The sequence below is a fragment of the Lelliottia sp. RD5 genome (genome assembly GCF_056032945.1).
The window spans coordinates 1-115,343 of the sequence record NZ_JBVYHQ010000005.1; the positions used below are offsets into that span (position 1 = coordinate 1).

Genomic DNA, 115,343 nt, shown 5'->3' on the forward strand with positions numbered 1-115,343 from the left:
GTGAGCTGCGCAGAAAACAAGCCAGTCTGATATGTCAGCCAGATGTTTACTGCTTCTGTAGCCACGCCTCAATAAAATCGGCAATCTCATCCATTCCCCCCGCCGTGAAACTTTCTCACCTTTCTCATACAGACTCGACATTCACATGAATCTTCGTTATTGTCAGCTATCTGGATGTCTAAACGTTTATACGTATGCTGTGAGGATTTAAGGCTATGCCGATTCGGGTGCAGGACGAGCTACCAGCCGTCAATTTTTTGCGAGAAGAAAACGTCTTTGTAATGAAGGCCTCGCGTGCGACAGGTCAGGAAATTCGTCCGCTGAAGGTCCTTATCCTCAATCTGATGCCCAAAAAAATCGAAACGGAAAACCAGTTCCTTCGCCTTCTTTCGAACTCACCGCTGCAGGTCGATGTTCAGCTTTTACGTATCGATGCACGCGAGTCACGCAACACCCCTTCTGAGCACCTCAACAACTTTTACTGTGATTTTGAAGATATCCGTAATGATAATTTCGATGGATTAATTGTGACCGGGGCACCGCTTGGCCTGGTCGAATTTAACGATGTCGCCTATTGGCCGCAGATCAAACAGGTGCTGGAGTGGGCGAAAGATCATGTGACTTCAACGCTATTTGTTTGTTGGGCCGTCCAGGCTGCACTGAATATTCTTTATGGCATCCCTAAACAGACGCGTTCAGACAAGCTGTCTGGCGTCTACGAACACCATATTCTGCATCCCCACGCGTTGTTGACGCGCGGTTTTGATGACTTTTTCCTGGCACCTCACTCGCGCTATGCTGATTTCCCGGCCGCGCTCATTCGCGATTACACCGATCTGGAAATCCTGGCCGAGACGGAAGATGGCGATGCTTATCTCTTTGCCAGCAGGGACAAGCGTATTGCCTTTGTCACGGGTCATCCTGAATACGATGCCCATACGCTGGCAAGCGAGTTTTTCCGCGATGTTGAAGCAGGCCTGAGCCCGGAAGTGCCGTACAATTATTTCCCTAAAAACGATCCGCAAAACACGCCCAGAGCATCCTGGCGCAGCCACGGTAATTTGCTGTTTACCAACTGGCTCAATTATTACGTCTACCAGATCACGCCATACGATCTGCGACATATGAATCCAACGCTAGAATAATTGACTGACTCAAACGATCCTAAAGCGTTTCAGCTCTCCAGATAAGGCACCTTCGGGTGCCTTTTTTATTTCCGAAATACAAACCGACAACCAGAAAATATTTAACACATTGTTAATCAGTGATTTAAGTTAATTTAATTATTAAAATGGAAATTGTTTTTGATTTTAGAAAAATAATAGATAGTCTTAACTCTGCTGAGCGAAAACTGTCCAACGATCTTTCGCTCGCACTGGATGAGTGTATTGGGATCTTTGATGAGGAGCAGCGTAATGACTCAACAGGCAACGACAGCAGACGAACTGGCCTTTAATCAGCCACACGGGGAGCAGGAAAAGCAGATTTTGACGCCAGAGGCTGTCGAATTTCTCGCTGAGCTGGTCACGCGCTTCGCGCCAAAGCGCCAAACGCTGCTGGCGGCGCGCATTCAGCAACAGCAGGATATTGATAACGGCAAACTGCCTGACTTTATTTCGGAAACTGCTTCCATTCGTGATTCAGCCTGGAAGATTCGCGGTATTCCTCAGGATTTGCAGGATCGTCGCGTTGAAATCACCGGCCCGGTTGAGCGCAAAATGGTCATTAACGCCATGAATGCCAACGTTAAAGTGTTTATGGCGGATTTCGAAGATTCGCTCGCACCGGACTGGCGCAAAGTGATTGAAGGGCAAATCAACTTGCGCGATGCGGTAAATGGGACGATCAGCTATACCAACGAAACCGGGAAAATCTACCAGCTCAAACCGGATCCTGCGGTCTTAATCTGCCGTGTACGTGGTCTACATCTGCCAGAAAAACACGTCACCTGGCGTGGCGAACCGATTCCCGGCAGCCTGTTTGATTTTGCGTTGTACTTCTTCCACAACTATCAAAATCTGCTGGCAAAAGGCAGCGGTCCCTATTTCTATCTGCCAAAAACCCAGTCCTGGAAAGAAGCGGCCTGGTGGAGTGAAGTGTTTAGCTATGCGGAAGATCGCTTTAATTTACCGCGCGGCACCATCAAAGCCACGCTGTTGATTGAAACGTTGCCGGCGGTATTCCAGATGGATGAGATCCTGCACGCGTTGCGTGACCACATCACAGGACTGAACTGTGGGCGCTGGGACTACATTTTCAGCTACATCAAAACCCTAAAAAATCATCCTGATCGCGTTTTACCCGACCGTCAGGCGGTCACGATGGATAAACCTTTCCTGAACGCTTACTCGCGTTTACTGATAAAAACCTGTCACAAGCGCGGCGCATTCGCGATGGGCGGAATGGCTGCGTTTATTCCGAGCAAAGATGCCGAGCGCAACAATCAGGTGTTGAGCAAAGTAAAAGCGGATAAAGAGCTGGAGGCCCACAACGGTCACGACGGCACGTGGATTGCGCATCCAGGCCTTGCTGACACGGCAATGGACGTTTTTAACCGAACATTAGGCGATAACAAGAACCAGCTTTTCGTTAGTCGGGAAGACGATGCGCCTGTCACTGCAGAGGAACTTCTCGCGCCCTGCGAAGGCGAACGGACTGAAGCCGGTATGCGCGCCAATATTCGCGTCGCCGTGCAGTACATCGAAGCGTGGATTTCGGGTAACGGCTGCGTACCGATTTACGGTCTGATGGAAGATGCCGCGACGGCTGAGATTTCGCGTACCTCCATCTGGCAGTGGATCCATCACCAGAAGACCCTCAGCAACGGCAAACCGGTGACAAAATCGCTGTTCCGCCAGATGCTGGCCGAAGAGTTGATGACCATCCAGGACGAGCTGGGCGAGCACCGCTTTAGCAGCGGTCGTTTCGACGACGCCGCGCGTCTGATGGAACAAATCACGACGTCGGATGAATTAATCGACTTCCTCACCCTGCCAGGTTACCGCCTGCTTGCATAAATCCACCCCATAATAATACGGAGCATCTGCACATGAAAACGCGTACCCAACAAATCGAAGATTTACAAAAAGAGTGGACACAGCCGCGCTGGGAAGGCATTCAACGCCCGTATAGCGCAGAGGACGTGGTGAAATTACGCGGCTCGGTCAATCCTGAATGTACTCTGGCGCAGCTTGGTGCGGCCAAAATGTGGCGTCTGCTGCACGGTGAATCGAAAAAAGGGTACATCAATAGTCTCGGTGCGCTGACGGGCGGCCAGGCGTTACAGCAGGCGAAAGCGGGAATCGAAGCGGTCTATCTTTCCGGCTGGCAGGTGGCGGCCGATGCTAACCTGGCGTCCAGCATGTACCCGGATCAATCGCTCTATCCGGCTAACTCTGTGCCGTCGGTTGTCGATCGTATCAACAACACATTTCGTCGTGCCGATCAGATCCAATGGTCTTCGGGGATTGAGCCAAACGATCCGCGTTATGTCGATTATTTCCTGCCGATCGTTGCCGATGCAGAAGCTGGTTTTGGCGGCGTACTGAACGCGTTTGAGCTGATGAAATCCATGATTGAAGCCGGTGCAGCGGCCGTTCATTTTGAAGATCAGCTGGCGTCCGTGAAGAAGTGCGGGCATATGGGTGGCAAAGTATTGGTCCCAACTCAGGAAGCTATTCAGAAACTGGTCGCCGCGCGTCTGGCAGCAGATGTATTGGGTGTTCCAACGCTGGTTATCGCCCGTACCGATGCCGACGCCGCTGACCTGATCACCTCCGACTGTGATGCTTACGACAGCGAATTTATTACCGGTGAGCGTACCAGCGAAGGCTTCTATCGTACTCATGCGGGTATCGAACAGGCGATCAGCCGTGGTCTGGCTTATGCCCCGTATGCGGACCTGGTGTGGTGTGAAACCTCCACGCCGGATCTGGCGCTGGCGAAACGCTTTGCCGATGCCATACACGCAAAATACCCCGGCAAACTGCTGGCCTATAACTGCTCGCCCTCGTTTAACTGGCAGAAGAATCTGGATGACAGCACCATCGCCAGCTTCCAGCAGCAGCTCTCCGAGATGGGCTACAAATTTCAATTTATTACGCTCGCGGGCATTCACAGTATGTGGTTCAACATGTTCGACCTGGCGCATGCTTACGCGCAGGGTGAAGGGATGCGCCACTATGTCGAAAAAGTGCAGCAGCCGGAATTTGCGTCGAGTCAAAAAGGTTATACCTTCGCCTCCCATCAGCAGGAAGTGGGCACGGGCTACTTCGACAAAGTCACCACTATTATTCAGGGCGGCGCCTCATCCGTCACCGCCTTGACCGGCTCGACCGAAGAATCACAGTTCTAACCGCATTTTTCCCTCTCCCTCCGGGAGGGGGCGAGGGAAAACTATGTCGCGAGGTCTGGAGTTACTGATTGCACAAACCATTCTGCAGGGCTTTGATGCGCAGTATGGTCGTTTTCTGGAGGTCACGTCAGGCGCACAGCAGCGCTTTGAGCACGCCGACTGGCACGCCGTTCAGCAGGCCATGAAGCAGCGTATCCACCTTTACGATCACCATGTTGGTCTCGTCGTGGAGCAGTTACGTTGCATCACCGAGGGCAAAAGCACCGATGCGGATTTTCTGCTGCGTGTGAAAGAGCATTACACCCATTTATTACCGGATTACCCACGCTTCGAGATTGCGGAGAGCTTTTTCAACTCCGTCTATTGTCGGTTATTTGACCACCGCTCGTTATCTCCTGAGCGGTTATTTATTTTCAGTTCTCAGCCGGAGCGCCGCTTTCGGGCGATTCCCCGTCCACTGGCGAAAGATTTTTTTCCCGAACAGGGTTGGGAAAATGCCCTCAACAACGTGCTGTCAGATTTACCCCTGCGACTGCCCTGGCAGAATAAAGCACGTGATGTCGGCTACATCGCTGCACATCTGGTCGAAACCCTGGGTGAAGAGACGTTGCGCCACAGCCACTTACAGGTCGCAAACGAACTGTTTTTCCGTAACAAAGCGGCATGGCTGGTTGGCAAACTCATCACACCGGAGGCCACGATCCCTTTTTTACTGCCCATCCATCGCTCTGATGACGGCGAACTGTTTGTCGATACCTGCCTGACGACCAGCGCGGAGGCCAGTATTGTCTTCGGTTTCGCCCGCTCGTATTTCATGGTCTATGCCCCGCTTCCCGCCGCGCTGGTCGAATGGCTACGCGAGATATTACCTGTCAAAACCACCGCCGAACTCTACATGGCGATTGGTTGCCAGAAGCACGCCAAAACCGAAAGCTATCGCGAATATTTGCACTACATCACCAGCACCGATGAGCAGTTTATTGAAGCGCCGGGTATCCGCGGCATGGTGATGCTGGTGTTCACGCTGCCCGGTTTTGACCGCGTGTTTAAAGTCATTAAAGATCAGTTTGCACCACAAAAAGAGATGACGGCGGCGCACGTTCGCGCCTGCTATCAGCTGGTGAAAGAGCACGATCGCGTCGGGCGCATGGCGGACACGCAAGAGTTTGAAAACTTTGTGCTGGATAAGCGCCAGATCGATCCCACGCTGATGGCGTTACTCCTTCAGGAAGCGCCGGGTAAAATCACCGATTTGGGCGATAAAATTGCTATCAGCCATCTTTATATTGAACGTCGCATGGTGCCGCTAAATATCTGGCTGGAGCAGGTCGAGGGGGCGCAATTGCGCGATGCAATTGAAGAATACGGCAACGCGATCCGCCAGCTTGCCGCCGCCAATATTTTCCCCGGCGACATGCTGTTTAAAAACTTTGGCGTGACCCGTCACGGACGCGTGGTGTTCTACGATTACGACGAAATTTGCTACATGACTGAAGTGAATTTCCGCACCATTCCAGCAGCGAGATATCCTGAGGATGAACTCGCCAGTGAACCGTGGTACAGCGTCTCGCCGGGCGATGTCTTCCCGGAGGAGTTTCGCCACTGGCTCTGCGCCGACCCGCGCATCGGGCCGCTCTTTGAAGAGATGCACGACGATCTGTTCCGCGCCGATTACTGGCGTGGTCTGCAAACGCGAATCAAAGAGGGGCATGTCGAAGATGTGTACGCGTACCGCAAACGGCAGCGCTTTTGCCAGCGAGAATAAAGCAGAACGGCAACCTCGTTGCCGATTTAGTGTCTTCCCCTCTCCCGTGGGAGAGGGCTGGGGTGAGGGCATCAGACCGCAAAAACCTTAACGAATCCCGCCATAGGCCAGCGTCACTTCTTTGGCCGCTTTGATCACCAGCGCCCCCAACTCCGTTACGCTATCGTCAGTCACGCGTGAAATCGGTCCGGAAATGGAGATCGCGGCAAACGGCTCGCGATGCTCATCAAAAATACATGCCGCGATGCAGCGCAGGCCAAGCGCGTGCTCTTCATCGTCAAACGAGTAGCCGCGTTTGCGGGTCTGGGCTAAATCTTCTTTCAGATGTACCGGTGAAACCAGAGTGGCATGCGTATAGGCATGTAGCCCTTTTCGATGCAGCAGGCCAGTGACTTGCTCCTCACTTAGCTGCGACAGGAACGCTTTCCCCGCCCCAGAAGCGTGCATGGGCAGCTTGCCGCCAATCGGCGCAGACATACGCATCAACTGCGTACATTGTACCTGGTCGATAATAATCGCCTGATGATCGCTCTGGTCCAGGACAGCCAGATTGACCGTTTCGCCGGAGTCTTCCATCAGCTTGCGCAGAATCGGATGCACAATCGCCAGCAAATTACGGCTCTGCAGGAAGCTGCTGCCGACGATAAACGCATGCGCGCCTACCGACCAGTGCCCAAGCTCGCCAACCTGACGGACAAAACCCAGCTGCTGCATGGTGGTCAGCAGACGATGCGTTGTGGAGTTCGGTAAGCCCGCCTGCTGCGCCAGCTCTGTTAACGCTACGCTGCTGTGCGATTCGGCTATCCATTCCAGCAGCTTTAATCCACGCGTCAACGACTGGACCTGACCCGCAGGCTGAGCGGCGGTAGTGGCAGCAGGTTTTCTGCCGCGTTTAGCGGGAACGGTGGCAACCATAGCGAACTCCTTTTTCTGTATCGTGGAAATCATTTTCGTTTTATTTGGTGATTTTGCAACCGTTATCCTGACTGATCGGAGGAGTGATAGTGAACATGTCTCATGTTAACGCTGTGTGGCTTCTCCGCTCAGTCAGATTATGCCAGTATGGATAACTGGCCTGGTGGCCTGGGTGAGCGTTGTCGGGAGCAAGTGTGAGCAGCAAAATAGATCAACTGCGTGCGCAGTTAAACGAACGAATTCTGGTGCTGGACGGCGGCATGGGCACCATGATCCAAAGCTACCGTCTGAGCGAAGACGATTTCCGCGGCGAACGTTTCGCCGACTGGCCCTGCGACCTGAAAGGCAACAATGACCTGCTGGTGCTCAGTAAACCCGATGTCATTGCGGCGATTCATCACGCTTATTTTGAGGCGGGTGCGGACATTGTCGAAACCAACACGTTCAACTCGACAACGATCGCCATGGCCGATTACCAGATGGAATCCCTGTCGGCGGAAATCAACTTCACCGCAGCGAAGCTGGCTCGCGCCTGCGCTGATGAATGGACCGCGCGCACGCCGGAAAAGCCACGCTATGTGGCCGGTGTTCTGGGGCCGACCAACCGCACCGCATCAATTTCACCAGATGTTAACGATCCCGCTTTCCGTAACGTCACCTTCGATCAACTGGTGGCCGCGTATCGTGAATCCACCAAAGCGCTGGTGGAAGGCGGTTCCGATCTGATCATGATCGAAACGGTCTTCGATACGCTCAATGCCAAAGCCGCCATCTTCGCCGTAAAAGAAGAGATGGAAGCGCTGGGCGTTGACTTACCGATCATGGTGTCTGGCACCATTACCGATGCCTCCGGACGTACCCTCTCCGGGCAGACCACTGAAGCGTTTTATAACTCTCTGCGCCACGCGGATGCGCTGACCTTTGGTCTGAACTGTGCGCTGGGGCCTGACGAACTGCGTCAGTACGTCCAGGAACTTTCACGTATCGCCGATTGCTATGTCACCGCGCACCCGAATGCGGGCCTGCCAAACGCTTTTGGGGAATACGATCTCGATGCGGTGACCATGGCAGCGCAAATTCGCGAGTGGGCGGAGTCTGGCTTCCTGAATATTGTGGGTGGCTGCTGCGGCACAACGCCGGAACATATCGCCGCAATGAGTCACGCCGTGGCGGGCTTGCCGCCGCGCACGCTGCCGGACCTGCCGGTGGCCTGTCGTCTGGCGGGTCTTGAACCACTGACCATCAGCAAAGAGAGCCTGTTTGTGAACGTCGGTGAACGTACTAACGTCACCGGCTCTGCCAAATTCAAACGGTTAATCAAAGAAGAGAAATACAACGAAGCGCTGGATGTTGCGCGTCAGCAGGTCGAAAGCGGCGCGCAGATCATCGACATCAATATGGATGAAGGGATGCTCGACGCTGAAGCGGCGATGGTGCGTTTCCTGAATTTGATTGCCGGTGAGCCAGACATCGCGCGCGTGCCGATCATGATCGACTCCTCGAAATGGGACGTCATTGAAAAAGGGTTGAAGTGCATTCAGGGTAAAGGCATCGTGAACTCCATCTCGATGAAAGAGGGGATTGAGCCGTTTATCCACCACGCCAAACTTGTGCGCCGTTATGGCGCGGCCGTCGTGGTGATGGCCTTTGACGAGGTCGGTCAGGCGGATACCCGCGAGCGCAAAATTGAGATTTGCCGACGCGCCTACAAGATTTTGACCGAAGAGGTCGGCTTCCCGCCGGAAGACATTATTTTCGATCCGAATATTTTCGCCGTCGCGACCGGCATTGAAGAGCACAACAATTATGCGCAGGATTTTATTGGCGCGTGTGAAGACATCAAACGCGAGTTGCCGCATGCGCTGATCTCCGGCGGCGTTTCCAACGTGTCGTTCTCATTCCGTGGTAATGACCCGGTGCGTGAAGCGATCCACGCCGTGTTCCTCTACTACGCGATTCGCAATGGGATGGACATGGGTATCGTCAACGCCGGACAGCTGGCGATTTACGATGACTTGCCTGCCGAGCTGCGCGAGGGGGTTGAAGATGTGATTTTAAACCGTCGCGATGATGCCACTGAACGCATGCTGGATCTGGCAGAGAAATATCGTGGCAGCAAAGCGGATGAAAGCGCGAATATTCAGCAGGCGGAATGGCGCGCGTGGGATGTGAAAAAGCGTCTGGAATATTCGCTGGTGAAAGGGATCACTGAGTTTATCGAGCTGGATACCGAAGAAGCGCGCCAGCTGGCTGCACGTCCTATTGAAGTGATTGAAGGGCCGCTGATGGATGGCATGAACGTGGTGGGCGATCTGTTCAGCGAGGGGAAAATGTTCCTGCCGCAGGTGGTGAAATCCGCGCGTGTCATGAAGCAAGCCGTGGCCTATCTCGAGCCTTATATTGAGGCCAGCAAAGAAAAAAGTTCCAGTAACGGCAAGATGGTGATCGCCACCGTGAAGGGCGATGTGCATGACATCGGCAAAAATATCGTCGGCGTGGTCCTGCAGTGTAATAACTACGAAATCATCGATTTAGGCGTGATGGTTCCGGCGGATAAAATTCTCAAAACCGCGCGTGAAGTGAATGCCGATCTGATTGGCCTGTCCGGGTTAATCACCCCGTCGCTCGACGAGATGGTTAACGTGGCAAAAGAGATGGAACGGCAGGGCTTTACCATTCCGCTGCTGATTGGCGGGGCGACCACCTCAAAAGCGCACACGGCGGTCAAAATCGAGCAGAATTACAGTGGGCCAACGGTGTACGTGCAGAACGCCTCGCGCACCGTTGGCGTGGTTTCCGCGCTGCTGTCCGACACGCAACGCGATGATTTTGTAGCGCGAACGCGCAAAGAGTACGACACCGTGCGTATCCAGCATTCCCGTAAAAAGCCGCGCACGCCGCCGGTGACGCTGGCCGCCGCGCGCGAAAACGATCTGGCTTTTGACTGGTCAAGCTATACGCCGCCCGTGGCGCACCGTCTGGGCGTGCAGGACGTTACTGCCAGCATCGAAACGCTGCGTAACTACATCGACTGGACGCCGTTCTTCATGACCTGGTCGCTGGCGGGGAAATACCCGCGCATCCTCGAGGACGACGTGGTGGGTGAAGAAGCCAAGCGTTTGTTCAACGATGCCAACGATATGCTTGACCAGCTAAGTGCTGAAAAAACGCTAAATCCGCGCGGTGTGGTTGGCTTGTTCCCGGCTAACCGCGTGGGCGATGACATCGAAATTTATCGCGATGAAACCCGCACCAGCGTGCTGGCGGTCAGCCGTCATCTACGCCAGCAAACCGAAAAAGTCGGTTTTGCGAACTACTGCCTGGCCGATTTTGTCGCGCCTAAACTCAGCGGCAAAGCGGACTACATTGGCGCATTCGCTGTCACCGGGGGCCTTGAAGAAGACGCTCTCGCGGAGGCGTTTGAAGCGCAGCACGACGATTACAACAAAATCATGGTTAAAGCGATTTCGGACCGTCTGGCCGAGGCCTTCGCGGAATATCTGCATGAGCGCGTGCGTAAAGTGCACTGGGGGTATGCTCCGAATGAAAACCTCAGCAATGAGGAGCTTATCCGCGAGAATTACCAGGGTATTCGCCCGGCGCCAGGCTATCCGGCGTGCCCTGAGCACACCGAAAAAGGAACGATCTGGCAACTTCTGGATGTCGAAACCCATACCGGCATGAAGCTAACGGAATCCTTCGCCATGTGGCCAGGCGCGTCTGTTTCGGGCTGGTATTTCAGCCATCCTGACAGCAAATACTACGCGGTCGCGCAAATTCAACGCGACCAGGTGGAAGACTACGCCATGCGTAAAGGGATGAGCGTGTCGGAAGTGGAGCGCTGGTTGGCGCCTAACCTGGGTTACGATGCGGATTGACCTGGCTCACTTGCCAGCTTACACCAGGGCTGTTCTCGCTCGAGTCACGTACTCTGTGTACGCTCCCCTCGCTGCGAGCAGTCCGTGTGCAATCTGGCTGCACCGCCGACGGTCAATATTGGCCTGGATTACTTGCCAGCTCGCACCAGGGCTGTTCTTGCTCTAGCCACGTACTCTGTGTACGCTCCCCTCGCTGCGAGCAGTTGGTGTGCAATCTGGCTGCGCCGCCGACGGTCAATATTGACCTGGATTACTTGCCAGCCCGTACCAGGGCTGTTCTCGCTCTAGCCACGTACTCTGTGTACGCTCCCCTCGCTGCGAGCAGTTCGTGTGCAATCTGGCTGCGCCGCCGACGGTCAGTATTAACCTTGATTACTTGCCAGCTCGCACCAGACGCTAGATAAATCGAGATATTTCACTTTTCCTTACAACATACGGGGCGCTCATGCGGCGCCCTGTCTCTTTATTACGTTTAAAGCCTTATACTGGAAGAAGGTCTTCCTCACGTGAAAAGCGGGGAGGGAACCAAAGGAACACATAACGATAAGGAGAACCCACTTCCGTGCTGACACTGTTACACCTGCTTTCTGCCGTCGCTCTCCTGGTATGGGGCACCCATATTGTCCGTACCGGTGTGATGCGTGTGTTTGGCGCACGCTTACGTACTGTCCTCAGCCGCAGCGTTGAGAAGAAACCGCTCGCCTTTTGCGCGGGTATTGGCGTCACCGCGCTTGTGCAAAGCAGCAATGCGACCACGATGCTTGTCACCTCGTTTGTGGCACAAGACCTGGTTGCGCTGACGCCCGCGCTGGTCATCGTATTGGGCGCGGATGTGGGCACCGCGCTGATGGCACGCGTGTTGACCTTCGATCTCTCCTGGCTCTCGCCGCTGCTGATTTTCATCGGCGTGATCTTCTTTTTGGGGCGCAAACAGACGCGCGAAGGCCAGCTTGGGCGCGTGGGCATTGGCCTCGGCCTGATCCTGCTGGCACTGGAACTGATTGTTCAGGCCGTCACGCCGATTACCCAGGCTAACGGTGTGCAGGTTATTTTTGCTTCGCTGACCGGCGACATCATGCTCGATGCGCTAATCGGTGCGGTCTTCGCCATCGTCAGTTATTCCAGCCTGGCCGCGGTCTTGCTGACCGCGACTCTGACGGCAGCGGGCGCGATTTCATTCCCGGTGGCACTGTGTCTGGTGATCGGTGCCAACCTTGGCTCGGGACTGCTGGCAATGCTGAACAACAGCGGCGCCAACGCCGCCGCCCGTCGTGTGGCGCTCGGCAGTTTGCTGTTTAAGCTGGTGGGCAGCCTGATTATTCTGCCGTTTGTGCATCCGCTGGCGAACGCGATGGATAATTTGCCCTTGCCGAAAGCTGAGCTGGTTATCTACTTCCACGTTTTCTACAACCTGGTACGTTGCCTGGCGATGGTGCCGTTTGCCGGGCCAATGGCAAGTTTCTGCAAGCGTATGATCCGCGATGAGCCAGAGCTCGACGCACGCCTGAAGCCGAAACACCTCGACACCTCCGCGCTGGATACGCCTGCGCTGGCGCTGGCCAATGCGGCGCGCGAGACGCTGCGCATTGGCGATGCGATGGAAACGATGCTGGATGGCCTGAAAAAGGTCATGCACGGTGAGCCGCGCGAAGAAAAAGAGCTGCGTAAGCTGGCTGACGATATCAACGTGCTTTATACCGCCATCAAACTTTATCTGGCGCGCATGCCGCAGGATGAGCTGGCCGAAGAGGAATCCCGCCGCTGGGCGGAGATTATCGAGATGTCGCTAAACCTTGAGCAGGCATCCGATATTGTCGAGCGTATGGGCAGCGAGATTGCCGATAAATCGCTGGTGGCGCGTCGGGCATTTTCCCTGGAGGGCGTGGCCGAGCTGGACGCGTTGCTGGAACTGTTGCTCAATAACCTGAAGCTGGCGATGTCGGTCTTCTTCTCCAGCGACGTGCCCAGCGCGCGCCGTTTGCGCCGTAATAAGCACCGCTTCCGTATTCTGAATCGCCGCTACTCGCATGCGCACGTTGACCGACTGCATCAACAAAACGTGCAAAGTATCGAAACCAGCTCTCTTCACCTGGGGCTGCTCGGCGATATGAAACGTCTCAACTCGCTGTTTTGCGCCGTGGCCTATAGCGTGATGGAACAGCCGGACGAAGATGACGAAAGGGATGATTATTAATCTTCAGCACTTTTAATCGTCAATCCAAGACCCAGCGCTTTCATAACGGCAAGCGTGGTTTTAAGCGTTGGGTTACCTTTTTCACTAAAAGAGCGATACAGCTGTTCGCGAGACAAACCCGTTTGTGTCGCAATGGTAGACATTCCTTTTGCGCGGGCAACGATCCCTAATGCTTTAGCAATGTAGGCAGAATCGCCAGTTTCTAGCGCATCAGCCATGAATACGCTAATTTCATCATCATTGATAAGCGCCCTGGCAGGATCGTAATGAGTGAGTTCAGTCATGGTGTATAAACTCCCGATTTTCGAGTGACCTTGCGAGTGTCTTTGCCAGAATGATGTCTTTATCCTGACTGTTTTTATTGCCGCCACTGAGCAAAATGATCAGCATGTTTCCCTGCGATTTAAAATAGATCCTGTAACCCGGGCCGTAATGAATCCGTAGCTCGCTGATACCTTCTCCAACAGGTTTTACATCCCCCGGCAGACCATTAGCCAGTCGGAATAAACGCGCTGCAATAAGCGTTTTTGCACGTGGATCGTTTACGTTTTGCTCCCAGCAACGGAAGGATTCTGTTTGAACAATCTCCTTCATACTACTCCATGTTGTTTTTAAACTACAGTGTCAGTTTGACGAATGGAAGGAAATTAGAAGGTGCTTGTAGGGGAGTAAATGACTAACGTGGAGATCCTGAAAGCACGCCACAAACTCGACTGAGATATTGGCGGCTAATCTTTTTACTCGCCGCAACCTAAGGTATATTTCGCCTATAAAGGAGAAATTATGCTGCCCAACCAATCAACCCGATTAAACAAATACATTAGCGAGAGCGGGATTTGCTCACGCCGCGAAGCTGACCGTTACATCGAGCAAGGTAACGTGTTCATCAATGGTAAACGCGCGGCTATCGGCGATCAGGTCGCCCCTGGCGATGTGGTCAAAGTGAATGGTCAGTTAATCGAGCCAAGAGACGAAGAAAATCTGGTGTTTATCGCGTTAAACAAACCGGTTGGCATTGTCAGCACCACGGAAGACGGCGAGCGCGATAATATCGTGGATTTCGTTAACCACAGCAGCCGTATCTTCCCGATTGGTCGTCTCGATAAAGATTCACAAGGGCTGATTTTCCTTACCAACCACGGCGATCTGGTCAATAAAATCCTGCGTGCGGGTAACGACCACGAAAAAGAGTATGTGGTCACGGTCAATAAACCGATCACCGACGATTTTATTCGTGGAATGGGCGCTGGCGTCCCAATTCTGGGCACCGTCACCAAGAAGTGTAAAGTCAAAAAAGAGGCGCCGTTTGCGTTTCGCATTACCCTGGTTCAGGGTTTAAACCGACAGATTCGTCGTATGTGCGAGCACTTTGGTTTTGAAGTCACAAAGCTGGAACGCACACGTATTATGAACGTTAGCCTTGCGGGTATCCCGCTCGGGGAATGGCGTGATTTGAACGGTGATGAACTGATTGAGCTGTTTAAGCTCATCGAAAACTCGTCGTCTGACGCGAAGCCAAAGACGAAGGCCAAACCAAAAACGCAGGGCATCAAACGGCCTGTTGTGAACGTTCCGGCCTCTGCCGAAAAAGAACGCAACAAGCCAGCCGGAAAGCGTTTTGTTCAGCCCGGCCGCAAAAAGAAAGGGCGCTAATTAGCGCCTTCCACGTGGTGCCGTATTGCCTGACCAGGAAAATGTTGATTCGGTGTCGGGCTTAAAAGCCTGCGCTTTTTTGACTTTGCGGGCTTTTTTGGCCTCAACTTCTCGCTGAGCCATCAGTTTGTCGATGTACTCTTTTTTGACCTGATTGGTCTCGGCGTTGGTCAGCGTGCGTCCATGGGCGATGCGCGCGCGATCGAGCAGGGTTTTCAGCTCGCGCTGTTCGCTCTCCGTCATGTCTTTCTGGGTCAATCTCGGTGTAGCCATCGCTGAAGCCTCCTGTAGAAGAGGCTTCAGTGTAAAGCAAGCCAGACCTGGCGCGAAGCGAATTAACCCGCTTTCACCCTATCTTTCTTGTGCGGTTCTTCAATCGGTTTCCCTGACCAGTAGCCCGCCAGCAACGATCCAGACAAATTATGCCAGACCGAGAACAATGCGCCCGGGAGTGCCGCGAGCGGAGAGAAGTACATTTTACCCAGCGCTGCAGCCAAACCTGAGTTCTGCATACCGACTTCAATCGCCAGCGTACGGCAGGTGGATTCGTCAAAGCCAAAGAGTTTTCCGCCCCAGTAACCGCCCAGCAGGCCAATGGTGTTATGCAGGATCACCGCAATGATGACCACAAGACCGACAGAGGCTATGTGCGAGGCTGAACCCGCGACCACCGCACTGATAATCGCCAGAATACATGCCATCGAAAAGGCGGGCAGATACGGTTCAACGGCCTTCACCACGCGCGGAAACAGATGATGAATTACCAGACCTAGCGCAATCGGAATCACCACGATTTGCAAAATCGAGAGCAGCATTCCCATCACATCGACCTGAATATGCGCATCCACGTACAGGCGCGTCAGCAACGGTGTGGCGACCACGCCCACCAGTGTCGAAACGGATGAAATCGTGACCGACAGCGCCACATCGCCTTTCGCCAGATAGATCATCACGTTTGACGCCGTACCGCTGGCGACGCTCCCGACCAAAACCATTCCTGCGGATAAATCCGGCGGCATCTTAAAGGCGATCGCCAGCAGCCAGGCGGCCAGCGGCATCACCAGATAGTGCAGGAAAATACCCGCCGCGACGGGCGCAGGGCGTGACAGCACGCGTTTAAAATCGTCGATTTTCAGGTGCACGCCCATGCCAAGCATAATCAGCATCAGCAGCGTGGTGACCCACGGGCCGATCGGGGTGAAGGTGGTTGGCGTGTAATAAGCGAGCACAGAGAGCAGCAGCGCCCATAACGGGAACAGCCGGGTGATGGCGGATAACATAGTCTTTCCTTGCGATTTTAGTGTGTTGTTTTGTTATAAAAAAGCCGGGTCTGTGCCCGGCTGATAGGTATTGTTTATCCTGCTAAGGAATTTTATTCAAACAAATTATGATGAAGTTTCTGCACGACCTGCTCGGCTTCGTGGCCCGGCACCAGGAAGCACAGGTTGTAGCTGGATGCGCCGTAGCAAATCATGCGGATGTTGAACGGGTCGAGCACGCCAAACACCTCTTTGCCCACGCCGCAGGCGCGTGACAGCTTATTGCCGATGATCGCGACCAGCGCCAGGTCTTCTTCCACTTCCACGCGGCACAGGGCCGAAAGCTCCATCAGCAGCGACTGAGTCAGCAGCGTATCGCCGGTTGACGTTGAGCCGGTCGTATCCAGCGTTAACGCGATACTCACTTCCGACGTGGTAATCAAATCAACCGAGATATTATGGCGTGCCAGGATACCGAACACTTCGGCGAGGAATCCGCGCGAATGCAGCATATTCAGGCTGTGCAGCGTGACCAGAGTCTGCTTACGGCGCAGCGCCAGCGCGCGGAACAGCGGTGGGTTCACGGTGTTTTTACATACCAGAGTGCCGCCCGCTTTCGGATCTTTGCTGGAGCCGACGAACACAGGGATATCGCTGCGCACGGCGGGCAATAATGTGGCCGGGTGCAGCACTTTTGCGCCGAATGTCGCCATCTCAGCCGCTTCTTCGAATGCAATCACGTCAATACGTTTAGCGGCAGGCACCACGCGTGGATCGGTGGTGTAGATGCCAGGGACGTCGGTCCAGATATCAACGCGCGTCGCATACAACGCTTCACCCAGCAGGGCTGCCGTGTAGTCGCTTCCGCCACGGCCAAGCGTCGTGGTGCGGCCTTTGGCTTCGCTCCCGATAAAGCCCTGGGTAATCACGATGCCTTCTGCAAGGCGCGGAGCCAGCTGCTGTTTTGACAGCTCAGAAAGCGTAGCAACGTCCGGCTCGGCGCGACCAAAACGGTCACTGGTGCGCATCACTTTGCGCACGTCAAACCACTGCGCCATCACGTCGCGTTCACGCAGGATCTCAACGAAAAGCAGGGTGGACATCAACTCACCGTGGCTCACCAGTTCATCGGTTAGCGCCGTGGACGTCGCCAGCGAGGCCGCTTCGGCCAGGGTGGTGATATTTTCCATCAGGCGTTCAACTTCTTCACGAATGACGTGAGGATTTTGCATACGTTCGAGGATATCGAACTGAATTTTGCGCAGCGCGTCGAGCTTCACAAAGCGTTCGGTCGCTTCCAGTCCCTCAGACAACGCAACCAGCAGATTAGTCACTCCTGCTGATGCAGAAAGAACAACCAGGCGGGTATTGGGATCGGCCAGCACCACATCGGCGCTGCGGTTCATGGCAGCGTAATCGGCCACGCTGGTCCCGCCAAACTTGGCGACAACAAAACTCGTCATAACATCCTCGTGTAGGAAAAGAATAAAGCGACCCTGGCACAAGAATGAAATGAAAACAGGTGCAGGCGCAAATACCGCCCTATAAATAAAATGCGGGAGGAGTCCTGTCAACGCTGGGATTATGCGGATTTTTCATGGGGGGTACCCCCTGAGTAACAGGACTTATAAAAGGACGCTATTTTATCCTTCACTTTACCGCTGAACGGGCTACTTTTGACCGGCCGCAGGCTCAGGATTCAGCAGCTATACTTTTTGGGTCTTTTCACTCGCGTTTGATGCAGGCCAGGCCAATGGCATAAAAACCATCACAATTTCTCCGCGCAGGCGCTACAATCGACCGCAGTCACAATTCTCAAATCACAAGAGTATTGCTAATGAAAAACATCAATCCAACGCAGACTTCTGCCTGGCAGGCACTACAAAAACACTTCGACGAAATGAAAGACGTCTCCATCGCGGATCTGTTCGCGAAAGACGGCGACCGTTTTGGCAAATTCTCCGCAACCTTCGACGACCAGATGCTGGTGGATTTCTCCAAAAACCGCATCACGGAAGAGACGCTGGCGAAACTGCAGGATCTGGCGAAAGAGACCGATCTGGCAGGGGCTATCAAGTCCATGTTCTCCGGTGAGAAGATCAACCGTACCGAAGACCGTGCCGTGCTGCACGTTGCGCTGCGTAACCGTAGCAATACGCCAATTATGGTTGATGGCAAAGATGTGATGCCTGAAGTCAATGCGGTGCTGGAGAAGATGAAAACCTTCTCAGAAGAAATCATTTCCGGGAGCTGGAAAGGCTATACCGGCAAAGCGATTACCGACGTGGTGAACATCGGTATCGGTGGCTCTGACCTCGGCCCGTTCATGGTGACCGAAGCGCTGCGTCCGTACAAAAATCATCTGAACATGCACTTTGTGTCTAACGTCGATGGCACCCACATCGCCGAAGTGTTGAAAAAAGTGAATCCAGAAACCACGCTGTTCCTGGTGGCGTCGAAAACCTTCACCACGCAAGAGACCATGACCAACGCCCACAGCGCGCGCGACTGGTTCCTGGCAACGGCGGGTGACAACAAACACGTGGCGAAACACTTCGCGGCGTTGTCCACGAACGGTAAAGCGGTGGGTGAATTCGGTATCGACACCGCCAATATGTTCGAATTCTGGGACTGGGTTGGCGGTCGTTATTCTCTGTGGTCGGCAATCGGCCTGTCGATTATTCTGTCCGTGGGTTACGACAACTTCGTTGAACTGCTCTCCGGCGCGCACGCGATGGACAAACACTTCGCCAACACGGCACCAGAGAAAAACCTGCCGGTTCTGCTGGCCCTGATCGGCATCTGGTACAACAACTTCTTTGGTGCTGAGACCGAAGCGATCCTGCCGTACGACCAGTACATGCACCGCTTTGCGGCGTACTTCCAGCAGGGCAACATGGAATCCAACGGCAAATACGTTGACCGTAACGGCAACGCGGTGGATTACCAGACGGGCCCAATCATCTGGGGTGAGCCGGGTACCAACGGCCAGCATGCGTTCTATCAGCTGATTCACCAGGGCACCAAAATGGTTCCGTGTGATTTCATCGCACCAGCGACAACCCACAATGCCCTGTCTGATCATCACCAGAAGCTGCTGTCTAACTTCTTTGCGCAGACCGAAGCACTGGCGTTTGGTAAATCGCGCGATGTGGTTGAGCAGGAATACCGCGATTTGGGTAAAGATCCGGCGACGCTGGAAAACGTGGTGCCATTCAAAGTCTTCGAAGGCAACCGCCCAACCAACTCCATTCTGCTGCGTGAAATTACGCCGTTCAGCCTGGGCGCGTTGATTGCGTTGTATGAGCATAAAATCTTTACTCAGGGCGCTATCCTGAACATCTTCACCTTTGACCAGTGGGGCGTTGAGCTGGGCAAACAGCTGGCGAACCGTATTCTGCCGGAGCTGGGTGATGATAAAGATATTAACAGCCATGACAGTTCAACAAATGGTCTGATTAATCGCTATAAATCCTGGCGCGCATAATCTTTATTCCCTAATGAATGCCGGCGACCTGCCGGCATTTTTTTATCGGATAATTCCGGTTGTCCGTTACCTGACGCAAATTTCTATTATGAGTTTAATCCGAAAAGCCTGATTACCCCGTTAATAACTGCGGGTTATTTTAGGAAAATACGGAGTATTAATATTGAGAGTTATATTTTAAGTTATTGAATATAAATAATTTTATTAATTTATATTTGCGTTTTATATTTCCTTTCATCCATTTATCCTAAAACCGCCTGGCTATTTCCCCGTACGTCAATCCGCCTGCTTTAGTTGTGTATACTCGAATCCGCCCGAATTTCTTTTTGGGCAAATCTCCATTCATTCATTGAAGGGAAATTGTTATGAAGAAAGTACTGTATGGCATTTTTGCCATAACTGCGCTTGCGGCAACGTCTGTCTATGCGGCTCCGGTTCAGGTCGGGGAAGCAGCAGGCTCAGCAGCAACGTCTGCCTCAGCGGGGAGTTCTACCGCGACGGCGACAAGCACCGTAGGCTCGGCCGTGGGTGTCGCTCTGGCGGCAACCGGTGGCGGTGATGGCTCCAATACCGGAACCACGACCACCACGACAACCAGCACTCAGTAATCACGGGTGTTTTAATCATAACCACACTTCGGTGTGGTTATTTCGCCCCTTCGGAGAAGAGTCGTGAAGCGACCTGCAATCATTCTGATTTGCCTGCTTTTACAGGCATGCTCAGCCACCACAAAAGGGTTGGGCAACTCACTGTGGGACAGCGTGTTTGGCACGCCTGGCGTACATCTTACGGACGATGACATCCAAAACATGCCGTATGCCAGCCAGTACATGCAGTTAAACGATGGCCCGCAGCTTTTTGTGGTGCTCGCTTTCGATGAAAACGGGCAGCAGAAATGGGTGACGCAAGACCAGGCCACCATCGTGACGCAGCATGGGCGTATCGTGAAAACGCTGCTGGGCGGTGACAACCTGCTTGAGGTGAATAACCTCGCGGCAGACCCGCTCATCAAACCGAATCAAATCGTTGATGGTGCAAGCTGGACGCGCATCATGGGCTGGACCGAGCACAAGCAGGTCCGCTACGCCACCGCGCGTTCTCTTTTCCGCTGGGACGGGACAGATACCGTGACGCTGGGCAGCGACGAAACTCAGGTCCGCGTGCTGGATGAAGAAGTCAAAACCGATCGGGCGACGTGGCATAACCGCTTCTGGGTGGATGAGGAAGGGCAGATTCGTCAGTCGTTACAATACCTTGGCGCAGATTTCTTCCCGGTGAAAGCCACCCTGATCAAGGCGGCGAAATCATGAAAATCATCACAAGCGTTGCGCTGATCGTCACGCTCGCCGCGCCGCTGGCGTGGTCTGCGGGAACAATTAAGGTCTATACCCCGGACAACAAAGAGCCAAAAACATTATCCAATGCCGAACATCTGATCGATCTCGTTGGGCAGCCCCGGCTGGCAAACAGCTGGTGGCCAGGCGCCATTATCAGCGAACGTCAGGCAACGACGATAGCAGAACAAAAACACCAGGCCTTACTGGCTCGCCTGACCGGGCTGGCAGGGCAGGAAGAGGGCGACACGGCGGCGGCAATCAATGCGGTACGCCAGCAGTTGCAGGCGATCACCGTGACCGGACGCCAACGGGTGAATCTGGATCCCGACGAAGTACGCGTAACGGAAAACGGCAACCCGACGCTGGAAGGGGACTACACGCTGTGGATCGTGGCGAAACCTTCAACCGTCACCGTGCTGGGATTGGTCAGCAGCCCAGGCCAAAAACCCTTTTCGCCAGGACGCGACGTGGCGAGTTATCTGGATGAACAACAGTTGCTGAGTGGTGCGGAAAACAGCTACGCATGGGTGATTTATCCCGATGGCCGCAGGCAAAACGTCCCCGTGGCGTACTGGAACAAGCGTCACATCGAACCCATGCCGGGCAGCGTGATTTTTGTCGGCTTTGCCGATCACTTCTGGACGAAAGCGTATGACGGGCTGAACACCGACATTCTTCGCTCTCTGACGCAGCGGATACCGGAATAATGAAAAGAACTTATCTCTATAGCATGTTGGCGCTCTGCGTAAGCGCTGCCTGTCATGCCGAAACGTATCCGGCACCCATTGGCCCGTCACAGTCAGATTTTGGCGGCGTCGGGCTCATGCAAACCCCCACCGCACGCATGGCGCGTGAGGGCGAAATCAGCCTCAACTATCGCGATAACGACCAGTACCGCTACTACTCGGCCTCCGTACAACTTTTCCCGTGGCTGGAAACGACGCTGCGTTACACGGATGTTCGAACCAAACAGTACAGCAGTGTGGATGCGTTTTCCGGTAACCAGACTTACAAAGACAAAGCGTTCGACCTCAAACTGCGTCTGTGGGAAGAGAGTTACTGGATGCCGCAGGTGTCCGTGGGCGCACGTGATATCGGCGGTACAGGGCTTTTTGATGCGGAATATCTGGTCGCCAGCAAAGCCTGGGGACCGTTCGATTTTTCACTTGGTTTGGGCTGGGGGTATCTTGGCACCAGTGGCAACGTGAAAAACCCATTCTGCTCCTACAGCGACAAATATTGCTCTCGCGACAACAGCTATAAAAAAGCCGGTTCGGTGAGCGGCGACCAGATGTTCCACGGCCCGGCATCGCTGTTTGGTGGCGTGGAATATCAAACGCCCTGGCAGCCGCTGCGTCTGAAGCTGGAATACGAAGGCAACAACTACACTGAGGACTTTGCGGGCAAGATCGAGCAGAAGAGCAAGTTTAACGTAGGTGCTATTTACCGGGTCACCGATTGGGCCGACGTTAACCTCAGCTACGAGCGTGGCAACACCGTGATGTTTGGTTTCACGCTGCGGACTAACTTTAACGATATGCGGCCGTCCTATAACGACAATGCGCGACCAAAATATCAGCCGCAGCCGCAGGACGCGATCATTCAGCACTCGGTGGTGGCGAATCAGCTCACGCTGCTGAAATACAATGCGGGCCTGGCCGATCCTAAAATCCAGGCAAAAGGTGACACGCTGTACGTCACGGGCGAGCAGGTAAAATATCGCGATTCCCGTGAAGGCATAGAGCGCGCGAATCGGATCATCATGAACGATCTGCCGGAGGGAATCCGTACGATCCGCGTGACGGAAAATCGCCTCAACATGCCGCAGGTGACGACCGAAACGGACGTGGCCAGCCTGAAGCGTCATCTTGAAGGCGAACCGCTGGGGCATGAAACCGAGCTGGTGCAAAAACGTGTAGAACCGGTGGTACCAGAAACTACCGAACAGGGCTGGTATATCGATAAATCCCGCTTTGATTTCCATGTCGATCCGGTATTAAACCAGTCCGTTGGTGGGCCAGAAAACTTCTATATGTACCAGCTGGGCGTGATGGCCACGGCGGATCTGTGGGTCACGGATCACCTCCTGACCACCGGTAGCCTGTTTGGTAATATCGCCAACAACTACGACAAATTTAACTACACCAACCCGCCAAGCGACTCAAAACTGCCGCGTGTGCGAACCCGCGTGCGCGAATATGTGCAGAACGATGTGTATGTGAACAACATGCAGGCCAACTATTTCCAGTATCTTGGCAACAGTTTCTATGGCCAGGTGTATGGCGGTTATCTGGAAACCATGTACGGCGGCGCGGGTGCAGAACTCTTGTACCGCCCGGTCGACAGCAACTGGGCGTTTGGCCTTGATGCCAACTACGTGAAACAGCGTGACTGGCGTAGCGCGCAGGACATGATGAAGTTCACCGATTACAGCGTCAAAACCGGTCATCTGACTGCCTACTGGACGCCGTCGTTTGCCCAGGATGTGCTGGTGAAAGCCAGCGTTGGACAATATCTGGCGGGGGATAAAGGCGGTACGCTGGAGGTTGCCAAACGCTTCGACAGCGGCGTGGTCGTCGGCGGTTACGCCACGATTACCAACGTTTCGCCAGACGAATACGGCGAAGGGGACTTCACCAAAGGCGTGTATGTATCGATTCCGCTGGATCTGTTCTCATCCGGCCCAACCCGCAGCCGTGCGGCCATTGGCTGGACGCCATTGACGCGCGACGGGGGTCAGCAGCTTGGGCGTAAGTTCCAGCTGTACGACATGACCAGCGATCGGAGCGTGAACTTCCGCTGATGCTTTATTCCCTCTCCCTGTCAGGGAGAGGGAATAATTCCGCTTTGCACAAAACATAAACAAAAAATATAGATCTCCGTCACAATTTTGCGTTATACAGGTACTTCGCCCCTGAGATTGAGGTGCTGTATGACATCACTGACGCGTCCGCGCGTTGAGTTTATCTCAACGATTCTCCAGACCGTGTTGAATATGGGTCTGTTGAGCCTTGGCCTGATACTGGTCGTCTTTCTGGGCAAAGAAACTGTGCATCTGGCTGATGTGCTGTTCGCCCCCGAGCAAACCAGCAAATATGAGCTGGTGGAAGGACTGGTAGTCTATTTTCTCTACTTCGAATTTATCGCCCTGATTGTGAAATACTTTCAATCCGGCTTTCACTTCCCGCTGCGTTATTTTGTCTATATCGGGATCACCGCGATTGTGCGGCTGATCATCGTCGATCATAAATCACCGCTCGACGTGCTGATCTACTCGGCGGCGATCCTGCTGCTGGTGATCACCCTGTGGCTGTGCAACTCGAAACGGCTAAAGCGCGAATAAAAAAATGGCGGCCCGAGGGCCGCCTAACAACAGTCACAAGTTTACTTTTCATATTTTACGCTGCTGATGGGTTGGCTGCGTTCACTCACCCCAGTCACTTACTATCGCAAGCTCCTGGGATTTACTCGCTTACCGCCTTCCAGCACCGCAAAATATTTTGAGTATTGGGTCAAAAATTGCGTCAAAGTTGAGGGTTGCAGTGGCATTACATGATGAAACTTAACCTTTCACACCGCCTGCCGTCAGGCCGTTAACCAGCCAGCGCTGAGCCAGCAGGAACACGACGGTAATCGGGATGGCGGAGAGTACAGCGGCTGCGGCAAAGTCGCCCCACAGGTAGTTTTGCGGGTTGAGATATTGCTGCATACCGACTGCCAGCGTGTAGCTATTCACATCACGCAGTAGCAGAGACGCGACCGGCACTTCGGTAATGGCCGCAATAAACGACAGAATAAAGACCACGGCCAGAATTGGCACCGACAGCGGCAACAGCACCAGCCGGAAGGCCTGCCACGGCGTTGCGCCATCCAGCGCAGCCGCTTCTTCCAGCGATCCGTCGATGGTTTCGAAATAGCCTTTAATCGTCCATACGTGCAGCGCGATGCCCCCCAGATAGGCGAAGATCACGCCGCCGTGTGTGTTCAGGCCGATAAACGGCACGTATTGACCGAGACGGTCAAATAACGCGTACAACGCAACCAGCGACAGCACCGCCGGGAACATCTGGAAAATCAACATCCCTTTCAGCAGCGTCGCTTTGCCCGGGAAGCGCATACGGGCAAAGGCGTAAGCACAGGTGGTTGAGAGCGCCACAATCCCCACGGCGGTAATCCCGGCCACTTTGATGGAGTTCCACAGCCACAGCAGAACCGGGAACGGCGGCGGCGTCACGCGGCCATCGGCATGCTCGACGCTAAACCCTAACGCCAGTCGCCAGTGTTCCCAGGAGATTTTCTCAGGGATCAGGCTGCCGGTAGCAAAGTTGCCCTCGCGCAGTGAGATGGCGATAACCATCAGCAGCGGGAACATAATGGCTGCGATAAAAATCAGCAGACCTAAGTGCGTTGCGAAGAGACGCAGCTTTTGAGATTTGGGTTGGACCATAGCCATTTTCGTTATCTCCCTTAATCGAATTTCATACGCGTGGCTTTCAGATTCACAATCGCCAGCGCGCCAACCAACAGGAAGATCAGGGTGGCAATCGCGGCCGCCAGACCGAAGTCCTGCCCGCCGCCGCCTTCAAAGGCGATGCGGTAGGTGTAGCTCACTAACAGATCGGTATAGCCCGCTGGCGTGGTGGTGCCGAGGCGGTCTGGGCTGCCGTTGGTCAGAAGCTGAATCAGTACAAAGTTATTAAAGTTAAAGGCAAAACTGGCAATCATCAGCGGCGTTAGCGGCTTGATCAGCAGTGGGAGCGTAATTTTGAAGAAATTCTGGAACGCGCCCGCGCCGTCCATCGCGGAGGCTTCGTACAGGTCGTCCGGAATCGCTTTCAGCAGGCCCATGCACAGAATCATCATGTATGGATAGCCGAGCCAGGTGTTGACGATGATAATCATCGAGCGAGCCGTCGTTGGGTCACTAAACCACGCCGGTTTAATGCCAAACAGCGCGCCCAGCATCATGTTGATTTCACCGAAGCTCTGGTTGAACAGACCTTTAAAAATCAGAATCGAAATAAACGACGGGACGGCGTAGGGCAGAATCAGCAGTACGCGGTAAATGGCTTTGCCTTTCAGGGACTCCCACTGCACGACACACGCCAGCACCATGCCGACCGCCACGGTCAGGATCACCGTCAGGACTGAGAAGACCACTGTCCAGACGAAAATGGCCATGAACGGTTTCTGGATGCCCTCGTCGGTAAAGACGCGGGTAAAGTTCTCCCAGCCGATGGTGACGGTATAGCCTGGGCTGAGTTTATCGTCACCCCATTTGCCATCGGCGTTCACGGACTGATAGAAGCCGATATCGTTGTTTGGACGATATTTCACGCCGGTCTGGTTGTTGGTCAGCGAGCCGTCATCCGCCCGCGTGTAGAGCGGCTGCGTGCCAGAGAACTGGCGCAGCGAGCTCATGATGACTTTGCTTTCGTCAGGCAGCACGGCGGTGAGCTGCGTTAGCGCCTGGCGATTCTGAGTGATAATGCGCAGATTGGCGCGTTCGCCTTCTGGCAGGGCATTCGCTTCTTTGAGCGTCAGCTTTTGTTCGCCGCCAAACTTAAAGGCGTCGGAGACATAATATTTCCCGCTTTCCTCGTCAGACAGCGCCAGCTTCCACTCGTCTCCCGCCGGATATAAACCAAAGTTAAAGGTTTTTCCTGCCTGGTAGGAACGGTCCATCAGCACCTGCTGGGCGCGCTCCTGAGCGAGCTGGTTAGTGCTGCTGTAGTTGGTAAAGGCGATAGCGATAGTACAAATCAGCGGGAACAGGACAAACAGCCCCATCCCGGCGACACCCGGATAAACGTAGCGCCAGGCGTACGCTTTGCGATTGGCAAAAATATACAGGCCAACTGAGCTTAAAATCAGCGTCATGATGGCGAACAGGTACTCCCCCTGTACATACATTAAAACAACAAGGTAGCCCACCAGTAAGCCGAGCAGACCTATCACTGACCATTTCAGCGTGTCGCTTTGCCACCAGTGCTTCTTTTTAATGACATCCATGGGGATCTTCCTCTTTACACTTTATCCTTCACGCTGCCTCTTTGTTGGCTGCGGACGCGCACCCCGGTCACTTACTGTTGTAAGCTCCCGGGGATTTGCATCCTTGCCGCCTCGATGCAACGCAAATGATGTTGCGTAACCAACGTATTCAATAAACCTTATTCCCTGAGAAATAAGGGGTAAAAGCATTACTTCGTAATACGACCCTGAGCGTCTTTCAGCGCAGCATCCACTGTCTGACGACCGCTTGCTGCGTTGATCACAGCAGTACGTGTGGCATACCAGAACGCCGCCATTTGCGGGATGTTTGGCATGATTTCGCCTTTCTGGGCGTTATCCATGGTAGCGGCAATGCGAGGATCTTTCGCCAGCGTATCCTGGAAGGATTTCAGTGCAACGGCGCCCAGCGGTTTATCCTTGTTCACCACATCCAGACCCTGATCGGTCAGCAGGTAGTTTTCGAGGAACTCTTTTGCCAGCTCTTTGTTCGGGCTGGCGGCGTTGATACCCGCGCTCAGCACGCCAACGAACGGTTTAGACGGCTTGCCTTTAAAGGTAGGCAGCAGCGTGACGCCGTAGTTGATTTTGCTCTTATCGATGTTAGACCAGGCCCAAGGACCGTTGATGGTCATCGCGGTTTCGCCTTTGTTGAACGCTGCTTCTGCGATGGAATAATCAGTATCCGCGTTCATGTGTTTGTTTTTGATAAGGTCTACCAGGAAGGTCAGACCGGCTTTCGCGCCAGCGCTGTCCACGCCCACGTCTTTCACGTCGTATTTGCCGTTTTCAAACTTGAACGCATATCCGCCGTCAGCAGCAATCAGCGGCCAGGTGAAGTACGGTTCTTGCAGGTTGAACATCAGCGCGCTCTTACCTTTCGCCTTCAGCTCTTTATCCAGAGCCGGGATCTCTTCCCAGGTTTTTGGCGGGTTCGGTACGAGGTCTTTGTTATAAATCAGAGAGAGTGCTTCCACGGCGACCGGATACGCGATCAGCTTGCCGTTATAACGCACTGCGTCCCAGGTGAAGGGGAACAGTTTGTCCTGGAACGCTTTATCTGGGGAGACTTCAGCCAGCAGGCCAGATTGCGCGTAGCCGCCAAAACGATCATGCGCCCAGAAGATAATGTCTGGACCGTCGCCGGTCGCGGCAACCTGCGGGAATTTCTCTTCCAGTTTATCCGGGTGTTCAACGGTCACTTTAATGCCGGTGTCTTTTTCGAATTTTTTACCCACTTCGGCCAGGCCGTTGTAGCCTTTGTCGCCGTTAATCCAGATAACCAGTTTACCTTCTTCAATTTTGGCGAGCGCCGGTGCGGAAATCATCATTGCTGCCAGGGCGGACAAGGCGAAAACGCGTGCGCCAGTATTGATCTTCATATCTGCCATCCTTTTGGGTGATGTGCTCGTGGATACACTGAGGTCGTTCAACGTGACTCAGTCTCCTTATTTGACATCCTCTTTCCATCCTCCTTAGCCCTACGCCCCACCCCCTCTTTGTGTGATCTGTGTTGCATAGATTTAAGTTATGAGTCATGGCGCACATAAAAACACGCTGATTTTTGTCGCGTGCATCACGAAATTAGCCATAGCCCGCCTGATGCGGGGGCAGAACCGTCCGTCTCATCCTCCCGCCTCCTCCCCCACAAAAAAACGAGGGGGTGGAGGATTCACAACAGTAATGGATGCCCCATATTCAGCCCATCTTGAATGTTTCTGTCGGTGACAGGTTGTAACGAAGGGAGAAGGGCATGGCGAGCGTACAGCTGCGGAATGTAACGAAAGCCTGGGGCGACGTAGTGGTGTCGAAAGACATCGATTTGGACATCCACGAAGGTGAGTTCGTGGTGTTTGTCGGTCCATCGGGCTGCGGTAAATCAACTCTGCTGCGTATGATTGCCGGGCTTGAAACTATCACCAGTGGCGATCTGTTTATTGGTGAGACTCGCATGAATGACATTCCGCCCGCAGAACGCGGCGTGGGCATGGTGTTCCAGTCCTATGCGCTTTATCCCCATCTCTCCGTTGCCGAGAACATGTCCTTCGGTCTGAAGCTGGCCGGAGCCAAAAAAGACGTTATCAATCAGCGTGTGAATCAGGTGGCCGAAGTGCTGCAGCTGGCGCATTTGCTGGAGCGCAAACCGAAAGCCCTGTCCGGTGGGCAGCGTCAGCGCGTGGCGATTGGTCGTACGCTGGTGGCAGAACCGCGCGTGTTTTTGCTTGATGAACCGCTTTCTAACCTGGACGCTGCCCTGCGCGTTCAGATGCGTATTGAAATCTCCCGTCTGCACAAACGTCTTGGCCGCACGATGATTTACGTCACCCACGATCAGGTTGAAGCGATGACGCTCGCCGACAAAATTGTGGTGCTGGACGCAGGCCGCGTCGCACAGGTGGGCAAACCTTTAGAGCTGTATCACTACCCGGCCGACCGTTTTGTTGCGGGCTTTATTGGCTCGCCAAAGATGAATTTCCTGCCGGTAAAAGTGACCGCGACAGCTATTGAACAGGTACAGGTGGAACTGCCTAACCGTCAGCAGATTTGGCTGCCAGTGGACAGCGCCAACGTACAGGTCGGGGCGAATATGTCCCTGGGTATCCGTCCTGAACATTTACTGCCGAGTCAGATAGCCGATGTGACGCTGGAAGGTGAAGTTCAGGTCGTCGAACAGCTTGGTCATGAAACACAGATTCATATCCAGATCCCCGCCATCCGTCAGAACCTGGTGTACCGCCAGAATGACGTGGTGTTGGTAGAAGAGGGTGCCACATTCGCTATCGGCTTGCCGCCAGAGCGTTGCCATCTGTTCCGTGAGGATGGCACCGCATGTCGTCGGTTGCACAAAGAGCCTGGCGTTTAAGCAATCCCAATAAAAGGCACGAAACCGTCAGGTGAAGTGTTCAAAGAAAAGCAATGATCTCAGGAGATAGAATAATGATTACTCTGCGCAAAGTTCCTCTGGCACTCGCCATTGCGGCAGGCATCTTGTCTGCCCAGGCCGGTGCTGTCGACTTTAAAGGTTATGCTCGTTCTGGCATTGGCTGGACCGGGAGTGGTGGTGAGCAGCAATGTTTCCAGGCAACGGGTGCGGATTCCAAATACCGTCTTGGTAACGAATGTGAAACCTACGCTGAAATCAAGTTAGGCCAGGAAGTCTGGAAAGAAGCGGACAAAAGCTTCTATTTCGACTCTAACATCGCTTACAAAACGTCTCAGTTGAATGACTGGGAAGACAGCAACACCCCAGCAGTGCGTGAATTTAACGTCGTAGGTAAAAACCTGATCGACGCACTGCCAGGCGCTAACATGTGGGCCGGTAAACGTTTCTACCAGCGTCATGACGTTCACATGATCGACTTCTACTACTGGGACATTTCTGGTCCTGGTGCGGGTCTGGAAAATATCGATGTCGGCATCGGTAAACTCTCTCTGGCCGCAACCCGATCTTCTGAGTCTGGCGGTTCTTCAGCCTTCGGCGATCGCGATCCAAACACGGGTTTGCGCACCTACAACAACAAAGTACCAAACGACGTGTTTGACGTGCGTTTAGCCGGTATGGAAGTCAACCCAGGCGGTACGCTGGAACTGGGCGTTGACTACGGTCACACCAATATTCCTGACGATTACTACCTGCAACCTGGTGCAACGAAAGATGGCTGGATGTTCACCGGTGAACATACTCAGAGCATGCTGAAAGGCTTTAACAAATTTGTTGTGCAGTACGCTACCAACTCGATGATTTCTCAGGGTAAAGGTCAGGCTCGTGGCGGTTCTGTTGATAACGATGGTCATCTGATCCGTATTCTCGACCACGGTGCGATCACTCTGGCCGACAACTGGGATTTGATGTACGTCGGTATGTATCAGGATATCGATCGTGATAATCAGCAAGGCACTACCTGGTACACCGTGGGTATTCGCCCAATGTACAAATGGACGCCAATCATGAGTACCTTGCTGGAAGTAGGTTACGACAACGTCAAATCTCAACAAACGAGCGATCGTAACGACCAGTACAAAATCACCCTCGCGCAACAATGGCAGGCAGGCGACAGCATCTGGTCTCGTCCGGCTATTCGTGTCTTCGCAACTTATGCGAAGTGGGATGAAAAATGGGGCTACGTGAAAACGGATACTCAGGGTAACTTCTCTTCTGCTGCGGCAGGCAACGGCGCTGTAACACCATTCGGTACAACCAGTCGTGGTGACAGCGACGAGTGGACCTTTGGTGCTCAGATGGAAATCTGGTGGTAATTCTGGATTTACCCGTAGTGAAAAGAGGGGCGTAGGCCCCTCTTACCTGATAACTAACACACTTCTCGGAAAGTATGCGCTATTGCCTGGCTACCATGCTTTCGCTATCTGAGGTCATAACAATGAAAAAAAGTCTTGTTGCACTCTGCCTGACGACAGGATTGTTTGCCGCTTCCCCCGTGGTGAGCTTCGCTGATGTCAACATCGTTCCACAAAACACAACGTCTGCCCCAGCTATCCCCTCCGCGACCCTGCAAAGCCTGAACTGGACGCCAGTGAATGCTGCACAAACGCAGACTATCCAGCTTGATATGACCGGACAAACGATCAACGTACCCGGTATCTCTGGGCCCGTTGCTGCATGGAGCGTCCCGGCAAATCTGGGTGAATTAACCATAACGCTGACCAGTGAAGCGGATAAAACGCCAGCTATTTTCGCACCAAATGTGCTGGTACTCGATCAGAACATGGCTCCTGCAGCTTATTTCCCGAGCAGCTATTTTTCCTATCAGAAACCGGGCGTGATGTCCGCTGACCGCCTTGAGGGCGTCATTAAACTGACCCCTGCATTAGGGCAGCAAAAGATTTACCTGCTGGCGTTTACGACGCCTGAAGATCTGCAACGCACCACCAAAATGATCGACCCGGCTAAGTCTTATGCTCAGGGGGCGGGTAATGCCATCCCTGATATTCCAGACCCGATTGCCCGCCACGTTACGAAAGGCACTTTGAAGCTTAAAGTCCAGACGAATTCCACATCCAGCATTCTTGTTGGCCCGCTGTTTGGTTCATCTGGCCCTGCCTCAGTAACCGTAGGTAACACAGCGGCACCTGCTCCAGCATACGCAGCGCCTGCACCAGCTTATGCGGCTCCTGCTCCAGCCGTCGCTGCTCCGGCACCCGCGCCGGTGAAAAAATCCGCACCGGTACTGAACGATACCGAAACGTACTTCAACAAAGCCATCAAACAGGCCGTTGACAGCGGCGATGTCGACAAAGCGCTGAAGCTGCTTGATGAAGCTGAGCGTTTAGGTTCAACCACTGCCCGTTCCACCTTTATCAGCAGTGTAAAAGGCAAGGGGTGACCGTCTCCCCACAGTGCTGATTTTGTCAGTAGTTTAGTGCGCCTGAGTGGGCGCACTTTTTTTGGCGCTGTTTATGCTGTTGCATCACTGTTGCGATAATGATCGCTAATCCACGTTTGAACGCCCCCAACCTGCATTTCTGCGATACAATAGCCATACGTTATGTATCGGAGAGTCTGGCATGTCACACCCTGCGCTAACGCAACTGCGTGCGCTGCGCTATTTTGACCAAATACCCGCGCTGAGCCCTGAGCAACTCGACTGGTTGCTGCTGGAAGATTCCATGACGAAACGTTTTGAGCAGCAGGGGAAAAACGTCACCGTGACGCTGATTCAGGAAGGATTTGTGTCCGCTGATAAGGTCTCCAGTGAGCTCCCGTTGTTGCCAAAAGAAGAACGCTACTGGCTGCGTGAAATTCTGCTGTGCGCGGACGGCGAACCCTGGCTTGCCGGGCGCACTGTCGTTCCGGAATCCACGCTTTCTGGCCCGGAACTGGCGCTGCAACAATTGGGTAAAACCCCGCTGGGACGTTACCTTTTTACGTCGTCCGAGCTCACCCGTGATTTTATTGAAATAGGGCGCGATGCCGATCTGTGGGGACGTCGTTCCCGCCTTCGCTTAAGCGGCAAACCGTTAATGCTGACGGAGCTGTTTTTGCCCGCATCGCCGTTGTACTAAGAGGATATTAAAATGGAGTGGAGTCTGACGCAGGACAAGCTGCTGGCTTTTCACCGTCTGATGCGAACGGATAAACCGATCGGGGCCTTGCTGCTGCTATGGCCAACGCTGTGGGCACTGTGGGTCGCGGCTCCCGGTTTGCCACCGCTATGGATCCTGGCGGTATTTGTGGCGGGCGTCTGGCTGATGCGCGCTGCGGGCTGTGTAGTGAATGATTATGCCGATCGCAAGTTTGACGGACACGTTAAACGCACGGCCAATCGCCCACTGCCCAGCGGTCAGGTTTCAGAAAAAGAGGCACGGACGCTATTTGTGGTGCTGGTTGCACTCTCATTCCTGCTGGTGCTCACGCTTAATACCATGACGATTTTGCTCTCGGTGGCGGCGCTGGCGCTGGCATGGGTGTATCCGTTCATGAAACGCTATACCCATTTGCCGCAGGTGGTGCTTGGGGCAGCGTTTGGCTGGTCGATTCCAATGGCGTTTGCTGCCGTCAGTGAGTCCGTGCCGCTGAGCTGCTGGCTGATGTTTCTCGCCAATATCCTGTGGGCAGTGGCCTACGACACTCAGTACGCGATGGTTGACCGTGATGATGACCTGAAAATCGGCATCAAATCGACGGCGATTTTATTCGGCCGTCACGACAAGCTGATTATTGGAATATTGCAGGTCGCCGTGCTGGCGCTAATGGTCGTCATTGGTCGTCTGAACGGGCTGAACTGGGAGTTTTACTGGTCGGTTCTGGTGGCGGGATTGTTGTTTGCGTATCAGCAAAAGCTGATCGCAAAGCGCGATCGTGAAGCCTGCTTTAAAGCCTTCCTGAATAATAACTACGTTGGCCTGGTGCTGTTTTTAGGTCTGGCGATGAGTTACTGGTCTTAGAAGCAAAACGGCAACCATCAGGTTGCCGTTTTCGTCTCCGTACTAATGCGGATCGCACAAGCCGTTTTACTCGTCCTGCGTTGCGCTCTCAATCGTCAAACGCACATCGGACGTAATCAGTTCCGCCAGCATCTGGTAAACCTTCATGGTTTCGCCAGGCTCGGCATCTCCGGTATCGCTGATATAGCCTTCGTCACGCAGCGTCAGCACCAGTGAGCTAAACACCGCTTTATCGAAGAATTCAGGTGCGTTGATGCCATGCAGCACAGACAAACGCTGAGCCAGCGTGCGGCTCTCTTTTTCCAGCGTTCCACGGTTAATGGACGGGTTAGCGCTCAGCAGCCAGAAGGTGATGGCGTAGCGTTGCAGCGTCTCACGCGCGCCTGCGGCCAGCAGTTGAAGCGTGCGAGAACGTGACGGATTGATATGCAGCTCATCGCCTTTCACCGCGATCAGCCCCTGACGGAGCATCTCCTCGGTCAGTTTATCCAGCTCTGTTGCAAGCTCGTCTTTACTCCAGCGCAGGAACAACTCCGCTTTCAACATCGGGTAAAGCACTTCAACATGACGCAGTATCTCCTGACGGGAAATACGACGGTGCTGAGTGATGATGGCAGCCATCAACGACGGCAGCATCAGCATATGCGCGATATTGTTGCGATAGTACGTCATCAACACCGCCTGCTCGCGCGGCAGAATGATGATGTCACCAATCGTGTCCTTCTCGACCTCGAACTTGTTCATTTGCAGCGCATGGTCGATCAATTGCCCCGCCGTCACAGACGGTACAGTTGAGTCCGTTGAGTACGGAACATGGCGCATCATGTCGAGATAACAATCGAGCTGTTCGGTCAGCTGTTCGCGTGTCAGTGAGCGCTGACGAGAGGCCAGAAGCGCGGTACAGCACAGGTTCATGGCGTTAGCCGCGCCCGCGTTGTTAATACGCACCATCAAATCGGCAGCGATATTGTTCACTGTAGGCGTCAACCACGCCGGGCGAATGGCTTCGATCGGATCGATAGATTCTCGCCATTCCGGCACATGCTGGTTCAGATACGTCATCAGCGGCATCGGTTCGCCAAAGTTTACGTAGCCCTGACCGAGATTACGCAGCTTGCTCAGACCACGCAGCATCTGCGGTAAGCTCTCTTTTTCTTTTGTCGCGCCGCGTAGCTCTTTAGCGTACGTGCCCACTTCCATTACGTGTTCGTAACCAATGTAAATCGGTACCAGCGTAATCGGACGTGTGCCGCCGCGAAGCATGGCCTGAATGGTCATCGAGAGCGTCCCGGTTTTCGGGTCGAGCAGACGGCCGGTGCGGGAGCGACCCCCTTCAACAAAGTATTCGACGGAATAACCACGGCTGAACAGTTCGCCCAGATATTCGCGGAACACCGTTGAATAGAGCTTGTTGCCTTTAAAGGTACGACGAATAAAGAATGCGCCCAAACGACGGAAAATCGGACCTGCTGGCCAGAAATTCAGGTTGATCCCGGCAGCAATATGCGGCGGAACCAGCCCCTGATGATAGAGCACGTAGGAGAGCAGCAGATAATCCATGTGGCTGCGGTGGCAGGGCACGTAGACAATCTCATGACCGTCGTGGGCCAACTGGCGCACACGCTCGGCGTTATGAACGTTAATCCCCTGGTACAGACGGTTCCAGGTGAAGCTCAGAATACGGTCAGACAGTCGGATCATCTCGTAGGAGAAGTTCGCTGCAATCTCTTCCATCAGTGCGATAGCGTTTTGCTGCGCTTTCTCATGAGAGATTTTCTTGCTTCGCGCTTCGTCTTCAACCGCGCGGGCAATCGCTTTGGACGCCAGCAGTTTGTTGAACAGATCCTGACGCGCGGGCAATCGTGGCCCCACAGCCGCTAAACGCTGACGGGCGAAGTGCATACGCGCAACGCGTGCCAGTTTTTGGGCAATAATTTTATCGGTACCGTGCTCATCAGCCATGCGTCGTAACGACACAGACGGCGAGAAACGAACAAAACTATCGCGACCCAACCATGACACGGCAAAGAATTTTTGCACGCCGTTAAGCATGCGCAATGGCGGATTCTCGTCGCCTTTTTGACGCCCTGGACGACGACCAAACATGATCGACACTGGCACCATCTGGACGTCCAGATCGGGGTTACTGCGGTGCAGATCAAGATAGTCGTGGAACAGTTTGATCGACTCTTCTTTCGGCGTGTAATAGGTAAACACGCGCGGCCCGCCGTGGATAAACACATAGCGAGGAAGGAGAGTGCCGTCGATCTCCAGGGGTTCCAAAGGATCCGGTAAATCGTGCGCCAGACATTGGGCGCGCAGCGTCAGTAAGTCTGCCTTCGAGTTATAAGGCAAAACGTACATAATAGGGCGCGAGGTATCGAGCCCTAATTCCAGCGCAGGTTCCGCCGGGATAGACTTACTTTTTACCAGTACGCTTAATGGTAAATTAAGTAATTTGTAGTAAATTCGTGGCCAGCCGGACATAAACGATGTAAAGCCTCTGGTTAATAATGCAATTGCGGCGCAAGGATAACAGAAAGCGCGCAAGATTTCTGTTGTTACCCGTCATACTTCAGGCTGCTGCGAAACCCGCTGCAGCCCTTGTTACTGACGTCAAATCTAATAAAAGGTTCTTTTAATGGCCAATAATACCACTGGGTTTACCCGAATCATCAAAGCAGCCGGATATTCATGGAAAGGTTTCCGCGCAGCATGGATAAATGAAGCCGCCTTCCGGCAAGAAGGCGTTGCCGCCATTATTGCCGTGATTATTGCGTGCTTCCTTGATGTCGATGCTATCACCCGCGTACTTCTCATCAGCTCCGTGCTTTTGGTGATGATAGTGGAGATTCTCAACAGCGCTATCGAAGCCGTTGTTGACCGTATTGGTTCTGATTTCCACGAGCTTTCTGGTCGTGCGAAAGACATGGGCTCTGCCGCTGTACTGCTGGCGATTATCATCGCTGTCATTACCTGGGTCACTCTCCTTTGGTCACATTTTCGATAAGCTTTCAGGAATCGAATAAGTCTCTGGTTTTTTGTGCAGTTTTTGATTCCAAATTCGCCTTTGACTGTATATACTCACAGCATAACTGTATATACACCCAGGGGGCGGAATGAAAGCGTTAACGGCCAGACAGCAAGAGGTGTTTGATCTCATCAGGGATCACATCAGCCAGACGGGAATGCCACCCACGCGTGCGGAAATCGCTCAGCGCCTGGGCTTCCGTTCACCAAACGCCGCTGAAGAGCATCTTAAAGCGCTGGCACGTAAAGGTGTGCTTGAGATTGTTTCAGGCGCGTCACGCGGTATCCGCTTACTGGTGGAAGAAGAAACGGGCATCCCTCTTATCGGTCGCGTTGCGGCGGGTGAGCCGTTGCTGGCACAGCAGCACATTGAAGGCCACTATCAGGTCGATCCGGGTATGTTCAAGCCGAGCGCAGATTTCTTACTGCGTGTTAGCGGTATGTCCATGAAGGATATTGGTATTCTGGACGGCGATCTGTTGGCTGTTCATAAAACTCAGGATGTGCGTAACGGACAGGTCGTGGTTGCGCGTATTGACGACGAAGTGACGGTTAAGCGCCTGAAAAAACAGGGCAACACTGTGCAACTTCTGCCTGAAAACAGCGAGTTTTCTCCAATTGTGGTGGATCTGCGCGAGCAAACCTTCTCTATTGAAGGACTGGCGGTTGGCGTTATCCGCAACGGTGAATGGCTGTAATTTCTCTCTGACAGGCTGCGCCATCCGCGCAGCCTGGCTGTCTTATCTCGCTTCCGGTAATTTCCTATGTCTCTGCTGACAACTTCAGACAAGGCATTATGGCGTCTTGCGCTGCCAATGATTTTTTCCAATATCACCGTTCCTTTGCTTGGACTGGTGGATACGGCCGTCATTGGACATCTGGATTCTCCTGTTTATTTAGGTGGCATCGCGATTGGCGCGATGGCGACCAGCTTCCTCTTTATGCTGCTCCTGTTTTTGCGCATGAGCACAACCGGACTGACAGCCCAGGCTTTTGGCGCGAAAGATCCCGTTCGCCTTGGGCGGGCGCTGGTTCAGCCGCTGATCCTGGCATTAGGTGCCGGGCTGCTGATTGTCGTATTGCGTGCGCCTCTCATCGATCTGGCGCTGCATATCGTCGGCGGCAGCGAGGCGGTGCTGGCACAGGCGCGCCGTTTTCTGGAAATTCGCTGGCTCAGCGCCCCTGCATCGCTCGCTAACCTCGTGCTGCTTGGCTGGTTGCTCGGCGTGCAATATGTCCGTGCCCCGTTCATTTTGCTGGTGGTGGGGAATATCCTGAATATCGTTCTCGATCTGTGGCTGGTGATGGGTTTGCATATGAATGTGCAGGGTGCCGCACTGGCAACCGTCATCGCGGAATATGCCACGTTCCTTATCGGCTTATGGATGGTGAAACGCGTGCTGGTGATGCGTGGCGTCACACTCGCGCTGCTGAAAAATGCATGGCGGGGCAATATGCGCAAGCTGCTGGCGCTGAACCGCGACATCATGTTGCGCTCTTTATTGCTCCAGCTATGCTTCGGTGCGATGACCGTATTGGGCGCGCGTCTTGGGCCTGAGATCGTTGCGGTCAACGCGGTGCTAATGACGCTGCTGACATTTACCGCCTACGCGCTGGATGGTTTTGCCTATGCCGTTGAAGCGCACTCCGGTCAGGCTTTCGGTGCGCGACAGGCCGGGAAATTACAGGAGGTCTGGCGAGCCGCCTGCCGTCAGTCCGGGCTGGTCGCGCTGGTGTTTGCGCTAATTTACGCTCTTTTTGGCGGGCATATCGTCGCGCTACTGACGTCATTACCTGAACTACGTGAGCTGGCACGGCACTACATTTTCTGGCAAGTGGTGCTACCGGTGGCGGGTGTCTGGTGCTATTTGCTGGATGGCATGTTTATTGGCGCAACACGGGGTGCAGAAATGCGCAATAGCATGGCGGTAGCCGCGGCGGGTTTCGGTTTGACGTTGCTCACCGTTCCCTATTTGGGAAACCAGGGTTTGTGGCTGGCACTCGCTGTCTTTCTTGCTCTGCGAGGCCTCTCGCTGTGGGTTATCTGGCGACGTCACTGGCGCGAAAACAGCTGGTTCTCGTAGCGGCTTCTTTTGTCCAGATGGTTAAAGATTCTGAATATCGAAACGACTGCCGAATCCTTGTCTACAATTATTATCACGTCCAGCAGGAAATGAACGTAACGGACGATACAAATTTACGTGATAACCGAACGATGAGGACATGATTATGAATAAAGACGAAATCGGCGGTAACTGGAAGCAGTTTAAAGGTAAAGCGAAAGAGCAGTGGGGTAAGCTGACTGACGATGATATGACCATCATTGAAGGTAAGCGTGACCAGCTGGTCGGTAAAATTCAGGAACGTTACGGTTACCAGAAAGATCAGGCCGAGAAAGAGGTCGGTGATTGGGAAAAACGTCACGATTATCGCTGGTAGGCAATTCCGTAGCGAAAGGTTCTACCCGAAAGTACAAGGACGTACTATCCCTGAGGGCGGCTTAATGGCCGCCCGCTTTGCATTTTAGCGCGGCTTCTTTTTCACATGAATAGAGTGATCGTGCTGACACGCGTCCTGATGGCTACACGCTTCTACTTCCACACAGGCTGAACACAGGCCATGTGCTTCAATCACATTATGACGTAGCGCAAAGCCCATTTTTGCCGCCAGCGTATGCATAATGTCTTCAACCCCTTCCGCCGCTTTTTCCTTCACTGCACTACATCGATCGCAGATGAACATCGCAGAGGTGTGCGTCGGCTGATCGAACAAATGGCAAAGCACATAGCTATTTGTTGATTCCACTTTATGCACAAAGCCCTGTTCCAACAGGAAATCAAGCGCCCGGTAAACCGTAGGCGGTTTAGCCTGCGGCTCGTTAACACGCAGCAGATCAAGCAAATCGTAGGCGCTGATCGCGTTTTGTTGCAGGCTCATCAAACGCAAAACTTCAAGGCGCTGCGGGGTCAGGCGCACATTGCGTTGCGCACAGAGCTTTTCAGCTTGCACGAGCAGCTCCTGCGTTGTGGTCTTATCCATTTGCACCTCGAATAGTAGTCGGCCGGAAAACCCTCACTTTATCATGTTCTGTCAAAAACGCCGAGATCCCACGCGGTGTGCTATACCTGACGCAACGCAACATGGGGAGATAAACAATGAAAAGACCTGACTGCATTCAACACTGGCGTGACGTCGAGGGGGCTGACGATTCAACGTACCCGGACAGTGACGAACGCTTTGCGATTGGTGCGCCGTTGGCGCGCAAACTGGGGCTGGGGCGTCTTGGGATCCATCATGAGCGTTTACCGCCGGGGCGTCGCACGTCCTATCCGCATGCAGAAAGTGACGAGGAAGAGTTTATCCATGTTATTGAGGGCCATCCGGAAGCGTGGATCAACGGTTATCTGTGGAAGCTGGAGCCAGGGGATAGCGTCGGTTTCCCTGCCGGGACGGGCGTGTGTCACACCTTTATCAACAACACCGACGAGGATGTACGGCTGCTGGTGGTAGGGGAAGCGAACAAAAAACACAATCGTATCTATTACCCGTTAAATCCTATGTATGCCGCCACACGCGAAGACCGCTGGGTCGACCATCCCCCGCAGTTTTTTGGGCCCCACGACGGAAAACCTGGGCGAAAATAATATCCTCTTCTATAAATATTGAGGGCCGTCACAAATACAATAGGCCAGTTGGGTGATTTAACTTAAGGAAATAGCAGGTCTTTTGGTTCCTATTCACAGCAATAGTTCGCTCCCGTATGGGCGTAAATAGCGGGGGTTGTTTAATAACACTATAAGACGGGCATACTGTGAAAAAAACTTTTAAATTTTCAGTGGTTAGCATCGCTGTGTCTCTGCTGATGGCAAATCAGGCGGGAGCAGCCAATACCTGGACGGAAGCGCGTAGCGACGCAATGGGTGGTACGGGCGTGGCGGCGGGCAATTATGGCAGCGGGGTATTAATCAACCCAGCGCTGTTGGCTAAAGCCAAACCGGATGATGACATTACCGTCATTTTACCGTCCGTTGGCGCCAGAATTACGGATAAAGATAATCTTCAGGATCAAATCGACGACATCAGTGACAAAGTCGACCACTACAGCGATGTCGTGGACAGCCTGACGGCAGCAGAGATCATCGCTAACCCATTAGGGTCTGTTAATCAGTTCCAGGGTGCGGCAAAAGATCTCGCTGATGAACTCAGTAGTCTGAAAGGCAAAACGGCGCGTGCAAATGCGGGCGCGGGTATTGCGGTCAGTATTCCTAATAACGTGCTCTCGGTGGCCTTCGTGGCGAAAGGCAACGCGCACGCTCGCGTAAGCTCTTCTATCGATCAGCAAGATATTGATTATCTGCGCAGCATCCAGAACAGCAAAATTGTCGCGGGTGGCGTTGCGCTTGACGCCGCATTAAACGGCACCGATCAAATTACCAAAAACCTCAACTCCACGGCATCAGGCCGAGCAGCCATTGTCTCTGACTACGGTGTTGCGGTTGCCCGCCAGTTTGATATTGCGGATATCCCGGTGTCCGTGGGTATCACACCAAAACTGCAGAAAACCTGGCTCTACAACTACACCACCTCCATTTACGACTACGACAGTAACGACTGGAACAGCAGCCGTTACCGTACGGATGATACCGGCTTTAACGTGGACGCCGGCGTGACCGCTGATTTTGGTGAAAACTGGACGGTAGGCTTGAGCGGGCAGAACCTGATGTCTCGTGATATTGATACCAAAGACATCCGTATCCGTAATGGTCGTACGGGCGATGTGGTGAACTATAGAGATACTTACCAGATTCGTCCGTTGGTGACCGCAGGCGTGGCGTGGCACACCGATCTGCTGACCTTAACGGCTGACGGCGACCTCACCGAAACCAAAGGCTTCAAAAGTGAAGAAAACTCACAGTATGTCGGCGTAGGTGCGGAAGTCACCCCGCTGAGCTGGCTGGCAGTGCGTGCCGGTTATCGTGCGGATGTGAAGGGGAACGATAGCAACGTGTTCACCGGCGGTGTCGGCTTTGCACCGTTCAACACCGTCCATGTGGATCTGATGGGCCTGTATGGCGAAGACGAAACCAGGGGCGCGGGTGCGCAGTTAAGCGTGACGTTCTAAGGCGATCCGGAGGCCATGCGCCTCCGGTTTTCTTTGTGCTATAGTAGCGCCCCTTTTCCAGCAGATGCCTAAAACTTCGCCATGTCGTCAGAATTAAAGTCCACTTTCCCTGCACACCGTTTCTCCATCGCGCCGATGCTCGACTGGACGGACAGACATTGTCGCTACTTCCTGCGCCAGCTGTCTCGCCACACGCTGCTGTACACCGAAATGGTCACTACCGGAGCGATCATTCACGGTAAGGGCGACTATCTGGCCTATAGCGAAGAAGAGCATCCGGTGGCGCTGCAGCTTGGCGGCAGCGATCCGGCCGCACTGGCAGAATGCGCAAAGCTTGCTGAAGCGCGTGGCTACGACGAAATTAACCTCAATGTGGGGTGTCCGTCCGATCGCGTGCAGAACGGCATGTTTGGCGCCTGTCTGATGGGCAACGCACAGCTGGTGGCTGACGGCATTAAAGCGATGCGCGACGTGGTGTCGATTCCTGTTACCGTCAAAACGCGTATTGGCATCGACGATCAGGACAGCTACGAATTCCTGTGTGATTTTATTGATACCGTCGCCGGGAAAGGCGAGTGTGAGACGTTTATCATCCACGCCCGCAAAGCCTGGCTGTCGGGCCTTAGCCCGAAAGAGAACCGCGAGATCCCACCGCTGGATTACCCGCGCGTGTATCAACTCAAGCGTGATTTTCCGCATCTGACGATGTCGATCAACGGCGGCATCAAATCTCTCGAAGAGGCCAAAACGCATTTGCAGCATATGGATGGCGTGATGGTCGGGCGCGAGGCGTACCAAAATCCGGGCATTCTGGCGACGGTCGACCGCGAAATCTTCGGCGTTGACGGTGCGGATAGCGATCCGGTTGCCGTAGTCCGCGCGATGTATCCGTACATCGAACGAGAGCTGAGCAATGGCACCTATCTGGGACACGTAACCCGCCATATGCTTGGGCTTTTCCAGGGTATTCCGGGCGCGCGCCAGTGGCGTCGTTACCTGAGTGAAAATGCGCATAAAGCGGGCGCAGATATTGAAGTGCTGGAACACGCTCTGCGCCTGGTCGCCGACAAACGATAATTTTCACTAAAAGATCGTCAAATTCACCACGCCCTGCACAGTGTTGCGGAGCGTTTTTGTTTCTAAATCAGTAATTTAAATTTGGCACGATTCTTGTAATAGCTTTGGCATCGTTGTGGGATATTCGGGAGAGCGCCATGCTGGAACTACTTTTTGTGATCGGATTTTTTGTCATGCTGATGGTAACGGGCATTTCATTGCTCGGGATTATTGCCGCGCTGGTTGTCGCAACGGCGCTGATGTTCGTCGGCGGGTTGTTTGCGCTGATGATCAAACTGTTGCCGTGGTTACTGCTGGCGATTGCGGTTGTGTGGGTCATAAGGGCAGTGAAAACGCCAAAAGTCCCAAATTATCAGCGCAATAACCGCTTTCGTTACTAAGGTATTGAGGCGTTCGTCACATACCTGTAACTTTTCCGGCAGCATGGCTTAGAACAGAATAGGATTTACTTATCAAATCTGTCACTATTGTTGCCGTTAAAGAATTCATCGAGCTGTACCCTACATACAGCCGAACTAAAAAAAGAAAGGGCTTCCTACGGGAAGCCCAATTTCTTTTTCCCCCGTCATAATTCAAGCTGCAGATGCGTTGGCTGCTTTCATTCACCCAAGTCACTTACTTGCGTAAGCTCCCGGGGATTCATTCATTTGCCGCGTTTCTGCAACACGAATTATTTAGGGGAAACGAGCACATTAGGGGATCAGCAAACTCGAACCCTCTGTCGCGCGACTCTCCAACACCTCATGCGCGCGCTGCGCCTCGCTTAGCGGATATTTCTGCGCATCAGACACATCCACTTTAATGACGCCGCTGGCGATCAACGAGAACAATTCGTTGCTGGCTTCGGTCAACTCATCACGCGTAGTGATATATCCCTGAAGGGAAGGGCGAGTCACATACAGCGAGCCTTTCTGGTTCAATATGCCCAGATTGACGCCCGTCACCGCGCCGGAGGAGTTACCAAAACTGACCATCAGTCCTCGGCGTTGCAAGCAATCCAGCGAGGCTTCCCAGGTGTCTTTCCCCACGGAGTCATACACCACGCGCAGTTTTTTACCACCGGTTATCTCTTTCACTCGCTCTGCAATGCTCTCTTCGCGATAGTTGATCACCTGCCATGCGCCAGCCTGTTTTGCACGGTGCGCCTTTTGCGCACTGCCGACGGTGCCGATCAGTTTTGCGCCCAGCGCCTTCGCCCACTGACAGGCGATTAACCCTACGCCGCCTGCGGCAGCATGAAACAGGAACTGCTCATCCGGTTTAATTTCATAGGTTTTACGCAGCAGGTAAAAGACCGTTAGCCCTTTCAGAAATGATGCCGCGGCTTGCTCAAATGAGATGGCATTGGGCAGCACTGCGGCTTTATCCGCGAGGACGTTGTGAATGGAGCTGTAAGCACCCAGCGCCGACTGCGCATACACCACGCGGTCGCCTTCTTTAATATGCTTAACGGCGCTTCCGACTTTGACCACCACGCCCGCCGCTTCGGTTCCCAAACCGCTCGGCATGGACGGAGGTGGATACAGGCCGCCGCGAATATAGGTGTCGATGTAGTTGATGCCAATCGCTTTATTTTCTACCTGGACTTCGTTCTCACCCGGCGCGGCCGGAGTGAACTCCACCGCTTTGAGTACTTCGGGGCCACCATGCTTGTGAAATTCAATGCGCGTTGCCATGATTCCTCCAGAAAATGTGGTAATCTTTCGACCCATTCTTTATCTCGGTAACTCCATTCACTATGGCAGGAAATAAACCCTTCAACAAACAGACTGAACCCCGTGACCGCGACCTCCAGGTTGCCGGGCTAAAGGTCCCGCCGCACTCGATTGAAGCGGAACAGTCGGTGTTGGGCGGTTTAATGCTGGACAACGAACGCTGGGACGATGTCGCCGAGCGCGTCGTGTCTGACGATTTCTATACCCGTCCGCACCGCCATATTTTCACCGAAATGGCGCGTCTGCAGGAGTCGGGCAGCCCGATTGACCTGATCACGCTCGCGGAATCGCTTGAGCGTCAGGGACAACTGGATAGCGTCGGTGGATTTGCCTACCTCGCAGAATTATCGAAAAACACGCCAAGCGCAGCGAATATCAGCGCCTATGCTGACATCGTGCGCGAACGCGCGGTTGTGCGTGAAATGATCGCCGTAGCAAACGAAATCGCCGAAGCCGGTTTTGACCCGCAGGGCCGCACCAGTGAAGATCTGCTGGATCTCGCGGAATCTCGCGTTTTCAAAATTGCCGAAAGCCGAGCGAATAAAGATGAAGGCCCGCGAAATATCGCCGACGTGCTTGATTCTACGGTTGCCCGTATCGAAGCGTTATTCCAGCAGCCGCACGATGGCGTCACGGGCGTGAATACCGGTTATGACGACCTGAATAAAAAAACCGCCGGTTTGCAGCCGTCGGATCTGATTATCGTCGCGGCGCGTCCGTCGATGGGTAAAACGACATTTGCAATGAACATCGTCGAAAATGCGGCGATGTTGCAGGATAAACCAGTGCTTATCTTCAGTCTGGAGATGCCTTCAGATCAGATCATGATGCGTACCCTGGCGTCGCTGTCGCGCGTCGATCAGACCCGTATTCGTACCGGCCAGCTTGATGATGAGGACTGGGCGCGCATTTCTGGCACCATGGGCATCCTGCTGGAAAAACGGAATATCTATATCGATGACTCTTCCGGCCTGACCCCGTCCGAAGTGCGTTCGCGTGCGCGTCGTATTGCCCGTGAGCACGGCGGCATTGGTCTAATCATGATCGACTACCTGCAGCTGATGCGCGTTCCGTCGCTGTCGGATAACCGTACGCTGGAAATTGCCGAAATATCGCGCTCGCTCAAGGCGTTAGCGAAAGAACTCCAGGTTCCCGTTGTTGCACTTTCTCAGCTTAACCGCTCTCTGGAACAACGCGCTGATAAGCGCCCGGTTAACTCAGACCTGCGTGAATCGGGCTCCATCGAGCAGGATGCCGACTTGATCATGTTCATCTATCGTGACGAGGTTTATCACGAAAACAGCGACATGAAGGGCATCGCAGAAATCATTATTGGTAAGCAGCGTAACGGCCCGATCGGTACGGTACGTCTGACCTTTAACGGACAATGGTCGCGCTTCGATAATTATGCGGGACCACAATACGACGACGAATAATTCCTCATCATCCTTCGCGCCACAGCGGCGTTGGCTTCACCCCGGTCGCTTAATTATCTAAGCTCCCGGGATTTACGGCCTTGCCGCCTTGCTGTGACGCAAATGATTTAGAGGAATACTTTTTCTTTACGGCAAGGAATTCAAATGCAAGCGGCAACTGTAGTCATTAACCGCCGCGCTCTGCGACACAACCTGCAACGTCTGCGTGAACTGGCGCCCGCCAGTAAACTCGTTGCAGTCGTGAAAGCGAACGCTTACGGACACGGTCTTCTTGAGACCGCGCGAACGCTCCCTGATGCCGATGCCTTTGGCGTCGCCCGTCTCGAAGAAGCCTTACGCTTACGCGCAGGCGGTATTACGCAACCTATTCTGTTGTTGGAGGGTTTCTTTGAAGCCACCGATCTGACGACGATTGCCGATCAGCATCTGCACACCGCGATTCATAATGAAGAACAGCTGCTGGCGTTAGAAACGGCTGAACTGAGCGAACCGGTTACTGTGTGGATGAAGCTCGATACAGGCATGCATCGCCTGGGCGTGCGTCCGGAACAAGCCGAGGCGTTTTACCAGCGGTTAAGTCAGTGCAAAAATGTGCACCAGCCGGTGAATATCGTCAGCCATTTTGCCCGCGCCGACGAGCCGGAATGTGGTGCAACGGAGCAGCAGCTCGATATTTTTAATACCTTTTGCGAAGGCAAGCCGGGCATGCGTTCCATCGCGGCCTCTGGCGGCATCTTGCTGTGGCCGCAATCGCACTTTGACTGGGCACGACCAGGCATCATTCTTTACGGCGTTTCACCGCTGGAAAACAGACCCTGGGGCCCCGATTTTGGTCTGCAGCCGGTGATGTCTTTGGTGTCGAACCTGATCGCCGTGCGCGAGCACAAAGCGGGTGAACCGGTTGGTTACGGTGGCACGTGGGTGAGCGAGAATGATACGCGCCTGGGCGTTGTGGCGATGGGTTATGGCGACGGTTATCCGCGCGCGGCACCTTCGGGAACGCCCGTGCTGGTGAATGGCCGTGAAGTGAAAATTGTCGGCCGTGTCGCCATGGACATGATTTGCGTCGATCTGGGGCCTGACGCTGATGATAAAGCGGGTGATGCAGTCGTGTTGTGGGGCGAAGGTCTCCCCGTTGAGCGCATTGCTGAAATTACGAAAGTGAGTGCTTACGAACTTATTACGCGTTTGACCTCACGCGTGGCAATGAAATACGTCGACTAACGCCTTCTTTGTCTTTTGATGAGGCATTTGGGGTGCAGGCAAACAGGCCGCACCCCAACTTCATTAACATCCTCTCGACCTTCTTTCACTTCCGGTTTATTGTTGAAATCCCTGCCTCTTAGATATCCGGAGAACCATCGCGTGTTCCAGAAAGTTGACGCCTACGCCGGCGACCCCATCCTCTCCTTAATGGAGCGTTTTAAAGAAGATCCGCGCAGCGACAAAGTAAACCTGAGCATCGGTCTGTATTACAACGAAGACGGCATTATTCCTCAGTTGAAAGCCGTCTCCGAAGCCGAAGCGCGTATGAATTCAGTGCCGCACGGTGCGTCGCTCTATTTGCCGATGGAAGGGCTGAACACCTATCGCAATACCATCGCGCCGCTGCTTTTTGGAGCCGATCATGTCGTGTTGCAGAAAAAGCGTGTGGCGACTATTCAAACGCTGGGCGGTTCTGGTGCGCTGAAGGTGGGTGCAGACTTTTTGAAAAAATACTTCCCGGATTCGGGTGTATGGGTGAGCGACCCAACGTGGGAAAACCACGTCGCCATCTTTGAAGGCGCGGGTTTTGTGGTGAATACCTATCCGTGGTTCGACAATGAAACCAACGGCGTGCGCGTTAATGCGCTTCTGGAAAAGCTCAATACGCTGCCGGAACGCAGCATTGTCCTGCTGCATCCGTGCTGCCATAACCCGACCGGCGCTGACCTGACCAACGATCAGTGGGATGCGGTGATTGAGGTTCTGAAAACACGCAACCTGATCCCTTTCCTCGATATCGCCTATCAGGGCTTTGGCGCAGGCATGGAAGAGGATGCCTACGCGATTCGCGCCATTGCCAGCGCCGGGTTACCTGCACTGGTCAGCAACTCCTTCTCAAAAATCTTTTCACTGTATGGCGAGCGCGTCGGCGGATTGTCCATTATCTGTGAAGATGAAGAGGCCGCGGGGCGTGTGCTGGGGCAACTTAAAGCCACCGTTCGTCGTATCTATTCAAGCCCGCCGGCCTTTGGCGCACAGGTGGTGGCGACCGTTCTCGGTGACGACGAGCTGAAATCGCTGTGGCTTGCGGAAGTTGAAGCTATGCGTAAGCGAATCCTGGCGATGCGTCAGGAACTGGTGAACGTACTGAAAGAGACCGTGCCGGGGCATAATTTTGATTATCTGCTCAAACAACGCGGTATGTTCAGTTATACCGGTCTGAGTGCGGCACAAGTCGACCGCCTGCGTGAAGAGTTCGGCGTCTACCTGATTGCCAGTGGTCGCATGTGTGTCGCGGGTCTGAACGCCCACAACGTCAAGCGTGTGGCACAGGCGTTTGCTGCTGTAATGTAAGTGCTTACCAATAAACCCTCTCTCGCGAGAGAGGGTTCCTGCCTGATGGCTTGCTCTGTGATATCCCTCATTCTACCAGGGTTAATATTAAGAATTGTCTTCCCATCATCTGCCTCAGGGGTTATGGTCTGATAGTTTTTTGACCATTCGATCAATTTAAAAGCATAAAAAATAGAATATTCAGGGGAATACATGCGCAAGATCACACTGGCGCTCAGCGCCGCCTGCTTATTGTTCTCACTCAATAGTGCCGTCGTCGCCCGCGCTTCTGCACCAACACCGCTTTATACCGGTACTACCGCCGCCATTTTGGCTGAACAAGCCCCCATTCACTGGGTCTCTGTGGCACAAATTGAAAACAGCCTGATGGGCCGCGCGCCGATGGCTGTCGGTTTCGACATCGACGACACCGTCCTTTTCTCCAGCCCAGGCTTCTGGCGCGGTAAAAAAACCTTCTCGCCAGCCAACGAGGAATACCTCAAAAATCCTGAGTTCTGGGAAAAAATGAATAACGGCTGGGATGAGTTCAGCATTCCGAAAGAAGTCGGCCGCGCGCTGATCGCCATGCACGTGAAACGCGGCGACAGTATTTATTTCGTGACCGGTCGCAGCCAGACGAAAACCGAAACCGTCTCTAAAACGCTGCAGGGCGATTTTGCGATTCCGACCGCAAACATGAACCCGGTGATTTTTGCGGGCGATAAAGCGGGGCAAAACACCAAAACACAGTGGCTGGAACAGAAAAACATCAAAGTTTTCTATGGTGATTCGGATAACGACATCACGGCTGCCCGCGACGTCGGTGCCAGAGGCATTCGCGTGTTGCGGGCTTCAAACTCGACTTATCGGCCGTTGCCGATGGCGGGTGCGTTCGGGGAAGAGGTAATTGTGAATTCCGAATACTGAGTTGTGATTGTTTTTTGAACAAATCAGGCTTGCCTGGGTTTACCTTTCGCCGTCTTGCTGCACACTTAAAGGGGCAGTTTCTCAGGTCGCATTCAACCCACTGAAAGGGGAACACAGATGACAATTTCGGAGATATTGCAATACTGCATGAACAAAACCGGCGCTGAACAAAGCGTTCACAGCGACTGGAAAGCCACGCAAATCAAAGTGGCCGATGTGTTGTTTGCGATGGTAAAAGATGTGGAAGGGCGCCCGGCAGCCTCGTTAAAAACCAGTCCGGAGCTCGCGGATTTGCTGCGTCAGCAGCACAGCGATGTGCGTCCCAGCAAGCATCTGAATAAAGCGCACTGGAGCACGATTTATCTCGACGGATCGCTTCCGGATTCGCAGATTTACTATCTGGTGGATGCGTCTTATCAGCAGGCCATTGAGTTGCTGCCGGATACGACCCGGCAGCAACTTTCAGTCTAAGACTACAGCAGAGGTTTCAGGAAGCGCGCGGTGTGCGAGGCTTCGCACTCTGCGACCGTCTCTGGCGTACCGGAGACAAGGATTTCACCGCCGCCGCTGCCGCCTTCCGGACCCAGATCCACAATCCAGTCCGCGGTTTTGATAACGTCCAGGTTGTGCTCAATCACCACAATCGTGTTGCCCTGATCGCGTAACTGATGCAGCACTTCAAGCAACTGCTGGATATCGGCAAAGTGCAAACCGGTGGTCGGTTCATCCAGGATGTACAGCGTCTGACCCGTCCCGCGTTTGGACAGCTCACGCGCAAGCTTCACGCGCTGCGCCTCACCGCCGGACAGCGTTGTCGCCGACTGCCCCAGACGAATATAGGTCAACCCCACGTCCATCAGCGTTTGCAGCTTACGCGCCAGCGCAGGCACTGCATCAAAGAACTCACGGGCTTCTTCGATGGTCATATCCAGCACTTCGTGGATTGTCTTGCCCTTGTACTTAATCTCCAGCGTTTCGCGGTTATAGCGTTTGCCTCTGCACTGATCGCACGGCACATAAATATCCGGCAGGAAGTGCATTTCGACTTTGATCACGCCGTCACCCTGACAGGCTTCACAGCGTCCGCCGCGCACGTTAAAGCTGAAACGTCCCGGCGTATATCCGCGCGAACGTGATTCAGGAACACCCGCAAACAGTTCACGCACAGGCGTAAACACGCCGGTATAGGTCGCCGGGTTAGAACGCGGAGTACGACCAATCGGACTTTGGTCGATATCGATAACTTTATCGAAATGTTCCAGGCCATGGATCTCGCGATACGGCGCCGGTTCCGCGAGCGTTGCGCCGTTTAACTGGGTCTGCGCAATCGGGAACAGCGTGTCGTTAATCAGCGTGGATTTACCGGAACCCGAAACGCCCGTTACGCAGGTGAACAGCCCAACTGGCAGCGTCAGGGTCACATCTTTCAGGTTGTTGCCGCGCGCGCCGGTCAGCTTCAACACTTTTTCCGGATTGGCCGCGACGCGCTGCTTCGGAACTTCAATTTTACGCTTGCCGCTCATGAACTGGCCGGTCAACGATTCCGGCACCGCCATAATGTCTTTCAGCGTGCCTTCGGCCACGACCTGACCACCGTGCACACCTGCACCAGGACCGATGTCGATCACGTGGTCAGCGGCGCGGATCGCATCTTCATCGTGCTCAACCACAATCACCGTATTGCCAAGGTTACGCAGATGAATCAGCGTGCCGAGCAGGCGCTCGTTATCGCGCTGATGCAGGCCGATAGACGGTTCATCCAGCACGTACATCACGCCGACCAGGCCCGCGCCAATCTGGCTTGCCAGACGAATACGCTGCGCTTCACCGCCGGAGAGGGTTTCCGCCGAGCGAGAAAGTGACAGATAGTTCAGGCCGACGTTAACCAGGAACTTCAGACGATCGCCGATCTCTTTCAGGATTTTCTCTGCAATTTGCGCGCGTTGGCCCGCAAGCTTCAGGTTTGTGAAGAAATCCATCGCATGGCCGATGCTCATATCCGAGATGGTCGGCAGCGCGGTATTCTCGACAAAGACGTGGCGAGCCTCGCGCTTCAGACGCGTCCCCTCGCAGGACGTACAGGAACGGTTGCTGATAAATTTCGACAGTTCTTCGCGCACGGCGCTCGATTCTGTCTCTTTATAACGGCGTTCCATGTTGTGCAGCACGCCTTCAAACGGATGACGACGCACGGACGTATCGCCGCGATCGTTCATGTATTTGAATTCAATATTCTCTTTTCCAGAACCGTACAGCACCACTTTATGAACAGCTGCACCCAGGCTGCCCCACGGTGCATCAACGTCGAATTTGTAGTGTTCCGCCAGGGATTTCAGCATCTGGAAATAGTAGAAATTACGGCGATCCCAGCCGCGAATTGCACCACCCGCCAGCGAAAGCTCTGGGTTCTGGATCACGCGATCCGGATCGAAATATTGCTGCACGCCCAGACCGTCGCAGGTTGGACACGCACCCGCCGGGTTGTTGAACGAAAACAGACGCGGTTCGAGTTCACGCATGCTGTAGCCGCAAATCGGACAGGCAAAATTCGCCGAGAAGAGCAGCTCTTCTGCTTTTGGATCGTCCATGTCAGCCACAACTGCCGATCCACCGGAGAGATCCAGCGCGGTTTCAAACGATTCGGCTAAGCGCTGCGTGAGGTCTTCGCGCACCTTAAAGCGGTCAACGACCACTTCAATGGTGTGTTTCTTTTGCAGTTCAAGTTTTGGTGGATCCGACAAATCGCACACTTCACCGTCGATACGGGCGCGGATGTAACCCTGGCTTGCCAGGTTCTCCAGCGTTTTCGCGTGCTCACCTTTTCGGTCTTTAATGATAGGAGCCAGCAGCATCAGGCGTTTGCCCTCTGGCTGTGCCAGCACGTTATCCACCATTTGGCTGACGGTTTGCGCCGCCAGCGGCACGTCATGGTCCGGGCAGCGCGGTTCACCTACGCGGGCAAACAGCAGGCGCAGGTAGTCGTGAATTTCAGTAATAGTGCCGACCGTTGAGCGCGGGTTGTGCGATGTTGATTTTTGCTCAATCGAAATCGCAGGCGATAACCCTTCAATGTGGTCAACGTCCGGCTTTTCCATCAGCGACAAAAACTGACGCGCATAGGCAGAAAGCGATTCAACGTAACGGCGCTGTCCTTCGGCGTATAGGGTGTCGAAAGCCAGTGATGATTTGCCAGACCCCGAAAGCCCGGTCACGACAATAAGCTTGTCGCGAGGGATTATCAGGTTGATATTCTTGAGATTATGGGTGCGGGCGCCCCGTACTTCGATCTTATCCATTCACCTTTCCCGGTAGAGACTCGGATGCCTGGTTTGTTTGAAGGACAAACGGCAGAAACGGCTAATTATGACACAATCCGACCTGTTTGAATATACAGTATTGGAATGCATTTTCTGATTCGTTGTGCAACAATGTCGAGTTCGCAAGAGAACTCTGGAACATGCTACGCAACTATCAAAATGCTACATGGAAATGATACACTCGCGCGTTACACTATTAAGAAACGAATTCAGGAGACACGATCATGGCCAGCAGAGGCGTAAACAAGGTGATTCTCGTCGGTAATCTGGGCCAGGACCCGGAAGTACGCTACATGCCGAGTGGTGGTGCAGTTGCCAACATTACGCTGGCTACTTCCGAATCCTGGCGTGATAAAGCGACCGGTGAGATGAAAGAGCAGACTGAATGGCACCGCGTTGTGCTGTTTGGCAAACTGGCCGAAGTGGCTGGTGAATATCTGCGTAAAGGTTCTCAGGTGTATATCGAAGGCCAGCTTCGTACCCGTAAATGGACCGATCAGTCCGGTGCAGAGAAGTTCACGACGGAAGTTGTGGTTAACGTTGGCGGCACCATGCAAATGCTGGGTGGCCGTCAGGGTGGTGGTGCTCCGGCAGGCGGCGGTCAGCAGCAGCAGGGCAGCTGGGGTCAACCTCAACAGCCACAGGGCGGCGGCAACCAGTTCAGCGGCGGCGCGCAGTCTCGCCCGCAGCAGCAGTCTGCACCAGCACCGTCTAACGAACCCCCAATGGATTTCGACGACGACATCCCGTTCTGATTGTTATAGACGAAATGCTTTGTACTGCCCGAAGCCCTGCATTTGCAGGGCTTTTTGTTTGAGAAAGTCGGTGTTCAATACGAATATTTCGCGATTGATCAAGTGATGACCACCGGCCAGTCTGGCGGGGTATGGCTCATGGCTTCCATCATGACGACTTTCACATTGCTCCAGATAGTTGCTACGTCCGCCATCGTAATGCCCAGTAAGCCCGTCGCAAACCAACATGCTGCGCCCAACCCCAATAAGGTGCTGATCACGGCGAGCCCAGCGTAATCTGATTTACGGAATTGAATATTTAGCGTGCTGGCTAAAAACATCATCACTGCACTCAATAACGGCCAGCGCAAAAGAACCATGCTGGTAGTAATGGTTGCCATAAAACCTATCCTCGAGATAACAAAACAGTAACAATGAAACGTCGTTTCACGTTGCAAAATATGTGTGAACTATATCACATTTGTTCTTTTATTCGCCAGTGTTGTTGCCGGTAAAATGTGCGTTACCATCCGCTTCTGCATAAGGATTTGTCGTAGTGAAAATATATCTTCGCAGGCTAAGAAACAGTTTAACAGGGTGTTTATAAGGAATTCATCAGGATAGCGAAAAGAGGTGCGACTGAGGTGAGAATAGAGAATATTTACAGTATTAATACTATGACTTATGCTTGAACGGACAATTAATTATACGCACAGCTAATAACTCAACCATTTGAATTAATAGATTATTTATTGTTTTGTCATTTAATTTTTACACATGCAATTTTTGTATTTACATAAGTATGCGCTGTCTTTTAATAATCATTAAGTCATGTTTTGTGCGAATGTTGAGATATTCGTTATGCCCGACTTTTATTATTCAATCACCTGCGAATAAAAACGATGAAAGACACCTGTCGTGAAATGATTAACGACAGCATGCTGGCTTTGCATGCTTTAGCAAAACTGATGCCGCTGCTTACGCCTCAGCGTTCGCTGACTGAAATGCTGGAAACGATCAATCGTACGCTTGGCTCAACGCTTGCCTGGGTCAGTATCGGTGATGAAAGCGATAAGCCGCGGGTGGTGTGCGCGGGAGAGGTTGTTTGTCACACGGGTGAAGTGACGAATTTTCTGGCCAGCACGTTGCTGCAACAGCATCATCATTCATGGCGGTCTATTTACTGGAAAGAAAGCGTTGGCAAGGTGATGTTTTCACCTCAGCATCCAGGGCATGCGCAATTACAAAGCGGTGTGTTATACAAATTCTCCTCCCGTGATGGCGGTTGCAGCGGGTATTTCTTTCTCGCGTTTTCCAAGCGTATTGATACATTACCCATCCTGAAAAATATCGTGGTTGTGCTCGCTGAAAAGCTCAAAGATTATTTTGTCGAAATGATTTCTCGAGAGCGCATGGCAATAGAAATGCAGCGTGTGGTGACACAATATAAAACCCTGTTTGAACGTGCCCCAGTGTTAATGACCTCTTTTGATCGACATAACCGCTGCGTGTTGTGGAACGGTGAATGCGAAAAAGTATTTGGCTGGAGCATGGAGGAAATCAATGCTCACCCCGAACCATTGGCGCTTTTTTATCCCGACCCCGCAGAACGACGACGGGTACGCGATTCAATCCATCTTTCATCCCTGAAAGATATGTACGAGTGGCACCCGCTGCGAAAAGACGGATCGCAGCTCACGATTTTGTGGTCGAATATTCTCCTGCCCGACAGCTCTATTTTGAACATTGGCCTGGATATCACCGAACGCAAAAATGCGGAGCGCCAGCTTGCGGTGAGGGCCACCACTGACGACCTCACCGGATGTTTTAATCGCTCCGCTATTTTGCAGAAGCTTCAGGCGGCGACGGAATGCAATCAGCTGTCAGAAACGGAAGGTCCTTTCTGCGTGTTGATGTTCGATCTGGACTACTTCAAGCAGATCAACGATGAGTGGGGTCATCAGGTTGGGGACGCGGCCCTGGTCTATTTTTGCGATCGGCTGCGAGAATTGAGCCCGAGACTGTCTGCACTGGGTCGGGTTGGTGGCGAGGAGTTTTTGCTCCTGCTCACGCAAGCCGATAGCCAGGCCGCGATGGCGCTCTCGACAACGCTGCGTACCTCGCTCTTTGACAGACCCCTGCTGGTCGAAGACAAAGCGTTGGTTCTTTCCTTTAGTGCTGGCGTGGTAGAGGTCTGCCATGGTCAACATGACACCTCTTCACTTCTTACGCGTGCCGATAAAGCGCTATATGCTGCAAAACGTAGCGGCAGAGGAAAAACGGTGATCTCCGTTGATTATTTATAAATCATCATTCGGAATGTTTATCTGCAAATAATCTGAAATTTCATGATTAAGTTGTATTTTTTTCATGCTGTTGCGAGTTTGGCTTAATCAATGATCCCCTGTCGTGTTATCTTAAAACTCACCGGTAATGCTGGATAATAACTTTCCTTAATAAAAACGAAACGCATTCTTTTAGTTTGAGTTACGGACACATATTATCGTCATAACTAAGTTTGAGAATTTTAATACTAAAAGTCAGTTGCTAACTTCGCATGATTCATGCAACGTAATCACCTGTTTATCAAAGCATCCGGCCTTCATTACTACAGGCACACATATTGCAGGGATATAGGGCGGAAATGAATCGTAGCGCACGGCGCAAGGTGCTGAGGGTAGTAGGGGTCATCATGGTAGTTTTGCTACCTGTGATGCTTGCGCTATGGTTTGCCCAGCTAAGAGCCGTTACCGAAACAAGCAGTCAGCTACGAACCTTTGCCCAACTCGCTTTAGATAAAACTGAACTCGTTATTGAACAGGTTGATTTAGCCCGCAACGCTGCCAAAAAATACCAGGGTGAAGTGTGTTCGCCTGCGCATCGGCAATATATGTTAAATGTCGTTCGTGGACGGCTCTACGTTGCCGATTTAATATATGCGGATGGCCAGCGTTTTTTATGTTCTACGGTCTCCACGCCAGATCAACCCTACATTATCCCTGGCGCAAATTACACACGTAAACCCGACGTCTCAATCTATTATTTCCGCGATACGCCTTTCTTCGCCGGTTATAAAATGACATATATGCAGCGCGGAAATTATGTGGTGGTGGTCAACCCATTGTCATACGGTGAAGTCATGTCAGCCGACCATGCATTGACATGGGGTGTATATGACACGGTAACCAACAATTTCTTTTCCGTGAGCCCACACGCCGAGATTTCTTTATTACATTCGCTATTAGGTAATTCTGAGCAAGCATTTCAAAGTGATGGACGTTTTTACACCACCGCAAATTCTACGAAACGTCCTATCGCCGCGATTGTTTCCACTTCGAATACACGATTTTATGAAGTGCTCTATCATCAGGCGACATTGACGCTGCCGCTAGGGATGATTTGCAGCATTATTATATTGCTGGTGTGGTCTCGTACACATCGAGAATTTAATTCCCCTGGACGTTTATTGCACCGCGCATTAAATAAACGCCAGCTGTGTGTACATTATCAGCCCATTATTGATATAAAAAATAAGCAATGTGTGGGTGCTGAAGCACTACTTCGCTGGCCGGGCTTTAACGGTCAAGTGATGAGTCCTGCAGAATTTATTCCGCTGGCAGAAAAAGAGGGAATGATCGAGCGGATCACCGATTATGTTGTCGAAGAGGTCTTTAACGATCTTGGGCATTTTCTGGGGAACAACCCGCATCTTTATATCTCCATTAACCTGTCGGCATCCGATTTCCACTCTTCTCGCCTGATCGCCCTGATCTCTGATAAAGCTCAGCACTATTCCGTGCGCGCTCAACAAATTAAAATTGAAGTGACAGAGCGTGGGTTTATTGATGTACCGAAAACCACGCCTGTAATTCAGGCTTTCCGTCAGGCCGGTTATGAAGTCGCGATCGACGACTTTGGTACAGGTTATTCCAACCTGCATAACCTGTACTCACTGAACGTGGACATTCTGAAAATCGATAAATCATTTATCGATACCCTGACGACCAACAGCACCAGCCATCTGATTGCAGAGCACATCATTGAGATGGCCCAGAGCTTGCGGCTGAAAACCATCGCTGAAGGGGTGGAGACGGCGGAGCAGGTGACATGGCTACTGAAGCGCGGTGTGCAATATTGCCAGGGCTGGCACTTCGCGAAGGCGATGCCGCCGCAAGAATTTATGGACTGGCAGCAGCACCCTGTTCACGTTCTGGTCCCGCGTACCAGCTAGTTGAGCTGGTGGCGATAATCGCTCGGGGTGCGATCAAATTCGCGTCGAAACACCCGGGAAAATGTCTGTTGTGACACGTATCCTAAATCCATCGCGATATCAAAAATCGGGCGGCGCGTGCTGCGCAGCGCCTGCGCTGCCAAAAGCAATCTGCGCTGACGAATGTAATCTCCCAGCGTCTGATGCATGACCGTGCGGAACATTCTCTGCAAATACCATTTCGAATAGCCCGACTTCTTCGCCACGGCGTCAATGCTTAATGGTTGGTCGATATGTTCATCAATCCATTCAATCAATGTCTGAATAATTTGCTGATGTGACATAAGGTTGCCCCTCTTTAAATACAACACTTTCAGTTGATTGGTCGTTTTCTCTGCGGGGGAGTATAATTCCTCAAGTTAACTTGAGGTAAAGAGGTTTTATGGAAAAGAGATTACCGAGAATTAAAGCGTTGCTCACACCGGGTGAAGTCGCAAAACGCAGCGGGGTGGCGGTCTCGGCGCTACATTTCTATGAAACAAAAGGGCTGATTAAAAGTATCCGCAACGGTGGCAACCAGCGCCGTTATACCCGTGATGTGCTGCGTTACGTGGCGATTATCAAAATTGCGCAACGCATCGGGATCCCGTTGGCGACCATCAGCGACGCCTTTGGCGTGCTGCCGGAGGGCCATTCGCTGAGTGCAAAAGAGTGGAAAGATCTCTCCTCACAGTGGCGCGAGGAGCTGGACCGGCGTATCCATACGCTGGTTGCGCTGCGCGATGACCTGGATGGATGCATCGGGTGTGGGTGTCTCTCGCGGAGCGATTGCCCGTTGCGTAACCCTGGCGACAAACTGGGTGAGCAGGGCACGGGCGCACGACTGCTGGGCGAAGAATAAAAAACTAAAGCGCCAGACTAAGGCGCTTTAGTTTATTCCCGGTCTTTGTCTTTCACTCTATCCCGCTGGTTCACGGGAGGGTTTCCCCCGACATCAGCACCCCTCATGTCGAGCAGTTGGGGAGGTTCCGGTTTGTGCTGACACTTTAATTGTATGCAAAATCGTCATCTTCGCCAGCGCGAACGTTCAGATTTTAGCCAAAATTTTTTCGCGGAGTTGTGCAATTTTCTATAGTTAGTTTGTATGAATCAGAGGAGAAAACCATGCTCACGCTCCACCACTTGAATCAATCCCGTTCACAGCGCGTGATCTGGGCGCTCGAAGAACTTGGCGTGCCGTATCAAATTGTCCGCTATCAGCGCGAAAAAACCATGCTGGCGCCGCCGTCACTCAAGAAAATCCACCCGCTGGGTAAATCGCCCGTGGTAGAAGATAACGGACTGATCCTCGCAGAATCGGGTGCAATTCTTGAATACTTGCAAGAAACCTATGATCCCCAATCGCATCTCAAGCCTCAGGATGCGGCGCAGAAAACCCGGTATCGCTTCTGGCTGCATTACGCCGAAGGGTCGCTGATGCCCTTGCTGATGATGAAACTGGTCTTTAACAGTCTGGGTAAACCGCCGGTGCCTTTCGGCATGCGAACGTTGGGTAACCTGCTGGGGCAGGGCGTGCAGAAAGGCTATCTCAACCGTCAGATTGAAACGCATGCGCGTTTTGTGGAATCGCATCTGGCCGAGAACAGCTGGTTCGCAGGCGATCATATCAGCATGGCGGATATTCAGATGAGCTTCCCGGTCTTCGCGTTACTTGCGCGCGGTGGAATCGACAACCTCCCGCATCTACACGCGTGGAAGAAAAAGGTTGAAATGCGTCCGGCGTGGCAACGTGCGATTCAACAGGGTGGACCGTTTGAAATCCCCGGATAAACATTAATTGTTATTAAATTGCGCATTCACGATAACGTTTGCGCATCCTCTGGTTATTTCTTCAGCGTCATAAGCTAATTTTAGCGAAAAACGACAAAGTTAAGTTGAAAACGCCCTGTATTAGGCTAGATAATCGTTTGCCTTCAATTAACCACCCGTTTTGTAAGCGCGGAGCTAAACGTTTGCTTTTTTTGTGACGGCCCCTATTCGTCACAAACGCAGCACAAGGATTTGACGTTTCGCTGGCAGTGGAGTTGTCCACCACGCTTATAAACGAATGATAAAAATTCTCAGGGGATGTTTTCTATGTCTACGCCTTCAGCGCGTACTGGCGGTTCACTCGACGCCATGTTTAAAATTTCTGCTCGCGGCAGCACCGTGCGTCAGGAAGTTGTCGCCGGTCTGACGACCTTCCTGGCGATGGTTTACTCCGTGATCGTTGTGCCGGGCATGTTGGGTAAAGCGGGTTTCCCGCCTGCTGCGGTGTTCGTTGCCACCTGTCTGGTTGCGGGTCTGGGTTCTATCGTGATGGGCCTGTGGGCTAACCTGCCGTTGGCGATTGGTTGCGCAATTTCACTGACCGCATTTACCGCATTCAGCCTGGTGCTGGGCCAGCACATCAGCGTGCCCGTTGCGCTGGGTGCGGTGTTCCTGATGGGTGTGCTGTTTACCGTGATTTCTGCGACCGGCATCCGTAGCTGGATCTTGCGGAACCTGCCGCAAGGCGTCGCGCACGGTACAGGCATCGGTATCGGCCTGTTCCTGCTGCTGATTGCCGCCAACGGCGTGGGCCTGGTCGTTAAAAATCCGCTGGATGGCTTGCCGGTTGCGATGGGCCATTTCGCCAGCTTCCCGGTGATCATGTCGCTCATTGGCCTGGCGTTCATTATCGGTCTGGAAAAACTGAAAGTGCCTGGCGGTATCTTGCTGACGATTATCGGGATTTCCGTGGTCGGCCTGCTTTTCGATCCGACCGTTCACTTCTCCGGTATCTTTGCCATGCCGTCGCTGAGTGATGAGCATGGCAACTCGCTGATTGGTAGCCTCGATATTGTCGGTGCGCTGAACCCGATTGTGCTGCCAAGCGTGTTGGCGCTGGTCATGACCGCGGTCTTTGACGCTACGGGGACCATCCGTGCGGTCGCGGGTCAGGCTAATTTGCTGGATAAAGACGGCCAGATTATCGATGGCGGCAAAGCGCTGACCACCGACTCCCTAAGCAGCGTGTTCTCCGGTCTTGTAGGCGCGGCTCCGGCAGCGGTCTACATCGAGTCAGCCGCGGGTACAGCGGCAGGCGGCAAAACCGGTCTGACGGCTATCACCGTCGGTGTGCTGTTCTTGCTCATTCTGTTCCTCTCGCCGCTCTCTTATCTGGTGCCGGTTTATGCGACCGCACCGGCGCTGATGTACGTCGGCCTGCTGATGCTGAGCAACGTGGCGAAAATCGATTTTGCCGATTTCGTTGACGCGATGTCCGGCCTGATTACCGCCGTCTTTATCGTGCTGACCTGCAATATCGTCACCGGCATCATGATCGGCTTTGCCTCACTGGTGATTGGTCGTCTGGTATCGGGCGAATGGCGCAAGCTGAACGTTGGCACCGTGGTTATCGCGATCGCGCTGGTTGGGTTCTATGCGGGCGGCTGGGCCATCTGATTTAGCAGAACCTGCGAAAACGGGTGGCTTAGGCCGCCCGTTTTCATTTTCAGACCACATCTCGTTGTCATTTGCGTTACTCTGAAGAGGGTAAAATAGAAGCACGACGCTTCATGTTTTAGACAATAAGAAACACGCAAACAGGGAACGCATGGAAATTTTCTTCACCATTCTCATCATGACCCTCGTGGTCTCACTTTCCGGGGTCGTCACCCGCGTACTACCCTTCCAGTTACCCCTCCCGCTGATGCAAATTGCCATCGGCGCGCTATTGGCATGGCCGACGTTTGGCTTGCATGTGGAGTTCGATCCCGAACTGTTCCTCGTGCTGTTCATCCCGCCGCTGCTGTTTGCCGACGGCTGGAAAACGCCCACGCGCGAGTTCCTTGAGCACGGGCGAGAGATATTCGGCCTCGCGCTGGCCCTGGTGGTCGTCACGGTGGTCGGGATAGGCTTCCTGATCTACTGGATTGTGCCGGGCATCCCGCTGATTCCCGCCTTTGCGCTGGCCGCCGTGCTGTCGCCTACCGATGCCGTGGCGCTGTCCGGTATTGTCGGCGAAGGGCGCATTCCGAAGAAAATCATGGGGATTTTGCAGGGTGAGGCGCTAATGAATGACGCCTCTGGCCTGGTGGCGCTCAAGTTTGCTGTCGCCGTCGCGATGGGCACCATGATTTTCACTATCGGCGGTGCGACCGTTGAGTTCTTCAAAGTGGCGATTGGCGGTATCCTGGCCGGTTTCGTCGTCAGCTGGCTGTATGGCCGTTCGCTGGGCTTCCTCAGTCGCTGGGGCGGCGATGAGCCTGCGACGCAAATCGTTCTGCTGTTCCTGCTGCCGTTCGCGTCCTATCTGATTGCAGAACATATCGGCGTGTCGGGCATCCTGGCGGCCGTGGCGGCGGGGATGACCATCACCCGTGCAGGTGTGATGCGCCGCGCGCCGCTGGCGATGCGTCTGCGCGCCAACAGTACGTGGGCAATGCTTGAGTTTGTGTTTAACGGCATGGTTTTCCTGCTATTGGGCCTGCAGCTTCCGGGCATTCTGGAATCCTCGCTGGTGGCGGCCGAAGCCGATCCGAACGTTGAAACCTGGATGCTGTTTACCGATATCGTGCTGATTTACGTTGCGCTGATGCTGGTGCGCTTTGGCTGGCTGTGGACGATGAAAAATTTCAGCATGCGCTTCCTGAAGAATAAGCCAATGGAGTTTGGCTCGTGGACCACGCGCGAACTGCTGATTGCGTCGTTTGCGGGCGTGCGTGGGGCCATCACCCTTGCCGGTGTCCTCTCTATTCCGCTGCTTCTGCCCGACGGAAACGTCTTCCCGGCGCGTTACGAACTGGTGTTTTTAGCGGCGGGCGTGATTCTGTTCTCACTGTTTATTGGCGTGGTGATGCTGCCGATTCTGCTGCAACATCTGGAAGTGGCCGATCATGCCCAGCAGCAGAAAGAGGAGCGCATCGCGCGCGCTGCAACGGCAGAAGTGGCGATTGTGGCGATCCAGAAAATGGAAGAGCGCCTTGCCGCAGACATCGAGGAGAACATTGATAACCAGCTGCTGACCGAGGTCAGTTCGCGCGTGATCGGTAACCTGCGCCGTCGTGCCGATGGGAGCAACGATGTTGAAAGCTCCATGCTGGCCGAGAAACTTGAGCGCCGTTTCCGCCTGGCTGCGCTGCGCTCCGAGCGCGCCGAGCTGTACCACCTTCGCGCGACGCGCCAGATCAGCAATGAGACACTGCAAAAATTGCTGCACGATCTCGATTTGCTTGAAGCGCTGTTGATCGAGAGTCAGTAGGGCATTTCTCCTCCCGCCAGGGCAGAGAGAATGCTTCAAATTGATGATTGGCACAATTCACGCCCTCTCTATTCAGGGAGGGGGCGGGGTGAGGAGAACATGGTGCTCAAGAGGTTATTCCGTTCACTTCCAGAAACGTGCTTCTCTATGATGACGGAACACGTGAACGAGCCATGGCGGCTCAATCGCCGCCGCCCTGGCGACCCGGGCTCCCGGCAAGAAAATCGCCGCTTCGCGGTGCCCTCGTCTCCTTCCCTACGTCTTCGGGTCGGGCGCGATCCTGCATCCCTGCAGGTCACGCCCTCTCCGCGCATCAATGCGCGTCGCCCCGGCCTTTGGTCAACGACTCAGCGATTTATCGCCGGACCAGGGCATCGCTTTTAGTCCTGAATTCCCCTAATTTCATTTCTGGCTGATGATAAAGTGAGAACCCCGCATCCCGTCAGGGTGAAGGGACCCAAAACCCCTCGCAGCACGTCAGCCACGCCTGCGCGCTGTTCGACAGATAAACCCCTTCGCGCCAAATCATACCTAGCTGCCAGTGCAGATCGCTTTCGAGCGGGATCCAGCGCAGCGTGTTTTTATCCAGTCGTTCGCAAATGGGTTGCGGCAAAATCGCGATGCCCACACCCGCCTGTACCATTGCCGCGAGGAAATCCCACTGGCCGCTGCGTACGGCAATGCGCGGCTTTACATCGTGCTGAGTAAAAAGCTGCATCAGTTGGCGGCTGAGGGCGAAATCTTCGTTGTAAATCAGCAGGGGATGTTCTGCCAGCAGCTCGGGTTTAACGGTTTCAACACTGAGCCAATCGCCTGATCGTGGAACCAAAACGCACAGCGGATGGCTGAACAGCGGCAGCGTCGCCAGGCCGCTGTCTTCTTCGACGGGCAGGGCGGTCATCGCCAGATCCAGCTCCCCGTTCATCACCGCCTGCTGCACGGTTAATCCGCCAAACTCAGAGATTTTTAGCTCGACGCCCGGATAGCGCTGGCGATACAGGCTGATCGGGCCGGCCATCATCATTCCCACCATCGGCGGAATGCCGAGGCGCAGCAGCCCTTTGTTCAGGTGGTTAATATCGCCAAGCTCCGCTTCCAGCTGGCGGAACTCCGCCAGAATCGCCAGTCCACGTTCAAACACCACGCGCCCGGTATCGGTGAGCAACAGCTTGCGCCCGTCGCGAATCAGCAGGGTACAGTTCAGTTCGTCTTCGAGGTTTTTCAACATTTTGCTGATGGTGGGCTGGGTGACAAACAGCTTTTCCGCTGCGCGAGTAAAACTCTGCTGGCGAACCACTTCGACGAAATAGCGCAGCGTTCTGATGTCCATGATTATTCCCCGAGACTATGCATTCGATGATTTTAATTCATTTCAGTCCGTTACGTGCGGTCTCTATACTGGCGCTTCATCTCATTTCAAGGAAATCCCCATGGCCGTGGCGTTAAGTCGTGTTACGCCTGCCGTTGTGCAACGACTCCAGATTCCGGTGCAGGTCGGGCTGTATGCTGGCGTGTTTGTTTTCGCAGAGTACCTCGTCAACTGGCTGCATTTGCCGTTGCCCGCCAATCTGGTGGGCATGATGTTAATGCTGACGCTGATTGTGTGTCGCGTTATTCCGCTGAACTGGGTGCGCGCAGGCGCAAGCTGGCTACTGGCGGAAATGCTGCTGTTTTTCGTGCCAGCGGTGGTGGCGGTGGTCAATTACGCCCAACTGCTGATGGTCGATGGCTGGCGCATTTTTGCCGTCATTGCGCTGAGTACGTTAATGGTGCTGGGCGCGACGGCGTGGGTAGTGGATAAAGTGTATCGCTTTGAAATCAGCAGGCTGAAGCATGACTAATTTTCAGGTCAGCCTGCTGTGCCTTATCGCCACGCTGGTTATCTATTTTGCCAATAAGCGCCTGTATCGTCGCTTTCATAAATTGCCGCTGATGCCGCTGGTGTTCACGCCCATTTTGCTGGTGCTGATGCTTATTTTTGGCCACATCTCCTGGCAGAATTACATCGGCGAATCGCACTGGCTGCTGTGGCTTTTAGGCCCGGCGACCATCGCGTTTGCCGTTCCCGTGTACGACAATCTCGCCATTATCAAACGTCACTGGATGTCGCTGACCGCAGGCGTGGTCACCGCGACGGTGGTCGCCGTCACCAGCTCCGTCTGGCTGGCGCGCTGGTTTACGTTATCGGATGAAATTCAGCGCAGCCTGGCGGTGCGATCGGTGACGACGCCGTTTGCGCTGGCGGCGGCAAAACCGCTGGGCGGCCAGCCGGATCTGGTGGCGCTGTTTGTCGTTGTCACCGGCGTGTTTGGCATGGCGGTCGGCGATATTCTGTTTTTGCGTTTGTCGATTCGGGAAGGCATGGCGAAAGGTGCCGGGTTTGGTGCGGCGTCGCACGGCGCAGGCACGGCGCGATCCTATGAGCTAGGTCAGCAAGAAGGCGTGGTCGCAAGTCTGGTGATGATGCTGTCAGGCGTGGTGATGGTGCTGGCAGCGCCGCTGGTGGCGTGGATGATGTTCTAAAATTCCCCGGCCAGCGCGGCCGGGGAGAGAAGTCGATCAGTGCGCGCGGCCCTGATCGATGCCTAAGCCGGTTTGAGAACGGATAAACTGGGCGCGGAATTTCTCACGCTCCAGCTTACCTTCGGCTGAATTATCGGTGGCCGAGAAGAACCAAATCCCAATAAACGCCACGGCAATCGAGAACAGCGCCGGGTATTCGTACGGGAAGATGGCTTTTTCGTGACCGAGGATCTGCACCCAAATCGTTGGGCCGAGGATCATCAGAATTACCGCCGTCAGCAGGCCCAGCCAGCCGCCAATCATCGCCCCACGGGTAGTCAGTTTTGACCAGTACATCGAGAGCAGGATGATCGGGAAGTTACAGCTTGCCGCAATCGAGAAGGCCAGTCCCACCATAAAGGCGATGTTCTGATTCTCGAACAGAATACCCAGCAGAATCGCCACCACGCCCAGAATCAGAACCGTGATTTTGGAGACTTTTAGCTCCTGACGTTCCGTCGCGCCTTTACGCCACACGTTGGCATACAGATCGTGTGAAACAGCGGATGCACCCGCTAGCGTCAGGCCCGCCACAACCGCCAGAATGGTGGCGAAGGCGACAGCGGAGATAAAGCCGAGGAACAGGTTACCGCCCACGGCATCGGCCAGATGCACCGCCGCCATGTTGTTACCGCCAATCAGCGCGCCAGCGGCATCTTTGAACGCCGGATTCGCACCCACCAGCATGATCGCGCCAAAGCCGATAATAAAGGTCAGGATGTAGAAATAACCCATAAAGCCGGTGGCGTAGAACACGCTTTTACGTGCTTCGCGGGCGTCTGACACCGTAAAGAAACGCATCAGAATGTGCGGCAAGCCTGCGGTACCAAACATCAAACCGAGACCAAGCGACAGGGCGGATATCGGATCTTTGACCAGCCCGCCCGGGCTCATAATCGCTTCCCCTTTCGGGTGAACCGCCATCGCCTGGGTAAACAGATTATTGAAGCTGAAGCCCACGTGTTTCATGACCATGAAGGCCATAAAGCTTGCGCCGAACAGCAGCAATACCGCTTTGATGATTTGCACCCACGTGGTGGCGAGCATGCCGCCGAACAGGACGTACATCACCATCAGCACACCCACCAGCACCACGGCGATGTGATAGTTCAGGCCGAACAGCAGCTGAATCAGTTTGCCTGCCCCGACCATTTGCGCGATCAGGTACAGCGCGACGACCACCAGCGAACCGCAGGCGGACAGGGTGCGGATCGGTCCCTGTTTCAGGCGATAAGATGCCACGTCGGCGAAGGTGTAGCGCCCAAGATTACGCAGGCGTTCGGCGATCAGGAACAGAATAATCGGCCAGCCCACGAGGAAGCCGAGCGAGTAAATCAGTCCGTCGTAGCCGGAGGTATACACCAGCGCAGAAATCCCCAGGAACGACGCGGCGGACATAAAGTCACCCGCAATCGCCAGCCCGTTCTGGAAGCCGGTAATATTGCCGCCCGCCGTGTAGTAATCATTACGTGAGCGCACGCGTTTCGACGCCCAGTAGGTGATATACAGCGTCAGCAGCACGAAAATCAGGAACATGATAATCGCCTGCCAGTTGGTTGGCTGGCGTTCCACCGCGCCGGTGAGTGCATCGGCGGCGTTGGCCGCGAAGGGCAGTGTGGCGGCTAGCGCCGTCAGGACTCGCTTCATGGTGCTTTTACCTCACGCAACACTTCTTTGTTAAGGCGATCAAATTCACCGTTCGCGCGTACGACGTACACGCCAGTCAGCACAAATGAAATCACAATCACGCCGATACCGATGGGAATGCCGCGCGTCACGCTGGTTCCGGCATGCAAAGGCGTACCGAGCCAGTGCGGTGCAAAGGCGATCAGCAGAATAAAACCGACGTAGATAATCAGCATGATGATAGAAAGCGTGAAGGCAAACCGTTGCCGTTTTTCGACGAGCTCCTTGAAATGCGCACTGTTTTCTATCCGTTGATAAATGTTGTCATTCATCACAGAACTCTCCAGAGTTCCCCTGCGTCTTTCACGCTGCAGGTGCGTTGGCCGCACTCACCCATTCCAGTCACATAGTTCGCTATGCTCCTGGGATGTGTTCGCTTGCCGCCTTCCTGCAACGCGAAATCCTTTGGGGAGGGTTTATTATTATTCCCTCTCCCGTGAGGGAGAGGGGCAGGGTGAGGAGTTACGATGGCATCGCGATGGCCTGCTTCTCTTCAAGCAGTTTTTCCACTACGCCTGGATCGGCGAGCGTTGAGGTATCACCCAGATTGCTGGTGTCACCCGCCGCGATTTTGCGCAGAATTCGGCGCATGATTTTGCCGGAACGGGTTTTCGGCAGGGAGTCGGTCCAGTGCAGCACGTCTGGTGTGGCAAGCGGGCCAATCTCTTTACGCACCCAGTTGCGCACTTCGGTGTACAGTTCAGGCGTGGGCTCTTCGCCGTGATTCAGCGTGACGTAAGCATAAATCGCCTGGCCTTTGATGTTGTGCGGGATCCCCACCACTGCCGCTTCGGCAATCTTCGGATGCGACACCAGCGCCGACTCAATTTCCGCTGTCCCCAGACGGTGCCCGGAGACGTTCAGCACGTCATCCACGCGCCCGGTGATCCAGAAATAGCCGTCTTCGTCACGGCGCGCGCCATCACCGCTGAAATACATGTTTTTGAAGGTCGAGAAATAGGTCTGCTCAAAGCGCTCGTGATCGCCAAACAGCGTACGCGCCTGACCCGGCCAGGAGTCGGTGATCACCAGATTGCCCTCGGTTGCCCCTTCCAGCGGATTCCCTTCGTTATCCACCAGCGCAGGCTGCACGCCGAAGAAAGGATGGGTTGCCGAACCGGCTTTCAGCTGGGTCGCGCCAGGCATTGGGGTGATCATGAAGCCGCCCGTTTCGGTCTGCCACCAGGTGTCGATCACCGGGCATTTTTCGTTACCGATTTTCTTCCAGTACCATTCCCACGCTTCCGGGTTGATAGGTTCGCCCACGGAGCCGAGAATGCGCAGGGAAGAGCGATCGGTGCCGTCGATAGCTTTGTCGCCCTCCGCCATCAGGGCGCGGATCGCCGTCGGTGCGGTATACAGAATATTCACTTTATGTTTATCAACCACCTGACACATACGCGCAGGCGTCGGCCAGTTGGGCACGCCTTCAAACATCAGCGTGGTTGCACCGCAGGCCAGCGGGCCGTACAGCAGATAGCTGTGACCGGTGACCCAGCCGACGTCAGCGGTACACCAGTAAATATCCCCCTGATGATAATCAAAGACATATTTAAAGGTGGAGGCCGCATACACCAGATAGCCGCCGGTGGTGTGTAGCACGCCTTTCGGCTTGCCGGTAGAGCCGGATGTGTACAGGATAAACAGCGGATCTTCGGCGTTCATCTCTTCGGGCTGATGCTGGTCGCTGGCTTGTTCAATCAGGTCGCTCCACCACAGGTCGCGACCCTCTTTCCACTCGACATTGCCGCCGGTACGCTTGAAGACCACGACGTTGCTGATGCTCTTCACGTTCGGGTTTTTCAGCGCTTCATCAACGTTTTTCTTCAACGGAATGCTGCGTCCCGCGCGCACGCCTTCATCGGCGGTGATCACCAGTTTTGAATTGGAATCAACAATGCGTCCGGCAACGGCTTCCGGCGAAAATCCACCGAAAATCACCGAATGGATCGCCCCGATGCGCGCGCAGGCGAGCATGGCGACGGCCGCTTCGGGCACCATCGGCATATAAATAGCGACCACATCGCCTTTTTTGATGCCTTGCGCCAGCAGGACGTTGGCGAAACGGCACACGTCGCGGTGCAGCTCTTTATAGGTGATGTGCTTGCTTTGGGAGGCGTCGTCGCCTTCCCAGATAATGGCGGTCTGGTTGCCGCGCTCGGCGAGATGTCTGTCCAGGCAGTTGGCCGCGAGATTCAGCGTGCCGTCTTCATACCATTTAATGGAGACATTACCCGGCGCAAAAGAGGTGTTTTTCACCTTCTGATACGGCTTGATCCAGTCAAGGATTTTGCCCTGCTCGCCCCAGAAGGCGTCAGGATCAGAAATCGAGTGCTGATACTTCTCTTTATACTGCTCCGGATTAATCAGGCAATGGTCCGCAATATTTGCGGGAATGTCGTGTTTATGGATTTGGCTCATGGCTTTTATTCTCCTTGTAGGATGTTAATAATATGTCGCAAAAACGTTAATTGTAGGGGCTTTGCCAGCTTTGTTTGTTATTTGGGCGACAGATCACGCAATGTTTGAATAGTTCGAAAAAGCAGCGAATGACACTTAGAAGGGAAATAATTCAGGTGAATGATTATTCACAAATAATGAAAAAAAACCGTTTTTATAACAAAAGGTTATTAATGGGAATTATTACAAATTAGCGTCATATGACCTTTTGTCAGTGAAAAGCTTCGTTCTATAAGGCTTGCACAGCAGGCCATGCAGATGATAATGATACGCCGCGTTAAAAAACCCTATAAACCAACGCAACACAATTCATACCCTTTCAGTATGTGTCCCTATTCATTACTGGATCAGGACGCTTCATTGAGGAAGTCTGTTTTTATGAAAATTTTGAAAATCAGCCTGGCCTGGCAAATTCTGCTCGCCCTTGTGCTGGGTATCTTGCTGGGTAGTTATCTGCATTATCATAGCGACAGCCGCGAGTGGCTGGTGGTGAACATGCTGTCTCCTGCCGGAGATATCTTTATTCACCTGATCAAAATGATTGTTGTCCCGATTGTGATTTCGACGCTGGTGGTCGGTATTGCAGGCGTCGGCGATGCGAAGCAGTTAGGCCGCATCGGTGCAAAAACCATCCTTTATTTCGAAGTGATCACTACGGTTGCCATCATTCTGGGTATCACGCTGGCGAATGTGTTCCAGCCTGGGTCCGGAATTGATATGTCGCAGCTGGCGACGGTGGATATTTCGAAATACCAAAGCACAACGGCAGAAGTGCAAAGCCACGCTCATGGCCTGATGGGAACAATTCTTTCGCTGGTGCCGACCAATATTGTGGCGTCGATGGCGAAGGGCGAAATGCTGCCGATTATTTTCTTCTCGGTGCTGTTTGGCCTGGGGCTTTCGTCCTTGCCGGCCACGCATCGCGAACCTTTGGTCACGGTGTTCCGGTCGATTTCCGAAACCATGTTTAAAGTGACGCATATGGTGATGCGTTATGCTCCGGTGGGCGTGTTTGCGCTGATTGCTGTCACCGTTGCGAACTTCGGTTTTGCCTCGCTGTGGCCGCTGGCGAAGCTGGTGATTTTGGTACACTTCGCGATTCTGTTCTTTGCGCTGGTGGTGCTGGGTCTGGTGGCGCGCATCTGCGGATTGCGCATCTGGATCCTGATTCGCATCCTGAAAGAGGAGCTGATTCTGGCGTACTCCACGGCCAGCTCTGAGAGCGTGCTGCCGCGTATTATCGAGAAGATGGAAGCCTACGGTGCACCGGCGTCTATCACCAGTTTTGTGGTGCCGACGGGGTACTCGTTTAACCTGGATGGCTCGACGCTGTATCAGAGTATTGCGGCGATCTTTATCGCGCAGCTGTACGGAATCGATCTGTCACTGTGGCAGGAAATCGTGCTGGTACTGACGCTGATGGTGACGTCGAAAGGCATCGCAGGTGTGCCGGGCGTGTCGTTTGTGGTCCTGCTGGCAACGCTGGGCAGCGTCGGTATTCCGCTGGAAGGTCTGGCCTTTATCGCGGGTGTTGACCGTATCCTCGACATGGCGCGTACCGCGTTAAACGTGGTGGGCAATGCGCTGGCGGTGCTGGTGATCGCCAAGTGGGAACATCAGTTCGACCGCAAAAAAGCGATGGCGTACGAGCGGGAAGTGCTAGGTTGTTTCGATAAGACAGCCGATCGGTAATGCTTTCTCTCCCTCTCTCAGCAGAGAGAGGGAACCCTTTTATTCTCCGCTCAACGCCTCAAACTCTTCGCAGCCCGTATCAAATCCTTCGCTACAGCTCAGATTGAACCAGTACAGCGCTTTCTGTTTGTTTGGCGTGATGAATCCCTTTTCACCCTGCTGGAATACCATTCCGGCCCAGTATTCCGCATATCCCGTGCGTGAAAGGGCTGAGCTGCGTTTAAGCCACAGTTCGGCCTGGGCATCATCCTGCGCCATCTCTACGCCGTTGGCGTAAATCAGGCCTAACAGCATTTGCGCATCTACCGCCGAATCGTTATCGATATCGTCCGTCGCGGTTTGCAGCAATGTGATCGCCTGCGGATAGTCAGTGGGTCCCGCCTGGGTGTTCACCAGCAGTCGCGCCAGCATGATGGCACCACGTTTGCTGCCCGCAAGCGTAGCCTGCTGCGCCAGCGATTTTGCCTGAGCATATTCGCCATGCTTAAAATGAATTTGCGCGAGCAGCGCCATGGCGTCGATATCACCGCCCCTGGCGGCCTTTTCGGCCCACAGCCCGGCCTGCTTGTCATCACCCGAGCTGAACCAGGTGTCTGCCAGGTAGTATTGCGCGCGTGCATCACCGGCTTCGGCTTTATCTTTAAATTGGCTGCCAATTTCGTCAGCGTTGGCAAACGCGGTAAACAGTGACAACAGTATAAAAATGAGTTTCATGGATTCTTATCGTTGGGGTACCTATCGCGCAGTATAAAGGGTAAGACGGCCAATGGAACGAAAACTCACGTTAAGCTTTTATGCAAAATATATAACGTTACGGCGAGAGTAATATTTACAGGGGTAATGAATTTTAGAATGTGAATGTTCACTCTGACGGAGAAAACCGAAATAAAAATGGGATGAATAAATCATCCCATTTCATTATTGAACGCCGCGTGAGAATCAACCCATGGCGCTTTCGCGCAAACGGGCTTTCAGCTTCGCATATTCATCAATGACATATTGCTCGGCAGAATGCTGATCGGCGATAGGCTCCACGCGCACGGCGCAATACTTATATTCCGGCGTTTTGGTTATCGGGCTTAAGTTTTCCGTCACCAGCTCGTTACAGGCCCCAATCCACCATTGATAGGTCATGTACACCGCGCCTTTATTGGGGCGATCGCTGACCTGTGCACGGGTGATAATGCGGCCCTTACGTGAACTTACCCACACCAGCGCTTCATCTTCGATACCCAGTCGCGCGGCATCGGCGGTGTTGATCTGCGCGTAGCCCGGTTCGTCAGCCAGCGCTGCCAGCGCCGCGCAGTTACCGGTCATCGAGCGGCATGAATAGTGGCCCACTTCACGCACCGTGGAGAGCACCATCGGATACTCGTCGGTGAGCTTATCGACAGGCGCGACCCAGTCGCAGGTGAAGAACTGCGCCAGTCCGTTCGGGGTATCGAATTTCTCTTTAAAGAGATACGACGTTCCCTGATCGGCATCCGATTCGTCGCGGCACGGCCACTGGATATACCCCAGCTCACCCATTTTATCGTAGGTGGCGCCGGTGAAATCCGGACACAGATGGCGCAACTCGTCCCAAATTTCCTGGGTGTTGTTGTACTGCATCGGATAGCCCATACGGGTCGCGATTTCGCTGATAATCTGCCAGTCGGTTTTCAGATCCCACTTCGGCTCCACCGCTTTAAAGAAGCGCTGGAAGCCGCGGTCCGCCGCCGTGTAAACCCCTTCATGCTCGCCCCATGACGTTGACGGTAAAATCACATCCGCCGCCGCTGCGGTTTTGGTCATAAAGATGTCCTGCACAATCACCAGTTCGAGATCTTCAAACCCTTTACGCACCGCAGAAAGCTCGGCATCGGTTTGCAGCGGATCTTCGCCCATGATGTACGCCGCGCGCACTTCGCCATGCGCCGCACGATGCGGCAGCTCGCTGATACGATACCCGGTATGTTCAGGCAGGCTTTCAACGCCCCAGGCTTTGGCGAATTTCGCGCGGTTTTCCGGGAACTTAACGTACTGATAGCCTGGATAGGTATCCGGCAGCGCGCCCATATCACATGCACCCTGAACGTTGTTTTGACCGCGCACCGGGTTGACGCCCACGTGCGGCTTGCCAAGATTCCCGGTCAGCATCGCGAGGCTTGTCAGCGAGCGCACGGTTTCCACGCCCTGATAGAACTGGGTGACGCCCATGCCCCACAGAATCGACGCGGTTTTTGCTGCGGCATACATTCGCGCGGCCTGGCGAATCTCTTGCGCGCTCACGCCCGTGATCGTTTCGACCGACTCCGGCGTATAGCCTTCGACAATCTTGCGATACTCTTCAAACCCTTCGGTACGGCTGGCCACAAACGCCTGGTCGTACAGGTTTTCTTCAATGATGACATGCCCCATCGCGTTGAGCAGGGCGATGTTTGAGCCATTTCTTAACGCGATATGCATATCCGCAATACGCGCCGTCTCGATTTTACGCGGATCGCAGACGATGATTTTCGCTCCGTTGCGCTTCGCATTAATGACGTGATTCGCCACGATCGGATGTGAATCCGCCGGGTTATAGCCGAAAATAAACACCAGATCGGTGTTATCTATTTCGTTGATAGCATTACTCATTGCGCCGTTACCGACCGACTGGTGCAGACCTGCAACCGATGGGCCGTGTCAGACGCGAGCGCAGCAATCGACGTTATTGGTACCAATAACGGCGCGCGCGAATTTTTGCATTACATAGTTGGTTTCGTTCCCCGTCCCGCGTGATGAGCCGGTGGTTTGGATCGCATCCGGGCCATACTTCGCTTTGATGTCGCTCAGGCGGCTGGCGACGTAATCCAGCGCTTCGTCCCAGGAGACAGACTCCAGTTTGCCACCGCGCGTACGGCGGATCATCGGGGTTTTCAGACGGGGGGTCAGGATCTGGGTATCGTTAATAAAATCCCAGCCGTAGTAGCCTTTCAGGCACAGCGTGCCCTGATTGGTCTTACCCTGCGCAGCCTCCGCCCGAACGATTTTGCCGTTATCGACCACCAGGTTTATCTTGCAACCCGAGGCACAATAGGGGCAAACCGTGACGACTTTTTTCATCGGTCTCGCTCCAGTTAATCAGTTCTTCGCACCCATTATGCAGCTTCTATGCCATGTTTTTATTGTGGGTATGCCCTGACTTTACGGGCGATGTGCACCAAAAACCCTGACGACGAGCAGGCAATCGTCAAAATTGACGTGTCGAAGGGGAATGGATGTGACATGGGTTAAAATTCCGTTACGCCGTCATGGATTTGGCTGGAGCCGTTTGCAGAATAGGTCAGACTTAACATAATCCCCTGACGGAAGCATGCGATGAAACCGGCGATTCTGGTTGTTGATGACGATACCGCGGTCTGTGAACTGCTGCAGGATGTGCTCAACGAGCACGTTTTTGCCGTGCATGTCTGTCATAACGGGCTGGATGCGCTGGCGATGGCGCAGCGTGAGCCCGCGATTGCGCTGGTGTTGCTGGATATGATGCTGCCGGATATCAACGGCCTGATGGTGTTGCAGCAATTGCAAAAATTGCGGCCCGAGCTGCCTGTGGTGATGCTTACGGGCATGGGCGGCGAATCCGATGTGGTGGTGGGGCTGGAGATGGGCGCAGATGATTACATCGGCAAACCGTTCAATCCGCGAGTCGTCGTCGCGCGGGTCAAAGCGGTGCTGCGACGCACCGGCGTGCTGGCGGCGGAACCCACTGCGCCGCGCGTTTCAGGGATCGGTTTTAACGGCTGGACGCTCGACACCACGCGCTGTGAGCTGAGCGATCCCCAGCGCATGACGGTGCCCTTAACGCAGGGTGAATACGGTCTGTTGCTGGCGCTGGCGCAAAATGCCCGGCGGGTGTTAAGCCGCGAACAGCTGCTGGAGCTGACCCACAGCGAAAGCGCCGAAGTGTTTGACCGCACCATCGACGTGTTGATCATGCGTCTGCGACGGAAAATCGAGATCAATCCGCATCAGCCGCTGCTGATTAAAACCATCCGTGGGCTTGGCTATGTCTTTGCCGCAGACGTTTCCCACCACGATAAAGCGGCCTAAGCGTTGTCGTGAATTAGCGTCTTAAGCTCTTCCAGCGTTTTTGCCCCGTCAATCGCATTCGCGGCCAACAGGTTGGCTCGCGCGCAGGCATGCGCCAGCTGAATACTGTCCGTCAACGGCCAGGCTTCGTGGCAGCCATACAAAAAACCCGCGCAAAACGCGTCACCCGCGCCGACGCTGCCGATAATCTCTTCCTGTTCGAGCTGTTTTGACGCAATCCACTGGCCCGGCTCACCCGGCGCTTCGCCCCAGGCCCCTTCGGGACAATGAATCACCACGCGCTGTTTGACGCCTGCGGCTAAGAGCTGCGACGCCGCCAGCGCGATGTGGTCAATATCCGGGGCGTCATTACCGTTACGCATATCCAGCCCGCTAAATTCCCCGGCTTCCAGCTCGTTAATCACCAGATAATCCACATAACGCAGGGCAGGGAGCACCAGCGGCTGATAGCGTGGATCGCCTTTGCGCGACACCAGGTCGAGCGACGTTTCATACCCTTGCTCACGCATTTGCGCCAGCAGGCGCGCGCTGCGGGTGCCGAATTCGTCGTCCGGCAAATCCAGGCTGTCGAGCAGCAGCAGATACCCCAGATGGAAAATCTTCATCGACGCGTCGAGTCGGTCAAAAGCGGGGAGATCGAGCAGGCGATTGGCGGCAGGCGAATGGAAAAAGGTGCGCTGCCCAGTGGGATCGGTCATCACCTGCGACATCGACGTGGGGGCAAACGTGGTGCGCTGTACCCGCTGGCGATTGACGTGGTACTGGTCGAGCATCGCCATAATGTAATCGCCATCGCTGTCTTCGCCGATTAGACCGACCGCCTGCAACGGCAAGCCGACGTGCATTTTCGCCAGCGTCAGCAGGACGTTAAGCGGCGCACCGCCGGTCGCCCGTTCGCTGTGAATAATCTCCGCCAGCCAGCCGCGCTCCGGCCACTGGACGATCTGATGCACATGATCGACCAGCATATTGCCCGCGGCGATAATCCCTTTGCGTTCCATTACGCGTGCCCCGCGCTACCGAAAATACGCATTTGTTCAGAAACGGTGTCGGTAATCGCCTCTTCAATGCCGAGCAGCAGTTCGGCGAACTCATCGTAAAGCGGCTGGCGATGCGTGATGCGATGCTCAACCGCAGCCAGCGCAGCCTGCGACATACCGGTGTAGAAATTGATTTTGTGAATGCCGAGTTCAATGGCGCGACGGAAATCGGCATCGCTAATCCCGGAGCCACCGTGCAGCACCAGCGGCAGGCCGGTTTGCTGACGAATCGCGTCCAGACGCGCGAAGTCGAGCTTCGGCTCACCTTTGTATTTGCCGTGCGCATTGCCGATAGCCACGGCCAGCGCGTCGATACCCGTCTGATCGACAAACTCACGCGCCAACTGCGGATCGGTGAAAAAGGCCTCGTCGGCATGACCATACAGCGCGCCGCCTTCGTCACCGCCCACAGCGCCCAGCTCGGCCTCCACCGACACTCCGACCGCATGGCACATTTTCACCACTTCGCGGGTCTGACGGATATTTTCTTCATAGCTCAGCGTCGAGCCATCAAACATCACGGAGCTGAACCCCAGGCGCAGCGCCCGCACCACCGCCTCAAAATGCAGGCCGTGATCGAGATTCAACACCACGGGAATATCATGGCGCGCGGCTTCAAACCTCACCGCTTCGACTAACGAATCGAGGGATAAATACTTAAAATGCACTTCGGCGATGTTGATGATAAACGGCGAGCGCTCCTGTTTTGCCGCGGCGAACAGCGCGCGCAGAAAGTGGGAGTCGAGTACGTTAAACGCCCCCAGCGCATAACGGTTTTCACGGGCGTGTTCCAACCCCGCGGCGAGAGAAATCAATGGCATCATTCACTCCTTATAGACGAAACAGACTGTACTCGTTGCACAGCACCAGCACGGCCGGTTCGTCTTCTTCGATAGTGTTGTAACGCGAGACAGGCTGCAAAAAGTGGTTGTCGTGATCATCGTCATTGACCGATGAAACTTCGCCAACCAGCACATCGCCAAAACCCCGCTCCCCCCAAAAACTGTGATAAAGCCCCGGTGTCAGACAGATGCTTTCCCCTGGTGAAAGGCGCAACTGACTGCCCGCTGCATGCGTCTGAAAGCAACCATCAACGCTAACCGTGACGTCGGTTTCTTCCGTTTCTTCATGCGTGCCGGCATTCCAAAGTTCTATAATCAGGTTCCCGCCACCGCGATTAATGATGTCCTCGCGCTTTCGCCAGTGAAAATGCATCGGCGTCACCTGGCCGTCGCGAACGTGCATGATTTTTTCGGCGTAGCATTTTTCATAGGGTGTGCCGTTGGGTGAACCGTTTCGCAGCGCAAAAAGCGTTAGCCCAAGCTCTGCGAACCGATTTTCGCCAAATGCCGTCACGTCCCAGCCAAGTTTTAGGTCAAACACTTCGCGCCAGGCATGATGGTCAAGCTGCTGCCATTGGGTCGGCGGGAAGCTGGCAAACGGCGGCAAATGCACATCATGCTTCGAGAAAAACTGCCGCGTATGACCGAGGATTTCATTAATCTCGGAGCGTTTCATGAGAACTCCTTGAGTGAATGTGCGCGCTGAGCCCCTCACCCCGGCCCTCTCCCCAGGGGAGAGGGAGAAAAGAGAATCCCGCACCCCGTGGGTAAGAAAAGACTGCACCATCCCGTTCTTCTCTCCCTGCGGGAGAGGATGAGGGCATCAGACTGCACCATCCCGTTCTTCTCTCCCTATGAGAGAGGGTTAGGGTGAAGGCATCAGACCGCATCAATCAGTTCCCTCTCCCTGTGGGAGAGGGGTAGGGTGAGGGCATCAGACCGCACCAACCTTATTTAACCGTCCAGCCTTTATAGTTAGCGACGCTCTTCTTATCGATCATCGTGACCGGAATCAGCACGGGTTCTTTTGGCGCAGGTTTGCCCTGTAAAATGTCGTAGCCAATCTCAACCGCTTTGGCCGCCATCACCTGCGGATCCTGCGCTGGCGTCGCAACAAACAGCGAATTCTCACGCTTCAGCGCCTCTTCACCATCCGGTGAACCATCCACGCCGACGATAAAGAATTCGTTGCGCTGAGCCTGTTTTGCCGCCAGATCGGCACCGATCGCCGTCGGATCGTTAATCGCAAACACGCCGTCGATCTTCGGATTCGCTGCCAGCAATGCGGTCATCACTTCCAGGCCGCCTTCACGACTGCCTTTGGCGTTCTGGTTATACGACAGCACCTTGATCCCCGGATGGCGCTTAAACTCGGTCTGGCACCCTTCGACACGGTTTTGCACCGCAGACACCGGCGGTCCGTTGATGATCACCACATCGCCTTTGCCTTTCAGGCGATCGGTAATGTATTTACAGGCCATTTCACCCGCCTGGGTGTTATCGGAAGTGATTGTTGCGTCGGCCCCTTCAGCCGCCACGTCAACCGCCACCACCACGATCCCGGCGTCTTTCGCGCGTTTCACCGCCGGGCCGATCCCTTTGGAATCCGCAGCGTTCAGGATGATCATGTCCACTTTTGCAGCGATAAAGTTGTCAATCTGCGCCACCTGCTGGCCCAGATCGTAGCCGCTGGACACCAGCGTCACTTTGACGTTATCACCGGCCAGTTTGCGCGCTTCCAGCTCTGCACCTTTGGTGATCTGCACAAAGAACGGGTTGGCCAAATCGCCCACCGTCACGCCGATAGATTTCAGATCTTTTGCCTGCGCAAACGGAGCGGAGGCCAGCAGTGCGCCAGCACAGAGCGCGGTAACTAATGGCTTCAAACGCATAGGGTAGTCCTCAAGGTAAGATGTTGTTGTTATGCACTTTGATGATGTCGGGTACGGTATTTGTCGATCAGAACCGCAATGATGATCACCGCCCCTTTGATCACCAGTTGCCAGAAGTACGAAACGCCCATCAGCGTCATGCCGTTGTTCAGCGTGGCGATAATCAGCGCGCCCACCAGCGTGCCGGTGATCGTGCCGATCCCGCCCACAAAGCTGGTGCCGCCGAGGATCACCGCCGCGATAGCGTCCAGCTCGTATCCCATGCCTAAATTGCCGTTAGCGCTGTAGAGGCGCGAGGCGCTCATCACGCCGCCCAGACCGGACAGCAGGCCGCTCATGCCGTACACAAACAGCAGCACCAGCCACACTTTGATACCGGTCAGGCGCGCCGCCTGCATATTGCCGCCAACCGCATAGATATGAACGCCAAGCGTGGTGCGGCGCAGAATAAACCAGCACACCGCGATCACTGCCAGGGCGATGACCACGAGCCACGGAACCGGGCCAAGATAGTTATTGCCGATCCATTCAAAGCTGATATTGGAGTTAATCACCGTGGTGCCATCGGCCAGCAGATAGGCCGCGCCGCGCAGCGCCGTATAGGTGCCGAGCGTGACGATAAACGGCGGCAATCCGGCAAACGCCACCAGCGCGCCGTTGAACAGCCCCAGAACCATGCCGAGCATTAACGCTGCCGGAATCGAGAGCATCGCGAACTCAGGGATTAGCGACACCACCATCGCCGCCACTGCCGTAGTGCCCAGAATGGACCCCACCGAGAGGTCGATCCCGCCGGTCAAAATGATGAACGTCATGCCCGCCGCCAGCACGATGTTGATCGACGCCTGACGGGTGATATTCAGCAGGTTGCTTTCGGTGAAGAAGTTAGGGGCGATAAAACCAAATACCGCCACGATCAAAATCAAAATCGGTAAAATCCCGACCGTTTGCATCAGATCGCTCATCAGCATTTTTTTGGCGGAGGCGGATTTCGCCACCTGTTGCGGAGTAGGAGTTTGTGTCATGGTTGCACCGCCTGATGATGAGAGTCGTTCACGCCGGTTGCCAGCGTCATGATATTTTCCTGAGTAATGCTTTCGCCGTGCAGTTCGCCGGCAATGCTGCCTTCGCGCATCACGTATACGCGGTCGCTCATTCCGACCACTTCCGGCAGCTCGCTGGAGATCATCAAAATCGCCACCCCTTTGCGCGCCATCTGATTCATGATGCGATAAATCTCGCTTTTCGCGCCGACGTCCACGCCGCGCGTCGGCTCATCCAGAATCAGAATGCGTGGGCCAATCGCTACCCAGCGGGAGATCAACAATTTTTGCTGATTGCCCCCCGATAATCCGCCCGCGCGTACCTGCGAATGCGGCACGCGGATGTTGAGCAGGGCGATGGCGTCATCGGAAATGGACTGCGCTTTTTTGCGGTTCAGCATGCCGAAGGAGGCGTCGCGCTCAAGCGTCGCCATGGTGATGTTTTCCTGCGCCGCCAGTTCCAGGAACAGACCCTGCTCTTTGCGGTTCTCGGTCAGATAACCAATACCCTGATCGATGGCGGCGCGCGGGGAGTGAATCACCACCGGTTCGCCGTCGACCTCAATCATGCCGCCCGTGGCTTTACGTACGCCAAAAATCAGATGGGCCAACTCAGAACGCCCGGCGCCGACCAGCCCGGCCAGCCCGACGATCTCGCCGGAACGTACCTGCAGGCTGCACGGCTGGACTTTTTTGCCATCCGTCAGGTGATGCACGTTGAGACGCGGACCACCCAGCGGGATATCGCGCTCTTTGTTGAACAGATCGCTGAGCGGACGGCCCACCATCATGCGCACCAGCTCGGAGGCATTCAGTTTGTCGCGCGTCAGGCTGCCGACGTACTGCCCGTCACGCAGGACGCTCACGCGGTCAGAAAGCTCATACACTTCCGCCATGCGATGGCTGATGTAGATGATTGCCATCCCCTCATCGCGCAGGCGCAAAATCAGTTCAAACAGGCGATGGGTTTCACGCGATGAGAGGGCGGCGGTCGGTTCATCCATCACCAGCACGCGGCTTTTACGGTGCAGCGCGCGGGCGATTTCCACCTGCTGCTGCTCGGCAATGGTGAGCTTCATGACCAAATCGGTGGATTTAAAATGCGCGCCAAGCCGGTCGATGACCGTCTGCGCCTGCGCGGCCATCTCTTTACGCTGCACCAGTCCGCCGCGTGACAGCTCGCTGCCGAGGAAAATATTCTCCGCAACGGTGAGATTTGGCGCGAGCTGCATCTCCTGGTAAATCAGCGTGATTCCCGCTGCCAGCGCGTCTTTTGGGCCTTTGATGGTGTAGGGCTGGCCGTCGATCAGGATCTCGCCGCTGGTGGCGATATATGCCCCCGCGAGGATCTTCATCAGCGTGCTTTTGCCCGCGCCGTTTTCGCCCATTAACGCGTGGATCTCACCGGGCCAGACCGTCAGATCCACACCCTTGAGCGCGTGGAAGTTGCCAAAGGTTTTGGCAATATTGCGCATCTCTAATACCGGGGTCCTGCTCATGGCGGATCTCCTGTGAAGGTCGATATCAGCAGTCCATCACATCCCGGTAAATGCAAAATGTCAGAAGCCGTTCATATTTGTCATAGTTATGAATAGTTAATGTGGATCACAGTTTAGGGCTGTGATGACCTTTTACCCTCACCTCAGCCCTCTCCCTAAGGGAGAGGGAGAAAAACAAGCCCTCGATCCTTTGGGGAGCATTCTGGGGAAAAGACGCACATAACGCCCTGCCTCATGGGCGGAAGATTTGCTCTTCCCCCTCTCCCTGAGAGAGAGGGAGAAAACCATACCCTCGATCCTTTGGGGAGTGTTCTGGGGAAAAGACGTACATAACGCCCTGCCTCATGGGCGGAAGATTTGCTCTTCCCCCTCTCCCTGTGGGAGAGGGAGAAAGCCATACCCTCGGTCCTTTGGGGAGCATTCTGGGGAAAAGACGCACATTACGCCCTGCCTCATGAGCGGAAGATTTGCTCTTCCCCCCTCTCCCTGTGGGAGAGGGCCGGGGTGAGGGCATCAAACCACACTGGAGCCAACAAACATGCCATCTCGCCGCCCGCCTTTTTTTGCCAGCGCCCGTGGCCGCCTGCTGATTTTTAATCTGCTGGTGGTCGCGGTGACGCTGATGGTCAGCGGCGTGGCGGTGCTCGGTTTTCGTCATGCCAGCCAGATTCAGGAGCAGGTCCAGCAGCAAACGCTTAACGACATGACCGGCAGCATGAATCTGGCACGCGACACCGCGAATGTGGCGACGGCGGCGGTGCGCTTGTCTCAGGTGGTGGGGGCGCTGGAGTACAAAAGCGAAGCCGACCGGCTCAAGCAAACGCAAATGGCGCTGCGCCGCTCGCTGGAACAACTCGCCGATGCGCCGCTGGCGAAGCAGGAACCGGCGCTGGTGGCGCGAATCATTCGCCGCAGCAATGAATTACAGCAAAGCGTGACCGGGATGCTGGAGCGCGGACAGCGCCGTCACCTGGAACGCAACGAGCTGCTGAGTTCGCTTTATCAGAGCCAAAGCTTTTTGCGCCATTTGCAGGACATTAACCGTCGCTTTGGCGGCGATGTGCCCGATGCACAGCTGCTTGGCGAGATGGACCGGCTGCTGATGGCTGCCATTGAAACCCCGTCGCCGCGCGCCACTATCCAGCAGCTGAATGCTGTGATGGCCTCTCTGCCGCAGTCGGCTACGCTGCCGGTTATTGATTTTGTGCTGCCGGATTTTAACGCCGAGCTGCGCAAGCTCGCACCGCTATCAAAGCAGCTTGAAGAGAGCGATCTGGCGATCAGCTGGTATATGTTTCACATCAAAGCGCTGGTGGCGATTTTAAACAGCGATATCAATCAGTACGTGGCGCAGGTGGCGCAGGCGTCGGAATTACGCACCGCACAGAGCCATAAAGAGCTGCGCTCGATCAGCGTGTTCATCAGCGTTTTTGCGCTGCTGGCGCTGATCATCACCGGTTTTGCATGCTGGTATATCTATCGCAATTTAGGCTCTAACCTGACGGCGATTTCACGCGCGATGTCGCGGCTGGCGCACGGCGAGCCGGATGTGTCGGTGCCTGCGCTACAGCGGCGTGATGAGCTGGGCGAACTGGCGCGCGCGTTCAACGTATTTGCCCGCAACACCGCCTCGCTTGAGCACACTACACGGCTGCTGAAACAAAAAACCACGCAGATGGAAATCGACAGGCTGGAGCGCCAGGGGCTGGAAGAAGCCCTGCTGCACAGCCAAAAAATGAAAGCCGTCGGCCAGCTCACGGGCGGGCTGGCGCATGATTTTAACAATCTGCTGGCGGTGATTATCGGCAGCCTTGAGCTGGCAAATCCCGACTCGCCGGACGCGCCGCGCATCACCCGTGCGCTCAAAGCCGCCGAGCGCGGGGCGTTGCTCACGCAGCGCCTGCTGGCCTTTTCGCGCAAACAGTCCCTACATCCGCATGCGGTCGAGATGAAACCGCTGCTGGAAAATCTCGGCGAATTGATGTGCCACTCTTTGCCTGCCACCATCACGCTGGATATTGAGGCGCAGCACCCCGCATGGCCCGCGTGGATTGACGTCAGCCAGCTGGAAAACGCCATTATCAATCTGGTGATGAACGCCCGCGATGCGATGGAAGGCGAGGGCGGCATTATTCGGATCCGCACATGGAATCAGCGTGTTACCCGCAGCGATGGACGCCGACAGGATATGGTGGCGCTGGAGGTCATCGATCACGGCAGCGGCATGTCGCAGGAGGTGAAATCGCGGGTATTTGAACCGTTCTTCACCACCAAACAGACCGGCAGCGGCAGCGGACTGGGCCTGTCGATGGTCTACGGGTTCGTGCGCCAGTCCGGCGGGCGCGTGGAAATCGAAAGCGCGCCGGGGCAGGGCACGACCGTGCGGCTCCAGCTTCCGCGCTCTTTACAGCAGGTGATGATTGAGGACGAAACGCTGGCGGCCAACGAGGCACCGCAAAGCGATCGGCTGGTGTTGGTCCTGGAGGATGAAGCGGACGTGCGCCAGACGCTGTGCGAGCAGCTGCATCAGCTTGGCTATTTAACGCTGGAAGCTGAAAACGGCGAACAGGCGCTGAGAATGCTGGGATCTTCGCCCGATATCGAAATGTTTATCAGCGACTTAATGTTGCCGGGCGGCATGAGCGGGGCTGAGGTGATTCATCACGTGCGCACGCATTTCCCGCTTCTTCCGGTACTTATGGTGAGCGGCCAGGATTTGCGTCCCACGCACAATCCGCAGTTGCCGGACGTTGAGTTATTGCGCAAACCGTTCACGCGCGCGCAGCTGGCGCAGGCGCTGCGCAAAGCGATGAAAATTTGAGATTCCTCCGCTATTTTCAGATTTAAGCTCCTGTTTCAGCCATTTACAGAATATCTTCTCCATGTAACCATCCTGATTTAACCCTAAGTAAAATCAGGTCTTTGTTATGGACAACTGGCTGGCACTTTTCGACGGACAGACCCGCTATACCCTGGAAATCAACGACTCCCCCGTCACGCCCGACGTGCTGCGCTTTCAGGGCCGCGAGGCGCTCAGCGAACCGTTCAGATGGGAAATCGACTTTACCACCCCGCAGGTTAACATCTCTCCGGAACAGGTTCTGATGAAGCTCGCCACCCTGCGCATGCGCAGCGGCAAGGCGGTGCACGGTATCATCACACGCCTGAAGTGGATTTCCACCGCCGCCGACCAGTCGCATTATCAGGTGGTGCTCAGTTCCCATCTGGCGCTGCTGGCGCACACCCGCCAGTGCCGACTCTTTCAGAACCAGTCCGTGCCGGAGGTGGTGGAGCAGATCCTGCGTCAGCACGGGCTGGAAGGGCCGGACTTTGACTTCCGCCTGGAGCGGACGTTCCCGGTGCGGGAGCTGATTACCCAGTGGCGGGAAACGGACCTCGACTTTGTGCAGCGCCTCCTTTCAGAGGTCGGGATATTCTGGCGCACGGAGATGGACGAGGCCCGCGGGCTTGAGGTGGTGATTTTCGCCGATAGCCAGCTGAACTATCTGTTTGACGTCCGCCTGCCATACAGCGAGCCGTCCGGGCTGTATGACGGGGCAGAGGAGTCGGTGTGGGACGTCTCAACCCGGCATCAGGTGGTGCCGGGCAGGGTCAGCGCCAGGGACCACAACTACCGCGACGCCGGCGCGCCGATGGATGCGGCAGTCAGCGTGCGCAGTCAGGCCGTTGCCACCGGAGAGCACTACCGCTACGCGGAGCCGTACCGCACTGCAGGGGACGATACGGCACCGGAGCCGGAAACCGAATCCGGTGCCTTTTATGCCCGCATTCACCACGAGCGGGAGCTGAACGCTTCGGCCCGCATTCACCTTGAGAGCAACGCTGCCGTCCTGATGCCCGGCCAGGTGCTGGAGCCGCAGGGAAAGGTGATTCGCTCACTCAGGGACGGCGTGGTCATCACCGCCGTGGAATACCACGCTGCCCGCGACACCCGCCTGCACGTCTCCGTCGACGGGATGCCCTATACCGAGCGCTACTGCTTCCGCCCGGCGGAAATCCCGCGCCCTGAAATCCACGGCACCCTGCCCGCGCGCATCGAGAGCCGGGAGAAGAACGATATTTACGCCCACCTGGATGAGCAGGGGCGCTACCGCGTCAGGCTGGATTTCGACCGGGACGATACTGAGCAGGGCTTTGCATACCTGTGGCTGCGGATGGCGAAGCCGTACGCCGGGGAAACGTACGGCTGGCACGCGCCGCTCACCGACGGCACCGAGGTGGCCATCGCGTACAGCAGCGGCGACATCGACCTGCCGTACATCGCCCATGCGCTGCACGATTCTGAACACCCGGATCACGTCACCCGCGACAACCACACCCGCAACGTGCTGCGCACGCCCGCAAACAACAAGCTGCGGATGGAGGACCGGCGTGGGGAAGAGCACATTAAGCTCGCCACGGAGTACGGCAAAACCCAACTGAATGGTGGGCACCTGGTGGACGCGCAGGGACAGCGCCGCGGCACGGGCGCAGAACTGCGCACGGATGAATACGGGTCGATCCGCGCCGGAAAGGGTCTGTTCGTCAGCGCGGACGCGCAGGTAAAGGCACAGGGCGAGGCGCTGGACAGAGATGCCGCGCTGAAGGAAATCGACCGGCTTAACCAGCAGCTGCAGCAGCTGGAAATCGCGGCAGAGCAGGCGCAGGCCCTGAAGGCGGATGTGGACAGCCAGATACGGATGTTTGAGCAGCGTCTGAAGCCGCTGAACGAGGCGCTGCTGATGTCGGCCCCGGAAGGGATGGCCCTGACCAGCGGGGAGCACCTGCAGCTGGCGGCCAGCAAAAATGTCGCCATTAATGCAGGCGGGGACATCAGCATGGGCGTTATGGGGAATATGGCTGGCCTCGCAGGAGAAAAGCTCGGTCTTTTTGCCCGGACCGGCCAACTGAGCCTGAAGGCCAGTGAGGGCCCGGTGGAGGTGCAGGCGCAGAACGGCAATATGAGGCTGTTTGCAGAGAAGACGCTGACGATAAGCTCGGCGAGCGACCTCTCGTTTGCAGGGAAAAAGCGTGTCACGCTTATCGGCGGCGGGAGCTACCTGCGTCTGGAGGCGGGAAAAGTCGAGTACGGCACGACGGCGACGTATATGCGCCGGACTAAGAGGACCATGAAAGCCGGACCAGCCACAATGCCGTTAAACATTCCGCTTCTTCCAGGTCAGTACCCACCGCTTAATAGCACAATATGCATTGAGTGTCTCCTCAATGCCATCAAAGCTAACGACGCTATGGTTCAGGGAGCGTAGTCAATGGATGTCACAAAAATGATGCAAGCGTTATCTGAATCCACTCACACTCATATCTTTCTGATGCTGGAAGGCGGTGCGCAAACACCGGAAGCTTTTCAGGCTTTTTATAACGAACATGTATCGGCTCTGTATTCGCTGTATCTCCATCCGCAGCTTGCTGAGTTCAGAAACTATGGCCCCTGGCTGCTCGCATTAAAAAATACGCAGACGCTACAGCATTATATTGATTCCATGCCGGGTTTAACCGCTGTTATCGGCTCTTCACGCTCAGGAGAGGCATTAGCCGTTCAGCTTTCTGCGGCATGCACACTTATTTCTCCCGATGGGGCAGCGGCTTTAGTGCGTTTTTATACCCGTAATGTCATGAGTCTGCTGGCGAGCCGTAACGATCGGGAATGGCACAGTATGTTATTCAGAGGTGTTTTACAGTGGTGGGCACCTGAAAAAAATGAATGGCATCCTGTAAATATTCCTCCTTCACTGGTAATAAATGCGAGAGACAGCGCCATACGGCTGAATAAAGAAGAATGGCAATACATTGCGGATGAACCGGTTGTCACCAGCGTATTAACCGCCTGGCAAAAGTTGCCCTCCAGCCAGCATTTTGCTCCATGTGTACAAAGAGATATGGTTAAAAAAGCGCTGAATAAAGCCTGTGAAGCGAGAATGAAAACGGGCACAGAACAAAAGCTGTATGCCCTTTTTTATCTCAATGGCGGTAAAAAAATTCTGGCGTCAGAGAATATGCAATCTGCATTTGAAAATGTGGCTCAGGGGAAGGTCTCGCTGGAGCAAGTCTTAAAAAATAATGTTCAACATCAGGGATGAAAATACATTATGGGATTTTTCAGTGTGTATAAAAAATAGACGGTGCGGTTAACCGGGGTTATTCCCGCTGGGGAAAATGTATTTGGGGTGCACTAATACTGCCGGTGGTGATTTATCTTGGCTGGTCGGTATGGGCTGCGGTCTGGGGACCACCGTCAGGGCCGGTGACGCTGATTATTCACAGTGAAATTGACAGACCTATCCTGGGGTTTAGCGTAAATGGCGTGGCGGGGGCGAATGCGTTTGCCCATGGCGGGGGTAAAGCAACCTGCTGCGGCAGTATTAGCGGTGATATTGCCGAAATAATATGGACTCTAAGTACGACGCGAGATCAATACAACGCCGGACTTCGTAAAGAAACTCGTCGCACAGAAATGCCTATTCCAGTACGGAAGCAGGGCGAAAATGATTTACACGTTCATTTTCTGCCAGGCGATAAAGTCCTGTTGGGATGGAGTGATGACGCGTGGTCGCCTTATGAAAGGAATCAGGAGAATGCTAATAACAAGGAAACAGAATAATGGGATTGCCCGGTAAATATCAAAAAATAGACAGCGCCGTAAATCGTGGTTATGCCCGCTGGGGAAAATGTATTTGGGGTGCACTGATACTGCCGGTGGTGATTTATCTTGGCTGGTCGGTGTGGGCTGCGGTCTGGGGACCACCGTCAGGTCCGGTGACGCTGATTATTCACAGTGAAATTGACAGGCCTATCCTGGGATTTAGCGTAAATGGCGTGGCGGGGGCGAATGCCTTTGCCCATGGCGGGGGTGGGGCAACCTGCTGCGGGAGTATTGAAGGTGATAACGCTGAAGTAATCTGGACGCTTGATATAACCCATGCTCAGTATCTTAAAGGTATGCGTCTGGAAACTCGTCGCACAGAAATGCCCATGCCGCAGCGCCAGTGGGGTGAAAACTATCTCCATGTCTATTTCCTGCCTGATGACAAAGTATATTTATGGTGGAGCACGGGTTTTAACAGCCCTTCAGCCGATGATATTGCCGCACAGGTGGCGCAAAAGCAGCGCCAGAATACGCACTGATTTTAAGGGATTAAAATGGGATTTTTTAACGCGTTCGACAAAATAGACGGTGCGGTTAACCGGGGTTATGCCCGCTGGGGAAAATGGCTCTGGGGAGCACTGATACTGCCGGTGGTGATTTATCTTGGCTGGTCGGTATGGGCTGCGGTCTGGGGACCACCGTCGGGGCCGGTGACGCTGATTATTCACAGTGAAATTGACAGGCCTATCCTGGGGTTTAGCGTAAATGGCGTGGCGGGGGCGAATGCCTTTGCGCATGGCGGGGGTAAAGCAACCTGCTGCGGCAGTATTAGCGGAGATAAGGCTGAAATTATATGGACTGTTGATTACACATTGGCGCAATACAAAGCAGGTGTACGAACAGAAGTTCATCGACTGATAATGCCACTGCCACAACGAAAAAAAGGCGAAAATGATTTACACGTTCATTTCCTCCCGGGCGAAAAAGTCCTGTTGGGATGGAGTGATAACGCGTGGTCGCCTTATGAAAGGAATCAGGAGAATGCTAATAACAAGGAAACAGAATAATGGGATTGCCCGGTAAATATCAAAAAATAGACAGCGCCGTAAATCGTGGTTATGCCCGCTGGGGAAAATGGCTCTGGGGTGCATTGATACTGCCGGTGGTGATTTATCTTGGCTGGTCGGTATGGGCTGCGGTCTGGGGTCCACCATCAGGGCCGGTGACGCTGATTATTCACAGTGAAATTGACAGACCTATCCTGGGGTTTAGCGTAAATGGCGTGGCGGGGGCGAATGCCTTTGCACATGGCGGGGGTGGGGCAACCTGCTGCGGGAGTATTGAAGGTGATAACGCTGAAGTAATCTGGACGCTTGATATAACCCATGCTCAGTATCTAAAAGGTATGCGTCTGGAAACTCGGCGTATCGAAATGCCGATGCCAGTCCGGAAACAGGGAGAAAATGATTTACACGTTCATTTCCTCCCGGGCGATAAAGTCCTGTTGGGATGGAGTGATAACGCATGGTCGCCTTATGAAAAACGGCCGGACGCGGCACACTTAAATACAATGGACAATAACTAATGGATATAGAAAGCCTCATTTCTGCGGCAAACCGGGCACAGCAGGTTGAAGATTACGGCATACACAATTGTTCACGTATCTGGCATGTGGGTTTCTTTTTCGATGGTATTCACAGGAATATTGAACAGGATGCGCCAGAGCAACGACTCAGTAATATCGCTCGTCTGTTCAGAGCTTTTCCTGATGAGCTACAAAATTCGAGTAAAGAATGTTTTTCAAAATTCTACATATCAGGTCTTGGCACACCCTTTAACGAGGATCCTTCTACCAAACTCACTGCATTAATAGATGGTGCCAGAAGTAATGTGCAGGATGATCTCAAGTCTCACCCCGCTGAAATGGCGAAGGAAACAGGCAGAGAATTACTTAAAGGTGGAAACTGGTATGAGATCCTGAAAAACGAAGGTGCAAAGCTGCTTAAACCCGCAGAGTGGAGAAAGCTGGGAAAAAATATAACCACGAATGCACTTAAAAAAGCCAGCATCGAAGCTACTCCCTGGATTCGTGATAACCCTGCTGTCGCAGATATGCTGATAACAGGCGTTGATACGCGTATCGCCTCGGCGAAAATGCGCTTCGAGCGATTTTATGAGAGAGCAAAATCAGCCAGCCCGGTGCCCATTAAACTCATTTCTGTCTCCCTTTTCGGTTTCGACCTCGGTGCCACTCTGGCCCGCAAATTCCTTGATACCCTGTTGGATGATATTTGTAAGAAACAGGGGGATAAATACACCTACCAGGGCATACCTGTCGATATCGTCTTTACCGGTCTGTTTGACTGCTCGCGACGCACGTCGGCCAGCAACAACAACGGCGTGGATTACTTTATCTCTGCGTTTGGCGGGCCGATAAAAGGGATCAGCGTGTTGCTGGGAGACAAGTCCATCGACCAGGATACCCCCTTGCCTGAGGCGGTAAAGAAAAGCCTGCATCTGGTTGCCGCCCATGAAACCCGCGTCTGGCGCTGCCTGTACCGCACCGGCAATAACCCGGCGCACAAGGAAGAACTCTATCCCGGATGCGCGGAGGATATCGGCGGGGGCCTGAAACCGGACGAACAGAAGCCCAGTGCGGAACTCTGCCGCGTGGCACTCCACAGGATGTACCGTGAGGCGACCATGGCGGGCGTGCCTTTCCCTGATTTTCTAAGTCTGAAATCTTACTCCGAAACCGTAGCCAGCTATTTCATCGTTCAGGACAACGTCAAAAACCAGTCCGTCCTGCAGTGGGCAAAAGCCTACCAGAGCGCACTGCCCTTTACTTCATTAAGTACCGCATGCCAGAACCGTCATCTGGACAGCTATATCGACTGGCTGGGCCGTCAGTACTATCAGTACCGCACGGAATGCATGAAATATGAAAAACAGCGCGGGGATACGCTGGCCTCTGCTGGCGCATCTGCGGGGTTTGTTGGCATCACGCAGGAGGCGAAAGAGACCGCCGGGCAGTATGCAAATGAACTGGCCGTATTGCAGCAAAACTGGGGCTGGCTTGATGACGTAAAGGATACCGCCATAAGAATGCGAAACAGTATGGAACAGGACCCCATGGATAAACGCAGGGATATCGTTCCAAACGTATATGGACCCGCGCTGCGGCGTGCGAAGTGTTTTCTGGAATACTCCCACGCGGCACACCTCGGTAAACCCCGGCCGTTACCCCTGGATACCGCACCGCCAGAAATGTACGCATGGTTTGTACACGATCTGCAGACGGTAGAAAAAGGCGCAGGTATTTCGCAGGACTTTTTTGTTATCCGCTCAATGGAAATGCCTGAAGCCTGATGAGGGTTGTTCACAACAGAATTTGAGATTCCTCCGCTACTCCCGATTTTCGCCGTTGATTAACGTAAAGCCAGCCCACCTTCGAGACTGGCATTATGAAAAATTACGCTTCCGCCCTGTTATTTGGTCTGCTGTCTTTAACCAGCCAGCTGGCACATGCCGACCTTGTTGATGACGCAATCGGCAATATTCAGCAGGCGATCAACGACGCCTACAATCCCAGCAGCGCTAGCCGCCGGGATGAGGATGACGATCGCTACGAAGACCGTCGTCGTAACGACAGCCGTCAGTATGACGACCGACGTCGCCAGCTTGAAGACCGCCGCCGTCAGTTAGATGACCGACAGCGCCAGCTCGATCAGGACAGGCGTCAGCTTGAAGATGATGAACGGCGGCTGGAAGACAATTACGATGGTTAGTTGGCGGCAGTAATGAGGGCGTCGGATGTGTCGCCCCCCTACGCAGACCGCGAATGCTCAGGCTTTATGCTTTGACGTCGGGTTGGGCATTCTCTGACGGGATTTTCACAATGGCTGGACGTACATATTTTTTATCCCCGCGCCCTGGAAGATAAGGCACGCACCAGCCCATGATCAGACCGGCCAACAGCCCGGGTCCCGTTGCCATCCAGAAGATCGCTGAATCGAGCGAGCCTGAATAAAGCAGCCCGTAAAGCGTAGCAATCGCCGCACCCATCGCACCGCAGGCGAGTGTTCTATGCCAGGCGTGCTGATAAATATTCTGCGGAAGACAGGCCGCGGCGACCCCGGTCAACAGGGCAGAAACGCCCCCCAAAAACCACGTCACCGCCATAAAATACGGGAAATTCAGGACGATTTGCAGCAAGAGGTTTTCCGCCGTGCGGTGGTTGGTGAGCAGTTCTCCAGCGAAAGTAACGGGTACGCCGAGATGCGGTCCCAGTAAAGCAAACCAGCAGGCGTGATGGAAAATACGGCGTGTTTTGGTCATGAGCGTCCCCTTCATATGGTCAATTTGGCGGGGAGCATAAAGGGCGTAAGTGAAGTCACGGTGAAGTGGTGTTAATCCAGCACCAAAACCATCCCGTCGTATCCCGCTTCAAACCCGACTGGCAGCGGGTTATCCATCAGCCATACGTCAAACTGGTGGCTGATGTGGGTCAAAATAACCTGCGGGCACCCAATCACCTTATTGAGTGCGATAACCGTGTTGAGATCGCTATGATTACGCGGCGTTTCTTCGCGCGGCGCGTGGCTGCAATCGATCACGATGACCTGCGGTTGGTTGTTGAGCAGGAATTTCACCGTTTTTTCCGGCAGCCCGGCGGTGTCAGACAGCCACGCCACGCGGCTGTGCGCGCTTTCCAGCAGATAGCCAAACGTCAGCTTAGAGTGGTTCAGCGGCAGCGGCGTCACTCTCAATCCCTGGAGTTCGAACATCACAAAGGGTTCAACCGTCCGGCTAAAATCCAGAATGCCGGGATGTTTGAACAGATCGTCGCAGCCCGCGCCGTCCGGGGGGCCGTAAACGGGAATGGTCGCGCCCACGCCCCAGCGTAGCGGGAACAACCCCTGGACATGATCCATATGGTAATGCGTCAGCAAAAACTGCTGAAAACTGCCCGCCGGCCAGTCATCCATCAGATGCGGAATGCCCGCGTCCAGCAGCGTCACTGCGTCGTTGAATTTGACCACCGCGCTGCACGGGCGACGGCGATGCGCCTCCTGCAACCTCGCTCGACGGCACGCCGCGCAGTCGCAGCCAAAGACCGGCACCAGCTGCGCGCCGCCCGTTCCCGTCAGCGTAATCGTCAAACTCATAGCGCCTCCTTACAGAGGTTTGGTGAATCTATAGTGGCTCTGGGCATATCCTTCGCGAATATAAAAACGGTGGGCATCGACGCGCTTCACGCTTGTGGAAAGCTCCGTCATCTCCGCGCCCACTTTTCGCGCTTCATTCTCGGCCCAGGCTAACAACTGGCTACCGACCTTCAGACCGCGCGCCTGCGGCAGAACCACCAGCTCCTGAATTTCACCGATCCAGTTAACGTGATGGAGGTGAAACTGCAGATGCAGACCAATCATGCCGACGGTCTGTCCGTCCAGATCCGCCAGCTGATAATGCATGTGGCGATCCTGAAGATTGGCGAGAAAACCCGCCAGAAACGCGTCACGATCAAATTCCGCCTGTTTGAGTTCACATATCAGGCCGTAAACGGCCTGAGCATCTTCAGGTGTGGCGGGGCGGAGTTCACAGGCAGGCATGGCGTTTTTCCTTCTGACGAATAAGCGCGATCAAGTTATCGACAGACTGTAGCAAACTTCCGTCGTTATTGAGGAGATGGCATTCGGATGGCGTATAGCGCGCGGCGCGTGCCAGCCGTTCGTCAATCTCACGCGCGGTTTCCCGTCCTCTGTTTTGCAAGCGATGACGCAGCACGTCAGGCGAGACCTGCAAACAAACCGGCAACAGCGCGTCGCCGTAGCGGGCATGCGCCTGTGGCAAATGGGCGCGAGAACCGTTCACCAGCACGTTAAATCCTGCATGCAGCCACAGGTCGATCTCGACGCCGACGCCGTAATAAAAGCCGTTCGCGTGCCAGCTCAGTGCCAGTAAATTTTGCCCGGCGCGGGTAAAAAATTCCTGCTCGCTCAGGGCGATATGGTTCTCGCTGCCTGCATTTGCTGCCCGCGTTATGTAACGATGCGCCACTAACAGCCGCGTATGTTCCTGCTGGCGTAGCGCCGTCAGCAGGCTGTCTTTTCCGGAGCCGGACGGCCCCATTAGCCAGATCAGTTTTCCCATCAGAACACCCGTTTTCCCTGACGCCAGACGTGGTCAATATGAACATGCTCGCCTTTACGATGCGCCAGCACCAGGTCGGCCCGTTTGCCTTCTCCGATGACGCCGCGATCGCGGAGATTCAGCGCGTCCGCCGGGTTTTTGGTCACCAGCCGAATCGCCTGCGGCAGGGTAAATGGATTGTTCTGGTCGTCGGCGACGCGGAAAGCGGCATCCAGCAGGCTGGCGGGATAGTAGTCGGACGAGAGAATATCCAGCAGCCCGAGCGAGGCGAGTTTGCTAGCGGCAACGTTGCCGGAATGCGATCCGCCGCGCACGATATTCGGCGCGCCCATCAGGACGTTCATTCCGTGCTTGCGTGAGGCTTCTGCCGCTTCGAGCGTGGTGGGAAATTCGGCGATCACGCTGCCAAGCTGATGGGATTCGAGCACATGATCGTGCGTGGCGTCGTCGTGGCTCGCGAGGGCGATATTGCGCTCGCGGCACATCGCGGCAATCGACAGACGATTCGGCTGCGACCACTGCGCGGCCAGCGCCAGCTGTTCCTCTTCATAACGCGCCATTTCGTCATCGCTGAGCGAATATTTGCCCTGATAATATTCACGATACTTTTCAATGTTGGCGAACTGGCGCTGGCCCGGCGAGTGATCCATCAGCGACACTAGCGACACCGGCTCGCGATCAATCAGCTTTTCGAACAGCGGAAGCGTGGTGAAATGCGGAAGTTCGCAGCGCAGATGCAGGCGGTGCTCGGCGCGATTCAGACCGCGTTTCTGGGTGTCTTCCACCGCGTTAATCATCTTCTCGAGGTTTTCCAGACGATCGCCGCCGTCGCGCACATCGCCAATCGCCACCGCGTCCAGCACGGTGGTGATCCCGCTGGCGACCATGAGCGCGTCATGGCTGCTCATCGCCGAGTGGGCGGGCCAGTCTACTTTCGGGCGAGGGGTAAAGAATTTGTCGAGGTTATCAGTGTGCAGTTCGATAAGCCCTGGCAACAGCCAGCCGCCTTCGCCGTCCATTGCCTCCGGCGAGCGGCTTTGCGTTTCGGCAAAGGCACGGATTTCGCCGCCCTGCACGTCAATCGATCCCTCGACGACGTCGTTTTCCAGCACCAGCTTGACGTTATTGATAATCATGGCGCGACTCCCATCGTATGCAGACGATCCGCCACGCGATCGCGCACCGCAGCGTCGTGGAAGATCCCTACGATCGCAGCGCCCCGCGTTTTGGCATGTTCAATCAATTCGACGACGGCGGCGCTGTTTTTGGCGTCCAGCGAGGCGGTCGGCTCATCGAGCAGTAAAATCGGGTAATCGACGATAAACCCGCGCGCGATATTCACGCGCTGCTGCTCCCCGCCGGAAAAGGTCGATGGCGCGAGATGCCACAGGCGTTCCGGTACGTTCAGGCGCGTCAGCAAATTCGCGGCTTTTGTGGCGCACGCTTCGCGCGACACGCCCAGATCGAGCAGCGGCTGCATCACCACGTCAAGGGCGGAGATCCGCGGGATCACCCGCAGGAACTGGCTCACCCAGCCGATCGTCGCCCGACGCACTTCCAGCACTTTGCGCGCCGGGGCCTGCACCAGATCCACCCATTCATCACCATGACGAATATGAATATGGCCTTCGTCGGGCAAATAGTTGGCGTACAGCGAGCGTAAAAGCGTCGATTTTCCGCTGCCGGAATGACCGTGCAGCACCACGCATTCGCCGCCGTTTACCTCGAGCGAGGCGTTTTGCAGGACCGGCAGGCGCACGCCGTTTTGCTGGTGGAGCACAAACGTTTTACTGACATTTTCAACGCGGATCATGTTGACCTCTTAATTCTGTAAAACGGATGACACCAGCAGCTGCGTGTAGGGGTGATGCGGATCGTCGAGCACGCGGTCGGTTAAACCACTTTCCACCACCTGGCCCTGCTTCATCACCAGCAAACGATCCGCCAGCAGACGCGCCACGCCCAAATCGTGGGTGACAATCACCACCGCCAGATCCAGTTCCACCACCAGACCGCGCAGCAAATCCAGCAGCCGCGCCTGGACCGAAACGTCCAGCCCACCGGTCGGCTCATCCATAAACACCAGTTTGGGATGGGTCACCAGATTGCGGGCAATTTGCAGGCGCTGCTGCATCCCGCCGGAAAACGTGGTCGGCAGGTCGTCGAGGCGCGACGCGGGGATTTCTACCTCTTCCAGCCACTGCTGGGCGGTGGCGCGGATCGTGCCGTAATGGCGCGCGCCGGTAGCCATCAGCCGTTCACCGATGTTTCCTCCCGCCGACACCTGGCGGCGCAGGCCGTCCATCGGATGCTGATGTACCACGCCCCATTCGGTGCGCAGCAGGCGGCGGCGCTCGGCTTCGCTCATGCCGTACAGCGACCGATCCTGATAGCGAATTTCGCCGTTTTGCGGCGTTAAGCGCGCGGAAATGGATTTCAGCAGCGTGGTTTTGCCGGAGCCGGACTCACCGACAATGCCCAGCACTTCGCCCGGCCACAGATCAAACGACACATCGCTAACGCCTTTTCCTGGCGCGTATAAATGGGTCAGGTTATTCACCGAAAGCAGCGGTTTCATTGGCCGTTCGCCTCGCTCTGTTGGCGACAGAAATCGGTGTCGGAGCAGACAAACATCCGTTTGCCCGTATCGTCCAGCACCACTTCGTCGAGATAGCTGTGTGTTGAGCCGCAGATGGCGCACGGCTCGTCCCACTCCTGCACCGTGAACGGATGATCGTCAAAATCGAGACTCTCTACGCGGGTATACGGCGGCACGGCGTAGATGCGCTTTTCGCGTCCGGCACCAAACAGCTGGAGCGCGGGCATCATGTCCATTTTTGGGTTATCGAATTTTGGGATGGGTGACGGGTCCATGACGTAGCGTCCGTTCACTTTCACCGGATAGGCGTAGGTGGTGGCGATATGGCCGAAGCGGGCGATATCTTCGTACAGTTTCACCTGCATCACGCCGTACTCTTCCAGAGCGTGCATGGTGCGGGTTTCCGTTTCGCGTGGCTCGATAAAACGCAGCGGTTCCGGAATCGGCACCTGGAAAATCAAAATCTGGTCTTCGGTGAGCGGCGTTTCGGGGATGCGGTGGCGGGTCTGGATGAGCGTGGCGTCTTCGGTGCGTTCGGTGGTGTGCACGCCCGTCACGCGCGTGAAGAAGCTGCGGATCGACACGGCATTGGTGGTGTCGTCTGCGCCCTGGTCGATCACCTTCAGCACGTCCTCCTCGCCAATCACGCTGGCGGTAAGCTGAATTCCGCCGGTTCCCCAGCCGTATGGCATCGGCATTTCACGGCCACCAAACGGCACCTGATAGCCGGGAATGGACACCGCTTTTAAGATGGCGCGGCGGATCATGCGCTTGGTTTGCTCATCCAGATAAGCAAAGTTATATCCGCTGAGGTTAGCCATTTTTGCGCTCCCGTTGCAGACGTTTCAGCAGTTCCAGCTCGGCCTGGAAATCGACGTAGTGAGGCAGTTTGAGGTGCGAGACAAAACCCGCCGCCTCGACGTTATCCGCGTGCGCCAGCACAAACTCTTCGTCCTGCGCCGGGCCCGCAATGCTCTCGTCGTAGTCGGGGGCCTGTAGCGCGCGGTCTACCAGCGCCATCGCCATCGCTTTGCGTTCGCCCATGCCAAACACCAGCCCGTAGCCGCGCGTAAAATGCGGATCTTCCTGCGCGGGCGCGACGAATCCGTTGACCATTTCGCACTCGGTGAGCAGCAGTTCGCCGACGTTCACGGCAAAACCCAGCTCTTCCGGCACGATTTCGATCTCCACATGGCCGCTGCGAATTTCCGCCGCGAACGGGTGATTGCGCCCGTAGCCGCGCTGCGTGGAATAAGCCATCGCCAGCAGATAACCTTCGTCACCCCGCATCAGCTGTTGCAGCCGCGACGAACGTGAGCACGGATAAACCGGCGGCGTGCGGGTCACATCATCGGGCGCGGCTCCTGAGTCTTCTTCCGCTTTCGCCAGCCCCTGATTCGCCAGCAGGCTAAACACGTGCGGAGACGACTCGTGCTCGGCGTCGCGGGTGTGCAGCGCAGGCACTTCGCCGTTTGCCAGCAGGGTGAAATCCAGCAGGCGATGGGTGTAATCGTAGGTCGGGCCAAGCAGCTGGCCGCCAGGAATATCTTTGTAGATCGCCGAGATTCGGCGCTCCAGGCGCATCTCGGCGGTGTTAATCGGCTCGCTAACCGCCAGTTTTGCCAGCGTCGTGCGATAGGCGCGCAGCAGGAAAATGGCTTCGACGTTATCGCCGCTGGCCTGTTTCAGCGCCAGTGCTGCCAGTTCGCGGTCGGCAATGCCGCCTTCGGTCATCACGCGGTCGACGGCGAGATTAAGCTGCTGTTCTAGTTGGGCGACGTCCAGCTCGGGCAGCTGTTCATCGCCGCGTCGTCTGGATTCCTGCAACGCATGGGCGGCGGCTATCGCCTTCTCGCCCCCTTTGACGGCGACGTACATCAGCACACCTCGACATGCGTGGTCCGCGGAATTGCCAGCAGGCGCTCGCCGCAGGTGAGGATCAGATCGATACCCAGCGGGAACGGATGCGGACGCTCGGTGAGTTCATGAATGATGCATTCCGGCAGCTGCGGCGCGACCATGCGTTCATCGGCAATCCCGGCACCCGTCAGGCGCAGCATGCGGCCGCCGCTCAGGCTTGAGACCTGCAAAATCAACGTAGCGCTGGTTTCCGGCGCGACGGCTGTGCCTTCGGAAAGCGCGTTCAGTTGCTCGTGACTGATTTTTTCATCCGCGACGGCGAACAACGCCTGCTGCGGCTGATCGACCAGCGGTGCGCTGGTGTGAAAACGCAGGTTCTGGCTGGCAATATCATTTTGCAGGCTGGCTGACAGCCACACGGGCGTGTCGCTGTCAGCAAGGGTCAGCAGCACGCTGGTGGTGGCGAGATTCAGCGGCTGCCAGCCGTGGGTGAGTTGATGCAGGGAGACAATCACGCCCGGCTCGCTCATGGCTTTGAGCAGACGACGAAAACTGTGTTGGGCATCCTGCACGGGCAGCGTAAAAGCGGGTTTGAGAGTCATGCGTTATCTCCGCGAACGAGCGTAAAGAAGTCGACCCGGCTGGTGTTCACTTCGGCCTGACGCGCGGCGAGACGTGCGGCGCGATCGGCTTCCAGCGGGGCAATTAAGGTTTCCATCAGGGTCTGAAAATGAGGTGGTTCTTGCAGCAATGCGTCGATAACGGCGCACCGCTCGGCGTGGTCTTTATTGCGCCCGAGCAGATAGCTGTAGCCGAGCGTCCCGCTGGCAAGGCGAATTACCGCGCGGGTCAGCGTGGCGTCACCGGCAAAAAAACGGGTACCTGTGCCGCCCATTCGCGCCTGGATCTGCACCAGACCGATTTCGGGCGCGCGGATCGGCGTATAGTCCGCAGTGATATTCAGCCGATGCATGTGTGCCTGCAGCGCGGCGGGCTGGCTGTGCGCGAGCACGCTCATCCAGCGCTGGCGAATGGAGGGGGTGAAATGCATTCAGTGCTCCATGGTGAATTCGATCATGTCGGCGCGGGTCAGGCTGACGGAATATTCCGTCGCGTTGATCTCGCCGTCACGATGGTTAAGGGTGCGAACGCAGAGCAGCGGCGCCATGTTGGGGATCTCCAGCACTTTGCTTTCTTTGGCCTGCGCGCGACGGGCGCTGATCCGCGTCTGGGTGCGCTTGAGCGCGATCCCGGTCGAATCAAACAGAAAATCATGCAGCGAACCGCTGGAGAAATTTTGCAGCACCGGCCACAGGGTGAGGTCGGCGAAGTAGTGGTCGATCTGACAGACCGCCACGCCGTTGACGCGCCGCAGGGTGCGCAGATGCACCACGTTATCTCCCTCCTGAATCCCCAGCGCATCGGCGATATGGCTGGAGGCCGGGCGCAGCACCGAGAGCAGTTTTTCGCTGGTCGGGTGGCTGCCCTGATCGAGTAAATTCTGGCTAAAGCGCGCCTGCGCATTCAGCGGGTAGTCGAACGGGCGCATCAGCACCAACACGCCCACGCCCTGACGGCGCTGTACCCATCCGCGCTCAACCAGCTGGTCAATGGCGCGGCGCAGGGTATGGCGATTCACTTCATAGCGGTCGGCGAGCTGTTGCTCGGCGGGCAAAAAATCCCCGCAGCGATAGTGGGTGCGCAGCTCAACTTCGAGCTTTGCGGCAATCTCTTGCCAGCGGGTTGGGTAACTGGTCGGATGTCTGGATAAGTGCATAACAATCAATGCCTCGCTTCTTAGATGAAGTGCTTACGCAAACGTTGAGACAGGAAATCCAGCAGGCTGACGGTAATGATGATTAAAACCATCAACGCGCAGGTTTGCTGGAACTGGAAGCCGCGAATCGCTTCCCATAAGGTGACGCCAATTCCGCCCGCGCCGACCATGCCGACCACCGTGGCGGAGCGCACGTTGGATTCAAAACGGTACAGGGAGTAGGAGATCAGCAGCGGCATCACCTGGGGCAACACGCCGTAGAGAATTTCTTCGATTTTATTGGCACCCGTTGCGCGGATACCTTCGACCGGACCGGGTTCAATGGCTTCGACCGCTTCAGAGAGTAGCTTCGAGAGCACGCCGGTGGTGTGGATAAACAGCGCCATCACGCCCGCGAAAGGGCCAAGGCCGACGGCGACCACGAACAGCATCGCGAACACCATTTCGTTGATGGCGCGGCAAGCGTCCATCAGACGGCGCATCGGCTGGTAAATCCACCACGGCACGATGTTTTCGGCGCTCATCAGGCCAAACGGGATCGAGAGAATCACCGCGAGCGCGGTGCCCCAGACGGCGATTTGCAGGGTGACCGCCATTTCGCTGAGGTAATCCTGCCACTGGCTAAAGTCCGGTGGGAAGAAGTCGGCGGCGAAGGTCGCCATGTTGCCGGAGTCCTGAATGAGCATCAGCGGGTTCATTTCCGCGCCCTTCCAGGAGACGATCAGAACCGCCAGCAAAATCGCCCAGCTGATCAGCGAGAACCAGCTACGCTTCGGCGGTGGAACGGTGATGGTTTGCATGTTTAGCTCCGGTATTTTTTCCCCTCTCCCTGAGAGAGGCTGCTATCTGGTACGACTTTTCTCCCTCACCCGTGAGAGAGGTCGCTACCTGGTGCGGCTTTTCTCCCTCTCCCTGTGGGAGAGGGTCGGGGTGAGGGCATCAGCGTGTGCATTTCCCCCTCTCCCTCAAGGGAGAGGGGACTGTTCTTTTCCTCCCTCAGCGAGAGGGAGAAAAAGGTTATTGCACCACTTTATTCACGCTGGTCATCGCGCTCAGGGCGGCGGTCAGACGGTCGAGATCTTCCAGCTGCGCCTGCAATCCAGAGACTTTGCTGGTCTTCTCTTCCGCACTCAGACCTTTGTTATCTTTTACACTCTGCATCTGCTTAAACAGCGCGAGCTGGCGAATCGGCACCAGTTGAAGGTCGCTGGAGGCGCGGAACGGTGCCCATCCCAGACGTTCCAGCACGGTTTTCTCTTCTGGCGTTTTGCCGTAATTCATAAAGAAGTCGTACACCTTGTCCTTGGTGCCTTCGGAGAGGTTTTTACGCCACACGATCGGGTCGCCAGGGATCAGCGGCGATTTCCAGATAACCTTCAGCTGTTTCAGTTTTTCGGGTGCGGAGGTTTTCAGCTTGTCGAGGTTTTCAGTGTTGTTGGTGGCAACATCGACCTGTTTATTGGCGACAGCCAGCGCGTTGGTTTCATGCCCCGCATTAACGGTGCGTTTGAATTCGCTGGTGGAGATATTGTTTTTGGCGAAGACGTAATAGCCCGGGACGAGGAAACCGGACGTTGAGTTCGGATCGCCGTTACCAAACGTCAGATCTTTGCGCCTGGCGAGCATGTCATTGAGGTTATTGATTGGGCTGTCTTTGTTGACGATCAGTACGCTCCAGTAACCCGGAGAACCGTCTGCGGCGACAGTCTGTGCAAAGACCTGACCGTTAGCGCGATCCACTGCTTCCATGGCGGAGAGGTTGCCGTACCAGGCGATATCCACTTTGTTAAAGCGCATGCCCTGGATAATGCCCGCGTAATCCGGCGCGAAGAAGGCATTCACTTTGATCCCCAGTTTGGTTTCCATATCTTTCAGGAACGGTTCCCACTGGGGCTTGAGGTTTTGCTGTGATTCGGTCGAAATGATGCCAAAGTTCAGCACTTTTTCCTGTTCTTCGGCGTACGCCGGGCTTAACAGGGTGCTGATACTGAACATGCTGGTGAAAGCCAGCGCGGCAACGGCTTTATAGCTCATGTACTTTCCTCACGTTGACATTGTTCCAGGCTATTTCATTGGCAAACCTGGTCTTTTTGTGTGCGTTAAGCAGCCTGTGCCTTCTCTTCGACGCGGTTAATGCCGCGGTAGAGATGGTCAAAGCGGTCGTTATCAAAGGCCTGGCTTGAACCGTCGTAAAACACGTGCCCCTGACGTAGGGCGACGATGCGCTCGCAGTAGCGCAGGGCGTAATCCACCTGATGCAGCGTCACTACCACGGTGATGCCGTCGTTCTGGTTAATGTCGCGCAGGGTTTCCATCACGATGCGGGCAGATTCCGGATCGAGAGAGGCAATGGGTTCATCGGCCAGAATGACGTTGGCTTTTTGCATCAGCGCCCGTGCAATCGCCACACGCTGCTGTTGTCCGCCGGACAGTGTGGAGACACGCTGGTGGGCAAAATGCGCCATCCCGACGCGGGTCAGCGCCTGAAGAGCCTGTTGTTTTTGGGCGGGTGAGAACCAGCGCAGGAAGGTGCGCCAGAAAGGGGTGCTGCCGAGCGCGCCAATCAGCACGTTTTCCAGCACCGTCAGGCGGTTTACCAGGTTGAACTGCTGGAAGATGTAGCCGGTTTGCGCGCGGCTTTTACGGATGTCACTCGCCAGACGACCCGCGCGCTGCACGGTATTTCCCAGCAGTTCGACGTGGCTTTCAGGGGTTTTATCACCCGTGATTAAGCCGCTCAAATGGCGCAGAAGCGTGGATTTTCCTGAACCGGAAGGCCCCAACAGCGCCACCATTTCGCCTTTCTCGACGGTCAGATCAACGGCATGCAGGGCCTTATTGTGATGAAAGGTCTTGCTCAGTTTCACGACGCGGATGACAGTTTGCATGTGCTGGGCCTCACGATAAATGTGGCCTCATGCTGGCGGATTATTGTGACATTTGGGTTAAGTATTGGTTGCGGGAGTTTGAAGAGTTGAGGCGAAAGCGATGACAGGCGGAAGCACGCGGCCTCCGCCAGAATGCTACTGCTGTTTCACGACGTTGATCATCCATGGCACGCCATATTTGTCGGTGACTTTACCGAAGCCGTGCGCCCAGAAGGTTTCTTGCCACGCCATGTCGATATTGCCGCTTTCGGCGAGATTATCGAACCAGCGTTTGCCTTCTGACACATCCTGCGTGTCGAGCACCAGCGTAAAGCCTGCGTAATGGGCTTTTTCTCCGGGCAGGCCGTCGCTCATCATAATATCGCTACCGGCGATACGAACGTTGGAGTGAGCAATGGCGGAGTCAGGGAACGACATGCCGGAAGGGCAGCCGTCTTCGCTGTGCTCGTCTTTGGGCATTTCACCGAAGGTGATTTTGTAGAGGAGTTCTGCGCCGAGCGTTTGCTGATAAAAGGCGGTGGCCTCTGCACAGTTTCCGGCAAAAGAGATATAGGGACTTAACGGCATAATCATTACCTCAGGTAAGAGAAGCTCGATAAGTGTAGTTCCAGTCAGCCCGGTAAGCTAAGCGCTACCGGGCTGACAAATCAGTTCTTTTTGACGAATTCTGATTTAAGCTTCATTGGGCCAAAGCCGTCAATTTTGCAGTCAATATTATGGTCGCCTTCAACCAGACGAATATTCTTCACCTTAGTGCCGATTTTCAGCATGGAAGAACTGCCTTTCACTTTCAGGTCTTTTACGACGGTGACGTTATCGCCATCGACCAACAGATTACCGTTGGCGTCTTTTACGATCAGCGCATCGCTATCTTGCGACGTTTCGGCGTCATTCCATTCATGGGCGCATTCAGGGCAAATGAACATGCCATTATCTTCATAGGTGTATTCGGAATTACATTTTGGACAGTGTGGAAGAGACATATCGGTATCCTCTAAAAGTGCGAACGGGGCTGGAAAGCGCCAGCCAAAAACACGGCAGTTTGCCGAAAAAGGCGTCAAGTATAGCGTAAGTCCCCACTTTTGTCGGTGATATTCTTTTTTTAAAAAATAAATAAAACACCGCAACTGGAGTGACATTTCCTGTCAGTCAGTTAAGCGATGCTAACAGCGTGCTTAAGAGATAAACATCGCGATGAAATATATAGAATATTTTATTGCGCAAATTGCCAGGTACAGACATTTCGGATAAGGTGAGGTGCGCTGTTGTTATTTATCAACGGCAACCGGGTTTGCCACTTCTACTTGGGTGACCGGGAATTACCTCTCTTTTTAGGTGGGTAAATTACGTTGATATATCCTATAGCTCCATAAAAATGGTCTACGCTCATTATCTTTCGCCTTTTCTGGCCGAGAGGAGTGTACGAGCGCTCTACGCTGCAAACAGATTATATTTGGTTTGTCATCAGACGCTTATATTCAATGAACCTAATTTCCACGCGTAATCAAAAAAGCCGAAATTTCATTATTAAAACTATCTGGCTTAATAAAAGTAATAAATTTGCGTTAAGGAAAGGCTTTTATCATGCACACACAAACAATATTTGAATTGAGCCAGGAAGCAGAGCGTCTGCTACAACTTGCTTTACAGAATCTTGATGCCCTGAAATCAATGCCGATTGCGGCACTTGATAGCACCACGGCGGCAATAACCGGTGTTAGCAATAATGTGCTGCCTTTGCACTTCAGCACCCGCGGTGTTGAAACCCAGCTGTCGATGCTGAATAACGAATTACGTAAAATAACCCGTCTTGAGATGGTGCTGGCGATTGTTGGCACGATGAAGGCCGGGAAATCGACCACGATTAATGCGATTGTCGGAACGGAAGTTTTACCCAACCGTAATCGTCCGATGACCGCCTTGCCGACGATGATCCGCCACACGCCCGGGCAAAAAGAGCCGGTGCTGCATTTTGCCCACGTTTCACCGATCGACACGCTGATAAAACAATTGCAGGAAACGCTGTGTAACCACGATCGCGGCCAACTGACGCAGCGCCTCGAAATTGATAAAGATATGAATGCGTTGCTCGGGCGCATTGAGCAAGGTAAAGCCTTCGAAAAACACTACCTTGGCGCGGAGCCTATTTTCCAGTGTCTGAAAAGCCTGAATGATTTAGTGCGGCTTTCTCAGGCGTTAGGCGTTGATTTCCCGTTTACTGAGTACACCGCGATTGAGCATATTCCGGTGATTGAAGTGGAGTTTGTCCACCTCGCCGGCATGGACTCTCACCTGGGGCAGTTGACGCTGCTGGACACGCCGGGGCCGAATGAAGCCGGGCAGCCGCATCTGCAAAAAATGCTTAACGAACAGCTGGCGCGCTCCTCGGCGGTGCTGGCGGTGATGGACTACACCCAGCTTAAATCGATCTCCGATGAAGAAGTGCGACAGGCAATTTCGGCGGTGGGCAAATCGGTGCCGCTGTACGCGCTGGTGAATAAATTCGATCAGAAAGACCGCAATAGCGATGATGAAGAGCAGGTGCGGGCGATGATTTCCGGCACGCTGATGAAAGGCAATATTTCGCCGGGGCAGATTTATCCTGTCTCTTCGATGTGGGCTTATCTGGCGAATCGTGCGCGCTTTGAAATCGCCAACCATGGGCGTCTGCCGGACCATCAGGAGCAGCGCTGGGTGCAAGATTTTGCGGAAGCCGCGCTGGGCCGCCGCTGGCGCACGGCGGATCTGGATGATGTCGAACATATTCGCCATGCCGCCGATCTGCTGTGGGAAGATTCACTGTTTGAACAGCCGATTCGCAAACTGATCTATGCCGCGTATGCCAATGCGTCGCTGTATGCGCTGCGCTCGGCGTCCCACAAACTACTCAACTATGCGCAGAACGCCCGTGAATATCTGGATTTCCGCTATCAGGGGCTGACGGTCGCGTTTGATGAGCTGGAGTTGAATATTTCGCGTCTCGAAGAGGATATGGCACTGCTTCAGACGCGTCAGGATGTGGTGAGCGACGAAGTCGGACACGAAGTGAAGCAGGCGCTTGATGCGGCACATACGTTTATCACGCATCAGCAAAACCAGATTCAGCAGTCGATTAGCCAGATTTTCAACGGTGATAACGTTCTCGATTTGGCGGGTATTGATCGCATGAGTTTGCGAAACGGGGCGCAGCATGAAATGGGGCAACTGGTGCTTGATGACGAAGGCCAGGCGCAGATTGTGCTAAGCAAAATCCGTTCATCCTGTGAGCTGGTCATGCTGGATGCGCAGGGCAAAATCAGCCGCGAGCTGGCGCTGCGTTTTGATCAGCTTGAGTCGACGCTGGCGCGTTCCCTGAACGAAGCAATGCGTCCGATCGAGAAACGCATCAAGGAAGAGCTAAGCCACGCTGGATTCCGGGCGCGGATCAGCTTCCCGGCCTTCCAGGCCAGTCAGCTCAACTTCAACACGCGCGGGTTGTTTAACGACGCGATTGCCTCAGAAAATCGTCCTGCCGGTGAGGTCGCTGGTGCCAGCAGCGTGCGCGAAACGGTTTCCCGCTGGCTCAACAATCCGGGTTGGGGTTGGGAGGATTGCGTGGTGACGCGTACGCGATACGTTATTGACGTGGCGCAGCTTCATACGCGAATTAAAGAACATATTGATCGATTTTGTGAACAAATCTATAAAGCTTTGGTGGCGCAGGTCGATGTTTCTGTTATGGCAGGTATGGCAACGTTTTTTGCGGAATTCTCGCTGTGCCTCACCGGATTACAGGAAAGCTTGCGTGATAGCCTCGCAGTGCGACAGCAAAATGAGCATTCAACCCGAGCGCTCAGCCAGCTGTTGCAGCAAAGTATTACAACTGCGACGTGGATTCAGGAAGATACCCGATTGTTACGCGATGATATTCAAACCTTATTCGCGGCAGAGCAACCATGACAACCCCATTGCTGGACGGTCCCGGGCGGACGCTAGAGTGTATTCATCCCAAATTTATGGTTGATTTGGTGCAAGGAGTGGACGCGGTGCGTCTCACTCCGCTGGTACCTCAGCAGCAGCAGTTTCGTGAGCGTTTAGCCCAGGAGATCATGACTCAGACGAAGCTTCGACCCTGGGCGATGACGGGAATGTTCAGCGAAAATGCTGCGCTGCGGCTGGGTCTGGCGGAAAAACTGGCCGGCATGTTCGATCCCGGGCATCTGGCCTTAACGCGTATGACCGACAAATTAGCCTCTTTGCGCCAGCAAACTAACCGTCCCAGGCAACACTCTCTGGGATTGATGCAGCAATATGACGCTCTCTCCTCTTATTTTCACCAGCGCGCGGCCTATAAAGAAAAAGCGTTGTCACAGCGTGGCTTAACGGTGCAGGCGGGCGAACACAGCGAGCAAATCTTTACCCACTGGCGAGCGGGACAATACGATGGCTGGTCGCTGGCGGGACGGTGCTACGTCGCGCTGGAAGAGCTGCGCTGGGGCGCATTTGGTGATGCCTGCCGTCTGGCGAATGATGATGTCGCGGCGATGCTGAAGGATAATTTACGCAGCCTGACGGCTAACTACCTTGCCCAAGGCATTAATGCCTCGCCAACAACACGTCATTTTTATCATCAATGGCTTGCAACGCCGGTATCGCCGGGCTTAATGGATCATAAAGATATGCTCGGCTGGCTGGGGGACTGGTGCCATGCAGACCGTCATCCGGTGAGTTGGTCGGTGACGCAGAGCTGGCAAACGGTGTCGCTTGGCATGCCGCGATTGTGTTCGGCGAAAAGGCTGGCGGATGCGATGGTGGGCGAGATATTTGGTGAATAATAGCGCGTTGTTACAACAAAAAAACCTCTCAGATGAGAGGTTTTTTTATGTGAGAAGCTTAGTGGTGCAACGATTCGACTGGCTGTGGCTCGACGTCGGCTTTCGGGATATTGCCGTAGCGCTTCGCATACAGTGCAGTGATGATAGGCACCAGAATAGCGGTCACGATGACTGACGCGGCCACCAGCGCCGTCGCAGAGGCCGCAACAGGCTCGAATGACGGGTTAATCTGCGCAATGATCATCGGGTTCGCCACCGCAGCGCCTGCGGCTGACGACGCGGCGACACCGGCGGTACCATTCCCTCCACCAATCACGCGGTCGGCAATAATCAGCGGGATACCGGTGATAGCGATAACCGCAACACCCAGCACAATACCCAGCAGGCCGGTATCCATTATCACGTTCAGGTTGATGGTATTACCCAGCGCGAAGCCGAAGAAGGGGATCAGAACCGGCGTTGCTTTGCTGAAGAAATCGCGCAGGTCGGTGTCCAGGTTGCCCAGGGCAAAACCAATCAGGAACGGCAGGACTGCGCCAACGAAGTGGTGCGGTTCAAACGATGCCAGTCCAGCGGAGCCGAGGATTAACATTGTCACCAGCGGGCCAGATTCCAGAGACATCAGCACGAATGCGCCGGACTCTTCTTTCGTGCCGTACTGATTCATCAGGCTGGCGTAGAGGCCGCCGTTGGTCATGTCCATGGCAGACACGATTGCCAGAACCGAGAGACCGGCGAAGAAACCGGTTTGAATGCCATTCTCAGGAATGAACATCGCACAGACCATGGCGACAACCCAGGCAACCGCAATTTTGGTGAGCACTAACGTACCGGATTTGCGTAAAACGGTTCCGGTTGCACGTAAATTAATGGATGCGCCAATACAGAAAAACCACACCGCCAGAATAGGCACAGTGCCGGAAATCATTCCTTTGGTAAAACCGCCGAAATAAGCACCAGTATTCGGCGCCAGGGTATTTAAGATTGCGCCAAGCACCAGGGGGACCAACATCATCCCGCCAGGGATGCGTTCAATTGTGGCTTTGATTTTCATGATAAATCCTCACATCTTATCTCGCGTTTCTGGCGGACAAGTCGGGTAGAAATTCGTATTAAATTCAACTTATTGTGAATTTTTACTGTCTGGCGAACCGTCTGTTTAACCAGAAGTCGTAATCATTTTTACTTTGTTTACGGCTGGCGAAATGCACCCGGAGCGGCGTGGTCGGGCTTATCATCTGATCTTTGGAATTATGATTCAATGAAAATAAAACAATGTTTTAGTTATCTGGATCACATATTTTTGTAAACGCGTGTCTACATTATTATTAATTAAAAATGCTGTGAATTTAATGTGAATAAAGGTGAGTGATTTTTCGAACTTTGATGAAAGTAATAACCTAAGAAAGTGAATTCTAAAGGACATAGAACGTTCAAGGTTAAAGAAGGGCGTTTACGTTTTCTGACAACATCTGACACCCCACGTAAATATCTGTGAAGTTGATCACTAATTTAAAGGCTGGTAGGGTAAAGACGTCACTAACTGCCCAGACAGGCGTCAACAGGTTCGGTTGTATCGACGAGAAACGTCAATGTAAGTAAACCTGCTACGCTTGAATAAGAAGAGTCGCATGAGGCGAATTCGAGGTTCACAGACCGCAAGAAGATCTGTGGTATGGACAGGGCTGAGTCTACGAGGATAGCAATGCTTAAAAGGAAAAAAGTAAAACCCATTACACTGCGCGACGTCACTATCATTGATGACGGCAAGTTGCGTAAAGCCATTACCGCCGCGTCGCTTGGTAACGCGATGGAGTGGTTTGATTTTGGTGTATATGGTTTCGTTGCCTACGCATTAGGTAAAGTCTTCTTCCCGGGTGCCGATCCGAGCCTGCAGATGATCGCGGCTTTAGGTACTTTCTCCGTACCTTTCCTGATTCGCCCGCTGGGCGGCTTATTCTTCGGGATGCTGGGCGACAAATATGGTCGCCAGAAGATACTCGCCATTACGATTGTGATTATGTCGGTCAGCACGTTCTGTATCGGCTTGATTCCGTCGTATGCGTCGATTGGCATCTGGGCACCTATATTGTTGCTGCTGTGTAAAATGGCGCAGGGCTTCTCGGTCGGCGGTGAATATACCGGTGCCTCGATCTTTGTCGCTGAGTATTCTCCGGACCGTAAACGCGGCTTTATGGGAAGCTGGCTGGACTTTGGCTCTATTGCCGGGTTTGTGCTGGGTGCAGGCGTCGTGGTGCTGATTTCCACCGTCGTCGGCGAAGATAATTTCCTTGAGTGGGGCTGGCGTATTCCGTTCTTCCTGGCGCTGCCGCTGGGTCTGATTGGTCTATACCTGCGTCATGCTTTAGAAGAGACACCTGCGTTCCAGCAGCATGTTGAAAAACTGGAGCAGGGCGATCGCGAAGGGCTGCAGGAAGGACCGAAAGTCTCCTTTAAAGAGATTGCGACCAAACACTGGCGTAGCCTGCTGACCTGTGTCGGTCTGGTCATCTCGACCAACGTGACCTATTACATGTTGCTTACCTACATGCCGAGCTACCTGTCGCATAACCTGCATTACTCCGAAGATCACGGTGTGCTGATTATTATCGCCATCATGGTGGGGATGCTGTTTGTGCAGCCGATTATGGGCCTGCTGAGTGACCGCTACGGTCGCCGTCCGTTCATTATTCTGGGCAGCGTTGCGCTCTTACTGCTGGCGATCCCGGCCTTTATCCTGATTAACAGCAATGTGCTGGGCCTGATTTTCGCCGGTCTGCTGATGCTGGCGGTGATCCTGAACTGCTTTATCGGGGTGATGGCGTCAACGCTTCCGGCAATGTTCCCGACGCATATTCGCTACAGCGCGCTGGCGGCGGCGTTTAACATTTCGGTGCTGGTTGCCGGCCTGACGCCGACCATTGCGGCCTCGCTAGTAGAAAGCACGCAGAACCTGATGATGCCAGCGTATTATCTGATGGTGATTGCGGTGATTGGTTTGATTACCGGCCTGACCATGAAAGAGACCGCGAATCGCCCTCTGAAAGGGGCAACGCCTGCGGCGTCTGACCTTCAGGAAGCGAAAGAGATTCTGCGTGAACACTACGACAATGTTGAGCAAAAGATTGACGATATTGACGTAGAGATTGAAGAGCTGCAGAAAAAGCGCTCTCGTCTGGTGGATCAACATCCGCGCATTAACGAGTAAAACGGAAACCCGCTTCGGCGGGTTTTTTATTGCTCTGCGTTTATGGAACTGCTGTGGGCGTTTTTTTGATGAGACGTCGAACGGCAAACACCAGATAGATAAAGGCGATATTTAAGATGAGTGAGACCAAAAAAACGGTGCTCATAAAAATATCATCCCACATTCCTTCTGGTATAAATTCAGTGTGATACGCATGCACTTTATCCCACAGCCAGTTTTCAGGCAGAAAAACGAATGCCAGCGCCATAAACATCACATAAGACGCCATAAAAAATAACCATGACAGAACATATTTTGTTGAAGTCATTAGTAAACCTGCACAGTGCCATAGGCCGTCAGTGATGCCGTTATTTTTACCGTGGCCGTCTGTAACAACGACGCTCTTAAAACGTCAAATTCTGATGCGCTGGCGAAAGTGATGCAGCCTTCACTCACACCTTTGTAACCCGCGGGATGTAAGCGAAAATTTCCTCGAGCCACTTGCTCAATGAATGTTACGTCGTCAATGCTACCGTCATCTCGAAACAGAGCGAACCAGATGGAGCGGTCGGAACCGCTTATTATTGAAGCGAAGAAATCACGATACGGGCCTAATCTCCCGCCTTCGGGGCGACTTACGATGTAGTATCGGCCGACGGGAAGTGGTCCAATTTTTTTGATTCCGGTGGATTCAGGATTATTTCTGCTCGTTCCGGCATAACCTGAATATGCTCTAAAAAATCCCACGCCTGGGCAGCTTAAAACGCTCATTCCTGCGCCGTTGAGTCTGAAAGTACATCGGATCATCTTTCATTCCATGAATCGGTGAAAAGAATATTCCCGTCGCAATACTTCCAGGTAATTTTCTCGTAACGAAGGGATATTGCCTCGAGATGATTATGCTTTTCCATTGCGGGGTTTTTAACGTCGTGCATGACGGGGCAAACGGAAACCACTTTGACGTTTTCCAGTAACATGTTGAAGTATTCAGCTTCCTGTCCGGCGTCGTTAATTTGATACCATTTAAACTCTGCACTGTGGAGAGTTTGGCCTGTGGCGACGGCTTTATAGAGATAGGGACTCGCTGAATCGAATTCTTTCTCGAAGGTCAGGGCGCTATGTACCCGTGTACCGGTGATTTTTCCTGTCGTGTTATCCGTGGGCAGAAACAGACCATGCGCGAAGCCAGGCACCTCTATGCTGCCTTCGCGATCCCGTATATCAACGGAACCTTTTATCGCTGCACCGCCATCGTCCTTGAGCCATAAATAGGCTGGAATAGCCATTATTTTACCCTCCATTCCTTGTGTGTATTTGGCGAGTATAGGCGTGGAAGGAGAGATGTAAATTAATATATTCTTGTTAATTAAGACTAAAATATAAAAATAAAAGCTTAAATTATCGATGGAATATATCAATCATTGCAGGCGTATATAATTTTTAAATCTCACGTCGGGGGATTTTTTATTAGCAACCGGCGGCAATATAGTCGCCGTTGGCACTGATGGGGATCACCGTCAGGAATAGCACTGTCGCAAACAAGATCAGCACGATACCTCCGGCAATTTTTGCCGCTGGCACCAGCCAGCTCATCGTAGAACCGCCACCAAAGAAAGCGACCGTTCGTTCCCGCGCATAACGCACCGCCAACGAGAGTCCCATAATCGACAGCGCGGTACCGAGCGACATGGTCATCACCGCCGCCATTCCCCACGTCACAATTCCCAGCGCATTTGAGAACATCAGAATCATGATCGCGCCGCTGCATGGTCGCGCCCCGATGGCCAGAATCACCCCCAGACGCGTTTTCCAGTCGCCTTTTTCCACATCTGCATTTACACCATGATGCCCACAACCGCAGCGCTCATCGTGCTGATGGAGCGGTTTTACGCTGTAAATCGAGACGCTACGCGGCCGCAGGCTTTTCAGCGTTTGGTAAATCATAAAGACACCGAATGCGCCGATCAGCACTGCGCTGATTTTCTCCACGTACCAGCGGCTGGCGCTGAGATCGCCAGAGGCGAGGTTAAATCCAACGGCCAGAATAAACACAAACAGTATGGCGCTGACGCCTTGCATCAGGCTACCGAGAAATGGCACGACGCGTGCGGCAAGCTGGCTCTCTTTATTGGTGCTGAGATAGGTCGTGACGATGAATTTGCCGTGCCCCGGCCCGATGGCGTGAAGCACGCCGTAAAAGAACGCGCCCGTCAGTAACCATAACCCACCGCTGTACTGATGATTATTCAGCTGCAACAGATACATCACCAGATAGCGATGCAGCGTGATTTGTGTGGCGAGACACCATTGAATAAAAGCGCTCCAGTGAGCATGCAAGGTAAACCCGGTAAACAGAACCAGCAGAAAAAGCAGTCCTGCCGCAGGAATACGCCAGTCGCGTGTGAGAGTTTTTGTCGTCATGGTGCGGCCTGTAAGGAGGGCTGATTCTGGGGCAAGTATAGCGCGAGCCGTGAGGTGGCGAAGGCATTTTACGGTGCGCTCACGGGCTGTTAAACATTCGCCAAAGTAGACTTTATGTGTCGACGCCTGTCCGTCGCGGTAAACCAAGGGTTGAGTAAAACGGTTATCCCGTTCATCTGTCGTGACAGCGGCATGACACAATAGTGTTCGCCCTTTGATTTCTCTGTCTGAAAGGGCCTCGCGCAAAAAAACGTTATCTCTCTGACGACGGAAATTTGCGTGGCCGGGAGGTTTTATTTTCCGCCAGCCTCTTAATCCTCCGTCACTCCTTCGCCATGTTTCCCTTTCACCCATGCGACGCGGCGATGGAACATTTTTCTCAAAGCCCGGCCAAGTGTATTGAACCAGCCAGTCGGGCGCGGGTCGGCCAGCATGCTCATGGCGCGAGCGTAATCCAGCACCAGTCCTGGCGTCCAGGCCATTGTTTCGGCGCGTTTTCGCAGCTGCAACGCGACCCACAGCTCAGGTGTGGATATCAGTTTTCCAATCGAGAGCCAAAAGCCGCGCTTTTGCCACAACCTGCCGACGGAGCCTTCAAGCGCGGCTTCCAGCGCTCTTGCCACGCTGCTGGAACAGTTACGATGCGTCAGATTATAGGATTCATTTTGGCGGTAGTTTTCCCAAAAGGCAGCCAGACGCGTTTCGCTGTAATTGCGAATCCGCACCTTTCGGGTGGAGTGACACCATTTACTGGATTCGGTGACGTAATCCGACTGGAATTCACCCGGCACGTTATTTTCGGGCGTTGCGCGTAACAAGCGGGCGAAGGCATCGGGCGAGCGATCGATCTCAACGGCGGGATATAAACTGATGTAAACCCCGCCAGGGGATTCCAGCGCTGCGTGACCGGTCGAGATGACGCCATTTTTATCCACGGCAGCAATGTAACGGCTGATCACCGGACGGGAGATCGTCTCGCCAGGTGCCGAGCCAACGGGCGTCCAGACGTGAACCGTCAGCGCTTTTTCATCGTCTTCTGGCGGGCCGTCCCACTCCACCACGGCGGGCTGATGCGTCTCCGCTTCTTCCATATACTCTTCGCCTTT

104 protein-coding genes (1 of these 104 running past the window's edge) are annotated in these 115,343 nt (G+C 54.4%); 54 read left to right on the top strand and 50 right to left on the bottom strand.

Annotation, left to right across the window (positions count from 1 at the left end; all coding sequences use genetic code 11):
- Positions 1 to 215: 215 nt before the first annotated feature.
- The 4 genes from metA (at position 216) to aceK (ending at position 6,119) form a co-directional block, all read left to right on the top strand.
- On the top strand, positions 216 to 1,145 hold the full coding sequence (metA, locus tag AC0LWE_RS15705) for a homoserine O-acetyltransferase MetA (RefSeq protein WP_059179814.1): 930 nt from the start codon (positions 216 to 218) through the stop codon (positions 1,143 to 1,145).
- A gap of 270 nt (positions 1,146 to 1,415) precedes the next feature.
- Entirely contained in the window at positions 1,416 to 3,017 is a 1,602-nt protein-coding gene (gene aceB / locus AC0LWE_RS15710) for a malate synthase A (RefSeq protein ID WP_202714440.1), read from the top strand.
- A gap of 32 nt (positions 3,018 to 3,049) precedes the next feature.
- Complete coding sequence (gene aceA / locus AC0LWE_RS15715; protein WP_219347173.1) at positions 3,050 to 4,354, top strand: isocitrate lyase; 1,305 nt, start codon at positions 3,050 to 3,052, stop codon at positions 4,352 to 4,354.
- Between the two features lie 43 nt (positions 4,355 to 4,397).
- On the top strand, positions 4,398 to 6,119 hold the full coding sequence (gene aceK, locus AC0LWE_RS15720) for a bifunctional isocitrate dehydrogenase kinase/phosphatase (protein WP_219347172.1): 1,722 nt from the start codon (positions 4,398 to 4,400) through the stop codon (positions 6,117 to 6,119).
- Positions 6,120 to 6,206: 87 nt separating this feature from the next.
- Here aceK and iclR read toward each other — a convergent pair whose 3' ends face one another.
- A complete protein-coding gene (gene iclR / locus AC0LWE_RS15725; protein WP_072241915.1) occupies positions 6,207 to 7,034 on the bottom strand; it encodes a glyoxylate bypass operon transcriptional repressor IclR in 828 nt (275 codons plus the stop codon).
- 194 nt (positions 7,035 to 7,228) lie between these two features.
- Between iclR and metH the strand changes: the two genes are divergently transcribed.
- Both metH and AC0LWE_RS15735 read left to right on the top strand, forming a co-directional pair.
- The gene (metH, locus tag AC0LWE_RS15730; protein ID WP_219347171.1) at positions 7,229 to 10,912 is read left to right on the top strand and encodes a methionine synthase; all 3,684 of its coding nucleotides are present in this window, start codon (positions 7,229 to 7,231) and stop codon (positions 10,910 to 10,912) included.
- A 562-nt stretch (positions 10,913 to 11,474) separates the two neighbouring features.
- A complete protein-coding gene (locus AC0LWE_RS15735; RefSeq protein ID WP_219347170.1) occupies positions 11,475 to 13,106 on the top strand; it encodes a Na/Pi cotransporter family protein in 1,632 nt (543 codons plus the stop codon).
- Here AC0LWE_RS15735 and AC0LWE_RS15740 read toward each other — a convergent pair.
- Together AC0LWE_RS15740 and AC0LWE_RS15745 are read right to left on the bottom strand one after the other, a co-directional pair.
- Complete coding sequence (locus AC0LWE_RS15740) at positions 13,103 to 13,390, bottom strand: addiction module antidote protein (protein ID WP_059179821.1); 288 nt, start codon at positions 13,388 to 13,390, stop codon at positions 13,103 to 13,105. The two genes, AC0LWE_RS15735 and AC0LWE_RS15740, sit on opposite strands and share 4 nt — an antisense overlap.
- Entirely contained in the window at positions 13,383 to 13,700 is a 318-nt protein-coding gene (locus tag AC0LWE_RS15745; protein ID WP_219347169.1) for a type II toxin-antitoxin system RelE/ParE family toxin, read from the bottom strand. The genes AC0LWE_RS15740 and AC0LWE_RS15745 overlap by 8 nt, the downstream gene beginning before the upstream one ends.
- A gap of 189 nt (positions 13,701 to 13,889) precedes the next feature.
- Between AC0LWE_RS15745 and rluF the strand changes: the two genes are divergently transcribed.
- Positions 13,890 to 14,759, top strand: coding sequence for a 23S rRNA pseudouridine(2604) synthase RluF (gene rluF, locus AC0LWE_RS15750; protein ID WP_131486820.1), 870 nt, complete (start codon positions 13,890 to 13,892; stop codon positions 14,757 to 14,759).
- Here rluF and AC0LWE_RS15755 read toward each other — a convergent pair whose 3' ends face one another.
- The 3 genes from AC0LWE_RS15755 to lysC form a co-directional block, all read right to left on the bottom strand.
- Positions 14,760 to 15,032, bottom strand: coding sequence for a YjbD family protein (locus AC0LWE_RS15755; RefSeq protein ID WP_059179824.1), 273 nt, complete (start codon positions 15,030 to 15,032; stop codon positions 14,760 to 14,762).
- A gap of 62 nt (positions 15,033 to 15,094) precedes the next feature.
- Positions 15,095 to 16,039 carry a ketopantoate/pantoate/pantothenate transporter PanS gene (panS, locus tag AC0LWE_RS15760; protein WP_219347168.1) on the bottom strand — a complete coding sequence of 315 codons (945 nt, stop codon included), beginning with the start codon at positions 16,037 to 16,039 and terminating at the stop codon, positions 15,095 to 15,097.
- 92 nt (positions 16,040 to 16,131) lie between these two features.
- On the bottom strand, positions 16,132 to 17,481 hold the full coding sequence (gene lysC, locus AC0LWE_RS15765) for a lysine-sensitive aspartokinase 3 (protein ID WP_059179826.1): 1,350 nt from the start codon (positions 17,479 to 17,481) through the stop codon (positions 16,132 to 16,134).
- Positions 17,482 to 17,855: 374 nt separating this feature from the next.
- Here lysC and pgi point away from each other — a divergent pair, with 374 nt between their 5' ends.
- The 6 genes from pgi to psiE all read left to right on the top strand — a co-directional run bounded on the left by pgi (position 17,856) and on the right by psiE (position 24,185).
- Positions 17,856 to 19,505: a glucose-6-phosphate isomerase gene (gene pgi / locus AC0LWE_RS15770; protein ID WP_202668109.1), complete on the top strand. Its 1,650-nt coding sequence runs from the start codon at positions 17,856 to 17,858 to the stop codon at positions 19,503 to 19,505.
- Between the two features lie 365 nt (positions 19,506 to 19,870).
- Positions 19,871 to 20,113, top strand: coding sequence for an exopolysaccharide production protein YjbE (gene yjbE, locus AC0LWE_RS15775; RefSeq protein ID WP_011915494.1), 243 nt, complete (start codon positions 19,871 to 19,873; stop codon positions 20,111 to 20,113).
- Positions 20,114 to 20,176: 63 nt separating this feature from the next.
- Complete coding sequence (locus tag AC0LWE_RS15780) at positions 20,177 to 20,815, top strand: YjbF family lipoprotein (protein ID WP_202694627.1); 639 nt, start codon at positions 20,177 to 20,179, stop codon at positions 20,813 to 20,815.
- Positions 20,812 to 21,549 (top strand): capsule biosynthesis GfcC family protein, encoded by a 738-nt coding sequence (locus tag AC0LWE_RS15785; RefSeq protein ID WP_216980614.1) that lies wholly within the window; start codon positions 20,812 to 20,814, stop codon positions 21,547 to 21,549. The genes AC0LWE_RS15780 and AC0LWE_RS15785 overlap by 4 nt, the downstream gene beginning before the upstream one ends.
- Complete coding sequence (locus tag AC0LWE_RS15790) at positions 21,549 to 23,645, top strand: YjbH domain-containing protein (protein WP_219347167.1); 2,097 nt, start codon at positions 21,549 to 21,551, stop codon at positions 23,643 to 23,645. The genes AC0LWE_RS15785 and AC0LWE_RS15790 overlap by 1 nt, the downstream gene beginning before the upstream one ends.
- Positions 23,646 to 23,774: 129 nt before the next feature.
- Positions 23,775 to 24,185 carry a phosphate-starvation-inducible protein PsiE gene (gene psiE / locus AC0LWE_RS15795; protein WP_011915498.1) on the top strand — a complete coding sequence of 137 codons (411 nt, stop codon included), beginning with the start codon at positions 23,775 to 23,777 and terminating at the stop codon, positions 24,183 to 24,185.
- A 219-nt stretch (positions 24,186 to 24,404) separates the two neighbouring features.
- Here the strand turns inward: psiE and malG are convergent, their stop codons facing one another.
- The 3 genes from malG to malE form a co-directional block, all read right to left on the bottom strand.
- Positions 24,405 to 25,295, bottom strand: a complete 891-nt coding sequence (malG, locus tag AC0LWE_RS15800; RefSeq protein WP_011915499.1) for a maltose ABC transporter permease MalG — start codon at positions 25,293 to 25,295, stop codon at positions 24,405 to 24,407.
- Between the two features lie 14 nt (positions 25,296 to 25,309).
- Complete coding sequence (gene malF, locus AC0LWE_RS15805; RefSeq protein WP_202694624.1) at positions 25,310 to 26,854, bottom strand: maltose ABC transporter permease MalF; 1,545 nt, start codon at positions 26,852 to 26,854, stop codon at positions 25,310 to 25,312.
- Between the two features lie 188 nt (positions 26,855 to 27,042).
- Positions 27,043 to 28,233 (bottom strand): maltose/maltodextrin ABC transporter substrate-binding protein MalE, encoded by a 1,191-nt coding sequence (gene malE / locus AC0LWE_RS15810; RefSeq protein WP_059179832.1) that lies wholly within the window; start codon positions 28,231 to 28,233, stop codon positions 27,043 to 27,045.
- A 371-nt stretch (positions 28,234 to 28,604) separates the two neighbouring features.
- Between malE and malK the strand changes: the two genes are divergently transcribed.
- The 5 genes from malK to ubiA all read left to right on the top strand — a co-directional run bounded on the left by malK (position 28,605) and on the right by ubiA (position 33,754).
- Entirely contained in the window at positions 28,605 to 29,714 is a 1,110-nt protein-coding gene (malK, locus tag AC0LWE_RS15815; RefSeq protein WP_011915502.1) for a maltose/maltodextrin ABC transporter ATP-binding protein MalK, read from the top strand.
- 71 nt (positions 29,715 to 29,785) lie between these two features.
- Positions 29,786 to 31,108, top strand: coding sequence for a maltoporin (locus AC0LWE_RS15820; protein ID WP_202668125.1), 1,323 nt, complete (start codon positions 29,786 to 29,788; stop codon positions 31,106 to 31,108).
- A 116-nt stretch (positions 31,109 to 31,224) separates the two neighbouring features.
- On the top strand, positions 31,225 to 32,193 hold the full coding sequence (malM, locus tag AC0LWE_RS15825; protein WP_202668124.1) for a maltose operon protein MalM: 969 nt from the start codon (positions 31,225 to 31,227) through the stop codon (positions 32,191 to 32,193).
- Between the two features lie 181 nt (positions 32,194 to 32,374).
- Complete coding sequence (ubiC, locus tag AC0LWE_RS15830) at positions 32,375 to 32,872, top strand: chorismate lyase (RefSeq protein WP_131486828.1); 498 nt, start codon at positions 32,375 to 32,377, stop codon at positions 32,870 to 32,872.
- A 12-nt stretch (positions 32,873 to 32,884) separates the two neighbouring features.
- Positions 32,885 to 33,754, top strand: coding sequence for a 4-hydroxybenzoate octaprenyltransferase (gene ubiA, locus AC0LWE_RS15835; RefSeq protein ID WP_202668106.1), 870 nt, complete (start codon positions 32,885 to 32,887; stop codon positions 33,752 to 33,754).
- A 66-nt stretch (positions 33,755 to 33,820) separates the two neighbouring features.
- Here ubiA and plsB read toward each other — a convergent pair whose 3' ends face one another.
- Positions 33,821 to 36,241, bottom strand: a complete 2,421-nt coding sequence (plsB, locus tag AC0LWE_RS15840) for a glycerol-3-phosphate 1-O-acyltransferase PlsB (protein WP_131486830.1) — start codon at positions 36,239 to 36,241, stop codon at positions 33,821 to 33,823.
- A 154-nt stretch (positions 36,242 to 36,395) separates the two neighbouring features.
- Between plsB and AC0LWE_RS15845 the strand changes: the two genes are divergently transcribed.
- The 4 genes from AC0LWE_RS15845 to AC0LWE_RS15860 all read left to right on the top strand — a co-directional run bounded on the left by AC0LWE_RS15845 (position 36,396) and on the right by AC0LWE_RS15860 (position 39,223).
- Positions 36,396 to 36,764, top strand: a complete 369-nt coding sequence (locus AC0LWE_RS15845) for a diacylglycerol kinase (RefSeq protein WP_059179838.1) — start codon at positions 36,396 to 36,398, stop codon at positions 36,762 to 36,764.
- A gap of 109 nt (positions 36,765 to 36,873) precedes the next feature.
- Complete coding sequence (gene lexA, locus AC0LWE_RS15850) at positions 36,874 to 37,482, top strand: transcriptional repressor LexA (RefSeq protein WP_011915509.1); 609 nt, start codon at positions 36,874 to 36,876, stop codon at positions 37,480 to 37,482.
- A 66-nt stretch (positions 37,483 to 37,548) separates the two neighbouring features.
- On the top strand, positions 37,549 to 38,868 hold the full coding sequence (dinF, locus tag AC0LWE_RS15855; protein WP_219347166.1) for an MATE family efflux transporter DinF: 1,320 nt from the start codon (positions 37,549 to 37,551) through the stop codon (positions 38,866 to 38,868).
- Positions 38,869 to 39,013: 145 nt separating this feature from the next.
- Positions 39,014 to 39,223, top strand: coding sequence for a CsbD family protein (locus AC0LWE_RS15860; RefSeq protein WP_059179840.1), 210 nt, complete (start codon positions 39,014 to 39,016; stop codon positions 39,221 to 39,223).
- 84 nt (positions 39,224 to 39,307) lie between these two features.
- On the opposite strand, the gene zur is transcribed toward AC0LWE_RS15860, so the two are convergent.
- Positions 39,308 to 39,823 carry a zinc uptake transcriptional repressor Zur gene (zur, locus tag AC0LWE_RS15865; RefSeq protein ID WP_219347165.1) on the bottom strand — a complete coding sequence of 172 codons (516 nt, stop codon included), beginning with the start codon at positions 39,821 to 39,823 and terminating at the stop codon, positions 39,308 to 39,310.
- Between the two features lie 116 nt (positions 39,824 to 39,939).
- On the opposite strand from zur, the gene AC0LWE_RS15870 reads away from it, so the two are divergent.
- The 4 genes from AC0LWE_RS15870 (at position 39,940) to pspG (ending at position 43,363) form a co-directional block, all read left to right on the top strand.
- Positions 39,940 to 40,428, top strand: coding sequence for a cupin domain-containing protein (locus AC0LWE_RS15870; RefSeq protein ID WP_059179842.1), 489 nt, complete (start codon positions 39,940 to 39,942; stop codon positions 40,426 to 40,428).
- A gap of 218 nt (positions 40,429 to 40,646) precedes the next feature.
- Positions 40,647 to 41,906 (top strand): conjugal transfer protein TraF, encoded by a 1,260-nt coding sequence (locus AC0LWE_RS15875; RefSeq protein WP_474265931.1) that lies wholly within the window; start codon positions 40,647 to 40,649, stop codon positions 41,904 to 41,906.
- 81 nt (positions 41,907 to 41,987) lie between these two features.
- A complete protein-coding gene (gene dusA / locus AC0LWE_RS15880) occupies positions 41,988 to 42,983 on the top strand; it encodes a tRNA dihydrouridine(20/20a) synthase DusA (RefSeq protein WP_059179844.1) in 996 nt (331 codons plus the stop codon).
- Between the two features lie 137 nt (positions 42,984 to 43,120).
- Positions 43,121 to 43,363 carry an envelope stress response protein PspG gene (gene pspG, locus AC0LWE_RS15885; protein ID WP_059179845.1) on the top strand — a complete coding sequence of 81 codons (243 nt, stop codon included), beginning with the start codon at positions 43,121 to 43,123 and terminating at the stop codon, positions 43,361 to 43,363.
- A 312-nt stretch (positions 43,364 to 43,675) separates the two neighbouring features.
- Here pspG and AC0LWE_RS15890 read toward each other — a convergent pair whose 3' ends face one another.
- Positions 43,676 to 44,659, bottom strand: coding sequence for a quinone oxidoreductase (locus AC0LWE_RS15890; RefSeq protein ID WP_202665643.1), 984 nt, complete (start codon positions 44,657 to 44,659; stop codon positions 43,676 to 43,678).
- 62 nt (positions 44,660 to 44,721) lie between these two features.
- On the opposite strand from AC0LWE_RS15890, the gene dnaB reads away from it, so the two are divergent.
- From dnaB to AC0LWE_RS15915, 5 genes are all read left to right on the top strand, one after another.
- Positions 44,722 to 46,134, top strand: a complete 1,413-nt coding sequence (dnaB, locus tag AC0LWE_RS15895; protein WP_011915518.1) for a replicative DNA helicase — start codon at positions 44,722 to 44,724, stop codon at positions 46,132 to 46,134.
- A 144-nt stretch (positions 46,135 to 46,278) separates the two neighbouring features.
- Complete coding sequence (gene alr, locus AC0LWE_RS15900) at positions 46,279 to 47,358, top strand: alanine racemase (protein ID WP_174342766.1); 1,080 nt, start codon at positions 46,279 to 46,281, stop codon at positions 47,356 to 47,358.
- A 141-nt stretch (positions 47,359 to 47,499) separates the two neighbouring features.
- Complete coding sequence (gene tyrB, locus AC0LWE_RS15905) at positions 47,500 to 48,693, top strand: amino acid aminotransferase (protein WP_219347161.1); 1,194 nt, start codon at positions 47,500 to 47,502, stop codon at positions 48,691 to 48,693.
- A gap of 192 nt (positions 48,694 to 48,885) precedes the next feature.
- The gene (gene aphA / locus AC0LWE_RS15910) at positions 48,886 to 49,599 is read left to right on the top strand and encodes an acid phosphatase AphA (protein ID WP_219347160.1); all 714 of its coding nucleotides are present in this window, start codon (positions 48,886 to 48,888) and stop codon (positions 49,597 to 49,599) included.
- 117 nt (positions 49,600 to 49,716) lie between these two features.
- A complete protein-coding gene (locus AC0LWE_RS15915) occupies positions 49,717 to 50,070 on the top strand; it encodes an MmcQ/YjbR family DNA-binding protein (protein WP_059179850.1) in 354 nt (117 codons plus the stop codon).
- A 2-nt stretch (positions 50,071 to 50,072) separates the two neighbouring features.
- Here AC0LWE_RS15915 and uvrA read toward each other — a convergent pair whose 3' ends face one another.
- The gene (gene uvrA / locus AC0LWE_RS15920; RefSeq protein WP_219347164.1) at positions 50,073 to 52,895 is read right to left on the bottom strand and encodes an excinuclease ABC subunit UvrA; all 2,823 of its coding nucleotides are present in this window, start codon (positions 52,893 to 52,895) and stop codon (positions 50,073 to 50,075) included.
- Between the two features lie 245 nt (positions 52,896 to 53,140).
- Between uvrA and ssb1 the strand changes: the two genes are divergently transcribed.
- On the top strand, positions 53,141 to 53,671 hold the full coding sequence (ssb1, locus tag AC0LWE_RS15925) for a single-stranded DNA-binding protein SSB1 (RefSeq protein WP_011915524.1): 531 nt from the start codon (positions 53,141 to 53,143) through the stop codon (positions 53,669 to 53,671).
- A 98-nt stretch (positions 53,672 to 53,769) separates the two neighbouring features.
- Here the strand turns inward: ssb1 and AC0LWE_RS15930 are convergent, their stop codons facing one another.
- Positions 53,770 to 54,051 (bottom strand): YjcB family protein, encoded by a 282-nt coding sequence (locus AC0LWE_RS15930; RefSeq protein WP_059179853.1) that lies wholly within the window; start codon positions 54,049 to 54,051, stop codon positions 53,770 to 53,772.
- A 501-nt stretch (positions 54,052 to 54,552) separates the two neighbouring features.
- Between AC0LWE_RS15930 and AC0LWE_RS15935 the strand changes: the two genes are divergently transcribed.
- Both AC0LWE_RS15935 and AC0LWE_RS15940 read left to right on the top strand, forming a co-directional pair.
- On the top strand, positions 54,553 to 55,956 hold the full coding sequence (locus tag AC0LWE_RS15935) for a sensor domain-containing diguanylate cyclase (RefSeq protein WP_234593121.1): 1,404 nt from the start codon (positions 54,553 to 54,555) through the stop codon (positions 55,954 to 55,956).
- Between the two features lie 338 nt (positions 55,957 to 56,294).
- Positions 56,295 to 57,881 carry an EAL domain-containing protein gene (locus AC0LWE_RS15940; RefSeq protein WP_202668101.1) on the top strand — a complete coding sequence of 529 codons (1,587 nt, stop codon included), beginning with the start codon at positions 56,295 to 56,297 and terminating at the stop codon, positions 57,879 to 57,881.
- On the opposite strand, the gene soxS is transcribed toward AC0LWE_RS15940, so the two are convergent.
- Positions 57,878 to 58,204, bottom strand: coding sequence for a superoxide response transcriptional regulator SoxS (gene soxS / locus AC0LWE_RS15945; protein ID WP_059179856.1), 327 nt, complete (start codon positions 58,202 to 58,204; stop codon positions 57,878 to 57,880). The genes AC0LWE_RS15940 and soxS overlap by 4 nt on opposite strands.
- A 98-nt stretch (positions 58,205 to 58,302) precedes the next feature.
- On the opposite strand from soxS, the gene soxR reads away from it, so the two are divergent.
- The 4 genes from soxR to AC0LWE_RS15965 all read left to right on the top strand — a co-directional run bounded on the left by soxR (position 58,303) and on the right by AC0LWE_RS15965 (position 63,144).
- On the top strand, positions 58,303 to 58,761 hold the full coding sequence (gene soxR / locus AC0LWE_RS15950) for a redox-sensitive transcriptional activator SoxR (RefSeq protein WP_131486841.1): 459 nt from the start codon (positions 58,303 to 58,305) through the stop codon (positions 58,759 to 58,761).
- Positions 58,762 to 59,024: 263 nt separating this feature from the next.
- Positions 59,025 to 59,690 carry a glutathione S-transferase family protein gene (locus AC0LWE_RS15955; protein WP_219347158.1) on the top strand — a complete coding sequence of 222 codons (666 nt, stop codon included), beginning with the start codon at positions 59,025 to 59,027 and terminating at the stop codon, positions 59,688 to 59,690.
- Between the two features lie 306 nt (positions 59,691 to 59,996).
- Positions 59,997 to 61,346: an NCS2 family permease gene (gene ghxP, locus AC0LWE_RS15960; protein ID WP_219347157.1), complete on the top strand. Its 1,350-nt coding sequence runs from the start codon at positions 59,997 to 59,999 to the stop codon at positions 61,344 to 61,346.
- 151 nt (positions 61,347 to 61,497) lie between these two features.
- Positions 61,498 to 63,144, top strand: coding sequence for a Na+/H+ antiporter (locus tag AC0LWE_RS15965; protein WP_059179859.1), 1,647 nt, complete (start codon positions 61,498 to 61,500; stop codon positions 63,142 to 63,144).
- A 442-nt stretch (positions 63,145 to 63,586) separates the two neighbouring features.
- Here AC0LWE_RS15965 and AC0LWE_RS15970 read toward each other — a convergent pair whose 3' ends face one another.
- Positions 63,587 to 64,474: a LysR family transcriptional regulator gene (locus AC0LWE_RS15970; protein ID WP_059179860.1), complete on the bottom strand. Its 888-nt coding sequence runs from the start codon at positions 64,472 to 64,474 to the stop codon at positions 63,587 to 63,589.
- Positions 64,475 to 64,574: 100 nt separating this feature from the next.
- Here AC0LWE_RS15970 and AC0LWE_RS15975 point away from each other — a divergent pair, with 100 nt between their 5' ends.
- Both AC0LWE_RS15975 and AC0LWE_RS15980 read left to right on the top strand, forming a co-directional pair.
- A complete protein-coding gene (locus AC0LWE_RS15975) occupies positions 64,575 to 64,985 on the top strand; it encodes a CidA/LrgA family protein (RefSeq protein ID WP_059179861.1) in 411 nt (136 codons plus the stop codon).
- Positions 64,978 to 65,667 carry an LrgB family protein gene (locus tag AC0LWE_RS15980; RefSeq protein ID WP_174342755.1) on the top strand — a complete coding sequence of 230 codons (690 nt, stop codon included), beginning with the start codon at positions 64,978 to 64,980 and terminating at the stop codon, positions 65,665 to 65,667. Before AC0LWE_RS15975 ends, AC0LWE_RS15980 begins: the two co-directional genes overlap by 8 nt.
- Before the next feature lie 36 nt (positions 65,668 to 65,703).
- Here AC0LWE_RS15980 and actP read toward each other — a convergent pair whose 3' ends face one another.
- The 3 genes from actP to acs form a co-directional block, all read right to left on the bottom strand.
- Complete coding sequence (actP, locus tag AC0LWE_RS15985) at positions 65,704 to 67,353, bottom strand: cation/acetate symporter ActP (RefSeq protein ID WP_131486847.1); 1,650 nt, start codon at positions 67,351 to 67,353, stop codon at positions 65,704 to 65,706.
- Positions 67,350 to 67,664 (bottom strand): DUF485 domain-containing protein, encoded by a 315-nt coding sequence (locus tag AC0LWE_RS15990; protein WP_059179864.1) that lies wholly within the window; start codon positions 67,662 to 67,664, stop codon positions 67,350 to 67,352. Before AC0LWE_RS15990 ends, actP begins: the two co-directional genes overlap by 4 nt.
- Before the next feature lie 190 nt (positions 67,665 to 67,854).
- Positions 67,855 to 69,813: an acetate--CoA ligase gene (gene acs, locus AC0LWE_RS15995; protein ID WP_059179865.1), complete on the bottom strand. Its 1,959-nt coding sequence runs from the start codon at positions 69,811 to 69,813 to the stop codon at positions 67,855 to 67,857.
- A 417-nt stretch (positions 69,814 to 70,230) separates the two neighbouring features.
- On the opposite strand from acs, the gene gltP reads away from it, so the two are divergent.
- Entirely contained in the window at positions 70,231 to 71,544 is a 1,314-nt protein-coding gene (gene gltP / locus AC0LWE_RS16000; RefSeq protein WP_059179866.1) for a glutamate/aspartate:proton symporter GltP, read from the top strand.
- A 39-nt stretch (positions 71,545 to 71,583) separates the two neighbouring features.
- On the opposite strand, the gene AC0LWE_RS16005 is transcribed toward gltP, so the two are convergent.
- Complete coding sequence (locus tag AC0LWE_RS16005) at positions 71,584 to 72,258, bottom strand: tetratricopeptide repeat protein (protein ID WP_131486849.1); 675 nt, start codon at positions 72,256 to 72,258, stop codon at positions 71,584 to 71,586.
- Between the two features lie 225 nt (positions 72,259 to 72,483).
- Complete coding sequence (gene fdhF / locus AC0LWE_RS16010; RefSeq protein ID WP_219347163.1) at positions 72,484 to 74,631, bottom strand: formate dehydrogenase subunit alpha; 2,148 nt, start codon at positions 74,629 to 74,631, stop codon at positions 72,484 to 72,486.
- A 255-nt stretch (positions 74,632 to 74,886) separates the two neighbouring features.
- Between fdhF and AC0LWE_RS16015 the strand changes: the two genes are divergently transcribed.
- Entirely contained in the window at positions 74,887 to 75,618 is a 732-nt protein-coding gene (locus AC0LWE_RS16015; protein WP_059179869.1) for a response regulator, read from the top strand.
- Here the strand turns inward: AC0LWE_RS16015 and AC0LWE_RS16020 are convergent.
- From AC0LWE_RS16020 to AC0LWE_RS16045, 6 genes are all read right to left on the bottom strand, one after another.
- Positions 75,615 to 76,619 carry a carbohydrate kinase family protein gene (locus AC0LWE_RS16020; RefSeq protein WP_219347162.1) on the bottom strand — a complete coding sequence of 335 codons (1,005 nt, stop codon included), beginning with the start codon at positions 76,617 to 76,619 and terminating at the stop codon, positions 75,615 to 75,617. The genes AC0LWE_RS16015 and AC0LWE_RS16020 overlap by 4 nt on opposite strands.
- Positions 76,619 to 77,479, bottom strand: coding sequence for a ketose 1,6-bisphosphate aldolase (locus AC0LWE_RS16025; RefSeq protein ID WP_202694636.1), 861 nt, complete (start codon positions 77,477 to 77,479; stop codon positions 76,619 to 76,621). Before AC0LWE_RS16025 ends, AC0LWE_RS16020 begins: the two co-directional genes overlap by 1 nt.
- Positions 77,480 to 77,489: 10 nt before the next feature.
- Positions 77,490 to 78,176 carry a D-lyxose/D-mannose isomerase gene (locus AC0LWE_RS16030; protein ID WP_216980607.1) on the bottom strand — a complete coding sequence of 229 codons (687 nt, stop codon included), beginning with the start codon at positions 78,174 to 78,176 and terminating at the stop codon, positions 77,490 to 77,492.
- Positions 78,177 to 78,450: 274 nt separating this feature from the next.
- A complete protein-coding gene (locus AC0LWE_RS16035) occupies positions 78,451 to 79,392 on the bottom strand; it encodes an ABC transporter substrate-binding protein (protein WP_059179873.1) in 942 nt (313 codons plus the stop codon).
- Positions 79,393 to 79,421: 29 nt separating this feature from the next.
- Positions 79,422 to 80,417 carry an ABC transporter permease subunit gene (locus tag AC0LWE_RS16040; RefSeq protein ID WP_059179874.1) on the bottom strand — a complete coding sequence of 332 codons (996 nt, stop codon included), beginning with the start codon at positions 80,415 to 80,417 and terminating at the stop codon, positions 79,422 to 79,424.
- On the bottom strand, positions 80,414 to 81,934 hold the full coding sequence (locus AC0LWE_RS16045) for a sugar ABC transporter ATP-binding protein (RefSeq protein ID WP_131486853.1): 1,521 nt from the start codon (positions 81,932 to 81,934) through the stop codon (positions 80,414 to 80,416). The genes AC0LWE_RS16040 and AC0LWE_RS16045 overlap by 4 nt, the downstream gene beginning before the upstream one ends.
- A 538-nt stretch (positions 81,935 to 82,472) precedes the next feature.
- Between AC0LWE_RS16045 and AC0LWE_RS16050 the strand changes: the two genes are divergently transcribed.
- The 9 genes from AC0LWE_RS16050 (at position 82,473) to yjdP (ending at position 92,326) form a co-directional block, all read left to right on the top strand.
- Positions 82,473 to 84,755, top strand: a complete 2,283-nt coding sequence (locus tag AC0LWE_RS16050) for an ATP-binding protein (protein ID WP_219347156.1) — start codon at positions 82,473 to 82,475, stop codon at positions 84,753 to 84,755.
- Positions 84,756 to 84,861: 106 nt separating this feature from the next.
- A complete protein-coding gene (locus tag AC0LWE_RS16055) occupies positions 84,862 to 87,201 on the top strand; it encodes a type VI secretion system Vgr family protein (protein WP_474265829.1) in 2,340 nt (779 codons plus the stop codon).
- A 3-nt stretch (positions 87,202 to 87,204) separates the two neighbouring features.
- Positions 87,205 to 88,032 carry a DUF4123 domain-containing protein gene (locus tag AC0LWE_RS16060; protein ID WP_202668091.1) on the top strand — a complete coding sequence of 276 codons (828 nt, stop codon included), beginning with the start codon at positions 87,205 to 87,207 and terminating at the stop codon, positions 88,030 to 88,032.
- 35 nt (positions 88,033 to 88,067) lie between these two features.
- Positions 88,068 to 88,553 carry a DUF3304 domain-containing protein gene (locus AC0LWE_RS16065; protein ID WP_474265933.1) on the top strand — a complete coding sequence of 162 codons (486 nt, stop codon included), beginning with the start codon at positions 88,068 to 88,070 and terminating at the stop codon, positions 88,551 to 88,553.
- Positions 88,553 to 89,077 (top strand): DUF3304 domain-containing protein, encoded by a 525-nt coding sequence (locus tag AC0LWE_RS16070; protein ID WP_202668089.1) that lies wholly within the window; start codon positions 88,553 to 88,555, stop codon positions 89,075 to 89,077. The genes AC0LWE_RS16065 and AC0LWE_RS16070 overlap by 1 nt, the downstream gene beginning before the upstream one ends.
- A 15-nt stretch (positions 89,078 to 89,092) precedes the next feature.
- A complete protein-coding gene (locus AC0LWE_RS16075) occupies positions 89,093 to 89,605 on the top strand; it encodes a DUF3304 domain-containing protein (RefSeq protein WP_219347154.1) in 513 nt (170 codons plus the stop codon).
- A complete protein-coding gene (locus AC0LWE_RS16080) occupies positions 89,605 to 90,123 on the top strand; it encodes a DUF3304 domain-containing protein (protein ID WP_219347153.1) in 519 nt (172 codons plus the stop codon). The genes AC0LWE_RS16075 and AC0LWE_RS16080 overlap by 1 nt, the downstream gene beginning before the upstream one ends.
- Positions 90,123 to 91,907 carry a DUF2235 domain-containing protein gene (locus AC0LWE_RS16085; protein ID WP_219347152.1) on the top strand — a complete coding sequence of 595 codons (1,785 nt, stop codon included), beginning with the start codon at positions 90,123 to 90,125 and terminating at the stop codon, positions 91,905 to 91,907. The genes AC0LWE_RS16080 and AC0LWE_RS16085 overlap by 1 nt, the downstream gene beginning before the upstream one ends.
- A 95-nt stretch (positions 91,908 to 92,002) precedes the next feature.
- Positions 92,003 to 92,326: a DDRRRQL repeat protein YjdP gene (gene yjdP / locus AC0LWE_RS16090; protein ID WP_059179877.1), complete on the top strand. Its 324-nt coding sequence runs from the start codon at positions 92,003 to 92,005 to the stop codon at positions 92,324 to 92,326.
- Positions 92,327 to 92,390: 64 nt separating this feature from the next.
- On the opposite strand, the gene cbrB is transcribed toward yjdP, so the two are convergent.
- The 17 genes from cbrB to AC0LWE_RS16175 all read right to left on the bottom strand — a co-directional run bounded on the left by cbrB (position 92,391) and on the right by AC0LWE_RS16175 (position 104,798).
- Entirely contained in the window at positions 92,391 to 92,876 is a 486-nt protein-coding gene (cbrB, locus tag AC0LWE_RS16095) for an inner membrane protein CbrB (RefSeq protein ID WP_216980604.1), read from the bottom strand.
- Positions 92,877 to 92,947: 71 nt separating this feature from the next.
- The gene (gene phnP, locus AC0LWE_RS16100) at positions 92,948 to 93,706 is read right to left on the bottom strand and encodes a phosphonate metabolism protein PhnP (protein ID WP_202694605.1); all 759 of its coding nucleotides are present in this window, start codon (positions 93,704 to 93,706) and stop codon (positions 92,948 to 92,950) included.
- Between the two features lie 9 nt (positions 93,707 to 93,715).
- A complete protein-coding gene (gene phnO / locus AC0LWE_RS16105) occupies positions 93,716 to 94,150 on the bottom strand; it encodes an aminoalkylphosphonate N-acetyltransferase (protein ID WP_219347151.1) in 435 nt (144 codons plus the stop codon).
- On the bottom strand, positions 94,137 to 94,694 hold the full coding sequence (phnN, locus tag AC0LWE_RS16110) for a ribose 1,5-bisphosphokinase (protein ID WP_174342797.1): 558 nt from the start codon (positions 94,692 to 94,694) through the stop codon (positions 94,137 to 94,139). The genes phnO and phnN overlap by 14 nt, the downstream gene beginning before the upstream one ends.
- The gene (phnM, locus tag AC0LWE_RS16115; RefSeq protein WP_219347150.1) at positions 94,691 to 95,827 is read right to left on the bottom strand and encodes an alpha-D-ribose 1-methylphosphonate 5-triphosphate diphosphatase; all 1,137 of its coding nucleotides are present in this window, start codon (positions 95,825 to 95,827) and stop codon (positions 94,691 to 94,693) included. Before phnM ends, phnN begins: the two co-directional genes overlap by 4 nt.
- Entirely contained in the window at positions 95,824 to 96,504 is a 681-nt protein-coding gene (gene phnL / locus AC0LWE_RS16120; protein WP_219347149.1) for a phosphonate C-P lyase system protein PhnL, read from the bottom strand. The genes phnM and phnL overlap by 4 nt, the downstream gene beginning before the upstream one ends.
- Positions 96,505 to 96,513: 9 nt before the next feature.
- A complete protein-coding gene (gene phnK / locus AC0LWE_RS16125) occupies positions 96,514 to 97,269 on the bottom strand; it encodes a phosphonate C-P lyase system protein PhnK (protein ID WP_219347148.1) in 756 nt (251 codons plus the stop codon).
- Complete coding sequence (gene phnJ / locus AC0LWE_RS16130; protein WP_202714472.1) at positions 97,266 to 98,111, bottom strand: alpha-D-ribose 1-methylphosphonate 5-phosphate C-P-lyase PhnJ; 846 nt, start codon at positions 98,109 to 98,111, stop codon at positions 97,266 to 97,268. The genes phnK and phnJ overlap by 4 nt, the downstream gene beginning before the upstream one ends.
- A complete protein-coding gene (locus tag AC0LWE_RS16135) occupies positions 98,104 to 99,168 on the bottom strand; it encodes a carbon-phosphorus lyase complex subunit (RefSeq protein ID WP_219347147.1) in 1,065 nt (354 codons plus the stop codon). The genes phnJ and AC0LWE_RS16135 overlap by 8 nt, the downstream gene beginning before the upstream one ends.
- On the bottom strand, positions 99,168 to 99,752 hold the full coding sequence (phnH, locus tag AC0LWE_RS16140) for a phosphonate C-P lyase system protein PhnH (RefSeq protein ID WP_202714474.1): 585 nt from the start codon (positions 99,750 to 99,752) through the stop codon (positions 99,168 to 99,170). Before phnH ends, AC0LWE_RS16135 begins: the two co-directional genes overlap by 1 nt.
- The gene (phnG, locus tag AC0LWE_RS16145; protein ID WP_131486866.1) at positions 99,749 to 100,201 is read right to left on the bottom strand and encodes a phosphonate C-P lyase system protein PhnG; all 453 of its coding nucleotides are present in this window, start codon (positions 100,199 to 100,201) and stop codon (positions 99,749 to 99,751) included. Before phnG ends, phnH begins: the two co-directional genes overlap by 4 nt.
- Positions 100,202 to 100,927, bottom strand: a complete 726-nt coding sequence (phnF, locus tag AC0LWE_RS16150; protein WP_202668075.1) for a phosphonate metabolism transcriptional regulator PhnF — start codon at positions 100,925 to 100,927, stop codon at positions 100,202 to 100,204. It lies immediately after the preceding gene.
- Positions 100,928 to 100,947: 20 nt separating this feature from the next.
- Complete coding sequence (gene phnE / locus AC0LWE_RS16155) at positions 100,948 to 101,727, bottom strand: phosphonate ABC transporter, permease protein PhnE (RefSeq protein WP_202694599.1); 780 nt, start codon at positions 101,725 to 101,727, stop codon at positions 100,948 to 100,950.
- Positions 101,728 to 101,944: 217 nt separating this feature from the next.
- Entirely contained in the window at positions 101,945 to 102,961 is a 1,017-nt protein-coding gene (phnD, locus tag AC0LWE_RS16160; protein ID WP_202668073.1) for a phosphonate ABC transporter substrate-binding protein, read from the bottom strand.
- 65 nt (positions 102,962 to 103,026) lie between these two features.
- A complete protein-coding gene (gene phnC, locus AC0LWE_RS16165; protein WP_202694598.1) occupies positions 103,027 to 103,815 on the bottom strand; it encodes a phosphonate ABC transporter ATP-binding protein in 789 nt (262 codons plus the stop codon).
- A 135-nt stretch (positions 103,816 to 103,950) separates the two neighbouring features.
- On the bottom strand, positions 103,951 to 104,382 hold the full coding sequence (gene yjdN, locus AC0LWE_RS16170; RefSeq protein WP_202694597.1) for a VOC family metalloprotein YjdN: 432 nt from the start codon (positions 104,380 to 104,382) through the stop codon (positions 103,951 to 103,953).
- An 80-nt stretch (positions 104,383 to 104,462) separates the two neighbouring features.
- On the bottom strand, positions 104,463 to 104,798 hold the full coding sequence (locus AC0LWE_RS16175) for a zinc ribbon domain-containing protein YjdM (protein ID WP_011915573.1): 336 nt from the start codon (positions 104,796 to 104,798) through the stop codon (positions 104,463 to 104,465).
- Between the two features lie 601 nt (positions 104,799 to 105,399).
- Between AC0LWE_RS16175 and crfC the strand changes: the two genes are divergently transcribed.
- Positions 105,400 to 107,754 carry a clamp-binding protein CrfC gene (gene crfC, locus AC0LWE_RS16180; RefSeq protein WP_219347146.1) on the top strand — a complete coding sequence of 785 codons (2,355 nt, stop codon included), beginning with the start codon at positions 105,400 to 105,402 and terminating at the stop codon, positions 107,752 to 107,754.
- Positions 107,751 to 108,629 carry a YjcZ-like family protein gene (locus tag AC0LWE_RS16185; RefSeq protein WP_219347145.1) on the top strand — a complete coding sequence of 293 codons (879 nt, stop codon included), beginning with the start codon at positions 107,751 to 107,753 and terminating at the stop codon, positions 108,627 to 108,629. The genes crfC and AC0LWE_RS16185 overlap by 4 nt, the downstream gene beginning before the upstream one ends.
- A 58-nt stretch (positions 108,630 to 108,687) precedes the next feature.
- Here the strand turns inward: AC0LWE_RS16185 and kdgT are convergent, their stop codons facing one another.
- Positions 108,688 to 109,683 (bottom strand): 2-keto-3-deoxygluconate transporter, encoded by a 996-nt coding sequence (gene kdgT / locus AC0LWE_RS16190; protein WP_131486873.1) that lies wholly within the window; start codon positions 109,681 to 109,683, stop codon positions 108,688 to 108,690.
- Between the two features lie 651 nt (positions 109,684 to 110,334).
- Here kdgT and proP point away from each other — a divergent pair.
- Positions 110,335 to 111,837: a glycine betaine/L-proline transporter ProP gene (gene proP / locus AC0LWE_RS16195; RefSeq protein ID WP_059179896.1), complete on the top strand. Its 1,503-nt coding sequence runs from the start codon at positions 110,335 to 110,337 to the stop codon at positions 111,835 to 111,837.
- A 40-nt stretch (positions 111,838 to 111,877) separates the two neighbouring features.
- On the opposite strand, the gene AC0LWE_RS16200 is transcribed toward proP, so the two are convergent.
- The 5 genes from AC0LWE_RS16200 to AC0LWE_RS16220 form a co-directional block, all read right to left on the bottom strand.
- On the bottom strand, positions 111,878 to 112,144 hold the full coding sequence (locus tag AC0LWE_RS16200) for a hypothetical protein (protein ID WP_131486875.1): 267 nt from the start codon (positions 112,142 to 112,144) through the stop codon (positions 111,878 to 111,880).
- On the bottom strand, positions 112,144 to 112,623 hold the full coding sequence (locus tag AC0LWE_RS16205) for a DUF2778 domain-containing protein (protein ID WP_202668066.1): 480 nt from the start codon (positions 112,621 to 112,623) through the stop codon (positions 112,144 to 112,146). The genes AC0LWE_RS16200 and AC0LWE_RS16205 overlap by 1 nt, the downstream gene beginning before the upstream one ends.
- Positions 112,620 to 113,102 carry an Hcp family type VI secretion system effector gene (locus AC0LWE_RS16210; RefSeq protein WP_059179899.1) on the bottom strand — a complete coding sequence of 161 codons (483 nt, stop codon included), beginning with the start codon at positions 113,100 to 113,102 and terminating at the stop codon, positions 112,620 to 112,622. Before AC0LWE_RS16210 ends, AC0LWE_RS16205 begins: the two co-directional genes overlap by 4 nt.
- Before the next feature lie 181 nt (positions 113,103 to 113,283).
- The gene (locus AC0LWE_RS16215) at positions 113,284 to 114,237 is read right to left on the bottom strand and encodes a nickel/cobalt transporter (RefSeq protein ID WP_174342729.1); all 954 of its coding nucleotides are present in this window, start codon (positions 114,235 to 114,237) and stop codon (positions 113,284 to 113,286) included.
- Between the two features lie 311 nt (positions 114,238 to 114,548).
- Positions 114,549 to 115,343, bottom strand: partial view of an HdeD family acid-resistance protein gene (locus AC0LWE_RS16220; RefSeq protein ID WP_059179901.1) — the 3' portion only. It continues 567 nt past the right edge of the window; 795 of the gene's 1,362 nt are visible here — the last part of the coding sequence; its start codon lies beyond the right edge, outside the window; the stop codon is at positions 114,549 to 114,551.

Bases quoted from the DNA above. Each gene is read 5' to 3' on its own strand.
- metA (WP_059179814.1), top strand. From the start codon at position 216: ATGCCGATTCGGGTGCAGGACGAGCTACCAGCCGTCAATTTTTTGCGA.
- aceB (WP_202714440.1), top strand. From the start codon at position 1,416: ATGACTCAACAGGCAACGACAGCAGACGAACTGGCCTTTAATCAGCCA.
- aceA (WP_219347173.1), top strand. From the start codon at position 3,050: ATGAAAACGCGTACCCAACAAATCGAAGATTTACAAAAAGAGTGGACA.
- aceK (WP_219347172.1), top strand. From the start codon at position 4,398: ATGTCGCGAGGTCTGGAGTTACTGATTGCACAAACCATTCTGCAGGGC.
- iclR (WP_072241915.1), bottom strand. From the start codon at position 7,034: ATGGTTGCCACCGTTCCCGCTAAACGCGGCAGAAAACCTGCTGCCACT.
- AC0LWE_RS15740 (WP_059179821.1), bottom strand. From the start codon at position 13,390: ATGACTGAACTCACTCATTACGATCCTGCCAGGGCGCTTATCAATGAT.
- AC0LWE_RS15745 (WP_219347169.1), bottom strand. From the start codon at position 13,700: ATGAAGGAGATTGTTCAAACAGAATCCTTCCGTTGCTGGGAGCAAAAC.
- rluF (WP_131486820.1), top strand. From the start codon at position 13,890: ATGCTGCCCAACCAATCAACCCGATTAAACAAATACATTAGCGAGAGC.
- AC0LWE_RS15755 (WP_059179824.1), bottom strand. From the start codon at position 15,032: ATGGCTACACCGAGATTGACCCAGAAAGACATGACGGAGAGCGAACAG.
- panS (WP_219347168.1), bottom strand. From the start codon at position 16,039: ATGTTATCCGCCATCACCCGGCTGTTCCCGTTATGGGCGCTGCTGCTC.
- lysC (WP_059179826.1), bottom strand. From the start codon at position 17,481: ATGACGAGTTTTGTTGTCGCCAAGTTTGGCGGGACCAGCGTGGCCGAT.
- pgi (WP_202668109.1), top strand. From the start codon at position 17,856: ATGAAAAACATCAATCCAACGCAGACTTCTGCCTGGCAGGCACTACAA.
- yjbE (WP_011915494.1), top strand. From the start codon at position 19,871: ATGAAGAAAGTACTGTATGGCATTTTTGCCATAACTGCGCTTGCGGCA.
- AC0LWE_RS15785 (WP_216980614.1), top strand. From the start codon at position 20,812: ATGAAAATCATCACAAGCGTTGCGCTGATCGTCACGCTCGCCGCGCCG.
- AC0LWE_RS15790 (WP_219347167.1), top strand. From the start codon at position 21,549: ATGAAAAGAACTTATCTCTATAGCATGTTGGCGCTCTGCGTAAGCGCT.
- psiE (WP_011915498.1), top strand. From the start codon at position 23,775: ATGACATCACTGACGCGTCCGCGCGTTGAGTTTATCTCAACGATTCTC.
- malG (WP_011915499.1), bottom strand. From the start codon at position 25,295: ATGGCTATGGTCCAACCCAAATCTCAAAAGCTGCGTCTCTTCGCAACG.
- malF (WP_202694624.1), bottom strand. From the start codon at position 26,854: ATGGATGTCATTAAAAAGAAGCACTGGTGGCAAAGCGACACGCTGAAA.
- malE (WP_059179832.1), bottom strand. From the start codon at position 28,233: ATGAAGATCAATACTGGCGCACGCGTTTTCGCCTTGTCCGCCCTGGCA.
- malK (WP_011915502.1), top strand. From the start codon at position 28,605: ATGGCGAGCGTACAGCTGCGGAATGTAACGAAAGCCTGGGGCGACGTA.
- ubiC (WP_131486828.1), top strand. From the start codon at position 32,375: ATGTCACACCCTGCGCTAACGCAACTGCGTGCGCTGCGCTATTTTGAC.
- ubiA (WP_202668106.1), top strand. From the start codon at position 32,885: ATGGAGTGGAGTCTGACGCAGGACAAGCTGCTGGCTTTTCACCGTCTG.
- plsB (WP_131486830.1), bottom strand. From the start codon at position 36,241: ATGTCCGGCTGGCCACGAATTTACTACAAATTACTTAATTTACCATTA.
- AC0LWE_RS15845 (WP_059179838.1), top strand. From the start codon at position 36,396: ATGGCCAATAATACCACTGGGTTTACCCGAATCATCAAAGCAGCCGGA.
- lexA (WP_011915509.1), top strand. From the start codon at position 36,874: ATGAAAGCGTTAACGGCCAGACAGCAAGAGGTGTTTGATCTCATCAGG.
- dinF (WP_219347166.1), top strand. From the start codon at position 37,549: ATGTCTCTGCTGACAACTTCAGACAAGGCATTATGGCGTCTTGCGCTG.
- AC0LWE_RS15860 (WP_059179840.1), top strand. From the start codon at position 39,014: ATGAATAAAGACGAAATCGGCGGTAACTGGAAGCAGTTTAAAGGTAAA.
- zur (WP_219347165.1), bottom strand. From the start codon at position 39,823: ATGGATAAGACCACAACGCAGGAGCTGCTCGTGCAAGCTGAAAAGCTC.
- AC0LWE_RS15870 (WP_059179842.1), top strand. From the start codon at position 39,940: ATGAAAAGACCTGACTGCATTCAACACTGGCGTGACGTCGAGGGGGCT.
- AC0LWE_RS15875 (WP_474265931.1), top strand. From the start codon at position 40,647: ATGGCAAATCAGGCGGGAGCAGCCAATACCTGGACGGAAGCGCGTAGC.
- dusA (WP_059179844.1), top strand. From the start codon at position 41,988: ATGTCGTCAGAATTAAAGTCCACTTTCCCTGCACACCGTTTCTCCATC.
- pspG (WP_059179845.1), top strand. From the start codon at position 43,121: ATGCTGGAACTACTTTTTGTGATCGGATTTTTTGTCATGCTGATGGTA.
- AC0LWE_RS15890 (WP_202665643.1), bottom strand. From the start codon at position 44,659: ATGGCAACGCGCATTGAATTTCACAAGCATGGTGGCCCCGAAGTACTC.
- dnaB (WP_011915518.1), top strand. From the start codon at position 44,722: ATGGCAGGAAATAAACCCTTCAACAAACAGACTGAACCCCGTGACCGC.
- alr (WP_174342766.1), top strand. From the start codon at position 46,279: ATGCAAGCGGCAACTGTAGTCATTAACCGCCGCGCTCTGCGACACAAC.
- aphA (WP_219347160.1), top strand. From the start codon at position 48,886: ATGCGCAAGATCACACTGGCGCTCAGCGCCGCCTGCTTATTGTTCTCA.
- AC0LWE_RS15915 (WP_059179850.1), top strand. From the start codon at position 49,717: ATGACAATTTCGGAGATATTGCAATACTGCATGAACAAAACCGGCGCT.
- uvrA (WP_219347164.1), bottom strand. From the start codon at position 52,895: ATGGATAAGATCGAAGTACGGGGCGCCCGCACCCATAATCTCAAGAAT.
- ssb1 (WP_011915524.1), top strand. From the start codon at position 53,141: ATGGCCAGCAGAGGCGTAAACAAGGTGATTCTCGTCGGTAATCTGGGC.
- AC0LWE_RS15930 (WP_059179853.1), bottom strand. From the start codon at position 54,051: ATGGCAACCATTACTACCAGCATGGTTCTTTTGCGCTGGCCGTTATTG.
- AC0LWE_RS15935 (WP_234593121.1), top strand. From the start codon at position 54,553: ATGAAAGACACCTGTCGTGAAATGATTAACGACAGCATGCTGGCTTTG.
- AC0LWE_RS15940 (WP_202668101.1), top strand. From the start codon at position 56,295: ATGAATCGTAGCGCACGGCGCAAGGTGCTGAGGGTAGTAGGGGTCATC.
- soxS (WP_059179856.1), bottom strand. From the start codon at position 58,204: ATGTCACATCAGCAAATTATTCAGACATTGATTGAATGGATTGATGAA.
- soxR (WP_131486841.1), top strand. From the start codon at position 58,303: ATGGAAAAGAGATTACCGAGAATTAAAGCGTTGCTCACACCGGGTGAA.
- AC0LWE_RS15955 (WP_219347158.1), top strand. From the start codon at position 59,025: ATGCTCACGCTCCACCACTTGAATCAATCCCGTTCACAGCGCGTGATC.
- ghxP (WP_219347157.1), top strand. From the start codon at position 59,997: ATGTCTACGCCTTCAGCGCGTACTGGCGGTTCACTCGACGCCATGTTT.
- AC0LWE_RS15965 (WP_059179859.1), top strand. From the start codon at position 61,498: ATGGAAATTTTCTTCACCATTCTCATCATGACCCTCGTGGTCTCACTT.
- AC0LWE_RS15970 (WP_059179860.1), bottom strand. From the start codon at position 64,474: ATGGACATCAGAACGCTGCGCTATTTCGTCGAAGTGGTTCGCCAGCAG.
- AC0LWE_RS15975 (WP_059179861.1), top strand. From the start codon at position 64,575: ATGGCCGTGGCGTTAAGTCGTGTTACGCCTGCCGTTGTGCAACGACTC.
- AC0LWE_RS15980 (WP_174342755.1), top strand. From the start codon at position 64,978: ATGACTAATTTTCAGGTCAGCCTGCTGTGCCTTATCGCCACGCTGGTT.
- actP (WP_131486847.1), bottom strand. From the start codon at position 67,353: ATGAAGCGAGTCCTGACGGCGCTAGCCGCCACACTGCCCTTCGCGGCC.
- AC0LWE_RS15990 (WP_059179864.1), bottom strand. From the start codon at position 67,664: ATGAATGACAACATTTATCAACGGATAGAAAACAGTGCGCATTTCAAG.
- acs (WP_059179865.1), bottom strand. From the start codon at position 69,813: ATGAGCCAAATCCATAAACACGACATTCCCGCAAATATTGCGGACCAT.
- gltP (WP_059179866.1), top strand. From the start codon at position 70,231: ATGAAAATTTTGAAAATCAGCCTGGCCTGGCAAATTCTGCTCGCCCTT.
- AC0LWE_RS16005 (WP_131486849.1), bottom strand. From the start codon at position 72,258: ATGAAACTCATTTTTATACTGTTGTCACTGTTTACCGCGTTTGCCAAC.
- AC0LWE_RS16015 (WP_059179869.1), top strand. From the start codon at position 74,887: ATGAAACCGGCGATTCTGGTTGTTGATGACGATACCGCGGTCTGTGAA.
- AC0LWE_RS16020 (WP_219347162.1), bottom strand. From the start codon at position 76,619: ATGGAACGCAAAGGGATTATCGCCGCGGGCAATATGCTGGTCGATCAT.
- AC0LWE_RS16025 (WP_202694636.1), bottom strand. From the start codon at position 77,479: ATGCCATTGATTTCTCTCGCCGCGGGGTTGGAACACGCCCGTGAAAAC.
- AC0LWE_RS16030 (WP_216980607.1), bottom strand. From the start codon at position 78,176: ATGAAACGCTCCGAGATTAATGAAATCCTCGGTCATACGCGGCAGTTT.
- AC0LWE_RS16035 (WP_059179873.1), bottom strand. From the start codon at position 79,392: ATGCGTTTGAAGCCATTAGTTACCGCGCTCTGTGCTGGCGCACTGCTG.
- AC0LWE_RS16040 (WP_059179874.1), bottom strand. From the start codon at position 80,417: ATGACACAAACTCCTACTCCGCAACAGGTGGCGAAATCCGCCTCCGCC.
- AC0LWE_RS16045 (WP_131486853.1), bottom strand. From the start codon at position 81,934: ATGAGCAGGACCCCGGTATTAGAGATGCGCAATATTGCCAAAACCTTT.
- AC0LWE_RS16050 (WP_219347156.1), top strand. From the start codon at position 82,473: ATGCCATCTCGCCGCCCGCCTTTTTTTGCCAGCGCCCGTGGCCGCCTG.
- AC0LWE_RS16055 (WP_474265829.1), top strand. From the start codon at position 84,862: ATGGACAACTGGCTGGCACTTTTCGACGGACAGACCCGCTATACCCTG.
- AC0LWE_RS16060 (WP_202668091.1), top strand. From the start codon at position 87,205: ATGGATGTCACAAAAATGATGCAAGCGTTATCTGAATCCACTCACACT.
- AC0LWE_RS16070 (WP_202668089.1), top strand. From the start codon at position 88,553: ATGGGATTGCCCGGTAAATATCAAAAAATAGACAGCGCCGTAAATCGT.
- AC0LWE_RS16075 (WP_219347154.1), top strand. From the start codon at position 89,093: ATGGGATTTTTTAACGCGTTCGACAAAATAGACGGTGCGGTTAACCGG.
- AC0LWE_RS16080 (WP_219347153.1), top strand. From the start codon at position 89,605: ATGGGATTGCCCGGTAAATATCAAAAAATAGACAGCGCCGTAAATCGT.
- AC0LWE_RS16085 (WP_219347152.1), top strand. From the start codon at position 90,123: ATGGATATAGAAAGCCTCATTTCTGCGGCAAACCGGGCACAGCAGGTT.
- yjdP (WP_059179877.1), top strand. From the start codon at position 92,003: ATGAAAAATTACGCTTCCGCCCTGTTATTTGGTCTGCTGTCTTTAACC.
- cbrB (WP_216980604.1), bottom strand. From the start codon at position 92,876: ATGACCAAAACACGCCGTATTTTCCATCACGCCTGCTGGTTTGCTTTA.
- phnP (WP_202694605.1), bottom strand. From the start codon at position 93,706: ATGAGTTTGACGATTACGCTGACGGGAACGGGCGGCGCGCAGCTGGTG.
- phnO (WP_219347151.1), bottom strand. From the start codon at position 94,150: ATGCCTGCCTGTGAACTCCGCCCCGCCACACCTGAAGATGCTCAGGCC.
- phnM (WP_219347150.1), bottom strand. From the start codon at position 95,827: ATGATTATCAATAACGTCAAGCTGGTGCTGGAAAACGACGTCGTCGAG.
- phnL (WP_219347149.1), bottom strand. From the start codon at position 96,504: ATGATCCGCGTTGAAAATGTCAGTAAAACGTTTGTGCTCCACCAGCAA.
- phnK (WP_219347148.1), bottom strand. From the start codon at position 97,269: ATGAAACCGCTGCTTTCGGTGAATAACCTGACCCATTTATACGCGCCA.
- phnJ (WP_202714472.1), bottom strand. From the start codon at position 98,111: ATGGCTAACCTCAGCGGATATAACTTTGCTTATCTGGATGAGCAAACC.
- AC0LWE_RS16135 (WP_219347147.1), bottom strand. From the start codon at position 99,168: ATGTACGTCGCCGTCAAAGGGGGCGAGAAGGCGATAGCCGCCGCCCAT.
- phnH (WP_202714474.1), bottom strand. From the start codon at position 99,752: ATGACTCTCAAACCCGCTTTTACGCTGCCCGTGCAGGATGCCCAACAC.
- phnG (WP_131486866.1), bottom strand. From the start codon at position 100,201: ATGCATTTCACCCCCTCCATTCGCCAGCGCTGGATGAGCGTGCTCGCG.
- phnF (WP_202668075.1), bottom strand. From the start codon at position 100,927: ATGCACTTATCCAGACATCCGACCAGTTACCCAACCCGCTGGCAAGAG.
- phnE (WP_202694599.1), bottom strand. From the start codon at position 101,727: ATGCAAACCATCACCGTTCCACCGCCGAAGCGTAGCTGGTTCTCGCTG.
- phnD (WP_202668073.1), bottom strand. From the start codon at position 102,961: ATGAGCTATAAAGCCGTTGCCGCGCTGGCTTTCACCAGCATGTTCAGT.
- phnC (WP_202694598.1), bottom strand. From the start codon at position 103,815: ATGCAAACTGTCATCCGCGTCGTGAAACTGAGCAAGACCTTTCATCAC.
- yjdN (WP_202694597.1), bottom strand. From the start codon at position 104,382: ATGCCGTTAAGTCCCTATATCTCTTTTGCCGGAAACTGTGCAGAGGCC.
- AC0LWE_RS16175 (WP_011915573.1), bottom strand. From the start codon at position 104,798: ATGTCTCTTCCACACTGTCCAAAATGTAATTCCGAATACACCTATGAA.
- crfC (WP_219347146.1), top strand. From the start codon at position 105,400: ATGCACACACAAACAATATTTGAATTGAGCCAGGAAGCAGAGCGTCTG.
- AC0LWE_RS16185 (WP_219347145.1), top strand. From the start codon at position 107,751: ATGACAACCCCATTGCTGGACGGTCCCGGGCGGACGCTAGAGTGTATT.
- kdgT (WP_131486873.1), bottom strand. From the start codon at position 109,683: ATGAAAATCAAAGCCACAATTGAACGCATCCCTGGCGGGATGATGTTG.
- proP (WP_059179896.1), top strand. From the start codon at position 110,335: ATGCTTAAAAGGAAAAAAGTAAAACCCATTACACTGCGCGACGTCACT.
- AC0LWE_RS16200 (WP_131486875.1), bottom strand. From the start codon at position 112,144: ATGACTTCAACAAAATATGTTCTGTCATGGTTATTTTTTATGGCGTCT.
- AC0LWE_RS16205 (WP_202668066.1), bottom strand. From the start codon at position 112,623: ATGATCCGATGTACTTTCAGACTCAACGGCGCAGGAATGAGCGTTTTA.
- AC0LWE_RS16210 (WP_059179899.1), bottom strand. From the start codon at position 113,102: ATGGCTATTCCAGCCTATTTATGGCTCAAGGACGATGGCGGTGCAGCG.
- AC0LWE_RS16215 (WP_174342729.1), bottom strand. From the start codon at position 114,237: ATGACGACAAAAACTCTCACACGCGACTGGCGTATTCCTGCGGCAGGA.